General features: G+C 70.5%; 89 protein-coding genes (2 of these 89 running past the window's edge). 48 read left to right on the forward strand and 41 right to left on the reverse strand.

What is annotated here, in order from left to right; translation table 11 throughout:
- Positions 1–1,489 carry the start of a type VI secretion system Vgr family protein gene (locus RIC11_RS17150; RefSeq protein ID WP_350213488.1) on the reverse strand. Its footprint begins 2,147 nt before the window's first position, so 1,489 of the gene's 3,636 nt are visible here — the first part of the coding sequence; the start codon lies at positions 1,487–1,489; its stop codon lies beyond the left edge, outside the window.
- A gap of 278 nt (positions 1,490–1,767) precedes the next feature.
- Here RIC11_RS17150 and RIC11_RS17155 point away from each other — a divergent pair, with 278 nt between their 5' ends.
- On the forward strand, positions 1,768–6,561 hold the full coding sequence (locus RIC11_RS17155; RefSeq protein WP_350213489.1) for a vWA domain-containing protein: 4,794 nt from the start codon (positions 1,768–1,770) through the stop codon (positions 6,559–6,561).
- A 34-nt stretch (positions 6,562–6,595) separates the two neighbouring features.
- Entirely contained in the window at positions 6,596–11,098 is a 4,503-nt protein-coding gene (locus RIC11_RS17160; RefSeq protein ID WP_350213490.1) for a carboxypeptidase regulatory-like domain-containing protein, read from the forward strand.
- A gap of 29 nt (positions 11,099–11,127) precedes the next feature.
- On the opposite strand, the gene RIC11_RS17165 is transcribed toward RIC11_RS17160, so the two are convergent.
- Both RIC11_RS17165 and RIC11_RS17170 read right to left on the reverse strand, forming a co-directional pair.
- Complete coding sequence (locus RIC11_RS17165) at positions 11,128–12,621, reverse strand: type VI secretion protein IcmF/TssM N-terminal domain-containing protein (protein WP_350213491.1); 1,494 nt, start codon at positions 12,619–12,621, stop codon at positions 11,128–11,130.
- Between the two features lie 54 nt (positions 12,622–12,675).
- Entirely contained in the window at positions 12,676–13,278 is a 603-nt protein-coding gene (locus tag RIC11_RS17170; protein WP_350213492.1) for a DotU family type IV/VI secretion system protein, read from the reverse strand.
- Positions 13,279–13,461: 183 nt separating this feature from the next.
- On the opposite strand from RIC11_RS17170, the gene tssA reads away from it, so the two are divergent.
- From tssA to tssG, 8 genes are all read left to right on the forward strand, one after another.
- On the forward strand, positions 13,462–14,508 hold the full coding sequence (gene tssA / locus RIC11_RS17175; protein WP_350213493.1) for a type VI secretion system protein TssA: 1,047 nt from the start codon (positions 13,462–13,464) through the stop codon (positions 14,506–14,508).
- Between the two features lie 57 nt (positions 14,509–14,565).
- Complete coding sequence (gene tssB, locus RIC11_RS17180; RefSeq protein ID WP_350213494.1) at positions 14,566–15,081, forward strand: type VI secretion system contractile sheath small subunit; 516 nt, start codon at positions 14,566–14,568, stop codon at positions 15,079–15,081.
- A gap of 52 nt (positions 15,082–15,133) precedes the next feature.
- Positions 15,134–16,597 (forward strand): type VI secretion system contractile sheath large subunit, encoded by a 1,464-nt coding sequence (gene tssC / locus RIC11_RS17185; RefSeq protein ID WP_350213495.1) that lies wholly within the window; start codon positions 15,134–15,136, stop codon positions 16,595–16,597.
- Between the two features lie 91 nt (positions 16,598–16,688).
- Entirely contained in the window at positions 16,689–17,114 is a 426-nt protein-coding gene (locus tag RIC11_RS17190; RefSeq protein ID WP_350213496.1) for an eCIS core domain-containing protein, read from the forward strand.
- Positions 17,115–17,170: 56 nt separating this feature from the next.
- Positions 17,171–17,674: an Hcp family type VI secretion system effector gene (locus RIC11_RS17195; protein ID WP_350213497.1), complete on the forward strand. Its 504-nt coding sequence runs from the start codon at positions 17,171–17,173 to the stop codon at positions 17,672–17,674.
- 92 nt (positions 17,675–17,766) lie between these two features.
- Positions 17,767–18,213, forward strand: coding sequence for a type VI secretion system baseplate subunit TssE (gene tssE / locus RIC11_RS17200; RefSeq protein ID WP_350213498.1), 447 nt, complete (start codon positions 17,767–17,769; stop codon positions 18,211–18,213).
- The gene (tssF, locus tag RIC11_RS17205; RefSeq protein WP_350213499.1) at positions 18,210–20,057 is read left to right on the forward strand and encodes a type VI secretion system baseplate subunit TssF; all 1,848 of its coding nucleotides are present in this window, start codon (positions 18,210–18,212) and stop codon (positions 20,055–20,057) included. Before tssE ends, tssF begins: the two co-directional genes overlap by 4 nt.
- The gene (tssG, locus tag RIC11_RS17210) at positions 20,054–21,196 is read left to right on the forward strand and encodes a type VI secretion system baseplate subunit TssG (RefSeq protein WP_350213500.1); all 1,143 of its coding nucleotides are present in this window, start codon (positions 20,054–20,056) and stop codon (positions 21,194–21,196) included. Before tssF ends, tssG begins: the two co-directional genes overlap by 4 nt.
- Before the next feature lie 86 nt (positions 21,197–21,282).
- On the opposite strand, the gene tssK is transcribed toward tssG, so the two are convergent.
- The 4 genes from tssK to RIC11_RS17230 form a co-directional block, all read right to left on the reverse strand.
- Complete coding sequence (gene tssK / locus RIC11_RS17215) at positions 21,283–22,743, reverse strand: type VI secretion system baseplate subunit TssK (protein ID WP_350213501.1); 1,461 nt, start codon at positions 22,741–22,743, stop codon at positions 21,283–21,285.
- A 160-nt stretch (positions 22,744–22,903) separates the two neighbouring features.
- Positions 22,904–23,776 (reverse strand): GGDEF domain-containing protein, encoded by an 873-nt coding sequence (locus RIC11_RS17220; RefSeq protein ID WP_350213502.1) that lies wholly within the window; start codon positions 23,774–23,776, stop codon positions 22,904–22,906.
- A gap of 156 nt (positions 23,777–23,932) precedes the next feature.
- Complete coding sequence (locus RIC11_RS17225; RefSeq protein ID WP_350213503.1) at positions 23,933–25,042, reverse strand: aminopeptidase; 1,110 nt, start codon at positions 25,040–25,042, stop codon at positions 23,933–23,935.
- A gap of 247 nt (positions 25,043–25,289) precedes the next feature.
- Positions 25,290–26,858, reverse strand: a complete 1,569-nt coding sequence (locus RIC11_RS17230; protein WP_350213504.1) for a dockerin type I domain-containing protein — start codon at positions 26,856–26,858, stop codon at positions 25,290–25,292.
- A gap of 276 nt (positions 26,859–27,134) precedes the next feature.
- On the opposite strand from RIC11_RS17230, the gene RIC11_RS17235 reads away from it, so the two are divergent.
- From RIC11_RS17235 to RIC11_RS17250, 4 genes are read left to right on the forward strand one after another with little or no spacing between them, the layout of a single operon-like run.
- Entirely contained in the window at positions 27,135–29,150 is a 2,016-nt protein-coding gene (locus RIC11_RS17235; RefSeq protein ID WP_350213505.1) for an acyl-CoA dehydrogenase family protein, read from the forward strand.
- Between the two features lie 17 nt (positions 29,151–29,167).
- Positions 29,168–29,425, forward strand: a complete 258-nt coding sequence (locus RIC11_RS17240) for a DUF4160 domain-containing protein (RefSeq protein WP_350213506.1) — start codon at positions 29,168–29,170, stop codon at positions 29,423–29,425.
- Positions 29,426–29,427: 2 nt separating this feature from the next.
- The gene (locus tag RIC11_RS17245; protein WP_350213507.1) at positions 29,428–29,712 is read left to right on the forward strand and encodes a DUF2442 domain-containing protein; all 285 of its coding nucleotides are present in this window, start codon (positions 29,428–29,430) and stop codon (positions 29,710–29,712) included.
- A 43-nt stretch (positions 29,713–29,755) separates the two neighbouring features.
- Entirely contained in the window at positions 29,756–30,571 is an 816-nt protein-coding gene (locus tag RIC11_RS17250) for a carboxylesterase family protein (protein ID WP_350213508.1), read from the forward strand.
- Positions 30,572–30,596: 25 nt separating this feature from the next.
- On the opposite strand, the gene RIC11_RS17255 is transcribed toward RIC11_RS17250, so the two are convergent.
- The 5 genes from RIC11_RS17255 to RIC11_RS17275 all read right to left on the reverse strand — a co-directional run bounded on the left by RIC11_RS17255 (position 30,597) and on the right by RIC11_RS17275 (position 36,561).
- Positions 30,597–31,757 (reverse strand): GNAT family N-acetyltransferase, encoded by a 1,161-nt coding sequence (locus RIC11_RS17255; RefSeq protein WP_350213509.1) that lies wholly within the window; start codon positions 31,755–31,757, stop codon positions 30,597–30,599.
- A 241-nt stretch (positions 31,758–31,998) separates the two neighbouring features.
- The gene (locus RIC11_RS17260) at positions 31,999–32,985 is read right to left on the reverse strand and encodes a cupin-like domain-containing protein (RefSeq protein WP_350213510.1); all 987 of its coding nucleotides are present in this window, start codon (positions 32,983–32,985) and stop codon (positions 31,999–32,001) included.
- A 174-nt stretch (positions 32,986–33,159) separates the two neighbouring features.
- The gene (feoB, locus tag RIC11_RS17265; RefSeq protein ID WP_350213511.1) at positions 33,160–35,124 is read right to left on the reverse strand and encodes a ferrous iron transport protein B; all 1,965 of its coding nucleotides are present in this window, start codon (positions 35,122–35,124) and stop codon (positions 33,160–33,162) included.
- Between the two features lie 97 nt (positions 35,125–35,221).
- Entirely contained in the window at positions 35,222–35,488 is a 267-nt protein-coding gene (locus RIC11_RS17270) for a FeoA family protein (RefSeq protein ID WP_350213512.1), read from the reverse strand.
- Positions 35,489–35,667: 179 nt separating this feature from the next.
- A complete protein-coding gene (locus tag RIC11_RS17275) occupies positions 35,668–36,561 on the reverse strand; it encodes a DMT family transporter (RefSeq protein ID WP_350213513.1) in 894 nt (297 codons plus the stop codon).
- Positions 36,562–36,768: 207 nt separating this feature from the next.
- Here RIC11_RS17275 and RIC11_RS17280 point away from each other — a divergent pair, with 207 nt between their 5' ends.
- Positions 36,769–37,701 carry a hypothetical protein gene (locus tag RIC11_RS17280; protein ID WP_350213514.1) on the forward strand — a complete coding sequence of 311 codons (933 nt, stop codon included), beginning with the start codon at positions 36,769–36,771 and terminating at the stop codon, positions 37,699–37,701.
- On the opposite strand, the gene RIC11_RS17285 is transcribed toward RIC11_RS17280, so the two are convergent.
- The 3 genes from RIC11_RS17285 to ychF form a co-directional block, all read right to left on the reverse strand.
- The gene (locus RIC11_RS17285; RefSeq protein ID WP_350213515.1) at positions 37,626–39,137 is read right to left on the reverse strand and encodes an aKG-HExxH-type peptide beta-hydroxylase; all 1,512 of its coding nucleotides are present in this window, start codon (positions 39,135–39,137) and stop codon (positions 37,626–37,628) included. The genes RIC11_RS17280 and RIC11_RS17285 overlap by 76 nt on opposite strands.
- A gap of 107 nt (positions 39,138–39,244) precedes the next feature.
- On the reverse strand, positions 39,245–39,421 hold the full coding sequence (locus tag RIC11_RS17290) for a hypothetical protein (protein ID WP_350213516.1): 177 nt from the start codon (positions 39,419–39,421) through the stop codon (positions 39,245–39,247).
- A 489-nt stretch (positions 39,422–39,910) separates the two neighbouring features.
- Positions 39,911–41,002 carry a redox-regulated ATPase YchF gene (gene ychF, locus RIC11_RS17295; protein WP_350213517.1) on the reverse strand — a complete coding sequence of 364 codons (1,092 nt, stop codon included), beginning with the start codon at positions 41,000–41,002 and terminating at the stop codon, positions 39,911–39,913.
- A 248-nt stretch (positions 41,003–41,250) separates the two neighbouring features.
- On the opposite strand from ychF, the gene RIC11_RS17300 reads away from it, so the two are divergent.
- Positions 41,251–43,371 (forward strand): tetratricopeptide repeat protein, encoded by a 2,121-nt coding sequence (locus RIC11_RS17300; protein WP_350213518.1) that lies wholly within the window; start codon positions 41,251–41,253, stop codon positions 43,369–43,371.
- A gap of 87 nt (positions 43,372–43,458) precedes the next feature.
- On the opposite strand, the gene RIC11_RS17305 is transcribed toward RIC11_RS17300, so the two are convergent.
- Positions 43,459–43,830, reverse strand: a complete 372-nt coding sequence (locus tag RIC11_RS17305; RefSeq protein ID WP_350213519.1) for a J domain-containing protein — start codon at positions 43,828–43,830, stop codon at positions 43,459–43,461.
- A gap of 236 nt (positions 43,831–44,066) precedes the next feature.
- On the opposite strand from RIC11_RS17305, the gene RIC11_RS17310 reads away from it, so the two are divergent.
- Positions 44,067–46,205: a hypothetical protein gene (locus RIC11_RS17310; RefSeq protein ID WP_350213520.1), complete on the forward strand. Its 2,139-nt coding sequence runs from the start codon at positions 44,067–44,069 to the stop codon at positions 46,203–46,205.
- Positions 46,206–46,226: 21 nt separating this feature from the next.
- On the opposite strand, the gene RIC11_RS17315 is transcribed toward RIC11_RS17310, so the two are convergent.
- Genes RIC11_RS17315 through RIC11_RS17325 form a run of 3 tightly spaced genes read right to left on the reverse strand, consistent with a single transcriptional unit; the run spans position 46,227 to position 51,474 of the window.
- Positions 46,227–49,691, reverse strand: a complete 3,465-nt coding sequence (locus tag RIC11_RS17315) for an efflux RND transporter permease subunit (protein ID WP_350213521.1) — start codon at positions 49,689–49,691, stop codon at positions 46,227–46,229.
- Positions 49,688–51,022, reverse strand: a complete 1,335-nt coding sequence (locus RIC11_RS17320; protein WP_350213522.1) for an efflux RND transporter periplasmic adaptor subunit — start codon at positions 51,020–51,022, stop codon at positions 49,688–49,690. The genes RIC11_RS17315 and RIC11_RS17320 overlap by 4 nt, the downstream gene beginning before the upstream one ends.
- A complete protein-coding gene (locus RIC11_RS17325) occupies positions 51,019–51,474 on the reverse strand; it encodes a MarR family winged helix-turn-helix transcriptional regulator (protein ID WP_350213523.1) in 456 nt (151 codons plus the stop codon). Before RIC11_RS17325 ends, RIC11_RS17320 begins: the two co-directional genes overlap by 4 nt.
- 191 nt (positions 51,475–51,665) lie before the next feature.
- On the opposite strand from RIC11_RS17325, the gene coxB reads away from it, so the two are divergent.
- The 9 genes from coxB to RIC11_RS17370 all read left to right on the forward strand — a co-directional run bounded on the left by coxB (position 51,666) and on the right by RIC11_RS17370 (position 59,825).
- A complete protein-coding gene (coxB, locus tag RIC11_RS17330; RefSeq protein ID WP_350213524.1) occupies positions 51,666–52,682 on the forward strand; it encodes a cytochrome c oxidase subunit II in 1,017 nt (338 codons plus the stop codon).
- Between the two features lie 122 nt (positions 52,683–52,804).
- Positions 52,805–55,228 (forward strand): cytochrome c oxidase subunit I, encoded by a 2,424-nt coding sequence (gene ctaD / locus RIC11_RS17335; protein WP_350213593.1) that lies wholly within the window; start codon positions 52,805–52,807, stop codon positions 55,226–55,228.
- Entirely contained in the window at positions 55,228–55,629 is a 402-nt protein-coding gene (locus RIC11_RS17340) for a transmembrane prediction (RefSeq protein WP_350213525.1), read from the forward strand. The genes ctaD and RIC11_RS17340 overlap by 1 nt, the downstream gene beginning before the upstream one ends.
- Entirely contained in the window at positions 55,629–56,288 is a 660-nt protein-coding gene (locus tag RIC11_RS17345) for a cytochrome c oxidase assembly protein (protein ID WP_350213526.1), read from the forward strand. The genes RIC11_RS17340 and RIC11_RS17345 overlap by 1 nt, the downstream gene beginning before the upstream one ends.
- Positions 56,285–57,394, forward strand: coding sequence for a c-type cytochrome (locus tag RIC11_RS17350; RefSeq protein ID WP_350213527.1), 1,110 nt, complete (start codon positions 56,285–56,287; stop codon positions 57,392–57,394). Before RIC11_RS17345 ends, RIC11_RS17350 begins: the two co-directional genes overlap by 4 nt.
- A 74-nt stretch (positions 57,395–57,468) precedes the next feature.
- Positions 57,469–57,624: a hypothetical protein gene (locus RIC11_RS17355; protein ID WP_350213528.1), complete on the forward strand. Its 156-nt coding sequence runs from the start codon at positions 57,469–57,471 to the stop codon at positions 57,622–57,624.
- Complete coding sequence (locus tag RIC11_RS17360; RefSeq protein WP_350213529.1) at positions 57,624–58,247, forward strand: hypothetical protein; 624 nt, start codon at positions 57,624–57,626, stop codon at positions 58,245–58,247. The genes RIC11_RS17355 and RIC11_RS17360 overlap by 1 nt, the downstream gene beginning before the upstream one ends.
- Positions 58,231–59,136, forward strand: coding sequence for a CHAD domain-containing protein (locus RIC11_RS17365; protein WP_350213530.1), 906 nt, complete (start codon positions 58,231–58,233; stop codon positions 59,134–59,136). Before RIC11_RS17360 ends, RIC11_RS17365 begins: the two co-directional genes overlap by 17 nt.
- A 62-nt stretch (positions 59,137–59,198) precedes the next feature.
- Complete coding sequence (locus RIC11_RS17370) at positions 59,199–59,825, forward strand: DedA family protein (RefSeq protein ID WP_350213531.1); 627 nt, start codon at positions 59,199–59,201, stop codon at positions 59,823–59,825.
- Between the two features lie 32 nt (positions 59,826–59,857).
- Here the strand turns inward: RIC11_RS17370 and RIC11_RS17375 are convergent, their stop codons facing one another.
- The 4 genes from RIC11_RS17375 to dxr form a co-directional block, all read right to left on the reverse strand.
- Positions 59,858–60,952, reverse strand: a complete 1,095-nt coding sequence (locus tag RIC11_RS17375) for a DUF481 domain-containing protein (protein ID WP_350213532.1) — start codon at positions 60,950–60,952, stop codon at positions 59,858–59,860.
- A 98-nt stretch (positions 60,953–61,050) separates the two neighbouring features.
- On the reverse strand, positions 61,051–61,290 hold the full coding sequence (locus RIC11_RS17380; protein ID WP_350213533.1) for a DUF5808 domain-containing protein: 240 nt from the start codon (positions 61,288–61,290) through the stop codon (positions 61,051–61,053).
- Positions 61,291–61,494: 204 nt separating this feature from the next.
- A complete protein-coding gene (locus tag RIC11_RS17385) occupies positions 61,495–63,582 on the reverse strand; it encodes a site-2 protease family protein (protein WP_350213534.1) in 2,088 nt (695 codons plus the stop codon).
- Between the two features lie 135 nt (positions 63,583–63,717).
- The gene (gene dxr / locus RIC11_RS17390; RefSeq protein WP_350213535.1) at positions 63,718–64,920 is read right to left on the reverse strand and encodes a 1-deoxy-D-xylulose-5-phosphate reductoisomerase; all 1,203 of its coding nucleotides are present in this window, start codon (positions 64,918–64,920) and stop codon (positions 63,718–63,720) included.
- 360 nt (positions 64,921–65,280) lie between these two features.
- On the opposite strand from dxr, the gene ftsH reads away from it, so the two are divergent.
- Positions 65,281–67,497, forward strand: coding sequence for an ATP-dependent zinc metalloprotease FtsH (gene ftsH, locus RIC11_RS17395; protein ID WP_350213536.1), 2,217 nt, complete (start codon positions 65,281–65,283; stop codon positions 67,495–67,497).
- A gap of 105 nt (positions 67,498–67,602) precedes the next feature.
- Positions 67,603–68,172, forward strand: a complete 570-nt coding sequence (locus tag RIC11_RS17400) for a DUF421 domain-containing protein (RefSeq protein ID WP_350213537.1) — start codon at positions 67,603–67,605, stop codon at positions 68,170–68,172.
- A 10-nt stretch (positions 68,173–68,182) separates the two neighbouring features.
- On the opposite strand, the gene RIC11_RS17405 is transcribed toward RIC11_RS17400, so the two are convergent.
- Positions 68,183–68,845 (reverse strand): DnaJ domain-containing protein, encoded by a 663-nt coding sequence (locus RIC11_RS17405; protein ID WP_350213538.1) that lies wholly within the window; start codon positions 68,843–68,845, stop codon positions 68,183–68,185.
- A 91-nt stretch (positions 68,846–68,936) separates the two neighbouring features.
- The gene (locus RIC11_RS17410; protein ID WP_350213539.1) at positions 68,937–71,666 is read right to left on the reverse strand and encodes a family 78 glycoside hydrolase catalytic domain; all 2,730 of its coding nucleotides are present in this window, start codon (positions 71,664–71,666) and stop codon (positions 68,937–68,939) included.
- A gap of 217 nt (positions 71,667–71,883) precedes the next feature.
- On the opposite strand from RIC11_RS17410, the gene acs reads away from it, so the two are divergent.
- The 8 genes from acs to RIC11_RS17450 all read left to right on the forward strand — a co-directional run bounded on the left by acs (position 71,884) and on the right by RIC11_RS17450 (position 81,150).
- Complete coding sequence (gene acs, locus RIC11_RS17415; RefSeq protein ID WP_350213540.1) at positions 71,884–73,842, forward strand: acetate--CoA ligase; 1,959 nt, start codon at positions 71,884–71,886, stop codon at positions 73,840–73,842.
- Between the two features lie 78 nt (positions 73,843–73,920).
- Positions 73,921–74,526 (forward strand): Uma2 family endonuclease, encoded by a 606-nt coding sequence (locus RIC11_RS17420; RefSeq protein ID WP_350213541.1) that lies wholly within the window; start codon positions 73,921–73,923, stop codon positions 74,524–74,526.
- 279 nt (positions 74,527–74,805) lie between these two features.
- The gene (locus RIC11_RS17425) at positions 74,806–76,260 is read left to right on the forward strand and encodes a peptidoglycan-binding domain-containing protein (RefSeq protein WP_350213542.1); all 1,455 of its coding nucleotides are present in this window, start codon (positions 74,806–74,808) and stop codon (positions 76,258–76,260) included.
- Positions 76,261–76,745: 485 nt separating this feature from the next.
- Positions 76,746–77,423: a lamin tail domain-containing protein gene (locus RIC11_RS17430; RefSeq protein ID WP_350213543.1), complete on the forward strand. Its 678-nt coding sequence runs from the start codon at positions 76,746–76,748 to the stop codon at positions 77,421–77,423.
- A 115-nt stretch (positions 77,424–77,538) separates the two neighbouring features.
- Complete coding sequence (locus RIC11_RS17435; protein ID WP_350213544.1) at positions 77,539–78,264, forward strand: hypothetical protein; 726 nt, start codon at positions 77,539–77,541, stop codon at positions 78,262–78,264.
- Positions 78,265–78,314: 50 nt separating this feature from the next.
- Positions 78,315–79,622 (forward strand): dockerin type I domain-containing protein, encoded by a 1,308-nt coding sequence (locus RIC11_RS17440; RefSeq protein WP_350213545.1) that lies wholly within the window; start codon positions 78,315–78,317, stop codon positions 79,620–79,622.
- Positions 79,623–79,658: 36 nt separating this feature from the next.
- Positions 79,659–80,714 (forward strand): DUF1559 family PulG-like putative transporter, encoded by a 1,056-nt coding sequence (locus RIC11_RS17445; RefSeq protein WP_350213546.1) that lies wholly within the window; start codon positions 79,659–79,661, stop codon positions 80,712–80,714.
- On the forward strand, positions 80,704–81,150 hold the full coding sequence (locus tag RIC11_RS17450; RefSeq protein WP_350213547.1) for a hypothetical protein: 447 nt from the start codon (positions 80,704–80,706) through the stop codon (positions 81,148–81,150). Before RIC11_RS17445 ends, RIC11_RS17450 begins: the two co-directional genes overlap by 11 nt.
- Before the next feature lie 105 nt (positions 81,151–81,255).
- Here RIC11_RS17450 and RIC11_RS17455 read toward each other — a convergent pair whose 3' ends face one another.
- Complete coding sequence (locus RIC11_RS17455; protein ID WP_350213548.1) at positions 81,256–81,930, reverse strand: response regulator transcription factor; 675 nt, start codon at positions 81,928–81,930, stop codon at positions 81,256–81,258.
- Positions 81,931–82,179: 249 nt separating this feature from the next.
- On the opposite strand from RIC11_RS17455, the gene RIC11_RS17460 reads away from it, so the two are divergent.
- From RIC11_RS17460 to RIC11_RS17475, 4 genes are all read left to right on the forward strand, one after another.
- Positions 82,180–82,770 carry a sigma-70 family RNA polymerase sigma factor gene (locus RIC11_RS17460; protein WP_350213549.1) on the forward strand — a complete coding sequence of 197 codons (591 nt, stop codon included), beginning with the start codon at positions 82,180–82,182 and terminating at the stop codon, positions 82,768–82,770.
- The gene (locus RIC11_RS17465; RefSeq protein ID WP_350213550.1) at positions 82,767–85,262 is read left to right on the forward strand and encodes a PAS domain S-box protein; all 2,496 of its coding nucleotides are present in this window, start codon (positions 82,767–82,769) and stop codon (positions 85,260–85,262) included. Before RIC11_RS17460 ends, RIC11_RS17465 begins: the two co-directional genes overlap by 4 nt.
- A 211-nt stretch (positions 85,263–85,473) precedes the next feature.
- Positions 85,474–86,769 carry a TlpA disulfide reductase family protein gene (locus tag RIC11_RS17470; RefSeq protein ID WP_350213551.1) on the forward strand — a complete coding sequence of 432 codons (1,296 nt, stop codon included), beginning with the start codon at positions 85,474–85,476 and terminating at the stop codon, positions 86,767–86,769.
- Positions 86,770–86,829: 60 nt separating this feature from the next.
- Positions 86,830–87,192: a prepilin peptidase gene (locus RIC11_RS17475; RefSeq protein WP_350213552.1), complete on the forward strand. Its 363-nt coding sequence runs from the start codon at positions 86,830–86,832 to the stop codon at positions 87,190–87,192.
- Positions 87,193–87,223: 31 nt separating this feature from the next.
- On the opposite strand, the gene RIC11_RS17480 is transcribed toward RIC11_RS17475, so the two are convergent.
- The 4 genes from RIC11_RS17480 to purE form a co-directional block, all read right to left on the reverse strand.
- Positions 87,224–88,537 carry a DUF1501 domain-containing protein gene (locus RIC11_RS17480; protein ID WP_350213553.1) on the reverse strand — a complete coding sequence of 438 codons (1,314 nt, stop codon included), beginning with the start codon at positions 88,535–88,537 and terminating at the stop codon, positions 87,224–87,226.
- A 37-nt stretch (positions 88,538–88,574) separates the two neighbouring features.
- Positions 88,575–90,188 carry a DUF1549 domain-containing protein gene (locus RIC11_RS17485; protein ID WP_350213554.1) on the reverse strand — a complete coding sequence of 538 codons (1,614 nt, stop codon included), beginning with the start codon at positions 90,186–90,188 and terminating at the stop codon, positions 88,575–88,577.
- A 73-nt stretch (positions 90,189–90,261) separates the two neighbouring features.
- Positions 90,262–91,413 (reverse strand): 5-(carboxyamino)imidazole ribonucleotide synthase, encoded by a 1,152-nt coding sequence (locus RIC11_RS17490; protein WP_350213555.1) that lies wholly within the window; start codon positions 91,411–91,413, stop codon positions 90,262–90,264.
- A gap of 44 nt (positions 91,414–91,457) precedes the next feature.
- Positions 91,458–91,979: a 5-(carboxyamino)imidazole ribonucleotide mutase gene (purE, locus tag RIC11_RS17495; RefSeq protein WP_502879398.1), complete on the reverse strand. Its 522-nt coding sequence runs from the start codon at positions 91,977–91,979 to the stop codon at positions 91,458–91,460.
- Positions 91,980–92,091: 112 nt separating this feature from the next.
- Between purE and RIC11_RS17500 the strand changes: the two genes are divergently transcribed.
- The 4 genes from RIC11_RS17500 to RIC11_RS17515 all read left to right on the forward strand — a co-directional run bounded on the left by RIC11_RS17500 (position 92,092) and on the right by RIC11_RS17515 (position 95,947).
- Positions 92,092–93,405, forward strand: a complete 1,314-nt coding sequence (locus RIC11_RS17500) for a hypothetical protein (protein WP_350213556.1) — start codon at positions 92,092–92,094, stop codon at positions 93,403–93,405.
- Positions 93,406–93,419: 14 nt separating this feature from the next.
- Complete coding sequence (locus RIC11_RS17505) at positions 93,420–94,610, forward strand: DUF1570 domain-containing protein (protein ID WP_350213557.1); 1,191 nt, start codon at positions 93,420–93,422, stop codon at positions 94,608–94,610.
- Positions 94,611–94,616: 6 nt separating this feature from the next.
- Entirely contained in the window at positions 94,617–95,249 is a 633-nt protein-coding gene (locus RIC11_RS17510) for a DUF502 domain-containing protein (RefSeq protein WP_350213558.1), read from the forward strand.
- Between the two features lie 125 nt (positions 95,250–95,374).
- Positions 95,375–95,947 (forward strand): glutathione peroxidase, encoded by a 573-nt coding sequence (locus RIC11_RS17515; protein WP_502879399.1) that lies wholly within the window; start codon positions 95,375–95,377, stop codon positions 95,945–95,947.
- 88 nt (positions 95,948–96,035) lie between these two features.
- Here RIC11_RS17515 and RIC11_RS17520 read toward each other — a convergent pair whose 3' ends face one another.
- Both RIC11_RS17520 and RIC11_RS17525 read right to left on the reverse strand, forming a co-directional pair.
- A complete protein-coding gene (locus RIC11_RS17520) occupies positions 96,036–96,929 on the reverse strand; it encodes a glycosyltransferase family 2 protein (protein ID WP_350213559.1) in 894 nt (297 codons plus the stop codon).
- Positions 96,930–96,935: 6 nt separating this feature from the next.
- On the reverse strand, positions 96,936–98,717 hold the full coding sequence (locus tag RIC11_RS17525) for a hypothetical protein (RefSeq protein WP_350213560.1): 1,782 nt from the start codon (positions 98,715–98,717) through the stop codon (positions 96,936–96,938).
- A gap of 457 nt (positions 98,718–99,174) precedes the next feature.
- On the opposite strand from RIC11_RS17525, the gene rimI reads away from it, so the two are divergent.
- Positions 99,175–99,714: a ribosomal protein S18-alanine N-acetyltransferase gene (rimI, locus tag RIC11_RS17530; RefSeq protein ID WP_350213561.1), complete on the forward strand. Its 540-nt coding sequence runs from the start codon at positions 99,175–99,177 to the stop codon at positions 99,712–99,714.
- Between the two features lie 27 nt (positions 99,715–99,741).
- On the opposite strand, the gene RIC11_RS17535 is transcribed toward rimI, so the two are convergent.
- From RIC11_RS17535 to RIC11_RS17550, 4 genes are all read right to left on the reverse strand, one after another.
- The gene (locus RIC11_RS17535) at positions 99,742–100,224 is read right to left on the reverse strand and encodes a YfcE family phosphodiesterase (RefSeq protein WP_350213562.1); all 483 of its coding nucleotides are present in this window, start codon (positions 100,222–100,224) and stop codon (positions 99,742–99,744) included.
- Between the two features lie 43 nt (positions 100,225–100,267).
- Positions 100,268–101,437, reverse strand: coding sequence for an ATP-grasp domain-containing protein (locus RIC11_RS17540; protein WP_350213563.1), 1,170 nt, complete (start codon positions 101,435–101,437; stop codon positions 100,268–100,270).
- Positions 101,438–101,504: 67 nt separating this feature from the next.
- Positions 101,505–101,912, reverse strand: a complete 408-nt coding sequence (locus RIC11_RS17545; protein WP_350213564.1) for a nucleotide pyrophosphohydrolase — start codon at positions 101,910–101,912, stop codon at positions 101,505–101,507.
- Positions 101,909–102,781, reverse strand: a complete 873-nt coding sequence (locus RIC11_RS17550) for a response regulator transcription factor (protein WP_350213565.1) — start codon at positions 102,779–102,781, stop codon at positions 101,909–101,911. Before RIC11_RS17550 ends, RIC11_RS17545 begins: the two co-directional genes overlap by 4 nt.
- 182 nt (positions 102,782–102,963) lie before the next feature.
- On the opposite strand from RIC11_RS17550, the gene larC reads away from it, so the two are divergent.
- Both larC and RIC11_RS17560 read left to right on the forward strand, forming a co-directional pair.
- Positions 102,964–104,178: a nickel pincer cofactor biosynthesis protein LarC gene (gene larC, locus RIC11_RS17555; protein WP_350213566.1), complete on the forward strand. Its 1,215-nt coding sequence runs from the start codon at positions 102,964–102,966 to the stop codon at positions 104,176–104,178.
- 119 nt (positions 104,179–104,297) lie between these two features.
- Positions 104,298–104,669, forward strand: coding sequence for a hypothetical protein (locus tag RIC11_RS17560; protein ID WP_350213567.1), 372 nt, complete (start codon positions 104,298–104,300; stop codon positions 104,667–104,669).
- Positions 104,670–104,786: 117 nt separating this feature from the next.
- Here RIC11_RS17560 and asnS read toward each other — a convergent pair whose 3' ends face one another.
- Positions 104,787–106,193, reverse strand: coding sequence for an asparagine--tRNA ligase (gene asnS, locus RIC11_RS17565; protein ID WP_350213568.1), 1,407 nt, complete (start codon positions 106,191–106,193; stop codon positions 104,787–104,789).
- 67 nt (positions 106,194–106,260) lie between these two features.
- Positions 106,261–107,367 carry a thioredoxin-disulfide reductase gene (locus RIC11_RS17570; RefSeq protein ID WP_350213569.1) on the reverse strand — a complete coding sequence of 369 codons (1,107 nt, stop codon included), beginning with the start codon at positions 107,365–107,367 and terminating at the stop codon, positions 106,261–106,263.
- 373 nt (positions 107,368–107,740) lie between these two features.
- On the opposite strand from RIC11_RS17570, the gene RIC11_RS17575 reads away from it, so the two are divergent.
- Positions 107,741–109,558: a carbon starvation CstA family protein gene (locus RIC11_RS17575; RefSeq protein WP_350213570.1), complete on the forward strand. Its 1,818-nt coding sequence runs from the start codon at positions 107,741–107,743 to the stop codon at positions 109,556–109,558.
- Positions 109,559–109,577: 19 nt separating this feature from the next.
- Here RIC11_RS17575 and RIC11_RS17580 read toward each other — a convergent pair whose 3' ends face one another.
- From RIC11_RS17580 to RIC11_RS17590, 3 genes are all read right to left on the reverse strand, one after another.
- Positions 109,578–112,007, reverse strand: coding sequence for a coiled-coil domain-containing protein (locus tag RIC11_RS17580; RefSeq protein WP_350213571.1), 2,430 nt, complete (start codon positions 112,005–112,007; stop codon positions 109,578–109,580).
- A 207-nt stretch (positions 112,008–112,214) separates the two neighbouring features.
- Positions 112,215–113,192, reverse strand: coding sequence for a C-terminal binding protein (locus RIC11_RS17585; protein ID WP_350213572.1), 978 nt, complete (start codon positions 113,190–113,192; stop codon positions 112,215–112,217).
- Between the two features lie 112 nt (positions 113,193–113,304).
- Positions 113,305–115,343, reverse strand: partial view of a thioredoxin domain-containing protein gene (locus tag RIC11_RS17590; protein ID WP_350213573.1) — the 3' portion only. The gene runs 31 nt beyond the window's last position; 2,039 of the gene's 2,070 nt are visible here — the last part of the coding sequence; its start codon lies off the right edge, out of view; the stop codon is at positions 113,305–113,307.

The raw sequence follows: 115,343 nt of genomic DNA on the forward strand, positions 1-115,343 counted from the left end.
CGAGCACCTCGTTGCCGTGCCGGGGCCAGAAGAACGCGCCCCACCTTTTTCCCGCCCACACCTGCGCGACCCGCACCCAGCACGACCGGTCGGTCGGCCCCGCCGCGGCGTCGGGGGGCTCGCCCTCGGCGGGCTTCTCTTCGCGGCGGTCCCAAGGGAACCACACCTTCACGCGGCCGTACTTGTCGTAGAGCTGCGATCGCAGCTTCTTGGGGTCCGACTCGTTGTCGGTCGCATCGGCGACCACCATCGCCGTTTGCACCCCGGCGATGGTGGGCTTCGGCGTGACGCGTTGGGGCCGGTAGGGGACCGCGACAGGCTGGCACTCGATCGTGTTGCGGTACGAGAGCGACCCGCCGAGGGGCTCCGATTGGGCGTCGCCGATGGTCAAGTGGTGCTCGACCCGCCGCACGAGGTAGCGGTCGTCGTCGGTTGGGTGCCCGTCGAGCCGCAGCACCGCGCCGGCCGCGAGCGAGAGGGCGTCGGACTCCGCGTCGATCTGGATCGCGCGGCACACGAACCGCTCGCACTCCAGGCGAGCGGCGGCGTCCGCGTCGGTAGGGACGAACTGGATTGGGCTCTTCTCGAACCCCGCCGGGTCGGGGTCCTGCTGGTGGTTGCCCACGCTGTCGTAGCGGGCCGCGTAGCCCCCCGGGAACGCGTACCAAGGGTAGCTCACCCCGGCGGGGCTCGGCTTGTGCGTGGCCTTGCCCACGGCGAAGTCGTCGGGCGTCGACTGCAGCGACTCGAACGCCTCACGCGGCTTTTGGAAGTGCGTGTCGCGGACCGTCGCGGAGGTGGGCGTCAGCCGCTGGGTCTTTCTCCACTGCTTGATCGACGGGCCCGATTGGACGCCGCCCTCGGTGTAGCGGTACGCCAGCGGCGACGCGCCGCCCGTGTCGTCCAGCTGAGTCGAGTCGTCCGCCAGCACCATCGTGCAGCCGGACTCGTCGTGCTCGAAGAAGTAGAAGAGGCCCGCCTCTTCGATCAGTCGGTGGAGGAAGTCGAGGTCGGTCTCCCGGTACTGAACGCAATAGTTCCGGGGCTGCCGGGCGTCGGACTTCGTGCAGTCGCTGCGGGTGGCGAGGCCCGTCAGCAGCGTGTCGAGCACGTCGTCGACCTTCTGGTCTTGGAAGATGCGGCAATCGGAGCGAAGGCCGAGCTGCACGAGCGGCGGCTCGACGGTCGCCTCGTAGAACGCGTGGCGCTCGTCTTGCCCGGTCTGTGCGAACCGCGTCACGAGGCCGTGCCAGTGCCGCTCGCTCTGCCCGGGCAGCTCGACCGTGAGCCGCGCCGACTTGCCGAGCACGTCGGCGAAATCGATCGCCCCGTCGTCCGCCAGCAGCGACAGCTCTAACCGGAAGGGCCGGCACAACTCCTCCACGCCGAGCACACGCGTCACGAACAGCGTCGCCTCGCATCCCGGCGAGTCGAAGCGCACCGGCCGCGCGGCGTCGTCGAGGGTCTCGCTGCAGTCGGGGTCGCTCATGCCAAGCCGGTGGGGAGGGCGCGCACGCTCCAAGGGGATCGGACACGCGCGGCCCGAGCGCTCGGGCGTTTCGCTCTAGCGGTCGGCGAAAACCGGAGAGTTGCGGCGCCCACGCCGGATCGATCGCTCGCAATGATCGCAGCGGAATTGCGGGCGCTAGGTATTCGCCCAGTTGGTTGTCGCTTTTTCGCCACACGCGCCGGGAGGGAGCTATTTTTTCTCGGCGCGTCGCCGGGCGGCGCGGCCCGTCCGCGATCCCCGCCCGAGGTCCCAGCACGATGCCGTCTCGCGCGCCCTTGCTCCGACGCACCACCCAACCGGGCGCCGCCGACCCGGTCCGCGTTTCGCGCCGGTCGCGTCGCCGCTTGGCGGCGGCCGGTGTTGGGGGGCTGGGCGCCGCGGCGGGCGCTCTGGCGGTGGCCGCGGCCCTGCTGCAACCGCCAGCGCCGATCCGATTGGCGCCCATCGGCTCGGACTACGCAGAAAACCTGTCCGTCCCGCACAACGCTCACGCGTGGAACAGCCTCAGCGACGCGTGCCGCGTCCGCCCCACCGCGCCGGGCGGGTGGGGCCGGGAGAGCCTGGTGCGTGGCCCCGCGGCGCCGTTGCGAGTCGACGACCGATTCGCGTTCGAGTCGGTGCTCGAGCACGCGGACGAGCCGACCGTCGTGGTGCTCGTCGCATTGCACGGCGGGAGCGACGAGCGTGGGCCCTACCTGCTGCGTGAGAACTGCCGACCGGACGACCCGCCGGAGGCCCGGCTGCGTGTCGCCGATCTGTTCGCGGCGCTAGGCAAGTTGCCCGAGTCGACGAACAAGCTCGTCGTGTTCGACGCGGCGACCTCAGCCGGCGAGCCGTTCTGGGGCGACGCCGAGAACCGCTTCGCCGAGGGCCTGAAGGCCCTCGAGCCACAAGTCGCCGCCACGCCGGGCTTGGTGGTCGTCGCAACGAGCGACGCCGGCCAACTCAGTTGGCCGTGCCCCGACGGGCGCCGTTCGGCCGCGTTGAATGCGTTTGCCGAAGCCCTCGCCGGCTACGCCCCCGACGCCAACGACGACGGCCGCGTCTCGGCCGCAGAGATGTTCGACCACGTCCGAGCGGCGGCGGCCGCCAACGCGGGCAGCGTGTGGCGGCGGGCCCAAACCCCGCTGCTCTTGCCCCAATCGGCCGAGGGCCGGCGGCTGGCCGAGCGCATGGAGCTCGCGCTCTGTGCGGATGAGCCGGCCCCCTCGCCGACCGATCCTCCGCCCAACAGCGACGGGCTCGACTCCCTCTGGCGTCACGCTGAGAGGCTCGCCGAAGCAGCCGTCGCCCCCGAATCGACTGCCAGCGTCGTATGGCGCCGGTACCGGCGCACGCTCTTGCGCTACGAGGAGCTGACGCTCGCGGGCGCCACGGCGGCCGCCGAGCGGCTCGCTACGCGGCTCGACGAGCTCGAGTCCATGGTGCGCCGCCAGTCGCGCTGGGCCGGCAGCTTGCCCGACCCGGTCGAGCTGTCGGCCGGCCCGCTCGACGACCCGAGCGTCGCCGCGGAACTAGAGAAGCTCTGGGACGCGCCGGCCGAAGCGACGCCGCCGCTGATCGAAGGCTTGTCGGCTGACGCGGACGGGACGCGGCTCGGCGCGGTGCACGGGTGGCTCGTCGATCGCGTGCAAGCGGGCCCCAGCGCCAACCTCCGGCACGGCGCCGAGCTCCTCGGCCGGTTGCCCGCCGCCGACGGCCTCCGGCCGAGCGCGTCGCACTTGGTGCTCATGCTCGACAAAGGGCTCCCCCCCAACCGGTCTCACCCCGACTGGAACCACGCACTGCAAATGGCGATCGGCGCGCGTCGGGCGGCCGACCACCCGGCCCGCCCCACTTCCAGGGCCGACGCGGCGCGGCAGGCGACGGCGATGTCGTGGCTGTTCGATCGATTCGACGAGGCCGACCGCAGCCGCCGCGAAGGCGAGGACTTGCTGTTCGGCGGCGACCAGTACCTGCCGGGGGCGACCGCCGCCCTGGAGTCGGCCTCCGACGCCTACGCCGCACTCCACGCCGACGCCGCCACGGTCCGCGGCGCGCTCGCCGCGCGGGACGATGCCTTCGACCTCTTGCCGTTCTACGGCGACGCGATCGCCGCTATCCCGGTCGGTGTTGGCGACCGGCCGGAGGAGGTCGCACGGCTGCTCGGCGCGCTAGAAGACGCTTGGCAAACCGCCCACGGCTTGGCCGACGTGCTCGACCCCCCCTCTCGCGGCCAGCCGGTCGCCACGCCGCAAGAAATCCTGGCCAAGCGAACCGCTCTGGAGGGTCGCCTCGAGCAGCTCCGCGCCGACGTCGCCGAGTGGCGCGCCGCGATACTCACGCGGACCGGCGCGGCCGCCAGGGCGGGGCGATTGGCCGCGCTGCGGACGCCCGACATCGGCGCCGGCGAAAGGCAACGCTTGGTCGGAGCGGCGCCTCGACTCGACGAAACCGCGCGACGCGCGGTGGACCTCGACGACAAGCGGCAGGCCGACTGGCGCCGCGAGGCGGCCGTCCGGCGCGTCCGCGTGGCGCTCGCGGCGATCGGCCGGCGGCTCTACGACCGGGGTGTCGGCCGGGCGGGCGCCCACCTCGCCGACACGGCTTCGCTCAAAGCAAGCGACGCCAATGCGGCGGCCGCGGCCCGAGTCGCCCGCCGTGTCGGCCAAGCCTGGCGCAGCGCCGCGCTCGACGCGACCCTGGTCGCGCAGCGCATCGAGCAAGGCTCGCCGGCCACCGTAGCGCTTGGCGACTGGCCATCCGACGCGGCGCCGGTGCGGCGGCTGGACTGGGGCCAGACCGGCCTGAGCGGGCAAACGGTGCTGGACGCGATGGTCTGTCGGAGCCGGTTCGACTACTACCGGTGGCGGGCCGAACGGGCCGCGGCGGACGGCTGGGCCGGCGCCGCGGTAGACGACCCTCCCTACGCGACCGCCGCGGCGAAGGCCTACGCGTCGCTAGCCGACCGCGCCCTCCCCGGCGACGCCGAGATCGACCGCTTCCTGCAACGCGTGGCCGAGCCGTTCCAGTTGGGCGTCGACGGGCCGTCGCGTATCGACGTCGTCGACCGCGTGGCGACACGGCCGGCGATCACCGTGTCGACCTCCGCGCCGGCGCCAAGCGGCGTCGCCGCCGTGTGGGCCGAACTCCCCGGCGACACGGCGCCTGCACGCCGCAGAATCGTTCCTTTGGGCCAAGCCGCCACGATCCCGTTGGGTCCCTCGCTCACCGATAGCGCCGCCGCCACGACACGGTTCGTCGCTTGGCGGCGCGGCTACACCGCCAGCATCGACGTTCCCCTCACGCCGCACGCGGGTCCCGCCGTGTCGATCGACAACCCGCCGGCCCCTGCGGGAGCGGCGGTCGCGCTGTTGGCGGACGGGCCGATCGGCGGCGACGGCGCCGTGGCGTTCGTCCTCGACGCGTCGGGCAGCATGGGCCGCGCGCCCGGCGCCGCGTCGTCGAAGTACGAACAAGCCGTCGCGGAGCTCCGAAGACTCCTCGCCGACACGCCCCGCGGCGTGCGTGTGAGCGTGTGGGTGTTCGGCCAAGCCCAAGGCGACGCGAAGACCGTCGATCCACCCGAGGCGGCGATCCGCCGTGTCGTCGATCCCGTGTCGTGGGACCCGGCCGACCCGGGGCTTCTCGACCGCGTGGCCCGGCGGCTCGCCTACCCGCGGATCGAACCCTGGAACGAGTCGGCCCTCGGCCGCGCGGTCCTCACCGCTAGCCGCGACCTGCAAGCCGCCGCCGGCTACAAGGCGGTGATCGCGGTCACCGACGGCGTCGATAACCGCTTCGCGAACGATCCGCTGGCGAACCCAGAGGGCGAATCGATCGGCGACGTGCTCTCGCGCGAGCTCTCGGCGTCGGGCGTCGCCCTGCACGTGATCGGCTTCGCCTTGCCGCCGGACGCACAGCGGCGCGTCCAAGAGCAATTCGCTTTCGTCCAAGACATGCGCCCCCAGGGCGGGTACTGGCCGGCCGCCAACCCCGAGTCCCTCGCGCGGGTTCTGCAAACCGTGTGGGGAGCCCGATCCCGCGCGCCGGTTGTCGCGCCGATTGCTTCGGGCGGGCGGGCGCTGGGCGAAGCGCTCGTGTCGCCGGCCCAGGGAATGCCTGTCTGGCCGTCGCGGCCGCTGCCGACGGGCTGGTACTCGCTGCCGGTGGGCGCCCAGCAGGCGTCGCCGCCACGGGCGTTCCTCGGCGGGGGCGACCTGTTGCTTGTGCGGTTGTCGGGCGCGGCCGGCGCCCCGTCGGTGTCCCGCGCTGGCGCCACGCGGCTGCTCTGGCCAGACAAGCCCGCGGCCGAATCGGCCGGGTGGCGCGGGGCGGTCCTCAATCGCCGGCGGACGCCCGACGGCGGCGCGTCGACGAGCTTCGCCCTCGAGCGCCTGCCAAGCGGGGCGCCGGACGCCGTGATGCGGGTCGCGCGGCCGGCTTGGGTTTGGTTCGAGCGCGAGTGCATCGGCGAGCAGCCGACGACCATCGCCTGGCGCCGCGTCGATGGGTACCCCTGCCCGGTTTGGGAGGTGCGTGCCGAGGGCGGGGCCGATTCGAAAGCCTGCCCCGACGGGCTCCGCGTCTGGTGGAGCGCCGACCCGCCGCAAGCGGCGATCGCGGCGCGGCGCGGGGAAGACTTCGACAAGGTGGAGCAACTGCTCGACGCGTCGTGGGACATCGACGGTCAGCCGACGAGGCTGCTCCGGCTCGCCGCCGAGACCCGGCGCCTGCCCGACGCCAGCGGCCGCCGGACCGACCAGCCGTGCGTAGTCGTCCACCTGAGCGGCGCCGCGCGTTGCCACGTGCAGCTCGATGGCGTCGGCGCCAAGGGCGAACGCCACGATTACTACGACGCCGCCGGCCAGTCGGTCGCCGTGTTCTGGCCGGTCGAGCCCGCGGAGCTGAAGACCGACCTGCGTGCGCTGCGCCTGTCGTCGGTGGAAGACATGAAACGGCGGGCCGAAGCCGCGGGCGCGCTGCTGGAGTTCCGTGAGCTGCGACCGGCGACGCCCGAAGACCTCCGCCCGGCGCCGTCGGTCGGCTGGTTCGCGGCCGGCCGGCTGTAAGGCCCGAGCGGCCGACCACCACGAGCGAGACCCTATGCGACCTCCCCACCGCCCCGCCCCGTCGCGCGCGATGCGTGCGTTCCTGCTCGCGTTCGCCGGCGCCGGGCTCGCTGGCGCGCTGGTGGGCTTCGCGACGCGGATCGACGGGCCGGCGCCGACGCCGCTGGTCGCCGCTTGGGTCGACCACCTGCGTACTCCGCTCGTGCCGGACAATGTGGCCGCGGTCGCGGATCGCACGGCCATCGCCGGACTCGCTTGCCTCGACGCCGACCCGCTGCACCTGGCGGGCGGCATGACCGCCGAGCTGCTGCAGAGCCGGCTCCGTCGGCGGCCAGACGACCCGGACAAGCCGCGTGTGGTGTACGTGAGCGCGTACGCGACCTGCGACGAGCACGGCGACGTGCAGCTCGCCGCCGAAGACTATCAACCGCTCACGACCGACGGCGTCGTGCCGCTGGCGAGCGTCCTCGAGTCGCTCGACCGCCACCGGGCGCCCGTCCTGCTGGTGCTCGACCTCGACTGGGGCCTCGCCCACGCGTCGGCCGGCCTCGCCCCGTGCGGCGTAGGCCAGCGTGTGCTGGACTGCCTCGGCGAACACCCTTCCCCGTCGAGGTGGACCCTGCTCAGCTGCTCCCCCGGCCAGCGGCCATCCCTCTTGGACGGCGGCGCGCGCACCGCGATCGGGTATTTCTTCGAGACCGGCCTGAAGGGGGCAGCCGACGGCTGGGGGCCCAGCGGCGTGACCGACGCGCGGGTTTCCGCCGGCGAGCTGTGCCGTTACGTGTCGCAGAGCGTCGCCCAGTGGACACGGCGCGTCGGGTCCGCGAGTCAGACGCCCATCGTGCTGAGGGCCGACGGCGCCGACTTCCTCGTCGCCAGCGTGCTGCCGAGCAGCCAATGGGCGCCCGCGCTGACGGCGCCGACCGACTACCCGGCGTGGCTCGCCGACGCCTGGGCCGATCACGACGCCTGGCGCGACGGCCTCGTCGGCCAGGCCGCGCCGCGGCTCGTCCGGCGGTGGGCCGCGGCCCTGGCCGACGCCGAGCGCCGCTGGCGGGCAGGCGCCGAACCCGAGTCGCTCGGCCGCTGGTTCGCGACCCAGACCGATCCTCTCCGACGCGAAGCGACCCTCCTCGAGTCGCGATACGCGAGCCGGCCGATCGTGTCGCTCGCGCAGCAGGCGGAGCGGACCGGGGCCCCTCCCGCACAGCTAGTCGACGCGTGGGCCACATGGCTCGACGCGGCCGGCGCCCCGGCTGGGAACAAAGCGGCCGCGGCGCTCGACGAAGCGATCGCCGGCGCCGACGCCGATCGGGCCGCCGCCGCCGCGATCGCGGCTCTGGCCCAGACCACGCACGGTTTCCGAGAACGGCTCCAGGCGGCAAAAGAGCGTTTGGCGACGCTCGAGCCGTCGAACAACTGGGTCGAAGTCACCCTGCTCGACCAGCTCCTGGAGATCTCAGCCGGGCGCCCCGCTGCGACCGACGCGATCGTGGCGGAGTTCTTCCAAACCGCCCTGCTCGGCCACCACCTGCGGGCCGACCCGGCCGCGATCGAGCGGGTCGGCGGGTCGATCGCTGAGGGTGACAGGCACTGGCGGACCGCCTGGGCGATGGCCGCGTCGCCGGGCTACGCGTCGCTCGACGAGGCGGTCGCCTTCGCCCGCCGGGCTCGGCAGAGCTACGCGCGGGCCCGGTCGGATTGGCGGATCATCGGGGCGGCGATCGCGACACGCAACCAGGCCTTCTCGGTCCTCAGCGAAGCCGGCCGCCTGTCCCGCGACCCGGCCGCGCTCTCCAGCGACTGGTCGCACGCGGTCGACGCGTCGCGGCGGCTCGCCGATTCGCTGTCGGCGTCGACGCCCTCCGCGGCGCGACCCCCGCTGCGGTGGCTGGACCGCTTGCAAGCAGAGACCGAGACGCTCGCCGCGTCGCTCGATACGTTGCTACGCCCCACCCGCGGCGCCGCCATCGACTCCTTGGTCGCGCGCATCCGGTCGGAAGGGTCAATCTCGGCAGTCTCGGAAGGCGAGAGGCTGCTGGAAACCTCGTTGATTGCAGCGCCCCAGCGCGTTGAACTCGTCATGGCGCTCAACTCAGTGGCCAACGATCGCTTCGACCGCCTCGCGCGGTTCGTCGCCGAGGGGACGGGCCGTCGGGCGCGCGAGTCGACGTACGCCGCAACGCGGCCGGACGACGCGGCCCAATGCCGCGCCGAAGCGCAGCGGTTCGCAGCGCTGGTCGGCCTCACCGGCCTGGGCCCGTCGGTTTGCTCCGAGGTCGATGATGCGCTCAACGACGACGCGCCGCCCGTCGCGTTGCTCTCTGCTATCCGGGGCTCGACCGCGGCGGCGTTCGAACGGGTGCACGCCGTCGCGTCGCTGAAGGAGCTCGACCGCCTCGCCCGGGTGCTGCCGGCGGGCGGCCACGATCCGGTCTTCGACCAGCCCGAAGCAGGCCCGTCGTGGGAGCTGCTTACCCGGCGTGCCGACACGGCGGACCGGCTGTATGCCCAGCGGTTGCTCGCCGAGTCGACCGACCTGGGGGGCACGCCGCGGCTAGCGGAAGCCGCCCGGCGGCTCGGTCTGACCGACGCGCCGGCGCCGCTGGCTCTGGCCGCCGAGCCGCTGCGGATGCCGACCCTCGCGCCGGAGACTCCCGCAGCGCAAGTCACCGCCCCAATGCCAGCTCGCGCAGCGGGCGCCGATGTCCCGGTCGTCCGGGTCACGGCGTTCCAGCCCGCCGACAGCCTGGCGATTCACTCGATCTACGACGCGGCGGCGAGCCAACTGAGCGTCGACGCCAGCGTGAAGCCCGCGGCAAGCATCGCCCAAGTCGCCGCCACGAAGGGCTTCTTGCTGCGGCTCACCTCCGGGGCCGGCGTGGCCCACCTGCGTGTCGAGACCCCCGCCCTCGCGGACGTCCCGCCGGTAGCCTTCTACGCGGACATCGCGGGACAGCGGCTCCGGATCGGCGACCTTTTGAAGCTGCCGCCGACCGCGATCGCGACGCCGCTTCGCCTGATCGCCGTCAATCAAACCGACAGCCCGCGCGCGGCGGACCTCTCGCTGCTAGCCGGCGAGCAGTTCACCGGCAGCATCCAGCTCGCGCCGCTCGGCGAGGCGGCCGTCGTCCTCACGCCGACAACTAAGCCAGACCCAGCGGCGCCCCCCACCGCAATCGAGCGGATCGAAATCGAGTGCCGCGATCCGGAGGGGCAACGTGTCGTCGCACGCGCGGCGGCCCAGGTGCAAGTCGCCGATCCTGTTGCGTACATCGAGATCCCCGACGCACGCGTGGAGACCGACTCCCAAGGGGTCGTGTCGGTGTCGATCGACACCACGCGGCTTGCCGGCTCGCCGGCCGGCTTGATGGTCTCGGCGTCGGTCACCGACGCGAGCGGCGAATCGCTGGCCGCCGACGCGGCGCTGCAACGCGCCCTAACGCCCTCCGCCCCCGGCGCCGCCCTCCGAGCGACGCTCTCTCCCGCTGCGGTTGCCGGCGAAGCGATCGTCGTCGAGCTCGCCATTTCGGGCGTGCCGACGACGCTCCGCTGGGTCGGCAGCGCGCCGCCGCCGGGCGTGTCGGCGGCCTTGCAACGGCCCGCCGCGCCGGTCGTGCAACTCCGGGCGCCGAGGATGATCGCCGCGGGCGAGCCGCTCACGGCGGCCGTCTCCGCGGCGCCGGCGGTTGCCGGAGCAAAGATTCTCCTGCAACTACGCGGCGACGGCGCGGTCCTCGCCTCTCGCAGCCTCACGGCCACTCGAAAGGGGCTCGTGACCCTCGGCCCGCCGACCCCCGACGGCGCCCTGCTGGTCTCTGCGACGCACGGCGATTGGCGCGAGGAGATCGACACCGCCTCGCAGTCCGGCAAGCGGGTGCTGGTCGCGACGGTGGTCGACGCCGACGGCCGATCGATCGCCGAGGCCGCCCGCGAGGTTGTCATCGATAGCGACCCGGCTGACCGGCTCGCCGTGCACGCGGTCGGCGCGGCGGTGGCCGGCAAGCCGCTCGCCCTGCGGATCGACGCCAGGGACCCGCTCACCGGCGTACAGCAAGTGCGAGCGTACGCCGGCGCGCCGGACGCGTCGCTCGCTCCGCCGAAAGGGGCGCCGCTCGTCACCGCAGCCCAGGCGCCCGATTCGCCCGGCCAGTGGATCGCGGCGCTGCCGACCGCCGCCGGCGCGCCGGCGGTGCTCGTCACGGTTGAGGCCACCAACGGCGTCGGGCTCGTCCGCCGCATAACAAAACGTATCGATCTCACCAGCCCCGAGCAGGCCGCCCTCGGCGGCGTAGCCGGCGCCGTGAGCGAGGGACCGCGCCCGCAGCCGGGAGTCGAAGTCGAGCTGCTCAGCGAGGCTCGCGAGCCGGTTGCGACCGCAACGACCGACGCCCGGGGCGCGTTCCGTTTCGACGCGGTGAAGCCCGGCAAGTACTACGTGACCGCCGTCAAGGCGGCGACCCAGCGGGTCGGTGTGCAAGCGGTCGAGGTCCAAGCCGGCGCCCAAGCGACGGCCGAGCTGAAGCTGTCGCTTTGACCCGCCGCCTTGCCGAGTAGCGGGCTGGTTCAGACGGCGACCAACACCGCCACCGCCGCGGCGGTGGCCGCCAGGGCCACGTAGCCGCGGTTCGCCCAGCGGTGGGCCGACCGGTCGGCTGCCAGGGCTTCGGCGGTCCAGCGGGCGTGGGACGGAGCCTCCGCGAGGCGGTCCAGCACGCCGAACCCAAACGCTTGACTGCCGCCCAGCGGGTCGCCCGTGGCGACCAGGTGACACCCGGCGAGGGGCCACGCCGCCGGGCCGCCGGCGGCCAGCCCCGTCGACAGCAGCTCCGCGATCCGCCCGCTGCGGTCCGACAGGGCGCTCTTCAAAGCGAACAGCGCGGCGTTGTCGGCCAGGTCGGCGTCGACTTGGTAGAGCCGGCCGCAGAGCGCGGGGGTCAGCTCGCCGGTCAGCCAGTCGACCGCCTCGGCGATCGCGTACGAAGTGCACGTTGTGTCGCTCGGCAGGTCGACCCCCAAGCGGCGCACGCGGCGTTCGGCCGGAAGGGTGTGCAGCAGCGCGCCGCAACCCTCCACGTGCTGCAGCTCGCTCATCACCACGCCGACCGGGCAACGCAGCCCGGCCACCGCCGCGACCGCCGCCAGGTCCTCGCGGATCGCGGCGCCGGCCTGGTGCGCGGAAGCGTCCGAGTCGGCCGCGTCGCACGGGACAACCAACGCGACCGAATCGATCGGCAGGCCCGGCCCGCTGTCGCGCGACACGAGTCGGAGCAAGTGCTCCAGCCGCCGCCGCGCGGTGAGCGCTTCCTCCCGGGTCAGCAACGGGTCGCTCCGGGGTTCGTCGCCATGGTGCATGGTGTCCACCCCGCGCTGCGCCAAGGGCTCGGCGGCGAGAGGGACCGGTGGCCCCTCGGCGCCCACACGCAGGGCAACCGGCACACGCGCTTCGACCGGTAGGGCGGCCGGCCGCTGGCGGGCCATCGCGCGGCGTTGCGCGAGCCGCTCGGTGCACACCGACAAGACCGACGCGTCGTGGCACAGCAAGTAAGTCGCGCGGCTGTCGGCCGCCACGCGGAGCGGCGCGTGCGGCTCGCTCGGCGCGGGGCCACAGGTGGCGTTCACCCCAAGAGCGCCGAGCAGCGCGCCGTCGCGATCGCCCGGCTGCCCCAGAACAAGCACCAGCGGCTTGTCGCCGAGCACGCGGCCGCTGCGAGCCAACGCGCCCGCCGCTTGGCGCCAGGCGTTGTCCAGGTCGGGGAAGGGCGAGGCCGCGTCGGGCTCGGTGAACGCCCGCCAAGCCAGATAACCGGCCCAGACGGCCGAGTACGCGATCAGCAAGAGCAAGGGCAACCAAGCGGAACGCAGCACCCAAGACGGCGCGTGCACCATCCGGTCGAGCCCGAGGTAGCCGTTGAGCCACCAGAGCGCGCCCAGAGCCGCGAGCAGCAGCACCCCGTGCAGCGCCCAAGCGAGCGGCCCCCCGGCGGCCGCGCCGCGGCCGATTGCCGCGAAGGGCGCGACCGCTGCTTTGCCGAAGAGAGCGCCGAGTTTGCGGACCATCGAGATCATGTCGGTCGTCGTTTAGTGGGGAGCCAGCGCGATGGGGCCCGCCGGTCAGCCGGTGAAGCGTTGCACAACCACGTAGGCCGCAACCGGCGCCAGGCAGAGCAGTACAACCGCCGCGACCGCCAGCATGCGGCGCAGCCGTGCTATCCCGGACAGGCGGTGCGCCTCGGCGGCCGGCGCGAGGTCGATCGGCGCGGTGCGTTGGGGCAGCTTGGTCAGCCGCGCCTTGGCCTCGTCGAACCACGCGCCGAGGCGCTCCGGCTCGTCGCGCCAGTCGCCGCGGAAGCCCAGCGCGACGCACAGGTAATAGGCCGACAGCGACCGGTTGTCCGGCGCCGCCGCGGCGAGCTTCGCCTGCCGCCAGAACTCCCAAGCGCGGTCGTTGCTCCCGTAGAGCCGCGATTCGAGCTTGTTCTCGTTCCAAGCCTCGGCCCAGCGAGAGCGGCAGGTGAACAGCTCGTCGACCCAGCAGACCACCGCGTAGCGGGCGCCGCGCCCCGGGCCGTCGTGGTCGGGCAACGCGTCGACGAGAGCCTCGACCGCCGCCTGTTCCTGCTGCAGGTCGCGCGAGCGACAGAGCTGCACGTCGGCGTGCAGGTCGAGCACGTAGCGGGCCACGCGGTCGAGCGCGGCGGTGGTCGCGTCGGGCATCGGAACGCTGTGGGGCGGGGCGGCGCGTGTCGGGTCGGGCTCGGGAGGGGCCTCTGCAATCCTAGGCCCGGGGCGCGGGTCGGCGGCCCGGGGGCGAAAAACAACCGTCCGTTCTCGATCGGCCGCGTCGCGCGCCGTGATGGTGACCTACGTTCCGAGAGACCTTTCCCCTGCGGAATACCGATGGCGACGGCAGAACTCGAACCACTGATCCAGCCGCTCCCCGGCGACGACCCCATGGGCGACGCGTCGCACTTCGCGATGGTCCTCGCCCCCGAGCTGCGGGAGCTGCGTCGCGAGGAAGCGGCCGACGAGTTCAACGACGCGACCCGCCCCACGAAACTCAAGAAGGCCGACTGGGCCGCCGTCGCCGAGCGCTGCGACCACGCGCTCCGCGAGCACGCAAAGGACCTCCGCACCGCGTGCCACCTGGTCGAGGCGCGCACCCGCCTGGAGGGCCTCCGCGGGCTGGCGGGCGGCCTAGAGCTGGTCGCGCGGCTCGTCGACGAGGCTTGGGAGCGGCTCTCACCGCCCCTGGGCGACGACCCCCTCGAGAGCCGCGCCACGCCGCTGGCGAACCTGCTCGACGACCCGGACCGCGGGGTGTGCTTCCCGAGCCTGCTCCGCACGCTGCCGCTGCTCGGCCGCGAGCCGGCCCGCCTGAGCTACACGGCCTGGACCCGCGCCCGCGGCGGGAAGTCGCCCGACGAGGCCGACCTGCTGAGCCGGGCGAGAGCGGCGAGCGGCGTCGGGCAGCTGCAAGAAGACCACGCGGCGGCGACCGCCGCGCTCTATTGGGTCGACACGCTGCGATCGGCGCTCGAGGGCCACTTCGGCGAGGCCGCGCCGGCCTTGTTGAACCTCCGATCGGCGGTCACCGACCTGCGCGGGCTGCTGGCCGACGAGCTCGGCCGCCTGGGCTACAGCGACGACCGCCCCCTCGACGACGCGCCCGCCGCCGAAGCGGCGCCCGACGCGCCGGCGGCCGCCGCCGAGCTCGGCGCCTGCCCGCGCAGCCGCGAGGAGCTCTACGCGCTGCTGGACGACACCGCCGAGCGGCTCCGCGCGATGGAGCCGCACAGCCCGATCCCGTACCTCGTCAAGCGCGCCGTGCGGCTGGGCCGGCTGCCGTTCCCGAGTCTGATCGAACAGCTGATCCGCGAGCCTTCGGCGCTCTCGGAGCTGAGCCGCGAGTTTGGGATTGCCGATCCGGACGGAACCGCTGGCTAGTCCGATTCGGACCAGTCTCCCCCCTTTCATGACCCATTGGACCGAGGAAGCCGACCGATGAGCGAGAGCTTGCAACACACGCTGGACCGCGTCCGCCGTCCGCGCGTGCAGATCACGTACGACGTCGAGACCAACGGCGCGCTCGAGCAGAAGGAGCTCCCCTTCGTGGTGGGCGTGCTGTCCGACCTGGCCGGCGACCAAGAGGAGCCGCCCAAGCCGCTGAAGGAGCGGAAGTTCGTCCCGATCGACCGCGACAACTTCAACGAGGTGCTCGAGAAGGTGGGCCCGCGTCTGGCCCTGTCGGTCCCCAACACGCTGACCGAAGAGGACGAGCCGACCAACCTGTCGGTCGAGCTGAAGTTCAAGGACATCAGCGACTTCGAGCCGCAGAACGTGGCCAAGCAGGTCCCCGCGCTCAACTCGCTGCTCGAGGCCCGGCACAAGCTCCGCCAGGTCCTCAGCACGATGGAAGGCAACGACTCGTACACCGAGTTGCTGGAAGAGGTGCTCGGCGACGCCGACACCGCGAAGAAGGTCGCCGACGAGCTCGGCGCGGACGACAAGGCCGAGTGACCGGGCGAGAGCCTTCCAACCAACACACCACCCGCAACGGGAGACCGTTTTCATGGCGACCGCCGAAGCGACCAAAGAAGCCGACCAAGAGATCAGCGTGCTGGAGCGCCTGCTAGAGAGCTCGCGCGCCCTGGACGACACGGAGCTGGAGCAGCAACGCGACTACCTGCAAGAGTTCATCAACCAGGTGGTGGACCAGGGGCAGGTCACCAGCCGCGACGCGGCGGCCGAGATCAACGACTGGATCGCGAAGATCGACGAGAAGATCTCCGACCAGCTCAACCAGATCATGCACGCCGAGAAGTTCCAGCAGCTCGAGGGCAGCTGGCGCGGCCTGCACTACCTGGTGCACGAGTCGGAGACCGGCACGACGCTGAAGATCCGCGTGTTGTGCGTCACGAAGCGCGAGCTGCTGAAGGACCTGGAGAGCGCGGTCGAGTTCGACCAGAGCGCGCTGTTCAAGAAGGTCTACGAGGAAGAGTACGGCCAGCTCGGCGGCGCGCCGTACGGGCTGCTGGTGGGCGACTACGAGTTCAGCCGGCACCCGGAGGACATCAACCTCCTGAAGCTGATCTCGAACGTGGCCGCCGCGTCGCACGCGCCGTTCATCTCGGCCGCGTCGCCCGCGCTGCTGAACCTGACCAGCTTCACCGAGCTGCCCAACCCGCGCGACCTGGCGAAGATCTTCGAGTCGGCCGCGCACGCGTCGTGGCGGTCGTTCCGCGAATCGGAGGACTCGCGCTACGTGGGCCTCTGCCTGCCGCGCGTGCTGGGCCGGCTGCCGTACGGCAAGGACTTCAAGAGCGTCGAGGAGTTCGGCTTCGAAGAGTTCGTCGACGGCCGCGACCACTCGAAGTACCTGTGGATGAACGCCGCGTGGGCGTACGCGGTCCGCGTGACCGACGCGTTCGCCAAGTACGGGTGGTACGCGCGGACGCGCGGCGTCGAGGGGGGCGGCAAGGTCGAGGGCCTGCCGGTCCACACGTTCAACACCGACGACGGCGACGTCGCGATGAAGTGCCCGACCGAGATCGCGATCTCGGACCGCCGCGAGTTCGAGCTGTCGACCCTCGGCTTCCTGCCCGTGCTGCACGCGAAGAACACCGACTTCGCCGTGTTCATGGGCGCCCAGTCGGCCCAGAAGCAGAAGACCTACTTCGACGACGCGGCCACCGCCAACGCCGACCTGTCGACGAAGATCAACTTCCTGATGTGCGTGTCGCGCTTCGCCCACTACCTGAAGGTGATGGCCCGGGACAAGGTCGGCTCGATGCTCGAGGCCGACCAGTGCGAGAAGTGGCTCAACGACTGGATCGCCAACTACGTGTGCGACCCGTCGATGGCCGGCGACGAGACCAAGGCCAAGTGCCCGCTGTCGGACGCGACCGTCGAGGTCCGCGAGGTGGCGGGCAAGCCCGGCTGGTACGAGGCCGTCGCGTGGCTGCGGCCGCACTTCCAGCTCGAGACGCTCAGCGCCTCGATGCGGCTCGTGGCCGAGGTCCCCAAGAAGGGCTGAGCCGGAGATCCGCCGCCCGCCGCGGGCCCAGCGCCCCCGGCGGGCGGCCCCCTCCGGGGCCCGACCCACCAGAGCGTTACCAGGAGCCACCATGCCCCATCCGCAGCCCCCCCCGGGCAGCCGGCAGCCGTCCAAGACCGGCCTGCCGAACGACCTGCGGGCCGGCATCGAGTCGATGACCGGCCTCGACATGAACGACGTCCGGGTCCACTACAACAGCGACAAACCCGCCCAGCTCAACGCCCACGCCTACGCGCAGGGCTCCGACATCCACATCGCGCCGGGGCAAGAGAAGCACCTCCCGCACGAGGCCTGGCACGTCGTCCAGCAGAAGCAAGGGCGGGTGTCGCCGACCAAGATGTTCAAGTCGTGCTCCACCCCGGTCAACGACGACTCGGGCCTGGAACGCGAGGCGGACGTCATGGGCCAGCGACTCACCGCGCAACTCGCCGCGCTGGACGAAGAGGAATGCCTGCAAGGGATGGCGATCGACGAAGAAGAGCTGATGCAGGGCTGACACGCCCCGACCCCCACACACGCAGAAAACACAATCCATAACCGGAGAACCCATCCATGGGCGCGAAAGGACAAGGCGGATCGATCGACTACTTCTTGAAGATCGACGGCATCGACGGCGAGTCGAAGGACTCCAAGCACGGCAAGGAGATCCAGATCCTCGGCTTCAGCTGGGGCGAGACCCAGCCGGTGAGCATCCCGTTCACCTCCGGCGGCGGCAGCGGCAAGGTCAACATGCAGGACCTCACCTTCACGATGTACGCGTGCAAGGCCTCGCCGAAGCTGTTCCTCAGCTGCGCCAAGGGCGAGCACATCAAGGAGGCCACGCTGGTCGCCCGCAAGGCCGGCGGCGAGCAGGAGGACTTCTACTCGATCAAGCTCGAGGAGGTCCTCGTTTCGTCGTACCACACCAGCGGCGGCTCCGGCACGACGCTGCCGATGGACACCGTCACGCTGGCCTTCGCCAAGATCAGCTACGAGTACCGCCCGCAGAAGGACAAGGGCGCGCTCGACACGCCGGTCAAGGCCGGCTGGAACCTGGAAGAGAACAAGACGATCTGAGGCCGTCGCCCCCTCAGTTCGTTCGCCCTCGGGCCGCGACCGCCACGGCGCGGTCGCGGCCCGTTGTTTTACGCCGCTCGCCCGGACCCCCCATGCCCGCCACGCTCGGCCCCTCGCTGCTGGACCGCCTGCTCGACGCGTCGGCCGGCGTCGCGGAGCCGGGGCCCGCGCGCCTGGAGCGGATCATCGACGACCTGGAAGACCTGCTGAACACCTGCTGCGTGCCGTCGGCCGACGCGGCCGGGCTCCCGCCCGGAGCGGCCGACTCGATCGTCGCCTACGGCGCGCCGGCGCCGCAGTCGCTGGCGATCGCCACCCACGCCGAGCGACTGGCCACGGCCGACACCCTCCGCCGCGTCATCCAGCGGTTCGAGCCCCGGCTCGAGCGCGTGCGGGTCCGCGTCGAAGAACCCCACAGCCGGTCGGCCGCCGGGCGGTTCACGGTCCAGGCGCGCCTGGCCACGGGCGGCGAGCTGTCGCTCCCGATCCGGGTGCGGAACACGTCGGGGCGCACGCAAGTCACCGCGGAGAGGCCATGAGCGCGACGCTCTACCCCTATTACGAAGAGCAGCTCCACTTCCTGCGGCGCGACGCGGGGGAGTTCGCCAAGCAGTACCCGGCGGCCGCCGGCCAGTTGCTGCTCGACGACCAGGGCAGCCGCGACCCGCACGTGGAGCGCCTGATCGAGGCCTTCGCGCTGCTCAGCGCGCGGGTCGAAAAGAAGCTCGACGACGAGTTCCCCGAGATCACCGACGGGCTGCTCGGCACGCTCTACCCGCACTACCTCGCGCCGATCCCGTCGCTGGGGACCGCCTGCTTCCAAGCCGACCCGGCCAGCCCCCAGCCGGCCGGCGTGCGCTTGCCGCGTGGCTCGGTGGTCCGCACCGAACCGGTCGACGGCGTCGCCTGCCGCTACCGCACCTGCTACGAGACCACGCTCTGGCCGCTCGAAGTCACGCACGCCAGCGTCGGGTTCCCGCCGCTCGCCGACCACCTCGCGCCGCCGCCCGGCGCGGGCGCGGTGGTGCGGATCGGGTTGCGGACGCACGGCGAGCTGCCGCTCGGCGAGCTCTCGCTCGACACGCTCCGCCTGTGCCTGGACGGCGACAGCGCCCTGATGGCCGAGCTGTACGAGTGCCTGTTCAACCGCGCGTTGCGGGTCGAAGCCTGGACCGCGGGCGGCGGCCGGCCCCACAAGCTGAGCGAGTCGCCGGCCTCTGCGTTGAGGCAGGTCGGCTTCGCGGCGGACGAGGGGCTGCTGCCGTACCCGTCGCAATCGAGCGCCGCCTACCGCCTGCTGACCGAGCTGTTCGCGTTCCCACAGAAGTTCGCTTTCGTCGACATCACCGGCCTGCGGGCCGCGCTCCGCGACGCGGCGCACGAAGCGGAGCTCGTGGTGTACCTGTCGCACGCCGACGAGCGCCTGACGCACGAGGTCTCGCGCGACACGTTCCGCCTCGGCTGCACGCCGGTTGTCAACCTGCAAGAGAAGGTCTGCGAGCCGATCCGCGTCGACCACACCCGCACCGAGTACCCGGTCATCCCCGAAGCGCAGCGCCGCGGCGCCTTCGAGGTTTACTCGGTCGACCGGGTGACAGGCGTCGACCCGCGGTCGCAAACCGAGTACCGGCCGCTCTACGGGCTGGACCACGAGAACAGCTGGGAAGGCCCCGAGCAAGCGACCGCGTACTGGCACACCCGCCGGCGCCCCGCCGCCCGCCACGACGACGCCGCGACCGACGTGTCGCTGCGGCTGACCGACCTCGGCTTCGACCCGGCCGCCCCCGGCGACCGCTCCGTGACGGTGCGGGCGACCTGCACCAACCGCGACTTGCCCACACGGCTGCCGGCCGGCCCCGCCGGGCTGCGGCTGCGGAGCGAGTCGTCGCAGCCGGTCCGCTCGGTCGCCTTCCTGCGTCCGCCGAGCGCGCCGATCCGGCCGCCGCTCGGCAAGCGCGCGTACTGGCGCCTGGTGTCGCACCTGTCGCTGAACCACTTGTCGCTCGTCGACCAGCAATCGGGCGCCGACGCGTTGCGGGCGATGCTCCGGCTGTACGACTTCAGCGACCGCACCGCCGACCGCGCGCGGGCGATCGCCGCGAGCGAGATGATCGACGGCGTGCTGGGCGTGTCCAGCCGGGCGACCGCGTGCCGCATCGGCACGGCGCGCGACGGGGGCTTCTGCCGCGGCGTGGCGGTCGACGTCGACGTCGACGAGGACAATTACCGTGGCGTCGGCGCGCTGCTGTTCGGCTCGGTCATGGAGCGCTTCTTCGCCGAGTACGCCACGGTCAACTCGTTCACGAAGCTCACCCTCCGCTCGAAGCAGCGCGGTGAGATCAAGTCGTGGCCTCCGCGATCGGGAGACACGCCGCTCGTATGACCGCCGTCGCCGACAAGCCGACCGAGCCGAACCCCGCCCAAGACTCCCCCCAGCGGAGACTCTACGACGCGCCGGGCCGGTTCGACTTCTACCAAGCCGTGTCGCTGCTCGAGCGGTCGCGGCCCGCCGACCCCGCCGGGCGGCGGCCCACAGGGGAAGCACGCGTCCGCTTCCAGACGCCCGCGTCGACGGCGTTCCCCGCGTCGGCGATCGACGCGGTCCAGCCGAGCGACAGCGGCGACGGCCCCCCGCGGCTGACGGTGTCGTTCTTCGGCCTGACCGGCCCGAGCGGCGTCCTGCCGCGCCACTACACGGAGCAGGTCATCCGGCTGGAGCGCACGCTGCGCGGCGCTGCCAAGCGCACGCTGCGCGCGTGGTACGACCTGTTCAACAACCGGCTGCTCGCGCAGCTTTACCGCGCGTGGGCGAGCCGGCGTATCGATCGCGGCGCCGATAGGCCGTGCGGGTCGGCGGCGCCGGCCGACGCGTTCGACAACGCGGTCGCCAGCCTCGCCGGCTTGGGCGACCCCACCCTGCGGGAGCGGCTGCGTGTCCACGCCGAGCCGGCCCTTGGCGAGCGCTGCGAGCTCGTCGACCGCTTGCCCGACCGCGCCGTGCTCCGCCACGCCGGCGCGTTGGCCCGGCCGCAGCGCAGCGCGGCGCAGATCGGCGCGTTCCTGTCCGACATGTTCCGGGCGCCGGTTGAGGTTCTGCCGTTCCGCGGCCAATGGCTCGCAGTCGATCCGACCGAGCAGACGCGCCTGGGCGACCGAGCCAGCCGGCTCGGGATCGACGCCTTGATCGGCGCGCGGGTCTGGGATGTGCAGAGCCGCGTGCGGCTGCGCGTGGGTCCGCTGGACCGCGACCTGTTCGAGGCCTTGTTGCCCGACACGGCGCCGGGGGGGCGGCGTCGTCGCTTCGCGATGCTCTGCCAAGCCGCGCGGCTGGCGTTGGGGCCGGGCGTCGATTTCGACGTACAACTCGTCCTCCGCCGTGACGGCGTGCGTCCCAGCGCCGTCGACGCGACCCAGACCCGCCTCGGCTGGAACAGCTGGCTCGCGACCCGGCCGCGGACCACCGACGGCGACGAGCCGGTCTTCCAACCGATCGAGTCAACGACCCTCGACAGCGTTCGCTAGCCCCGGCAAGGGCGAGAGCGCGTAGGCCGAGGGCGCAAGGCGCCGGAGCGGCAGATCGGGCTGGCTCGACAGCCCCCTATGCCGACTCACACCGTGGCCAGCTCGTCCGCCGCCAGCGACGAAGCGGCCGGCGCCGAGTCGCCTTGCAGGGCGAAGAGTGTCAGGCGGAGCGTGGAGGGCCGGCCGTCGATGTCGATCACCACCGCGTTTTGGTCGGCGAGCTCGTCGACCAGCACGCTCTCGCTCAAGCGGACGGCCAGCGTCATCGACCGCTCGACGGCGCGCCACTCCTGGGGCGCCGAATCGGCCGCCAAGCGGTAGTACTGAAGCCCCTTGCGAACCGGCAGGCCGCTCGGGGGCTGGAGCACACGCAGAGGTTCGAGCCCCGCCTCGCCGAGCAGGAACAGCTCCTCGGCGCGGCCGGCGCAGCCGAACTTCGCGTTGCGACCGCTGACCAGCAGCCGCTGCACGTCCTGGGCGGTCGCCGAAGACTCCGCGCCCAACAGCAGCGTGCATCCCGGCTCGAGCCAACGGGGCTCCAGGTCGACCCGCAGCAGGGACTCGTGGCGCGTGAAGGAGCGTTGCTCGTACGTGGGCTGAACGACGGCCGAGAGCAGCTCCTCGATCGTGTCGCGCGCGGCGAGGAAGCAGCCGGCCAGGTCGTCGTGGTCGTAGGCCGGCAGCACCCGCGCTCGCCGGTCCGGGGCGAACACGCTCAGCGTGCCGATCAGCCGGCCGAGCTCGCGGTACGCGGCCAGCGGCGGCTGGCCTTGCGCGCCGAGGTCGACCGACAACACGGCGACCGCCGTTTGCAGGACCCGCAGTTGTTCCAGCAGCCGCCGCTCGCCCTGGCCGGTGCTGTCGAACCCGAGGCCGCGGCCCAAGGCCTGGCCGGCGAGGACCTCGGCCTTCTTCTCGATCCGCTCCAAGAGCCGCGTCAACACGCCCACCTGCAGCGGCGCCCACGCGTCGCACGCGAGCACCGGCGGGATGAACCCCGGGTCGATCGCCGGCGCGCCGGCCGCGGTTTCGCTGCGGCGCACCTGCGCGATCGGCAGCGCGGTGTAGCCGTGCAGGTCTTCCTCGGAGGTCAGCAGCCGGACGTTGGGCCGCAGCACCTGGATCGTCTGAGCGCCGAGGCCCGTGTTGCGGTCGTTCGCCTCGCGGACCTCGACCGTCCAGCGGACCGACGGGTCCGACGCCTCGCCGACCGCGGGCCGGTTGGGGTTCTCTAGCGGCAAACCCAGGTAGACCCGCACGGCCTCACGCTCGCGGAGCGGCCCTTGCAGGTCGAGCACCGGCAGGCTGCCGTCGTCGGGGAACGCGACGGTCTCGCCGTCGGGCATCCGCGCGGCGAGGCGGCGGACCACCAGGCGGTGGTTCGCCAGCGCGTCGGGGTCGATGTCGATCGACCGGATCCCCCAGTTGTACGCGCGGTCCCATTGCGAGCCGAGCCGACGCTGCCGGGCCTCGGAGCGGTCGGCCGCCTGGAAGTGCTGCGGCGTGAGGAACATGCCCTCGCGCCAGTAGACCGGGCTGTCGCTCATAGCGATCGGGTTGAGCTCGTTAAGGGCCACACGGCGCCGCGACGCGCCTACGGCACTTATCGATGAGGGCCGCTCGGCGGCGGCAAGAAAAGTCGAGATTGCCGGCCGTAGCGGCTCTAGCGGCCGGAGCGGTCGCGCCGGCTCCGACCGGCGCTGCCGGTCAAGCGACCAGCTTCAGAGCGACGGCGTCCTTGGCGCCCGCCTTGACCTCGTACATCAGCGTGTCGGCGCCGTGGATCAGCGCGTCGACCGACTCGGGCGGGGTCGCGTAGACGGCCACGCCGATGCTGAACGTGACCGGCCAAGACTGCTCTTGCATGCGCCGGGTCAGGTCGTCGCGCAGCCGCTCGACGACGAGCTGCGCGTCGTGCTGCGCGGTCTCTGGCAGCAGGATAGCGAACTCGTCGCCACCCATCCGCGCCGGCATGTCGATCTGGCGGACCGTGAGCCGCATCTGATCGGCGATCGCCGAGAGCAGCCGGTCTCCTTCTAGGTGGCCGAGCGTGTCGTTGACGGTCTTGAAGTTGTCGCAGTCGATAAAGGCGACCGACACCGGCCGGCCGGTCCGCCGAGAGCGGGCCATCTCTTCGTCCGCCCGCTCGCGGAAGGCCTTGGCGTTGAGCAAGCCGGTGAGCCCGTCGGTCCGCGCGAGGCGGCGCTCGTTCGCGTGCGCTTCGCGCAGCCGCGCGAGCATGCCGACGACGATCGCGAAGAACAGCGCGTGCGACACGGCCACCCAAGCCTCGGCCGCGGTGACGCCTTGCATCTCGAGCGTGAGCGCGTCATCCAACAGCCAGCCCACGCAGCACCCGGCGGCCAGCACCGCGCCGATCGCCGGCGAGGTGACCCAGCACACCATCGCGATCGTCGGCAGGTAGCAGACGATCAGCGGGAAGGTGTCGCCGGTCAGGAAGTCCGCGACCGCGATCAGAGTGGCCAGCCCCAGCGCCGCGAAGATCGTAGCCGCCGGGCGGCGTTCGCAGGCCGCCAGCAACGCGTCGGGGAAACGCGATCGATCGGTCCGGTCGGCCATCGCGGGAGCTCGGTTCGGAGCGGTTGTAGGGGCCGCACGGTGTGGCCCACTAGGCTCCGAAAAGGCTAGCTCACGCGCCGACGCGCGCACGGAGATTCTCCACGGTCCCGCCAACGCGCAGGCCACGCCCCCAGGCGCATCCGGACCGGCGAGCGGTCAGGCGCCGTCGTTCAGGCCGGCCAAGTCGGCCGGCACGAAGCGCCCGTCCTTGCGGATCAGCTCGTCGTCCAGCCACACCTCGCCGCCGCCGTAGTCCTCGCGCTGGATCAACACCAGGTCCCAATGGATCCGGCTGCGGTTCCCGTTGTCGGCCTCGTCGTACGCGTTGCCCGGCGTGAGGTGCAGCGAGCCGCCGATCTTCTCGTCGAACAGCGTGTCGAGCATCGGGTGGCGCACGCGGTTGTTCGTGCCGAGGGACCACTCGCCGCAGTAGCGGGCGCCGTCGTCGGAGTCGAGCAGCTTGTTCAGCCGCTCCGTGTCGCTCGAGCTGGCCTCGACGATCTGGCCGTCCTTGAAGCGGAACTCGATGTCGCTGTGCACCACCCCCTGGTAGCGGCTCGGCGTGTTGAAACGGATCACGCCGTTGATGCTCTCTCGGACCGGCGCGGTGAAGACCTCCCCGTCGGGGATGTTCCGCTGCCCGCTGCACGGGATCACCGGGATCCCCTTGATCGAGAACTCCAGCTCCGTGCCGGGCGCGAGGATCTTGACGCGGTCGGCCGCGTCCAGCCGCGCGACCAGCGGCTTCTGGGCCTCGGCCATCGCCGCGTAGTCCGCCGTGCACACGTCGAAGTAGAAGTCGGTGAACTCCTCGGTCGGCATGTCGGCCGCCTGCGCGAACGAGTCGGTCGGGTACCGCAGCACGACCCACTTGGTGTGCGGCACGCGGTAGTCGTTCACGTGCCGCAGCCAGTGCTCCTGGTACAGGTCCATCCGGTCCGACGGCACGCCCTTGAGCTGGCTGCCGTTCGCCGCGCCACGCACGCCCACGTAGGCCTGCACCTTCTCCATGCGGGCGCGTTCGAGGCCGCCGGCGAGCTTCATGCCCTGCTCGGTCGCGTTGGAGTAGAGGGCCGCTTGGACACGCTGGTTCTTCAGCTCCACCAGCGGCGTGGCGCCCCGGCGTGCGGCGCCCCCGACGAGCGCGCACACGAGGTCCGGCTCGGGCAGGTCGATCGCCTCGATGAGGATCGTCTCGCCGCGTTTCAGCTCGCAGCTGTGGTCGAGCAGGACGTCGGCGAGTTGGTCGATGCGAGGGTCGTGCATAGCGGGGCCACTCTCGGCGAGGGGAACGCCCACCGCGCGGCGGGCCCGGAGCGCCCGTTTATGCGAGTTGCGGCCCGCTTTGTGAAGGGCGGCCCGCCGAAGGTCCCGAACGTCAGACAGCCGACGCCGCTGGGCGCGCCGGCTGTGAGGCCGAAAGCGGCGCCGAGGGCATCAGCCCGAGGGGGTACCGGAGTCGATGCGGCTCGGCGCTCCCCGGGCGAACGCCCGAGGCTCCGGAGCTATGTGGCTAGCGTCGGCGTCGCGCCGTGACCGGGCCGATCGTGGCGATCGCCAGCAGCAACACCGCGGCCGGCTCGGGCACGCCGGCGGCCGGGTCGCGCTGGGCGCCGTAGTTGCCGATCCAGTAGCGGTAGTCTTCCGGATCGACGACGCCGTTGGCGTTGCCGTCGGCGCCGGCGCCGATGGCGGTCTCGCTGGCGAGCGAGTCGCGGAAGAGCGTGTAGTCGGCCGCGTTGACGACGCCGTCGCCGTTGAAGTCGCCCTCGGACTCAGCGCGGACGCCCGAGTCGACGCCGAACGTGAACAGGAACAGCTCGTACGCGCCGACCTCGGGCGTGCCGTCGGTGTTGTTGCGGATCGGGTTGCCCTCTTCGTCGGTGGTCTCGAAGAAGTCCCCTTGGCCGTTCACCTCGACGAAGTAGGTGCCGGTCTCAGAGATCAGCAGGTCGAGCACCAAGGCGTCGATCAGCTCGGGGCCCGACGTGTTGGCGGCTTCGACGCCGTAGAAGTCCAAGACCTGCCCATCGGAGTCGAGCACGCGTAGGCCGGGGCTGATGGTGTCGCTGTATCGGTTTCCAATACCGCCGGCGGCCTCGTTCAAGAGCGAGGAGATCACCTCGATGTTGACGACGTCGCCGGCTTGGGCCTCGAAAGAGAAGTAGTCGGCTCGCGCGTCGTCGGTCAGGGCGCCGAGCACGGTGATCGCTTCCACCTCGAACCCCTCGGAGAACTGACCGACGCGCAGCGTGTTCGGCACCGCGAGGCTGGTCAGTTGGAGCGGCTCGGCTTCGGTGAACGAGAGCTTGACCGTGTCGCTCTCGTTCACGACCACGCCCGACTCGTTGAACGCCAGCTTCACCGCCTCGCGTTCGCCGAAGAACGTCTCGAACGCCACGCCGTTGAACCGGTCGGTCTGCATGATGTGGTACTCGGACTCGCCGGCGACGTCGGGCCCCGGGTAGTCGAAGCCGCTCACGGCGAACGACCGCACGTTGATGCCCGCGCCGATCGGGCCGAACGCGTCGGCGTGCCGCAGCCCGAGGACGTGGCCCAGCTCGTGCGAGATGACGGTCGAGGTCACCAGCACGCGGTTGTACTCGGTCGGCCGCACCGGCACGTTGACGGTCGCCGTGTCGTTCCGGTCGAGGTTGCGGAAGTCGATCTGCTGGGCGATGCCGAAGGAGGGGCCGTCGTTCAACCAGACCGTCGAGAAGTCGCCGCTGGCCGGCTGGCTGGTGACAAAATCGAAACCGAACAGCTCGTAGTCTTGACGCACCCGCCGCATGATCTCTTCGCGCTCGAACGCGGTGTACCCCAGCCCGTTCTGCAAATCGGAGAAGCTCGTGCGGCTGTCGAAGTCGACAAACACCGTCTGCCTCGTCGCCTGCTCCTCGGCCGTCAGCATCAGCGAGGCCGGCGGGGTGGGCGCGGCCGGCCCGCCGGAGTCGGCGGACGTGTAACCCGCGGCCTCCGCCATCAGGCACAGCTCGCACAGCTGGCACCGGCATTGGGCCCAAGAGAGGGCCGGCGTCGTCAACACGGCGGCGGCCAGCAAGAGGCTTCGCAAGTTGGTCACAGCGCCGCTCTCCCTGGTCCGGAAGCAGGTAATCACGAGGCGAGCCCGCGACCGGCAGCTCTACAGCGGCCGCCCCACGGGAGACCGTACAGACTCATCCAATCCGGCAGGCGGGTCAACCTAATTGACGAGATTATGCGGGTCGCTCTGCCGCCGGCCGCCGGGGCCGCCGCCCCCCGCAGACAGAACCCCCCGTGTCGGGCGTCCGTACTTCTATACTAAGCAAGGGTCCCTCTTCTCGTTCAGCGAACACCCTCACCCCCCCCCGAGGCGGCCATGCGCGGCGCACCCACTACGACCACCCCCGAGGGGACCGGATCGTCGGAGGCAAACCACCGCGGCCAGTCGCCCGCCGCGCCCGCGGCGCCGCAGCCCGCGCCGGCCGCCCCTCCCGCCGAAGAGGCCTCGTTTGCCGAAACGGCCCTCAAGCTCGGCGGCAAGTCCGACGACGAGGCCCGCCGCACCGGCGCGATCGACCGGGCCGACGACCAGGTCGAGGACCTCTTCGCCCCGCAGTACCAGACGGTCAACAGCCCGGCGCACCGCGCCGTGTGGGAGCGGACCGTTCCGGTCGAGGAGTTTACGAGCAAGCCCGCCGTTCCGAACGAAGCCATGCAGCGGACGATGGCCGCGTCGCTCGGCGTGGTCCGCCGGCACAAGCGGGCCGGCACGCTGCACAACGAAGAGGGCCGCGTCCGCGAAGAGGTGCTCGCCGAGCTCGGCGAGGCCGGCTACTGGGGCATGCTCGTCGGCGTGGACCACGGCGGCGTCGGCGCCGAGTTCTCGACCGTCGCCGCGTTCCTCACCCAGATGGCCACCCTCGACGGCACGATCGCGGGCCTCGCGTCGATCCACGGCTGCATAGGCGCGGTCGACCCGGTGAAGACCTTTGGCACGCCCGAGCAGAAGGCCACGTGGCTGCCCAAGCTGGCCAGCGGCGAGCGGCTCAGCGCGTTCGCCCTGACCGAGCCCGGCGCGGGGAGCGACCTCACCGCGCTGAAGACCACCGCCGTGCTCGAGGGGGACCAGTACGTGGTGAACGGCGAGAAGCTGTTCATCTCGAACGTGCGGCCCGGACGCACCATCGGCCTGGTCTGTTTGGTCGAGGGCAAGCCCTCGGTGATGATCGTCGACCTGCCGGCCGCCGAGGACGACCACTTCCAGCTCAAGAAGTACGAAATCTATGCGCTGCGGCATTTGTACAACCGCGGCATCGTGTTCCGCGACTTCCGCGTGCCCAGGGGCAACCTGCTCATCCCGCCCAAGGGCGACGGCCTCACGATCGCCTACCACGGGCTGAACCTGGGCCGGGTGTCGCTGTGCGCGAACGCGGCCGGCACGATGCGGCTGATGCTCGCGTCGATGCTGCCGTGGGCCGAGTACCGCGTCACCTACAGCGAGGCGATCGCCCGCCGCGAGCTGGTCCAGCGCCGCGTGGGCGAGCTGGCGTCGCTGATCGTCGGGGCCGACGCGCTGGTGGCCTGGTGCGGCGACCTCTTGGACCGCGGCTACCGCGGCGAGATGGAGTGCATCATCGCCAAGATCTTCGGCTCCGAAGCGCAGAAACACGCCGCGATCGAGCTGATGATGAAGACCCACGGCGGCCGCTCCTTCCTCGCCGGCCACCCGCTGGGCGACAACATCGCCGACTACCTGGCCCCCTGCATCTACGAGGGCGAGGGGGAGATGCTCGGCATGGCGTTCTTCAAGTCGCTCGTTAAAGATCACGGCAAGCGTTACTTCGAGCCCGTCGGCAAGGCGATGGCCGCCGCCGGCATCAAGAAGCCCAACCCGATGAACCCGCGGCACGCCATGGTTCTGTCCCGTGTCGCCGGGCCCTACGTGAAGTGGCGGCTCGGGCGGATGCTCGGCGGAGTCGGCAAAGCCTCGCTGCCGCCGATGCCGGACGAGCTGAAGCGCCACGCCGCGTACGCGTGCGACGCGTTGCCGCGGATGGCGCTGGAGATCGACTCGGCCATGCAGAAGTTCCAGCTCAAGCTGGCCGACCGCCAGTGCCGCATGGCCGAGCTGAGCCAGCGCACCCAAGACCTGATCACGATCCTGGTCACCTCCCTCTACGCGGGCAAGCACGCCGACCCGGTCGTCCGCGACGCGGGCGACCTGCTCTGCCAACAGCTCCGCCGCAAGCTCACCGGCGAGCGCCCCAGCAACCGCTACTTCAAGCAGGTGACCGCGCTGGGCCGGCGCATCGCCGAGGGCGAGGCCAACGGCGCCGAGTCGCTCGGCCTGGGCCAGATCGAGCCTTACGCGATTCTTGAGCCCTATGGGTAGGCGATTAGAATTCCGGCATGCCGGAGATCTCTCGCTTTCTCGGTGTCGTGGTGCGGATGTACTACCGCGACCATCCGCCGCCGCATTATCACGCCACCTACGGCGAGTACGATATAACGGTCGAGATCGACTCGGGCGTTTGCGAGGGACGTTTTCCCAGGCGAGCGCTCCGCGCTGTTCTCGAATGGCACGAGCTGCATCGGGATGAACTCCGCGAAAACTGGGAACGGGTCCGGCGAGAAGAGCCGCTTGTTCCCATCGACCCCCTGGAATAGTCATGTTGCGAGTCTTAGAGGCGCGACACCACGGAGCCCACCGCCTTTGGCTGCGCTTCAGCGATGGTTGGTCAGGGGTGATTGATCTCTCGGGCCGACTGAGTGGACCCGTATTCGCTCCCTTAACGGACCCCGCCACTTTCGGCTGTTTCAGCCTGACAGACCACACGATCGAATGGGCGTGCGGCGCCGACTTAGCGCCCGAATACCTTCGTGATGTTGCGTCCGAGACGGGCGTCAGGGACGACGTGTCGTCGGCTTCGCTTTCCTCGCCCGCGAGTCTCTGATCCAGCGACCCTTCTCTTCGCCCAACAACCCGACCGCAAAACCATGCGCCTGCTCGCCGTGCTCGCCCTACTCATCGCCCCGCTCGCCATGGCCGAAGAGCCGGTCGACCCGCGGATCACGCCCGAGGTGCTCGAGGCCTTCGGCGCCGCGACATTCGACGACGGCGGCTTCACGCTCCCCTACCGCCTGCTCAAGCCCGACGGCGCCAGCGACGACAACCCGCGGCCCCTGCTGGTGTTCCTGCACGGCTTCGGCGAACGCGGCGACGACAACCAGCGGCAGCTCATCCACGGCGGCGCGACGTTCGCATCCCAGCGGTTCGCCAAGCACGGCGCGTACGTGCTCGCGCCGCAGTGCCCCGCGGGGAACCTCGAGGGTTCCGATCAGCCGGTCGTGTGGTCGCTGCGGCTCCGGCCGACCGACGAGTCGGTGCCGCTCGGCGTGGACCAGCGGATGACCGAGCCGATGCACGCGGTGCGGGCGCTGGTGGAGCACCTGATCGAAACCGAGTCGGTCGACGAAAACCGGCTCTACGTGAGCGGCCTCTCGATGGGGGGCTACGGCACGTGGGAGATGGCCGCGCGCGAGCCCGAGTTCTGGGCGGCCGCGGCGCCGATCTGCGGCGGCGGCAACCCGGCCTGGGGCGAGCCCCTGGCGAAGCTCCCCCTGTGGGCCTTCCACGGCGACGCCGACACGGCCGTGCCGGTCGAGCGCTCGCGCGAGATGATCCAGGCGATCCGAGAGGCCGGCGGCACGCCGGTCTACACCGAGTACCCCGGCGTTGGCCACGGCAGTTGGACGCCCACCTTCGAGTGCCCCCAGGTGTGGGACTGGGTGTTCGCTCAGCGGCGCCGCTGACGCGGTGGGCTTCGGGCCTCGGGCCTCAGGCTTCGGGAGTAAGCTCGCCTGCCGTGCCCTGAAGCCCGAGGCCCGAAGCCCGAAGCCTCCTATCCCGAAGCGAGCGGTACGCGGCGCCCGCCCACCGCTCCAACGCGCCCGCCGCGTCGCGCGGCCGCACGTGCAGCGTGCTGGCCGGTCGGTGCACGGCGCCCCAGCTGAGCTTGTACGGCTCGTCGCCGCGGAGCAGGTCGAGCCGCGTGCGCCCCGCGGCGAGCGCCGTCTCGGCGAGCACCATCTGCGACAGGTGGCCCGCGTCGCGCTCCAGCGCCCAGGGGGCGATGCCGCCCTGGTAGGCGTACACGGCGCGCTCGTCTTGCAGCGCGTAGTCGACAGCGGCCGGCTTACCGTCGAGCTCGAGCACGGCCAAGTACAACCGCCCCTTAGCGAGCAGCCGCTCGCTCGCCAGGCGGTGGAAGCGGTCGAACCGCGGCTCGTCGAACACGCCGGGGTGGCCCATCGCCTCGCGGCGCTCGCGGTGCAGCTTCACCAGCAGCGGCCACAGCTCTTGCCGGTCGGCCTCGGTCTGCGCGACGAGCACCGTCGCTTGGCCGGTGTCGAGCAACTCTCGGCGCCACTTGCGGAGCCGCTTGCGGCGGTTCTTGCTGAGCGTCGCCAGGTAGTTCTCCCACGTGGGCTCGCCGCCGTGGGCTGCCATCTCGGCGGGGAAGCTGCCCAGGTCGTCGATCCGCTGGGTGTCGAGGCCCCCCTCCGCCAGCAGACGCTCGAGGTGGTTCATCGCCCGGTCGTCGGCGTCGATCGCTTCGAAGCGCACTCGGCGCCAGGTGTCGCCGGCCGAGTCAACGACCCACTTGGCGACCGCGCTGACCACGCCCGGCTCGTCCTCGGCCGTGCGGCAGAGGATCGTGTGGTGGTCGGTCGACGCGCGGCCATCGCCCAGCAATCGCAGCGTCGGCCCGGCCAGTGTGCGCAGCCGGACGTAGCAGGGAGCCAGGCCCACCAGCACGCCGGCGCTGTTGCGCACGGCGAGCGTCCAGAGCGAGCAAGCCGCGTCGTCCTCGCCGTAGGCCTCCCACCAACTCAACAGCCACTCGGGCGACTGCATCGGCGAGGGGATCGCAAGCTCCCGCCACTCGGGCTCGAGCGAGCGGAGCGCGGCGAGCGTTTCGATGACTTCCAGCCGCATAGTCCGCTCGTGGTGGGTACCCGGTGACCGGGGCAGCCCGAGGCTATCGCCTGTGGCTCAGGGAGAATCCGATTGTTGCTTGAGCCGCAGGCGCTAGCCTCGGGCGGTCGAAGCGCGCCGGTCGGTCCTTCGCTCACCCGACGCTCAGCGCGCTCGGCCCAGGGGGAATCCGGTTGTTGCTCGAGCCGACGGCGCTAGCCTCGGGCGAAGCGCCAGCCGACTCGGCCACAAGAGACCGGCCTCAAACCGCGACCGGCTCTTGCTGCTCGTGCGCGGCGAGCACCGTGCGCTCGTCGACCTCCAGCAAGCGGAAGCCGTCCGGCTCGCTAGGGTCGAGCACGAACGTGATCGGGTAGGTCCACTGCTCCTTCTCTTTGCCGAACAGCTTGCCCGCGTAGCGGTCGACCCGCGCGATGAATTGCTTCACGTGCGCGGCCCAGCCGTCCGCCTCGATGCTCTGGCACGCGTAGCCCAGCCGCTTCCGCAGCACGTGGTTGCCCGTGTGCACGTTCAGCCGCCGGCGGGCGCGGGGGTTCTTGTGCTCGGTCGAGAGCGACACGTTGAGCCCCTCGAGGTTCTCAACCCGGTGCGGCGCGAGCTGCGGCCACGTGACGAGCTGGCCCGGCTCGGCGTCGAACACGAGGGCGTACTTGTCCCACGCGGGGTCGTAGGGCACGTCCTCCGACCACTCGCCGGAGCAGACCTTCTCGAGGCAAACGCTCGACGCGAAGCGCTTGTCGAAATGCGGGTACACCCACGCCCGCTTCCGGCCGCGGATGTGCCACAGCATGTTCACGGGCATGTCGACGTGGTACGGGACCCACGCGCCGGGCGAGCTGACGAGCAGGTTGGCGGTGCGGTCCTCGGCCTTGAAGTGCGAAGCGCCCGATTCGAGCTCGCCGAACAGCCGGTTGATGACCTCGGCGTGGGCCGGCTGGTGCTGCAGCATCCGCCGGCAGTTGATCCACAGGTGCCCCTCGCGGACCATCTGCACGAGCTCGTCGCCGGGCACGCCGTTCCGGTCGCCCTCGCGCCAGTCGAACTTCTCCTTCGACTTGCCCATCGTGTTGACCGACAGGTGCTCGGCCGGGTGGGAGTCGAAGACCTCGGCCAGCGCGTCGTCGGTGAACAGGCCGGTCTCGGCCAGCCGGTGGCCGGCGACCAACACGCCGCGTTCGAGCGCTTGGAAATCGTCGGGCTGCCAATCGGCGAGGAGCGAGTCGGCCATAGTTCGTTAGCGGGTGCTGGTCGGTCGGGAGTCGAGACCCACGCATCGGCGCGGAGCGTTCGATCGAAACCTAGTTCGCCGGCAGCACGCGTCGTGGCCATCCGGATGGCGGCAAGGCCGACCGCCGCCGCTACAAACGGAAAGAACCTTGCAATCCGGCTCAGCGGCCGAAGGTCACGTGAGCGTGCGGGCCACCTGATAAGTCACCAGCGCGGCGCCGTAGGCCAGCGCCGTCATGTAGCCAAGCTGCAGCGCGGCCCACTTCCAGTGGCCGGTCTCCCGCCACGTGACCGCCTGGGTCGGCAGGCACTGCATCGCCAGCACGTAGAAGACCAGCAGGCTCAGGCAGGTCGCGGTGGTGAACACCAGCGTGCCGTCCGGGCGCTGGGCGGTTTTGAGCGAGCCCAGGAGCGAGTCGGTGTCCCCCTCCTCGCCCAGGCCGTAAAGGATCGAGAGCGTCGACACGACCACCTCCCGCGCAGCGAACGAAGAGACCACGCCCACCGTTGTCCGCCAGTCGAACCCCAGCGGCGCGAAGACCGGCTGGATCGCCTTGCCGATCTGGCCGGCGAAGGAGTTCTCGAGCTGCACCTGGGCGGCGGCCATCTCGTCGGCCGGCAGGGCCGCCGGGTCGGTCTTCGGGTAGGTCGCCAACGCCCACAGCACGAGCGAGATCACGAGGATCGTCGTGCCCGCGTTCTTGACGAAGTCCCACGCCTGATCGACGGTCCGCAGCAGGCTGTCGCGCACGCTCGGCAAGCGGTAGTTGGGCAGCTCGATCACTAGCGGGCGCGGCTCGCCGGGCAGCAGGGTCCGCTTGAGCACCAGGCTCGCCCCCAGCGCCGCGACGATGCCCAGCGCGTACGCGCCGGCGAACACCAGCGCGGCGGCCAGCGGCCGGTCGGGGAACAGCAGCGCGACGACCATCACGTACACCGGCACCCGGGCCGAGCACGACAAGAGCGGCGCGACGAGGATCGTCGTCAGTCGGTCGCGGCGGTCGTCGACGACCCGCGCGGAGATGATCGCCGGGATCGCGCACGCGTGGGCCGAGAGCATCGGCACGAACGCCTTGCCGGGCAGGCCGACGCGTTGCATCAGCCGGTCCATCACCAGCGCCGCGCGGGCCAGGTAGCCCGAGTCGTCCAGCAGCGCGAGCAAAAAGAACAAGAGGCAGATCTGCGGCAAGAAGACCAGCACGCCCCCCACGCCGCCGATGACGCCGTCGACCACCAGGCTGCGAAGGTCGCCCTCGGGCAGCCAGCGGCCGATCGAGTCGCCCGCCCACGCGAACAGCGCGTCGATGAGGTCCATCGGCACGGTCGCGACCGAGAAGATCGTGACGAACAGGCCGAGCATCACCACCGCAAACGCGGCGAGGCCCCCCACGCGGTGCGTGAGCACGGTGTCGAGCGCGTCGGTCAGGCGGCTCGGCGCTTCGGGGTCGCCCGACAGGGAGTCCGCGCGGACCGACTCGGCCCAGTCGAACCGCGACGCGTAGCCGCAGCCCGAGCAGCTCGTGCACGCGCACGCGGCCGCGTCGAGTTGGGGCAACGGTTTCTGGTCCGCCAGCGCGTGGATCGCAGCGACCAGCGAGTCGAGCCCCTCGCCCGTCCGCGCCGACACGCTCACCACCGGGCAGCCCAAGCGGCCGCTGAGGCGGTCCAGGTCGAGCTTCAGGCCGAGCCGCTCGGCCAAGTCACGCATGTTGAGCGCCACCAGCGTCGGACCCCCGAGGGCGAGCGCCTCAACCGCGAGCGGCAGGTTGCGCTCGAGGTTCGTCGCGTCGACGACGATCACCACCGCGTCCGGCGCGGCGGCGCCGGGCAGCTCGCCTCGCAGGGCCGCCACGGCCGCTTTCTCTTCGGGCGAGGTCGCCTCGAGGCTGTACAGGCCGGGCAGGTCGACCAGCTCGATCGGCGCGGAGCGGAGCGGTTCCCCCGGCGCGGGCTTCAGCACGCCGCGGCGGTGGCTCACCGTCGTGCCGGCAAAGTTCGCCGTGTGTGCGCGTTGACCGGTCAGGCGGTTGAAGAGCGACGTCTTCCCCGCGTTCGGGTTGCCGATCAGGGCGACCCTCGCCGCGGCCACCCCAGCAGCGGGGGCCGAAGGCGCCTCGGCGGAAGGGGGGGCAGCGTCCACTCTGGTCGCCGTAGGGAAGAGGCTTGCAATGGCGCCAAGCCACGGTTGCGTGGGCGCCGGCTTCGTGGGCGCCGGTTGAGTGGCCACGCTGGGCTGCTCAGGCGGCCGTCAGCAGCACGCTCGAGGCCAGCTCACGAGACAAGCCGATCCGCGATCCAAGCACGCGCACGACCCAGGTGGGACCGGTCCGCAGCACCTCGACCCGGCGCCCCTGGCAGAAGCCCAGCGCCCGAAGCCTCACCGATTCGGCCGAATCGCCGACGACCCGCGTAACGCGGCCGTGGCCGCCACGGGCGAGCTGCGACAGCGGCGCTTCGTTGCCGCAAGCGAGGGGAGCCGGCGATTGGCTAGACAGAGCGACCATAGGGCGCCGCGGGAGCGTTTATGGGGGGAGCGGGGATCCGGGACGGCGGGCTTTTGAGAATGAATCTCAGGCCCGACAGATTAAACCTATCGCTCACTCCATCGGCAAGCAAGACGCAACAACTGGCGAAACGGGCGTAATTTCGAAATTTTCGCACCGCCGCTTGTGCAAATTGATCGTCAGCCTTCCGCCTCCGGCGCGAAGGGCGCCGGCTTCCCCGGCCGCCGACGCGGCGCGGCCACCAGCACGCCGGCGGCCGCGACCAAGGCCGCCGCCGGGTAGAACGCCACGGTCGGCCGCTCGCCCAGCGCGGCCCAGGCCATCAGCCCGGCGAACACGAACTGCGACATGTTGATGACCGACACCAGTTGTCCACGCATGCTCCGCATCGCTTGGTTGATCAGCGAGTGCCCCAGCACGGTCGGCAAGAGCACCAGCAACGCAACCCAAAGCCACTCCTGCCGCCAGTCCACCGGCGTGGTCGACCGGGCGAGCGGCGACAGAGCCAGCCCGATCGCGCCGGCGATCGCGTACAGCGGCGTCACGTACAGCAGCGTGGTCGGGTGGTGGCGGAACCGCTTGGCCAGCACCAGGTAGGTCGCCAGCAGCAGCATCGACGCCAGGCACACGACATCGCCCCACAGGGTGTCGGGCGTCAGGTGGAAGTCCGACGCGAAGAGGATCGCCAGCCCGCCCATCGCCAGCGCCGTGGCGGCCCACTCCCGGGGCGTGACGCGCTCGTGCGACAGGGCCGCCAGCAGGAAGGGCGTCGCGAGCGGCGTCAGGTTGACGATCAGCGTGCCGTTGGTCGCGAGCGTCAGGCGGATGCCGTAGATCCACGTGATGAAGTGCAGCAAGAGCGCGACCGCGGGGATCGCCACGTCGCGCAGGTGCGACAGGTTCAGCTCGTCGCGCCGCCGCCGCCAGTCGCGCACCGCCCACGGCGCCAGCAGCGCGGCCGCCAGCGACAGCCGCAGCGCGGTGAGCAGCACCGGCTCGATCGCCGAGAGCTTGATCCACAGCACCGACGTGGCGCAAGCGAGGCAACCGGCGAGCAACAGAGCGAGAGGCACGGGGCGGGCACGCGGAGTGGGAACGCGGAAAGGCGGAAGGCGAACGGCCATGGGGGCGGCCGAGCGGGGGCGGCCCCGCTGGAAAACCCAACAAGCGAAATCCCCCACTTCCCTAATCCTCTTTCCCCCTTCGACTTCCGGGCCAGCGAGATTGACAGCCCACGCGCCGATCCGCTACTCCCCTCGCGCAGTGTCGCCGCTCGGAAAATGATCTACTTCCTCACCACCCGCCGCGCCAGCTACACGATCCGGGTCTACCTGGACCGGGTCGCGATCGGCCTGCGTCCGCTGATCGTGCCACTCACGTACGAGGCGTGGCTCTCCCGGCGCGACCACCCGCCGGGCGTGTACGTGCTGGCGGACATCGAGCGCCTGTCCGCGCGGCAGAGGGAACGCGCCGCGGTGGTCGCCGACGATGTGTCGGCTCGGCCCGGGTTTCGGGTGGTGAACCACCCGCTCCGCTCGCTGCGGCGCCGCGACCTGCTCGACACGCTCCAGTCGCGGGGCGAGAACCGCTTCGCCGTGTGGCGGCCCGGCGAGCCCGACCGGCCACTCCGCTACCCGGTCTTCGTCCGCAGAGAGAACGACCACACCGGCCCGCGGACGCCGCTGCTGCGCGACCGCGCCCAACTCAGCCGTGCGCTCTGGCGGCTACGCACTCGCTGGAAAGGGTGGCGGCCGCTGCTCGTTACCGAGTTCCTCGACACGGCCGACTCCGACGGCTTGTACCGCAAGTACGCGGCGTTTCGAGTCGGCGAGCGCATCGTGCCGCGGAGCCTGTTTTTCAGCCGGCGATGGATGGTCAAGGCATGCGACTTGACGCACCCGAAGCTGCTCCAAGAGGAGCAGGCCTACTTCTTCAACAACCCCCACGCGCCGCGCCTGAAGGCGATTTTCCAACTGGCCGGGATCGACTACGGGCGTATCGACTACGGCCTGTACGGCGGCGCGATCCAGACTTGGGAGATCAACACCAACCCGACGCTCCCGACCGGCCTGACGGCCAGCTCGGGGCCGCGCCACGAGGTGCTGCTGCGCTGCCGCCGCCAGCTCGAGGCCGCGTTTCAGACGCTCGCCGGCTCCGCCGACACCGTGGCCCGGCCCGCGGGTGGGGCCGACGCGGCGCCGTTGGCCGCTTGAAGCGCCGGTTCGGCGTAGCGGCGGTGCTCGTCGATCGCTTCTGTGACGGTGATCGGTGCGCCGGTGTCGAGGCCCAGCTCCGGCACCAGTCGGCCGTTCTCCAAGCAGACCATCGCCGGCGCGTCGTCCGGCAAGCCGGCGGACTGCGCTTCGGCGATCAGCCTCTCGACCTCGGCCGACACCGCGTCGAACAGCCGCTGGCCGAAAGGGGTGAAGTCGGCGCTGTCGCGTAGCACGCCCACACCGGTGGAGAGCTGCTCGCGGAACCGCACCAGTCGGTCGGTCGCGTAGGCGAGCCGGTCGCCGTTGAGATCGCCGCTGCGGTACGCGCCGAGCCAGAACGCCTTGACGCGTGTGAACACGTAGACCGCGTGGAAGATCCCGTAGAGCGGCCGTGGGTCGGCGCGCCAGGGCGAGTAGAACCGCGCGTCGGTCGTGGCGTTCACGCGGCGGTTGTCGAAGAACGGCCGGCCCTCTTCCAGCGCGTACAGGCGGTTGTGGTGCACCTCGTGCAGCAGGTCGTCGGCCAGGACCAGCGGCTCGCGCCGCGCACTAAAGAGCACCGCGCCGGGCAGCCGCGAGAAGCTCGCGTTGGTCGGGCCGGTCTCGCTGCGCTGCTTGACGACGGCCAGCCGCCCGCCGTAGCGGAGCTGGTCGGCCGCGTCGGGTAGGTACCGCTGGATCGCCGCGACCGCGTCGGCCAGGTGGGGCTGCATCTCTTCTTGCAGTCCGGGAGTGGGCAGCGGGTCCTGGCGCATCGACACGAGGTCCGGCAGTTTCATCGCGTGCGGCTGCATCCGCATCGCGCTCGCGCCGAGCGACACCTCCGGGCAAACGTGCCGGCGGACCCCCGGGTGCGTCCAAGCCGCGTCGGGGTCGACCGGCACGGCGAGCCGCTGGCCGTCGTGCTCGACGAGCAGCGTTTCGGGCCCGGCGCCGCAGAGCGCGAGCTCGCCGCCGCCGGAGAAGGACAGCCGCGTCCCTACCAGCGCGAAGGGCATGGCGATTGGCAGCGGGCGATGGAACTCGACGGCCTCGCCGCTGCGGACCGCCAGGCCCGCCGCGAAGAGCTTGAAAAGGTCCAGGTGCCGAGCGAACGCGTCGCCGAGGTCGGCCGCTCCGGTCGACTCCACGTACCGATCGACGAACGCCGGCCGCTCCCCCTCCCCCCGCAGGGCCGCAGACAACTCCCAAGCCGTCCGCGCCCAGTAGTAGGCAAAGGGCTCCGACCAGAGCTCCGAGAACACGTCGGCCGGGGCGGCGGCGGCCCGGTTGAACAACGCGATGAACTCGCTCGCCGCGGCGTCGGCCGGTTCGCCGCCCGTCAGCGACGCCACGATGCGGGCCAACGCGCGGGCCGACTTGTGCACACGCTCGGCGTGCACGGCGTTGTCGGTCCACAGCAGTTCGCGATCGGTCAGCAGGGCGGCGTCCATCGGTGGCTCTCCTTGTGACGGTTTGAGTCGATCGCCGGGGCGAGACGGCATGGCCCCGCCCAATGCGCGGGGCCACGCCGGTTGTCTCGCCGTTCTAGGCTTGCCGCTCAAAAATTCGGGACCGTGGCGATCGTGGCCGTGGAGCCACCGCCCCCCTTGCCGCCGCACACGCCGGAGGTCTCGAAGTCGGGAGTCCAGTCGTCTGCCGGTTCGCTGACGGGCTGCTCGGTCTGTCGCTTCTGGGCCTCGGCGGCCAGCTCGCTGAGGTCGATCTTCTCGTCCATGTCGTGGGCTCCTTTCGGTCGAGGCGGCCCCCGGCGTCTGTGTCGTGACGGCGGGGTGCGGGTTCGGACCATCGTGCGCGCCTGGCCGCGAACGGCACAACACCAATCCGGACACGCGCGCCTTCGCCGCCGACTCGACGGGCCCGGCCCCGCCGACCGGCCCTTCGTGCCCTCCGTGCCTTGGTGGTTCCCCCCGCTCGACCGCCCGTCGGTCAAAGCGCGGCCAATTCGCGGTCCGGCCGGGCGCCGGCAGGCGACAATCGGCCGGTTTTGGATCGGTGCGCCGCCCGCGAATAACGTTACAGCGAGCGGCTCTGGCCGCGCGGTGTAACGGTTCGCCAACCCCAGACGCCGCAACGGCTTAGCCGCCGAATCGGGCCGTTTTGGCGTTACGCGCGATTTTTTTTGCGTGTCGCGTAACGTAACGCTTGGGCGGCGGCTTGCCGCTTTTGGTGGCCAAAGCGCGGGCCGTCGTGAAGGGAGTGTGCCTTACACGTTGAAGAGGAAGTGGCACACGTCGCCGTCGCGCATGGCGTACGACTTGCCTTCGACACGCATCTTGCCGGCTTCGCGGATCGCCTTCTCGCTGCCGTGCTCGACCAGGTCGTCGACGGCGTACACCTCGACGCGGATGAAGCCGCGCTCGAAGTCGGTGTGGATCACGCCGGCCGCTTGCGGCGCGGTCGCGCCGATCGGCACGGTCCACGCGCGGATCTCTTTCTCGCCGGCGGTGAAGTAGCTCTGCAGGCCGAGCAGGCGGTACGCGGCCCGTGCCAGGGCCGCCAGCGCCGGTTCGGCGAGGCCTACCGACTCGAGCATCTCGGCCCGGTCGGCCTCGTCGAGCTCGGCGAGCTCGGCCTCGAGCCGCGCACAGACCGGCACGACCTCGCCTTGCTCTTCGGCGGCCCGCTGGCGGACCGGCCGGACGAGCTCCCCCTCGCCGGCCAGGTCGTCTTCCTCGACGTTGGCCACGTACAGCACCCGCTTGGCGGTGAGCAGCTGCAGCTCGCGGAGCGTGCGGGCGGAGGCCGGGTCGTCGTACTCCAGGCCGCGGATCGGCACGCCGTCGGCGAGCCGCGCGTGGCACGCGTCGAGCACGTCGACCTTGCGCTTCGCGTCTTTGTCGCCGGTGCGGGCGTTCTTCTTGGCTTTGACCAACTGGGCTTCGACCGATTGCAGGTCGGCGAGCATCAGCTCGGTGTCGATGGTCTCGATATCGCGGATCGGGTCGACCGAGCCGTCCACGTGGGTGATGTCCGGGTCGTCGAAGCAGCGGACCACGTGGAGGATCGCGTCGACGTTGCGGATGTGGCTGAGGAACTGGTTGCCGAGCCCCTCGCCCTCGCTCGCGCCGCGGACGATGCCCGCGATGTCGACCAGCTGCAGGATCGCCGGGATGACCTTCTGCGTGGTGATGTACGAGTTGATCGTCGCCAGGCGGGCGTCGGGCACCGGCACGGCGCCCACGTTGGGCTCAATCGTACAAAACGGGTAGTTCTCGCTAGCAATGCCCGCCGCGGTCAACGCGTTGAAGAGCGTGCTCTTGCCGACATTCGGCAGGCCTACGATGCCGGCTTCCATAGCGAACGGGTGGGCGCGCGAGGGCGGGGCGGGGTGGGGCGAGCGTCGGGTGGCCCGCGCGGGGGCCTGTCTGGCGGGGGGGCGCCGAGCGGTCGCGGGCCCGGCGGGCCGAAAGGCTAAGATTCTACGGCGGCCCCGCCCCCGCCGACAGCCGGGGCGGCCGATTTGCGAGATCCTGCGTAGTCCGCCCGGACCGCCATCGCAATAATGGAGCCATGAAGTACCCAGCTAACCGAGGACCCGCTGCGATGCCCAAGATCTCCCCGACGGCGCTGCTGCTCTTGGCGACCGCCCTCGTGCTGGCCGGCCCCACGCCGACCGGCGCCGCGCAGTCGCCGGCCGGCGCCGAGCAAGCGGAGGCCGACCCCGCCGCGGCCGATCCCGAAGCCAGCGGACCCGAAGCCGCCGTCGCCGAACAAGAGCCGGACGACAAAGCCGACGGGGCCGCCCCGTCCGAGGGCGCCGAGCAGCCCGCCGATGAGCCCGAAGGCGAACCAGCCGCGGAAACCGAATCGGCCGACAAGACCGCCGACCCGGCGACCGACTCCGAACCGGCCAAACCCTCGGATGCCCAGCCGTCGGACGCCCAGCCTTCGGACGCGGACCCGCTGGCCCTGGGCGGACTCGACGCGGACAACCCCGGCCAGAAATCGCTCGACCGCGCGCTGGAGCGCAAGCTCGAAGCGAAGGACCTGAAGGACCTTAGCGAGGTCGTCGAGCTGCTCGACGAAGCGCTCGAGCAGGGCCTCGACGCGGGCAACACCGACTTCGCCGAGGAGCTGCTCGTCGCCACGCTCGTGCAGCGGGCCACGAGCCTGGCCGGCGCGGTGCTCGGCAAGCCGGTCGCCGATCCGATGCGCGACCCGCGGTGGCTGCAGATCCGCCAGTTCGCGTTGACCGACCTGCAGCGGGCAGTGGGGATCGACCCGTCGCAGATCGGCGCGTGGCTGCTGATCGGCCGCCTGCAATCGCTGCCGATGGGCAGCGAGGCCGAGGCCCGCCGCGCGCTGGGCAAGGTGATCCGCTTGGCCGAACAGAGCGACGACGCGGCCGCCTCGACCGAGACGCTCGCCGAGGCCTATTCCCTCCGGGCCTTGGCCCAGAAAACCGACGAGAAACGCATGGCCGACCTCCAAAAGGCCATCGAGCTGGCGCCCGGCGAGGTCGAGTACCTGCTGCGCCGGGCGCGGGTCCACCGCGAGGCGGGCCGGGCCGACGAGGCGCTGGCCGACCTGGAGCGTGCGATCGAGCTCGCGCCGGACAACCCAAAGGTCCACGAGCTCAAGGCCCTCGCGCTGCTGATGCAGGACCGCCCCGACGAGGCGCTGGAGAGCTTCGACCGCGCGTCGGAGCTGGCCCCCGACCTGCTGGACCCCTACCACTACCGGGGCGGCCTGTTCGGACAGCTCGGCCGGCTCGACGAGGCCGTCGCCCAGCTCGACAAGGCGCTCGAGATCTCGCCGAACAACGTCAAGTCGCTGCTCATCCGCGCGCGGCTGTACGCGGCCGACGAGCAGTTCGAGAAGGCGCTGGCCGACGTCGAGGCGGTGCTCGAGCAGCAGCCGCTCGCGTCGACCGCCCACCTGATGAAGGTCCAGATGCTGCTGGCCCTCGACCGCGACGAGGAAGCGATCGCCGCGCTAGAGCGCCTGGTCAACGGCGACCCGGAGAACGCCGACTTGCTGCTGCAGCTCGCGTCGATCTACGTGGACAAGCAGATGACCGACGAGGCGATCCAGGCGCTGGACCGCGTGCTCGAGCTCGACGAGGGCAACGCGCTGGCCCGCCGCATGCGGGCCGATATGTACCTGTACATCGGCCGGCACAAGGAGGCCCTCGCCGAGTTCGACCAGGCGCTAGAGACCTCGCCGGACGACTACGGCATCCTCAACAACTACGCTTGGACGCTCGCCACGAGCCCGTTCGACGAGGTCCGCGACGGCAAGCGCGCGGTGGAGCTCGCCCAGCGTGCGGCCGAGCTGACCGAGTACAACGCGCCGCACGTGCTCAGCACACTCGCCGCCGCCCACGCCGAGAACGGCGACTTCGACAAGGCCGTCCAGCGCGCCGAAGAGGCGGTCGCCAAGGCCGAGGAGCTCGGCATCCTCACGCAGTACGACGGGCAGCTCGAGTCCGAGGTCCAAGCCTACCGGGGCAAACAACCCTGGCGGGAGCTGCAGGCGCGCGACATCAGCGGGCCGGCCGACGAGGCCGCCAAGGCGCTGGCCGAGGAGCCGGCCGGACCCACCGACGAGGCAGGCGCCGGCAAGCCCGAGTCGGGACAGCAAGCCGAGAAAGCCGACGGCGGCAAACCGGCCAGCAACGACTCGCCCGTGATCGACCCTCCCGTCCGCTCGATCGATTTCTGATAGCGCCGGCCAACGCGGCCCGGTCGCCGGGGGTCACCCCTGGCCGAAAGGTGACGGTGGGCCGAAGGGTCACCGGCGGCTGAAAGGTCACCGGGGCTGATCGTCGCCGGCCGCCAGCCGCAATGCCTCGCCCAGGTAGCGCTGCAGGCGCTCGAACTCGTCGCGGCTGCCGCCGTGGTCGGGGTGGGCGGTCTTCACTCGCAAGCGGTAGGCGGCCATCACCTCGTCGGCCGAGCAGCCCCGCTCGAGCCCCAGCGCTAGCAGGCAATCGGGCCGCTCCCGCAACGCCCAGTAGGGCGTGGTGGCGTAGGCGCCGACCAGCACCATCGCGCGCTTCAGGCGCCGCAGGTAGGCGCGGATGTCGGCCACCATCCACAGCCAGCCGGCCACCGGCCCCGCGACAAACACCACCAAGAACCACGCCGTGCCGAGGGCGTCGAGCGGGTCGGGGGCGGCCATGTCACGACTCGGTAGACAAAGGCGTTTTCGGGCCTGGCGCCGCCAATTTAGCCGAAAAGGCGCCCCGCGCGGCGCGGTGGGGTGAGGTTTCTCGCCGGCCGACCGGCGCCGGGGGGCCGGCGGTTCGGTCTTTGAGCGTCGGGGCATTTCTGCTAGTTACCGCCGCGCAAGCCGCCCGACCCCGGGCCGCTTGCCGTTTATCCGGTATGTCCCCCCCCGAAGCGTGAGCGTCTGGGATGCCTCGCCTGAAGCCGATCGGCGGAATCGTCGTCGCCACCGTGTGCTTGCTCCGTGTGGCCGGCGCCGAGCCGTCGCTGCCGCCAATGCCAGAGGAGGGCGTCAACGAGCTGCGGGCGCCGAGCACCAAGCGGCCCACCCCCTGGTCGGCGCCGCCTGGCGCAGCCACGGGGAGGTCGGCCAACGGGAGCGTGGCCGATTGGGCGACCACCCAGCTCGCCATAAAAGCCGAAGGCCAACCGGCCGGCCCCCCGCCCGCCAGTACGACCGAACTCCCGGTCGTCAACCCGTTCCGAACGGGCGCCGCCGATACAGCCGGGCTGCCGAACAACAATCCCTTGCGAATCGCAGAGGCCGAGCCGGCCGCTCCGGCCGCGGCGCCTGCGCGCCGGCCCGGCTCGTCGGCGACGAGCCCGGCCGCCGCGGCCGCCTTCACCGAGACGGCACGCCCTGAAGAACCTCAGCCGCTCGAGGCGCCGCAACCGAATAGAGAGCCGGCGCCGCTGGCGCGGATCGCTGTGGGAGCGGCGCCGGTTGAGCCGGCGCCGATGATCCCCGAGGAGCCGGCGAGCGGCGACGCCGAAGCGGCTTCGCTCGAGGAACCAGTCGCCGCAACCGAGCCGCCGGCGGCCTTCGCCCCGCCGCCGACCGCGGCGTGGGACGGTCCGAGCGACTCGGGCTCGGGATCGACCCAATCAGCGGCACAGCCGCCGCGGGTCGATCGCCAGGCGACCGCATCGGGCATGGGCCAGCCGGGCCCGGCCGCGATGGAGGGGCCGCAGGAGGCCTCCTTGACGCTCCAGAAGCGAGGCCCCAGCGAGGCGCAGATCGGCAAGCCTTGCCGCTTCGCGATCCGCATCCGCAACACGGGGGCCGGCGTCGCGAACGACGTGGTCCTGCGCGACGAGGTCCCGGCCGGGACGCGGCTCGAGGGCACGCAGCCCGCGGCCGACGTGGCCGGCGGCCGGTTGACGTGGCGGCTGGGCGACTTGGCGCCGGGCCAAGAACAGACCGTCGAGATCCGCCTCACGCCGCTGCGCGAGGGGGCGATCGGCAGCGTGGCCCAGGTGACGATGGCCGCCGCCGCGTCGGCCTCGACCGCCGTGACCCGGCCGCAGCTGACGATCGCCGCCAGCGTCGCCCCGCAAGTGCGGGTCGGCGAGGAGCAGACCGTCACGATCGAGCTGCACAACCCGGGCACCGGAACGGCGACCGGCGTGATGCTGCTGGGCGACCTGCCCGCGCTGGTGAGCCACCCGGCGGGCAAAGAGCTAGAGTTCGAAGTCGGCACGCTCGCCGCCGGCGAGACGCGGCGGATCGAGCTGGCCCTGCACGCCGAAGCCGCCGGCCGCGTGGCCAGCAGCCTGGCCGCGGTGGCCGACGGCGACCTCCGCGCGGAGCGGGCCGTGGCCTTCGAGGTCGTCGCGCCGAAGCTCCACGTGTCGGTCGACGGCTCCAAGCGACGCTACCTCGAGCGGCCCGCCGCCTACACGATCGGCATCGACAACCCGGGCACCGCCCCGGCCCGCGACGTGCGCCTGGTCACGCACCTGCCGCGGAGCATGCGGTTCGTCAGCGCGAACAACCTCGGCGAGTACGACGCCGAGTCCCACAGCGTTTATTGGAGCCTGGCCGAGCTGCCCGACGGGCAACGCGGCGAGGTCGAGGTGGTCGCCGTGCCGACCACGCCGGGCGAGCAGACGCTGCGTGTCGAGTCGCAGGCGGCCGGCGGCCTCCGCTCCGAGGCGACGCACCCGATCGTCGTCGATGGCGTGGCCTCGCTGGCGTTCGAGGTCCGCGACTTGGCCGACCCGATCGAGGTCGGCGGCGAGACCACCTACGAGGTCCGTGTGCTGAACGAAGGGACCAAGGCCGCCACCGGCGTGCGCGTGGTCGTCGAGTCGCCGCGCGGCATGCGGATCAAGGCCGCCGAGGGCGAGACCGCCCACCGCGCGTCGGCCGAGCGGGTCGAATTCGCGCCGCTGGCTTCGCTCGATCCCGGGGCGAAGGTCGCTTTCCGCGTGCGCGTGGCGGCCGCCGAGGCGGGCGACCAGCGGGTCGTGGTGCTCGTCGAGTCGGACGACCTCAGCGGCCCGGTCCGCCGCGAAGAGAGCACCCGCGTGCTCGGCGACGAGTGAGCCCGATCGCTCCGCGGCGCGTCACACGGCGAGCTTGCGAACCGGCGGCTCGGCGTCGGCCGTGTCGCCCGGCTCGTCGCCGCGGCGCCGGCCGAGCAACGCCCACTTCGCGTCGAGCGCGAGGGTGAACAGCGTCGGCGCGAGCAGCAGCGTAAACGCGGTCGACACCACCAGACCGCCGAGCACCACGCTGCCGAGGCCGCGGTACAGCTCGCTCCCAGCGCCGGGGAAGATCACCAGCGGCGCCAGGCCCAGCAGCGTGGTGGTGGTGGTCATGAAGATCGGCCGCACGCGGGTGCGCACGCTCTCGAGCACGGCGGCGCGGGGGTCGGCCCCTTCTTCGCGGATCAGGTTCAGCGCCTGGTGCACGATCAGGATCGGGTTGTTGACGACCGTGCCGATCAGCACCACGAAGCCGAGCATCGTCAGCACGTCGAGCGGCTGGTTAACGAACAGGTTGAGCAGCGACAGCCCGAGGATGCCCCCCACCGCGCCGAGCGGCACGGTGAGGATGATCACGAACGGGTAGAGCCACGACTCGAACAGCGCGGCCATCAGCAGGTAGGTGATCAGCAGCGCGAGCAGCACGTTGAAGCGCAGCGCGTCCCAGGTCTCGCGCAGCTTGTCGGCCGTGCCGGCCAGGGCGACCGAGTAGGGACCCCCGAGCATCCCCGTCGCACGCATCGCGGGGACGACCTCGTCGCGGATGGTGTTCATCGCGTCCTCGAGGGCGACCTCCGGCGGGGGCGAGACCTCGATCGTGATCGCGCGGACGCGTTCCCGGTGGTTGATCTGCTCCGGCCCGCTCGCCAGCGAGACCTCCGCCAGCGCGCTGAGCGGCACCAACTGCCCCAGCGGCGTGGCGATCGGCGCGGCGCCGATCATCTGGGTCGCGTCGGCGAACCGCCGCTCGCCAACGACCGTCAGGTCGATCTTCTTGCCCTCGAGGAAGTAGTCGCCCACGTAGGCGCCGTCGACCAGCGCATCGACGGCGAAGCCGATGTCGCTGCTGGTCATCTGGGTCTCGGCCGCTTGCAGCAGCTTCGGCACCACGTGCAGCTCGGGGCTCGAGAGGTCCGGGCTGGGGACCGGCCGCGCCTGCGCGCCGGGCAGGCTCTTCGCGACCGCCCCTAAGCCCACGCGGCTCAGCTCGACCAGTCGCACGACGTCCGGACCGGTGATCTCCACGTCGATCGTGCGGCCGGCGGTGAGGCCGTCTTCGAACAGGCTCGACTGCTTCGCCACGACGAAGGCGCCCGGGAGCTTACCGGCGATGCTCGAGACCACCGGCACGAGTTCGGCCGAGCGTAGCGGGTCGAGCGCTCGCACGCCGAGGAACACGCTGCGGCCGCGGACGACGAAGAAGAAGTCGCCGATCGCGGGCCCGGTCTCCGCGGCGACGCCGCCGTTGGGGCCCGCGTCGGGGTCGATGTCCCAGAGGGGCCGCAGCTCGCGCTCGACGGTCTCGCCGAGGGTCATCAGCTGCTCGATGTTGTAGCCCGGCGGCGGCACGACGATGCCGAAGACCAGGTTGCGGTTGCCGGTCGGCAGGTACTCGACCCGCGGCCATAGCGCCAAGCTGAGCCCGACCGACAAGCCGACCAGCACCGCGACCGTGGCCACACGCCGGAGCACGCTCCCCTGGACCCAGCCGTTGACCGCGACGATCGCGTCGGTCCAGAAGTTCGACGACGGCTCGCTGTCGGACTCGGAGGAGGGGCCGATGGGCCGGCTCAGCAGCCGCGCCGACGCGGTCGGGATCATCACCACCGAGACCAACAGCGACAGCCCCACCGCCGCGCTGATCGCCAGCGCGATGTCGCGGAAGAGCTGGCCCGCTTGCTCCTCGACGAACACGACCGGCAAGAACACGGCGATGGTGGTGAGCGTCGACGACACGACGGCGCCCCAGACCTCCTGCGTGCCGCGGGCGGCGGCGACGAACGGCGCCTCGCCGAGGGAGCGCCGGCGGTAGATGTTCTCGAGCACGACCACCGCGTTGTCGACCAGCATGCCCACGGCGAACGCCAGCCCGGCGAGGCTGATCACGTTCAGCGACCGCCCCAACGCGCCGAGCACCAGGAACGTGCCCACGATGCTCACCGGGATCGCCAGCCCCACGACCAACGCGCCGCGTGCGTACCAGAAGCCGGCGCCGATGACGACCGCCAGGCAAGCGGCGAACCACCAGGGCGACAGGTACGCGGCCGCCAGCGCCGTGGCGAGCACGACCGGGCCGATGGCGAGCGTGCGCACGCCGAAGTGCAAGAAGCCCATCAGCACGAGCATCGTCAGCGCGCCGCCGATGAAGATGTTGTTTTGGACCAAGCTGACCGACGAGTTGATGTACTCGGTCTCGTCGTAGACCTGGGTCAGGCGCAGGCCGCGGGGGGCGAGGACGTCTGCGTTGAGCTGCTCGGTGACGGCGCTGAGGCCGTCCATCACGTCGAGCACGTTGGCGCCCGTTTCGCGGATGCAGTTCACCGCGATGCACGACTCGCCGAACCGCCGCACGAGGCCGGTCGGTTTCTTGTAGCCGAACCGCACCTCGGCCACGTCGCGCACGTAGACCGGCGCGCCGTCGCGCACGGCGAGCAACTGGTTCTCGACCTGCTCGGGAGAGCGGAACTCGCCGAGCGTGCGCACGACCCACCGCCGCTTGTCCTCGGAGAAGTCGCCCGCCGAGGTGTCCTTGTTCTGGCCGCGGAGCACGTCGCGGACCTGGGTGAGCGTGACCTGCCGCGCGGCGAGCCGCTCGGGGTCGACCACCACCTGCAGCTCGTCCTCCAAGCCGCCGAGCACGTTCGACTGCGACACGCCCGAGACCCGCTCGAAGCGGGCCTCGATCTCGTCCTCGGCGAAGCGCTGGAGCTTGGGGATGTCGAGGCCCGGCGGGGGGGCGAGCGGCGCGGCTTCGGGGTGCTCCTCCACGAGCCGGCGGATCCGCAGCAGCTGCAGCCCGAGGTTCTCGGTCGACGCGATCTGGGCGACCTCGTCGCGCAGGTCGGGGTGCTCGGCCGCGAACTTGGCGATCGTCTCCTCGGTGGGGGGGGCCGGGCTGAGGATGAACCATGCGATCGGCCGGCTCGAGGAGTTGGCCGTCACGATGACCGGCTGGTCCGCGTCCTCCGGGTACTCCGGCACCTGCTGCAGGCGGCTGTTGACCTTCAGCAGCGCCTGGTCCATGTCCTCGCCGACGTTGAACTCGATCGTGATCGTGGACTGGGAGTCGGTGCTCTCGCTGGTGAGCTTCCGAGCGCCTTCGACGCCCTTGAGCTGCTCTTCTTGCTCGATGGTGATCTCGCGCTCGACCTCCTGGGGGCTGGCGCCGGCCCAGGTGGTGGTGACGGTGATCGTGGGCGTTTGGACCTCGGGCGTGAGCTGCATCGGCATGCGTAGCAGCGCGACCGACCCGAACAGCGTCAGCAGCAGCACGCCGACGGCGACCTTGACGGGGTTGCGGATGAAGGAGTCGACCAGGTTCATCGCGCGTTGGGCTCCGAGGGGGTGGCGGCTTGGCGGCCGGGGGCGGCGGCCTGCGGGGCCGGCTTGTCGTCGACCCGCAGCACCCTGACGGCCTGGCCCGGGCGGAGTCGTTCGTTGCCTTCGGTGACGACCATCTCGCCGGCGGCCAGTTGGCCGGTCACCGCGATCCGCGAGCCGGACGCCGCGCCTAGCTCGACCGGCGCGAGGCGGGCCTCGCCCTGGTCGCCCTCGGCCCGCACGCCGCCGACGACGAACACGACCGGCGAGCTGCCGCCGAGCACGACGGCGTCCTTCGGCACGAGCACGGCCCGCTGCTGGACCCCTACCGGCAGGGTGACCCGGGCGAGCATGCCGGGGAGCAAGACCGGCCGCGAGTCGACGAACTCGTTCTTCACCCGGACCTTCACCGGGAAGGTGCGGGACCGGCTGTCCGCCTGCGGGATGGTGACGGCGACCTCGCCGGTGAGCGTGCGTTGGCCGAGCGCCGCGAGGCGCACCAGCGCCTCGGCGCCGGGCCGGAGGAAGGGCACGTTGCCCTCGGTCACTTGCGCGACGACCTCGACCTCGTCGATCGCGACCACCTCGGCGACCGGGTCGCCGCTGTTGACCCACTCGCCCTCCTCGGTGTGCTCGGCGACCACGTAGCCGGCGAAGCGCGCGATGATCGTGTGCTTGCTGATCTGGTCCCGCAGACGCTGGACGACCGCCTCTTGCCCGGCGAGCTCGGCCTCGGCTTGGGCGATGGTCTCGACCCGCGGGCCGGCCACCGCCAACGCGTAGGCGGCCTTCGTTTCGAGGTAGGCCTCTTGGGCCTCGATCGATAAGGCGACGGCCTCGTCGCGTTCGTCCTCGCTGATGATCCGCTCTTGCCGGTACACGGCGTCGGCCCGTTGGCGGCGGGCTTCGGCGAACTCCCGCCGCGCGTCGGCCGCGGCCATCCTCGCGCGCGCCTGCTCGATCTCTTCGGGCCGCGAGCCGTTGCGGAGCTCGGCCAGCCGCTGACGCCGCAGCTCGAGCTCGGCCTCGGCAGCGGCCAGCTCGAGCTCGATGGTCTCGGTGAGCAGTTGGGCGAGCGTCTGCTTGGCTTCGACCCGGTCCCCCTCCTCGATCGGGAACTCCACGACGCGGCCGTTGACCGCGCTGCCGATCGTGGCCCGGCGGACCGGCTGCACCGTGCCCACGAAGGTCTGCGTGGCGGCGACCGATTGCTCGATCGCCGGCGCCACGACCACCGACGGCGCGCCGCCCCCGGGGGGCTGCGCTGCGGCCGAGTGGACTAGCAGCGTGGCGGCGAAGACCGCCGTAGAGCGCAGTGCGATTGGGCTGGTCATGGCGATGGGACCGTCGAGGTCGGGGTGAGGTTCTCTCGCACGCGGCCGAGGAGGGCCTTGAGGGTTTCGCGCTCGTGCGCCTCGAGGCCTTCGACCGCGCGGCTGCGCACCTCGCGGCCGCACTGGGCGATCTTTTCCCACTGCCTCCGGGCGCCGGGGGCGAGGTGGATCAGCTTCTTCCGCCGGTCGTGGGGGCAGACGCGGCGCTCGACGAGCCCCGCTTGCTGCATGCGGTCAAGCACACCAACCAGGTTGGGCGGCTCGATCAGCATCCGCTCGGCCAAGTCCCGCTGAGACTGCGGCCCCTCGGCGACGAGCCAGCCGAGCACCTGGGCCTGGCGGAACGTGATGCCGTGGGGGGCGAGCGCCTGCTGGAAGGTGCGCATGTACGCCTGATGGGCCGTCGCGAGCCAGTAGCCGAGGCTCTCTTCGAAGTCGTACTGGAGCGGCATGCGGTTTGCCAGTGGGGGCGGCGATCAGGCTTCCGACGCGGTTTTCTTATCATAGTAACGAAATTCGCCGCGGGTACTGGCCTCCGGGCTCGGCGGCGCAAATGCGCCGCCCCCGGGGAGGAAATTTCGCCTCGAATGAGCCGCTCTGCGGCGGCGCCGCCCTTTCACCAAGTAGCGAACGACACGCCGCTGTGGCCAACTGCGATCGCCCTGACCGAATCACGACGCTTCGTCGCCCCACGGCGTGCGGCGCCGTGGCGGCGGCCCTGGCGGGGTGCGGCGGCCCCCAGTCGACGCTCGCGCCGGCCGGCGAAGGGGCCGAGCAGATCGCCGTTTTGTTCTGGGCGATGGCGATCGGGGCGCTGGTGATTTGGGCGATCGTCATCGGGCTGGCGTTCTACGCGGTGTGGATCGACCCGAGCGAGCACGACGAGCGCAGGGCCAGGATCTGGATCATCGGCGGCGGAGCGGTCGTGCCGACGTTGCTGCTGACCATCCTGCTGACGTTCGGCCTGGCGATCCTGCCTGCCCTAGTCCGCCCGGCGCCGGAGGGGAGCCTGAGCGTCGAGGTGACCGGGCTGCGTTGGTGGTGGCGGGTCGCGTACCGCGACGCGCAGGGCCAGCCGGTGCCGCTGGCGAACGAGATCCGCTTGCCGGTCGACGAGCCGGTCCAGTTCGAGCTGGGCAGCGCCGACGCGATCCATTCCTTCTGGATCCCGTCGCTCGGCGGCAAGGTCGACATGATCCCGGGCCGCCGGACCCGATTGGCCCTCCGCCCGACCAAAGTGGGCCGCTACCGCGGCGCGTGCGCGGAGTACTGCGGCGACTCGCACGCGTACATGGCGTTCGACGTGGTCGTCACGACGCGCGAGGAGTTCGACGCGTGGCTAGCCGGCCAAGCCGCGCCGGCCGCCGAGCCGGCGTCGGCCGCCGCGCGGCGGGGCGCCGGGGTCTTCCAGAGCTACGGCTGCGCGGCGTGCCACGCGGTCCGCGGGCACGGCGCCGACGGCGTGCTCGGCCCCGACCTGACGCACCTGGCGAGCCGCGAAAGCCTGGCGGCCGCAACCGTGCCGCTCTCGGCCGAGCACCTCATGGACTGGATCGCCCGGCCGGAGTCGCTCAAGCCCGGAGCGTTGATGCCGCCGTTCGCTTCGATCGGCGAGGAGGACCTGTCCGACCTGGCCGCCTACCTGATGAGCCTCGAGTGACCGACCACGCCGAAAACGCGCCGCCCGGCTCGGGGGACCCCACGCCCGAAGAGCAGGCCCACGCCGACGCGCAAGCGGAGCGGTTGCTCGACGCGTGGCGCACGCCGCCGGGGTGGCGTTATATGTCGGCGGTGAACAACACCGAGGTCGGCCTCTGGTACACGGCGACCGCCGGGGTCTTCTTCTTGTTCGCGGGCGTGCTCGCGCTGCTCATCCGTGTGCAGCTCGCCGTGCCGGGGAACGATTTCATCTCGGCGGACCTGTACAACCAGGTCTTCACGATGCACGGCTCGGTGATGATGTTCTTGTTCGCCGTGCCGATCTTCGAGGCCGTGTCGATCCTGCTGCTGCCGGAGATGCTCGGCGCGCGGGACCTGCCGTTCCCGCGGCTGTCGCAGTACGGCTACTACTGCTTCCTGATCGGCGGCGTGTTCGTGTGCGGGTCGATCTTCTTCGGCGCCGCGCCGCAGGGCGGCTGGTTCATGTACCCGCCGATGACGACCAAGTACCAGACCGGCATCGGGGCCGACATCTGGTTGCTGGGGCTGTCGTTCATCGAGATCGCGTCGATCGCCGCGGCGGTCGAGCTGATCGTCGGCGCGCTGAAGTGCCGCCCGCCGGGGATGCGGATCCACATGATCCCGCTCTACGCTTGGTACCTGCTGGTCGTGGCGGCGATGATCCTGTTCGCGTTCCCGCCGCTGATCGCGGGCGACATCCTCCTAGAGATGGAGCGCGCGTTCGACTGGCCGTTCTTCGACCCGGACCGTGGCGGCGACCCGCTGTTGTGGCAGCACTTGTTCTGGATCTTCGGGCACCCGGAGGTCTACATCGTGTTCCTGCCGTCGGTCGCGTTGATGGCGACGATCGTGCCGACCTTCGCCCGCACGCCGCTGGTGGGCTACACGTGGGTTGTGCTGGCCGCGGTCGGGACGGGGTTCCTCAGTTTCGGCTTGTGGGTGCACCACATGTTCACCACCGGCCTGCCGGGCGTGACGCTCGGCGTGTTCTCGGCGGCTTCCCAAGCGGTGGCGATCCCGACGGGCATCCAGTTGTTCTGCTTCCTGGCGACCCTCTTGGCGGGGCGCGTGGTGGCGAGTGTGCCGATGATGTTCGTGTTCGCCAGCCTCGCCACGTTCGTGTTCGGCGGCCTGACCGGCGTGATGGTCGCCGTGGCGCCGTTCGACTTTCAGGCGCACGACTCGTTCTTCGTGGTGGGTCACCTGCACTACGTGCTGGTCGGCGGCACGATCTTCCCGATCGTTGGGGGGCTTTATTACTATTTCCCGTTCCTGATGTCGCGCCGGCTGTCCGACCGGCTGGGCAAGATCGCGTTCTGGCTGCTGCTGGTCGGCTTCAACGTGACCTTCCTACCGATGCACTGGACGGGCCTGCTGGGGATGCCGCGGCGGGTGTTCACCTACCCGGCCGGGATCGGGTTCGATTTGCTGAACCTGGTCTCGAGCGTGGGCGCGTTCGTCCTGGCGGCCGGCTTCGCCGTAGTGGTGTGGGACGTGTTGCGGCCGAAGAAGCACGAGCCGCTGCCCAAGTGGAACCTGTGGAACTCCGGCGGCCTCGAGTGGATCGGCGACATCCCCGACGAGCCGTGGGGCGTGCGGTCGATCCCGGTCATCACGGGCCGCTACCCGCTGTGGGACCAGCCGAACCTGAAACAGGACGTGGGCCTCGGCCGCTACTACCTGCCCGACGCGGAGGAGGGCCTGCGGGAGACGCTCGTCACGTCGGTCATCGACGCCAAGCCGCTGCAGGTCCTGCGCGTGCCGGGGCCGTCGTTCTTGCCGATGATCACCGCCGCGCTCACCGGCGGGGTGTTCATCTTCGGAACCTACCACTGGTGGACACTGGCTGCGTTGAGCGGGCTCGGCTCGTTCACGGCGATCCTCACCTGGTTGTGGACGGGCACGGCTTGGGTCCCCGAGAAGCCAGAAAAGTACATCGGCCTCGGAAAGAGCGTGCCGCTGTATGCGTCTGGCCCGCAGGCGGTGGGGTGGTGGGCGATGTTCATCACCATGCTGGGAGACATCACCGCGTACATCTCGCTGGTGTTCGGCTATTTCTTCTACTGGACGATCCGCGACGACTTCCCGCCCGACCCGTACCCCGGCCCGGCGGCCGCCGGCCCGCTGGTCGGCCTCGGGCTGCTGGCGGGCGCTTACGCGGCGACGATCCTCGCGCGGCGGTGGAACCGCACGGCCAGCGCGGCGCGCTTGTACGGCGCGCTGGGGGCGGCGGTCGTGCTGACGCTCGGCGGCGTCGTGTCGCTAGTGGGGGGAACGCTCTCCGACGGGCTCGACCCGACGGCCGACGCGTACTCGGCGATCGTCTGGGTGCTGGTCGGTTGGACCGCTTTGCACGCCGTGCTGGGCGCGGTGATGCAGGCCTACTGCGCGGCGCGCCGATGGGCCGGCAAGATGACGCCCGACTGCGACGCGGACATCGTGAACGTCACGCTCTTCTGGCACTTCGTCGCTCTCACGGCGGCCATCACCGTGGCCGTGGTCGTTGGTTTCCCGATGGTGGCGTGATGCCGAGCGAAACCCCGGACAGCCCCGCGCCCCCGCCGAGCGAAGCCCGATCGCTGTGGGGGGTGACCCTCGCGCCGGTCGTGTGGTCCGTTCACTTCCTGGCGTGTTACATCACGGCCGCCGTGTACTGCGAGAAGTTCGCCACTCGGCAAGCGAGCCTCGGACCGGTTCGCGTCGCGGTGGCGGCGTACACGGCGGCGGCGGTCCTGGCGATTGCCGTCGTCGGGTGGCGCGCGGCGCGGCGGCTGCGCGGCGCGCACGGCGAACGCCCCTACGACGAGGCCACGCCGGTGGACCAGGCGCGGTTTCTTGCGTTCGCGACGCTGTTGCTGTCGCTGCTGAGCCTTGTCGCGACGTTCTATGTCGCCGCGGTCGCCGCGTTTGTCACCACGTGCCAATGATGCGCAACAAGCTGCTGTTCGCCGGGATCGCTGTGCTCGCTGTGGCGTGGCTCGGGCCGCTCCCCGCGCTGGCCGAGGAGGCCTTCTTCGGGCACATGCTGATGCACATGCTGGTGGTGGCCGGCGCGGCGCCGCTCGTTGCGCTCGGCCTAGCCGGCGGCCGGTGGGACCTGTCGCAGCGGTATCCGGCGGTGTTCGCCCCGATCCCCGCTTCGGTCGCCGAGCTGGTGCTCGTGTGGGCGTGGCACGCGCCGGCCCTGCACCACCTGGCGCGCATGCACGGGTGGGGGCTGGTCGCCGAGCAGGGGTCGTTCCTCGCCGCGGGCGTTTGGGTCTGGCTGTCGGCTTTCGGCGGGGGCGGGGATCGGTCGCGGGGGCGCAGCGCGTCGGGCGTGGTGGGGCTGCTGCTCACTTCGATGCACATGACGCTGCTCGGCGCGTTGCTGGCGCTGGCGTCGCGACCGGTTTACCCCCACCACACCGGCTACGGCGGGATGTCCGCGCTGGAGGACCAGCACCTGGGCGGGGCGGTGATGATCTTGATCGGCGCGTCGGCTTACCTGGTCGGAGGCTTGTGGTTGACGGGCGACTTGCTCCGTCGGCCCAAGGCCGACGACCCAGCGCCGTCCGGCGCCACCAGCGAAACGGGTCCGGCATGAGACGATTGCGAATCAAACAGAGGCTGGTCACGCTCGCCATCGCGGCGCTCGTGGTCGCCGCCCTCGGGGCGGTGGTGGTCGTGGGCGGCGTTGTGCCGATCCGTGCGAGCGATGGGCACTGGCCCCCGACGAAGTGGTTCTTGGCCTTCTCGAAGAACCGTTCGGTCGCCACGCACAGCACGGGGATCCAGCCGCCGGGCGACCTGGCGAGCGCCGCCCGCCGGCTGCGCGGCGCGGGGCACTTCGAAACCGCCTGCTCCAATTGCCACGGCACGCCGCTGCGGCGCCGCTCGCCCGTCACGCTCGCGATGACGCCCACCCCGCCGCGGCTCGAGGGGGTGGTCAGCGAGCGCGAGCCCGAAGAGCTGTTCTACGTGGTGCAGCACGGCATCCTGTTCGCGGGCATGCCCGCTTGGCCGACCCAGCAACGGCCCGACGAGGTTTGGGACACGGTCGCCTTCCTCGTCACGCTGCCCGAGACCGACGCGCAAGCGTACCGCGAACTCGTTTTCCCCGACGCCGCCGCCGCGCCGCCCCCGTCGGCCGATGGCGTAACGGCGGGTCTGCTTGCTACGTGCACGCGGTGCCACGGGCAAGACGGTCTGGGCCGGGGCGCCGACGCGTTCCCCCACCTGGCGGGGCAACCGCGCGAGTACCTCCTCGACGCGCTGGAGGCCTACGCCGACGCACGCCGCAACAGCGGCATGATGCAAGCGGTCGCGGCGGTGCTGACCGACGCGGAGCGGGCGGCCCTGGCCGATCACTTCGCCGCGATGCCGCCCGGCGGCGCGTCGCTCGACGCGGAGTCGGCATCGGCGCGGGAGCTGGTCGAACGGGGGCGGGAGATCGCCCAATCTGGTTTGCCCGAGCGCGGTGTGCCGTCGTGCGTCGACTGTCACGGCCCGAGCGAGGGCCCCCGGGCGGGCGATTACCCCCGGCTGGCTGGCCAACCGGCGCCTTACCTAAAGCGCCAGCTCAAGCTGTTTCTTCAGGGCGACCGCGGGGGCGGGCCGGCTGCCGATCGCATGAGGCCGGTGGCGGAAAACCTGCCGGCCGACGCGTTCGATGCGGTGGCGGCGTACTACGCGTCGTTAGACCCGGATTAGGGGCCTCGGCGCCGCGTTTGCACCCTTGATGTCTTCCCACTGCCTGATCCGGGAAGCCCATCGACCCGCGCGACATGACGCCCCTGCCCCCACGCCCCGCCGCCGAGAACGTCGCCCGCCGCCGCCGGGTGGGGGAGCGCCAACGCGAAAAGGTCGTTCAGCCTCACGCACCGAGCAACTGCGCCGAAGCGATACGGGCCGCCGGCGAGCCGACCCCCCGGGAGGCGTGATGCTCGTCACCCGCGAAGCCCGCTGGTTCTTCGACACGCGGCCGTCCTGTTGGGCGTCGCCGCATGGCGAACCAGAGATCCGCACCGACTGGTACGCTCCGCTGGCGGACGGCGCCTCGAGCGTGAAGCTCCGCAGCGGCCGGCTCGAGGCGAAGCTGCGGACGGACGAAGGCGGTCCATCGCTCGTTTCTCGCTGGGTCAAATTCTCGGTCGCGGCCGACGACGGCGAGCGGGCGAACTTCCGGCGCGTCGCGGAGCGTCGTTGGATCGGCGTGAAGAAGCAGCGGGAGCTGCGTCACTACGACGCCCCCAGCGGCGAGACCCTCGACGACCCGGCGGCCGACTCATCGGTTCAGGTCGAGTGGTCCGAGGTCCGGCTGCTCGGCGACCCGGCCACCGCCTGGAGCCTGTCGCTCGAAGCGCCCGACACCGTCGATCCCGAGGCGCTCCTAGGGCTGTTGCGCGTGCTGCAAGAGAAGGGGTTGGCGCCGCGCGAGCTGCCGGCGCCGGAAAGCTACCCCGAGTGGTTGCGGCGCCGCGCTGTCATGAACTTAGCCGGCGGCCCTGCTACCCGCGAGTCGCCCGCCGCTCCCGACCACCCGAGTCATGTCCTACCGCATTGAAACCGGCGAAGATCTGTCGTCGGCGGTGCGTCGCATCGCGGCGGAGCAGATTGATAAGGCTCTCGCCGAGATCGACGACCGCTCGCTCGACACGCCCGACACGGTCCACCAGGTCCGCAAGCGGATGAAAAAGCTGCGCGGCCTGCTGCGGATCGCACGGCCCGGTCTTGGCGGCAGCTACAAGCGGGAGAACGTCGCGCTGCGGGACGCGGCGCGGCGGCTCTCGGAGCTGCGCGACTCGAAGGTTCTGCTCGACACCTACGACGACCTGATGGGGCACTACGCCGATCAGGTCAACCGCCAAGCGTTCGCCTCGGTGCGGCGGGAGCTGACGCGCCAGCGCAAGCACCTGACGACCGACGGGGCCCCGCCCGAGGAGCGGCTGGCGGAAATCCGAGCGGCGCTGGTCGCGTGCCGCGAGCGTGCGCCCCGCTGGAAGCTCGACCGGCCAGACGCACGAACCATCCACGCCGGGCTCAAGAAGACCTACTCCCGCGCCAGGAAGCGCCTCGAAGAGGCGTCCCACGACCCCACGCCCGAGCGGTTGCACCAGCTCCGCAAGCGGGCCAAGTACCACGGGCGCCACTGCCAGTTGCTCCAGGACGCGTGGGCCGGGCCGATCAAGGCGCGCCGCCGCGAAGCGGAGCGGCTCTCCGACCTGCTCGGCGACGACCACGACCTGGCCGTGCTGTGTGACACGGTCGTCGCCGCGCCGGACGACTTCGGCGAGCCCGCCGACACCGAAGCGCTGCTGGGGCTCGCCGCGCGGCGCCGCCGCGCGTTGCAGGGCGAAGCGCTCCCGCTGGCAGGGCGCCTGTTCTTCGAAAGCCCGAGCGACGCCGCCGACCGGCTGGCCGGTTACTGGAAAGCGGCCGCGGCTGCCAACTAGCCACGAGGTCGACCGCCGGCGCTCGACCCGCGCTTAGCAGCAGGACAAAACGAGGGAAACCGATGAAGGAATGGTTCAACAGCGTCGACGGCCCGTGGGGCTACGCGGTCGTTATCGCGCTGATGGTCATCGAGAACATCTTCCCGCCGATCCCTTCGGAGGTCGTCATGCCGGCGGCGGGGCTGCGCGCGAAGCAGGGCGAGATGAGCCTCGTCGGCGTGATCATCGCCGGCTCGGCGGGGGCGATCATCGGCGCCGTGCCGTGGTACCTGCTGGGCCGGTGGTTCGGCAGGGAGTCGGTGCTCCGCTGGTGCCGCGACCACGGCCGCTGGCTCGGCGCCGACCGCGACGAGGCGGCCGGCGCGATCGACTGGTTCGACCGGTGGGGCGCCGCGGCCGTGTTGGTGGGGCGGCTCGTGCCGGGGGTCCGCACGCTGATCAGCTTGCCCGCCGGCTTCACCGAGATGCCCCTCGGCACGTTTTTCCTCTTTACCACGATCGGCGTGGTGCTGTGGAACGCCTTGCTGGCCGGCGCCGGCTACTTGCTGGGCGACGCTTCGGGCTGGTTCCAATCGCTGCTGGGCTGGATCGGAGCGGTGGTCGTCGGCGGCATGCTCCTGGTGTGGCTCTACCGCGTGCTCCGCCCGAGCGCCGGCGGGCGGCGCGTCGCGGCCGGCGCCGGCGACTAGCGACCAGCCGCCAATCCCCTGGCGGCCGGCGGTCACAGCTTCCAGATCAACAGCGCCGAGTAGTTCAGGTTGTGCGGCGCCACGCCCTGCGGGTCGCTGTCGTAGCGGTCGGTCGCGGAGAGCTTGAGGCTCAGGTTAGAGGGTTCGTGCAGCGAGAACTGCAGCCCCGTATCGGCCAACACACGGTAGTTCCCGAAGCTCTCCCATTCGGGGAAGTAGTCCGCCTTCGCGTAGAAGCGGTGGTTGTCGGCGAACTTCAGCTCGTAGTTGACGCTGAAGCTGGCCTCCTGCACCCACTCGCTGCCCGGGCCGCCGAACTCGCGCGAGGCGCCGGTGCCCATGCTGGTGGTGAGCTTGGTCCACTCCTCGTCGAACCACGTGTAGCCGAAACCGGTGTTCACGTTGAAGTTGACGTCGAACGCCTGGAACTCGTCGTAGAAGGTCTGGCTCATGACGAACAGCGTCCAGGGGGAGTCGTCGAAGAGCCAGTCGTAGCGGGTGTCGAGCAGCGCGTTGCTCTGCACCTCGACGCCGTTGGAGTGCGTCTTGTTGTAGTAGAGCGACGCGTCGAACTTGTAGTCGTCGGCCTTGCGCTTCATGAAGCCGCCGCCGCGGAAGCTGAGCGACTCGCTGGTGCCGCTCGAGCCGTTCAGGCCGAACTCGATGCCCGAATCCCAAGGCGTCGGCCCAAACCAATACGCGGGCTGGTACCAGTGCAAGATCGGCTCCTCGACCGTCGGCGCCGCGGCGATGTCGGGCGCAAGCTCGGCCTCGACGACCGGTCCCAGGGCTTCGGCCGCCGGAGGCTGGGCGACAGCGGGCTGGGCGACATCGGGCTGGGCGACAGCGGGCTGGGCGACGGCGGGCTGGACGACGGCGGGCGCCGTTTCAGCCGGAGCCGGCGGGACGCTCTCTCCCGGCGGCGGCAGCGCGTCGGCGGCCGCCGGCTCGGCCGCCGCGGAGGGGCCCGGGGGCGGTCCTGGCGGGGCCGGCGGTGGGAGTGGCAGCAGCTCGCGGTAGGGGTTGTGTCCCGTCGGGCCGATCAGGGCCGGCGCTTGCGCAGCCGCGCCCGCAGCCAGCACGCCGAGCGCTAGCAACACAAGCAGCGGAAGCGGGCCGGGACGCATCAAGCAGGCGGGGGTTCACAGAGGACCGTGGCGCCCTCAATTAGCGATCCGCCGCCGCGGTGGCAACCGGGATGCCCGCCGCGGGCGGCCACGGCGGGTCAGGTCCACTCGATGAGGGCAACGACCACCAGCGCGAAGATCGCCGGAGCGAGCAGCGCGGCCAGCCACCAGTAGCTCGCTCGGTGGGCGAAATTGAGGGTCCAGCCGGCCCACTTGGGCTTCTTGGGGACCCACACCCGCGAGTCACGCGGGCTGCGATAGATCCCCCAACGCCAATTGGCCGGGTTCGCCCACTCGGACCGGTTCACCGCGTCTTGCCGGGATAGGTCATCTTTCATCGGGATCGTCCCTCGAAGGAGGTTTCCCGAGGTAGTTCGCCGGCGCCGGCGGGAAATTGGCGGCCCCGAGCCGGTTTGTGCCCCGCCCCAAGGGCTCGTGCCCTCGGCTCCGATTAAGACACAAGCGGAACGACTCGTTCGCGCCGCGCCATTGTCCGAAGTCCGAAGCCCGAAGCCCGAAGCCCGAGGCCGGCCGCGAAGCGGCTAAAACAGCCGCATGATGTCGTTGCTCGTGACGAACAGCATCAGGCTCAGCAACAGCAAGAGGCCGACCGTTTGCAGCGCGATAGCGACCTTGTCGTTGACCGGCCGCCCGGTGATTCCTTCCCATAGCAGGAACACCATGTGGCCGCCGTCGAGGACCGGGATTGGCAAGAAGTTGAGGATCGCCAGGTTCGCGTTGAGCATCACGAGCATCATCAACAGCGATCCGAAGCCCTCGAACGCCGCGTAGCCGGCCTGCTTGGCGATCTCGATCGGCCCGCCGAGCGCCTTGACCGACACCTGCCCGCCGATCTTCCGTAGGAAGCTCAGCACGGCGGTGAGCTGGTCGAAGGTCTCGTCGACGGCCAGCTCCGCTTGCTCGGCGAGGGAGTCGGCGGTGCGGAGCTGCTTCAGGCGGGTGAGCGCGAAGCCCCGTGTCGGCGAGTACTCTCCTTCGGCCGGCTTGGGCGTGAGCTTCACGGTGTGCACCGCGGCCTCGGGCTCGGCGCCGGCTTCCGACTCCGCGCCGGCCGACGGCGCCGGGCGCTGGATCTCTAGCTCGACGACGAAGCCGCTCGACTGGTCCTGGATGAGCATCAGCACGGTGGGCCAGTGCGGCGCGGCGGACAGGTCGAGCGCTTCGCGGGCGAGGTCGGCAGAGGCCTCGTCGTCGGGGACGAAGCGGACCGACTTGATGCGGTCGCCGGGGCGGAGGTCGGCGTCGGCCGCGGGGCTGCCGCTCTGGATCGCCGCGATCTGCGATTCGAGAACGACGGCCGCGCCGATCGAATCGAGCGCCATCATCGGCGCCTCGACGCTGGGGCCGGTTCGCGCGGTGTTCACCCGCGGCGGCACCGTGATGTCGATCGCCGCACCGTCGCGGTCGACGCCGAGCGTGACCGACTCGCCGCGCCGCGCGGCGGCGAGCAAGCGGTCTTCTAGCCGCGTCGGGTCGAGGGTCTCGTCGCCGTCGGGCGCGGCGCCGATAGCGACCCCGTCGAGGGCGGTGATCGTGTCGCCTTCTTGGAGGCCCGCCTGCTCCGCCGGCCCCTCGCGCTGCAGCGCCGCCACGGGGCCGAGCACCGGGATGATCCCCAGGCGCTCGCGGGGGTTGGGTCCGACCTCGAACGACACCCGCTCGCCGCCGGTGAGGGGCCCGAACGGGTCTTTCAGGGGCGCTTTTCCGCCGCGGACGACGGTGATCGTGACGGGCTGTTCTTTCTTGGCCTCGAGCGCCGAAGTCAGCTCGGCAAAGGTGGCGACGGGCTCGCCGTCGATCTCGACGACCTGGTCGCCGCCGGCGAATCCCTTGTCGCCCACCGCGGCGGCCGGCGTGTGCGGGACGAGGAAGTCCTCCTCGGGCAAACGCAGGCGGTTGGTCGGTCCGATCCCGACCTGCGGCGCGAGCTCCGACTTCTCCGGCAGCAGCGTGATCTGCTCGGTCGCGCCGTCCGGGCGCTCGACGACGCACTCGACTCCGCGCGACAGGTCGCCGAGGATGACGGTGCGCGACAGGTCTTCGAACGAGGGGTTCTCGATATCGTTGATCCGCACCAGGCGGTCGCCGGTCCCGAGGCCCGCCTTCCAAGCCGGCCCGCCTGTGACTGTCGAGCCGACAGCGGCCGGCACGGTGGGCACGCCGACGCCGTACGCGATGAACGCCAGCAGGATCGCGAACAGCACGTTCATGATCACGCCGGCCGAGATGATCGCCATCCGCTGCGGCACGCTCTTGGCTAGGTAGCTCCGCTTGTGGACCCAAACGGTCTCGCCGCCGGGGCCACGGATCGGCTTGGCGTCGGGGTCGCCCTCGGTGACTTTTGAGCTGGCGATCTCTTCGGCGATCGCGCCGGCGTTGTCTTCTTGTCCGAACATCTTCACGTAGCCGCCCAGCGGCAGCACGCCGATGCCGTACTCGGTCTCGCCCCACTTGCGGCTGAGCTTGAGGCCGCCGATGTCGAAGCCGATGAAGAACTTGTCGCACCGCACGCCGCACGCCTTGGCGACTAGGAAGTGCCCCAGCTCGTGGACGAAGATCACGAGGCCCAAGCCGATGGCGACTTGCAGGATGGCGAGCAGGGTGTCCATTTAGGGGAGGGACGGGGGCTAGGGAGGGGGGACGAGGGAATGCGGAGTTCGGGATTCGGAATGCGGAATTTCTAGATGGCCACGGTCGCTTAGCGAGCCCTCATCCCTCTTTCCTCACCCCGCTCCTCCCTTGTTTCAGGCACATACCCAGGTCAGGACTTCTTCGCGGGCCCAGCGGTCGAGCTCCTCGAGGCGCTCCAGCGACGGGTCGGGCTCGAAGTCGTGGGCTTCCAGGATGCTGCGGCACGCGGGGACGATCTCGGTGAAGTGGAGGTCGCCGTCGAGGAACGACTGGACCGCCGCTTCGTTGGCCGCGTTGAGCACCGCGCCGGAGGTGCCGCCGTCGCGCGCGCACTGGAAGCCGAGTTCCAGGGCGGGGAAGCGGTCGAAGTCGGCCGGCTCGAAGCGGAGCTCGTGCTGCTTGGTCCAATCGAGCCGCTGCGCCGGACCGGGCCGACGGCGGGGGTGCTCCAGCGCGTGCTGGATCGGCAAACGCATGTCGGGGGGGCCGAGCTGCGCGACGACCGAGCCGTCGACGAATTCGACCATCGAGTGGATGACGCTCTGCGGGTGGATCACGACGCGGATCTTCTCGGCCGGCAAGTCGAACAGCCACCTGGCTTCGACGATCTCGAGCGCTTTGTTCATCATGGTGGCCGAGTCGATTGTGATCTTCGGCCCCATGTCCCAGGTGGGATGCGCCAGCGCTTCGTCGACCGTGACCTGAGCGAGCTGGTCCCGCGCCCAGGTGCGGAACGGCCCGCCGCTGGCGGTGAGCACGATCCGCTCGACTTCGTCCGCGCGCCCGCACGCGAGCGACTGGAAGACCGCGCTGTGCTCGCTGTCGACCGGCAGCAGGCGGGGCGGGGCTTTGGGCTCGCGTTTGGCGGCTTCGTCGAGCCACTTCCGCACCACGGGTCCTGCGGTGACCAGGGTCTCTTTGTTCGCGAGCGCGACGGTTTTGCCGCGCTCCAGCGCCGCCATCGTGCTACGGACGCCCGCCGCGCCGACGATCGCGGCGAGCACGACGTCCACCCTGTCGCAGCAGGCGGCCTCCTCCAGCCCTTCGGGGCCGACCAGCAGCTTGGTCTTGCTGGGCAAGCCCTTCCAATCTTGCTCGGCGGCCGCTTGCTCGTCGGCGGCCACGACGAAGTCGGGCTTCAGCTCGATCGCCTGCTCGATCAGTTGGTCCAGGCGCGTGTGCGACGACAGCACGGCGGCCTTCAGGCGGCCGTGGCTGCAGCGGATCACATCGATCGCGCTACGACCGACGCTGCCGGTCGATCCCAGCACCGCCACGCGGCGGGTCGACGCGGCTCGGGTGGCGCGTTTGGCCATGGGCGGGGGCGCCCTCGGGGGGCGTCCGAGGCGGTGGGGAAGGGGCGGAAGGCCGGATCGAACGGGTTGTCCGGCGCTGGGGGCCGGTGATTTGCCGCCGGGCCCCCTGGGGGCCCGGCTTGCCGATCGGGCGTAGTCACTAAAATGTTGCTAGGATTGCGTTTGCGGCCGACGCCGCAACGCAACGGAAACCGAAAGCTTACCGCCGCCGAGCCGGTGCGAACAAGCCGAGCTGGGCGGCCGGGCCTGAACCGCCAAGCCGGCGGGTGCGTTGTGATACCAGCCGTCGCCGCCGGAGCGACGCGCACCCAGCCGCGCCAGCCGCCATCCCCACCGCCTTACTCCGTCGCCCCGCTCGATATGGATAAGCCTCAACCAAGCAAGCCCGATGCCGAGAAGCGGGGCGGCGACGGGAAGAAGCCGGGCAACCAACCGGTCAGCTTCGTCTGGTACCTGCTGGCGCTGTTCGTGATCCTGATGCTCGTGGTGACGCTGTTCGGCGGCGCCGGGGCGGTCGAGCTGCCGTACAACGAGTTCGAGCGGCTCGTGCGTGCCGAGGCGGCCACCCTCCGCCAGCAGCCGGCCGAAGGGGACACGCCGTCCGAGGCCGAGCCGTCGCCGGACGACCCGATGTCGGGGCCCGGCTGGATCGTGTACGTCGACCGCACGAAGTCGCCCGAGCGGCAAGTCCGCTTGTCGAACCCCTCGGACCTGGTCGTCGGGTACGAGAGCGTGACCGGCAAGGTGACCCGCCAGGTCCTGCCCAGCGGCGCGCAGGTCCGCACGGCCGAGCCGATCGGCGAGCCTGTCGCCGAAGCCGCCCAGAGCGAAACGGCCGACGAGCCTCCCGCGATCCAAACGGCCGACGCCGACTCCGCCACCGGCGTGACCGAGCAGTCGGTCCCGTTCCGGGTCAACCTGAACCCGAACATGCCGAGCGTGGGCAAGCTGCTGCAAGAGAACGGCTTGCCCTACCGCGCGGCGCAGCCGGCGAACCCGCTGATCAACTGGCTCCCGTCGCTGATGATGATGGGCCTGCTCGTCGCGCTGGTGATCTACATGCTGCGGCGGATCGGCGGGGCCGGTTCGCCTATGGCGTTCGGCCGCAGCCGCGGCAAGCTCTACGCTCAAGAGGACCTCGAGGTCACGTTCGACGACGTGGCCGGCATCGACGAGGCCTGCGACGAGCTCCGCGAGGTGGTCGACTTCCTCAAGAACCCCGAGCGCTACCAGCGCCTGGGCGGGCGGATCCCCCGGGGCGTGCTGCTGGTCGGCCCCCCCGGCACCGGCAAGACGCTCCTGTCGAAGGCCGTGGCCGGCGAGGCGGGCGTGCCGTTCTTCTCGCTCAGCGGGTCGGACTTCGTCGAGATGTTCGTCGGCGTCGGCGCCGCGCGCGTGCGCGACATGTTCCAGCAGGCCGAGCAAAAGGCCCCCTGCATCGTGTTCATCGACGAGCTCGACGCGCTCGGCAAGACACGCGGCGCCGGCCAGATGGGCAGCCACGACGAGCGCGAGCAAACGCTCAACGCGCTGCTGGTGGAGATGGACGGCTTCGGAACCAACAGCGGCATCATCATCATGGGCGCGACCAACCGCCCGGAGACCCTCGACCCGGCCCTGCTGCGGCCCGGCCGCTTCGACCGCCACGTGCTGGTCGACCGCCCCGACGTGACCGGCCGGCGGCAGATCCTCCAGGTGCACCTGCAAAACATCAAGGTCTCGGACGACGTGGACGTCGAGGCCCTGGCGGGCATCACCAGCGGCTTCGTCGGCGCGGACCTGGCGAACATGGTCAACGAGGCCGCGCTGTTGGCCGCGCGCAACGGCAAGGAGATGGTCGGGAAGGAGGAGTTCTTCGAGGCCGTCGAGCGGGCCGCGATCGGGCTAGAGAAGAAGAGCCGGATCATGCTCGAGGAGGAGAAGCGCCGGCTGGCCGTCCACGAGGCGGGTCACGCGTTGGTCGCGTACTCGCTGCCGAACACCGACCCGGTCCACAAGGTGTCGATCATCCCCCGCGGCCTCAGCGCGCTGGGCTACATGCAGCAGCGGCCCGAGCACGACCGCTACATGATCACGAAGACCCAGCTCGAGAGCAACCTTCAGGTGATGCTCGCCGGCACGCTCGCCGAGGAGCTGATCTTCGACGACGTCGGCACCGGCGCCAGCAACGACCTGGACCGCGCGACCGAGACCGCCCGCGGCATGGTGATGGACTACGGCATGAGCCGCCTGGGGCGCGTCACGTACCGGGAGCGGACCAAGGGCTTCCTCGGCGACGACTCGGCGCCCTCGGGCCGGCACAGCGAGCAGACGGCGCGCGAGATCGACCAAGAGGTGAAGCGCATCATGGACGAGGCGCTCGAGCAGTCGCGGCGGATCCTCTCGACCCGCCGGCCGGCGCTGGAGGCCATCACCGAGGCGTTGCTCGAGAAGGAAGTCATCGACGCGGAGCAGCTCGCCGAGATCGTCGAGAAGGCGAGCCCCCAGCCCCGGATCGTGCCGGGCACCGCCACCGAGCGCAAGGCGAAGCCCGCCCCCACGGCGGAGTCGACCGGCGACAAGACCGCCGACGCTTGAGCCAACACGATCGTCGGCGAACCGCACGGTGGTCGTGCGGCGTCCAGCCCCGGCCCAGCAAGGCAGCACCGGCCGGTTCGCACGCGGATTGCAGGCCCGTGGGGCATGCCTGACTTCAAGATGATCTTCGACGGGTGGGAGCCCGTCCTCCGCACTCTGATCGTCGGGACGCTGGCCTACGCGGCGCTCGTGATGTTGCTCCGGTTGAGCGGCAAGCGGACGCTCTCGAAGATGAATGCGTTCGATTTCGTCGTGACGGTCGCGTTCGGTTCGGTCCTAGCGGCGGTTCTCACGTCGAGCCAAGTGTCTCTCGCCCAGGGGGTCACCGCCCTGGGCCTGCTGATCGTCCTCCAGTTGGTCAACACGTCGATCGCTGTCAGGTCCGATTGGTATCGCAGTGTGATCAAGGCGGAGCCAACGCTCTTGTACTTCCGCGGGGAGTACCTCGACGACGCGCTGCGCAAGCAGCGCGTCACCCGCGAAGAGGTGCTCGCTGCGATGCGGCAGAGCGGGTTGTCCGAGCCCGAGAAAGTCGACGCCGTGGTTATGGAGACCGAGGGCTCGCTGTCGGTTCTGCCGCGTGACGCGGCGACGCTCGACTCAATCACCAAATCCGGCGTCGACGTGCGGCCGACCCGCCGCCGACAGCTGGGGCAGGCGGATAAGGCGTCCTGACAGCTTGTCCTCACCCCCCGAACCAGCCGCCCCAACGGCTTAGGCCCTCGACACGCTCCACGCCGGGCTTCTTGGCTAGCCGGCGGCGCTCTCGCTGCGAGAACCTCGTCCCGCGGAGGTCGACGATCCGCAGGCTCGGCAGCCGGTGCAGGCGCTCCGCGAGCTGGTCGGTGACAGCCGTGTCGCGCAGGTTGAGCGTTTCCAGGTAGGGCAGGTCGCTCGGCTTGCCGAGGACGCGGGCCAGGTCGGCGTCCGTGGCGGCGCTGAGGGCCAGGTCGATCGACTTGAGGCGGTCGGCGAGTTGGGCGAAGTCGTCGCCGATTGTCTCGTTGAGCCAATCCAGCCGCTCGACGTACGCCCGACCGCCGAGCGACTCGACCAGCTCGACGGCGTTGGTCTGGGCCACGTACTGCTCGATCTGCGCGCCGATCCAGGGCAGGCGTTTGCCGTTGCGTTTCGCGAATTGGAGGGCCTCTTCGAAGGCCTCCTGCACCTCGCGGAACTCCTCGGCGTTGCCGCCGTGGTCGGGGTGGGCCTTCTGCGCCTTCCGGAAGTACGCCTGCTTGACGTCTGCCTCGGTGACCGGGAGGGCGAGGCCGAGCTTGTCGACCGCCTGGGGGTGGCGGCGGTTGGAGTGGCCTCGCGACGACTTCTCGGGCGACGGGACGTCCATCGGGCTGCGCTCGGCTTCGGGCTTCGGGCTTAAGGAAATCGCTGCTGCGTGTCGCCCCGAAGCCTGGGGCCCGTGGCCCGAAGCCTGCCCATCAGGGCGAATAGGGGGTCGAGAAATCGTACACACCGCCGCCGGCCGTGAAGCGAACGACGCCGTCGCCGGGCAGCACGTCGGAGAGCCCTTCGGCGGCGTCTAGCGGCTGACCCGACTCGGTCGCTCCGGCCGCGTCGTCGCAGGGGAGCTCGATGGTCGCGGTGGTGTTGGCGGGCACGATCAGGCGGGTGACCAACCGACCGCCTTCTTTGCGCCAGTCGGTCTCGATCGGTCCGCGGACCGAGTCGTACCGCGTGCGGCACCACTGGAGTTGCGGGTCGATCTTCGGGGCGATGACGAGCCGGCCGAAGCCGGGCTCGTCGCCGCGGATGCCGCCGAGCGTGCGGACCATCCAGCCGTACACGGCGCCGAACGAGTAGTGCGCGAACGAGTTCATGCCGGGGTTCTGGAACCCCTTGTCGGGCGTCCAGCCGTCCCATCGTTCCCAGATGCTCGTGGCGCCGTGCTTGATCGAGAAGCCCCAGGAGGGGAACTGTTCGTTGTGCAGCAGATCGAACGCCACGTCGTCCCGACCGATCTTCGAGAGAACTAGCATCAGGTCCTTCGTGCCGATGAAGCCGGTCGACAGGGCGCCGCGCCCGTCGATGTCGTCGACCAGGTGATCGGCCGCTTGCTCGAGCCGCTCGCCGTCGACCAGGTCGTTGGCGATCGCCAGCACGTAGGCGGTCTGGGTGTCGCCGCGGACGCGGCCTTGGTCGTCGACGAACTCTTCGTTGAACGCCTGTTTGATCCGCTCGTAGAGCTTCCGATATTTTTCGGCGTCGTCCTCGTGTCCGAGGGCCTCGGCCGCTTCGGCGAGAAGCCGCGCGGAGCAGGCGTGGTAGGTGATGTAGATGACGGGCTTGGGCGTGTCGGCGTTGATGCTGAGCCAGTCGCCGAACGTGTGGAACTCGTCCGGCGGCAGCACGCCGTCTTTGCTGCGGCTTTCCATGAAATCGACGAAGCGCTTCATCGACGGGTACTGCCGGCGGAGCAGTTCCAGGTCGCCGTACGTCTGGTAGATCGTCCACGGGCAGATGACGCCCGCGTCGGCCCAAGCCGGGCCGCCGTCGTCGGAGACGCACACCAGCGGTGCGACGCAGGGGAATTGGCCGTCGCCACGCTGCGCGTCGGTCAGGTCGACGAGCCACTTGTCGAAGAACGCTTGCACGTCCGCCAAGCGGGTGGCGGTCTCGACGTAGACCTGGGCGTCGCCGGTCCAGCCGAGGCGCTCGTCGCGTTGCGGGCAGTCGGTCGGCACGTCGATGAAGTTGGCCCGCTGCGTCCAGTACGCGTTCTTCACCAGGCGGTCGAGCATCGGGTCGGAGCAGCCGAACCTGCCGACCATCGGCGTGGCGCTAGACAGCGCGACTCCCTGCACCTCGCCCGGCTCGGGCTTGCGGTCGAGGCCGCGGACCTCGATGAATTGGAAGCCGTGGAAGGTGAAACGCGGTTGCCACACTTGCACGCCCCGTCCGTCGGCGACGTAAACGTCGGTCGCCTTGGCCGCGCGGAGGTTGGTGAAGTAGGCCGTGCCGTCCGGGTTCAGGCGCTCGGCGTGGCGGAGTTCGATCCGCTGGCCGTCGGCCAGGGGCAAACGCAGCCGCGGCACGCCGGCGAAGTTCTGCCCGAGATCCAGCACGTACACGCCCGGCTCCGGCTCGGTGATCGCTTCGGGCGTGAAGGTCTCGATCTCCCGCACCGGCTGGCCCGGGTGCCACTCGACGGCCGGGTCGGCCTCGCAACCGACGTCGGCGTCGGCCCACTGGGAGTCGTCGAAGCCCGGCTCGGTCCAGCCGTCGGGGGCGCGGCGGGCGTCGTAGGTCTCGCCCATCAGCAGGTCGGCCGCGCGCGTGCCGCCGGTCGAAACGCGCCACCCATCACCGGTGGTGAGCAGGTCGGTCGAGCCGTCGTCGTATTCGACGAAGAGCTGGCCCGCGAAGCGCGGCGACTCGCCGTAGCGGTCGCGGTGCTCGTCGTTGCGCGGCATGCCCACGTGCCCCGCGTACCAGCCGTCGGCGAGCTCGACGCCGGCCGCGTTCTCTCCCTCTCGGAGCAGGCGGGTCGCGTCGTACGCGCGGTAGTACACGCGCTTGGTGTAGTCGGACCAGCCGGGGATGAAGTAGTCGTCGGTGAGCCGCTTGCCGTTCAGCCACACGTCGGGCAACCCGAGCGCCGTCACGTAGGCGATCGCACGCTTGACCGGCTTGCGGAGCGTGAACTCGGTGCGGAGCAGCCGCGTCGGCGGCAGGGCGGGCTCGTCGTCGCGGGGGGCGTCGTACCCGATCCACTCGGCGCGCCAGTCCTCCGCTGAGAGCACGCCCACGGTCCAGCGTGCCGGCGGGCTGAACTCGGAGGGTTCGCCCGACGCGTCCCACACGCGCACGGCCCAGTAGCAGGGCTGGTGCGGCTTGAGCTCGGCGCCCTCGTAGCGCACGCCGAGCGTCTTGTCCGAGTCGACCTTGCCGCTGTCCCACAGGTCACCCTCGCCCCGCGCGGCCTGCCGCCGGGACGACGCGACAACGACTTGATACGCGGTTTGCCGCTGGCCTCTCTCGTCGGACGCAACGATCCAGCTCAGCCGCGGCTGCTCGCGATCGACGCCTTGCGGGTCTTCGCGGTGCTCGCACCGCAGCCGTGCGGCGATCAGGCCCCCGGCCGCTAGCGCCGGCGCAGACGGCAAGAGACAACCCACCACGAGCAGCGACGCGAGCAACTTTCGGATCATCGGAGAAGCTTCCGGAGGTGACTTGAAGAGGCGTCCCCAACCGTAATTGACAAGGCGCAGGCTGGCCAGCGCCGTCGCGCACCGAGTTGGCGTGCCGCCCGCCGGGGCGATAGACTCCTGGGCTCTCGGGCGGCCCCGCAGCGGCCCTCCCGAGCCCCCCTTCTCACCGAACCGAAACTCCTTCATAGCGGCCCCGCCACGCGGGGCGGAGGCAGCGATGGCCGAGGCATCTAGCGGCGCGATCGACAACGTCATGCACGAGGAGCGGCTCTTCCCGCCCCCAAAGGACTTCGCCGAGCAGGCGCGGATCAAGTCGCTCGAGGATTACGAGGCCCTCTGGAACAAAGTGGCCGAGGACCCGGTCGCTTACTGGGAGCAGGTCGGCCGCGAAGAGCTGCACTGGTTCGAGCCCTTCACCGAAACGCTCCGCTGGAACGAGCCGGTCGCCGAGTGGTTTGTCGGGGGCAAGACCAACGCGTCGTACAACTGCGTCGACAAGCACGTGGCCGAGGGCCGCGGCGACCGCACGGCGATCATCTGGGAGGCCGAGCCGGGCGACACCCGCGTGCTGAGCTACTCGGACCTGCGGTCCCTGGTCGCCAAGTTCGCCAACTCGCTGAAGAAGCTGGGCATCGGCAAGGGCGACCGCGTTTCGATCTACATGCCGATGACGCCCGAGCTGGTCGTCGCGATGCTCGGCTGCGCGCGGATCGGCGCGGTGCACTCGGTGATCTTCGCGGGCTTCTCGGCCGAGGCGATCGCCGACCGGAACAACGACGCCGGCGCCGTGGCGATCATCACGGCCGACGCGGGCTGGCGCCGCGGCAAGGCCCTGCCGCTGAAGCAGACCGTCGACGACGCGCTCAAGAAGAGCCCCACCGTCAAGCACTGCATCGTGCTGGACCGGGTCAACGAGGCGGTCCACTGGGAGCCCGGCCGCGACCACTGGTGGCACGACCTGATGCGCGAGGCCTCCGAAGACTGCCCCGCCGAGCCGATGGACAGCGAGGCCCCGCTGTTCATCCTCTACACGTCGGGCAGCACCGGCAAACCCAAGGGCATCAAGCACACGACCGCCGGGTACAACCTGTGGGCCAAGAAGACCTTCGAGTGGGTCTTCGACCACCGCGAGGACGACGTCTACTGGTGCACGGCCGACTGCGGCTGGATCACCGGCCACAGCTACATCACCTACGGCCCGCTGGCGGCCGGCGCGACCTGCGTGCTGTACGAAGGGGCGCCGAACTACCCGGCCGAGGACCGCTTCTGGGAGATCGTCGAGAAGCACAAGGTCACGCTCTTCTACACCGCGCCGACCGCCATCCGCGCGTTCATCAAGTGGGGCGACCAGCACGTCGAGAAGCACGACCTGTCGAGCCTCCGCCTGCTCGGCACCGTCGGCGAGGGCATCAACCCCCAGGCGTGGATGTGGTACCACACGAAGATCGGCGGCGAGCGTTGCCCGATCGTCGACACGTGGTGGCAGACCGAGACCGGCGGCATCATGATGTCGCCGCTGCCCGGCGCGATCGCCACCAAGCCGGGCAGCTGCACCAAGCCCCTGCCGGGCGTCATCCCCGAGATCGTCGACGAGTCGGGCCAAGCGGTCGGCCCCAACCAGGGCGGCATGCTCACGATCGCCCACCCGTGGCCCGGGATGCTCCGCGGCATCTGGGGCGACGACGAGCGTTACAAGGAAGTCTACTGGTCCAAGGTCCCCGGCAAGTACCTGGCCGGCGACAACGCGCGACGCGACGAGGACGGCTACTACTGGATCATGGGCCGCATCGACGACGTGCTGAACGTGTCCGGCCACCGGCTGAGCACGATCGAGATCGAGTCGGCCCTGGTGAGCCACCCTGCCGTGGCCGAAGCGGCGGCCGTCGGCCGCCCCCACGAGCTCAAGGGCGAGGCGGTGGCCGTGTTCGTCACGCTCAAGACCGCCGCCCCCAGCGACGAACTCCGCGCCGAGCTGAAGCAGCACGTGCGGAAGGAGATCGGCGCGCTCGCGCAGCCAGACGACATCCGCTTCACGGCCTCACTGCCGAAGACCCGCAGCGGCAAGATCATGCGCCGCCTGCTGAAAGACATCGCCGCGGGCCGCGAAGCGGTCGGCGACACCTCGACGCTGGAAGATTACAGCGTGCTGGCGAGCCTGCGGCAGGACGAGGAGTGAAAGCCGGGATTCGCTTTGACCGGGGGCGATGGCCGGCCGATAATTGAGGACCAATCCGCCTTAGGAGAAGAGTCCGCCGTGCCCGCCCTGGATGCCTCCGCCGCGCCGTCGCTCATCGGTCCCGAATCGAACGGGGTCTTGATGACGCCCGGGGAGTATGACGCGACGCAAGAGTGGGACGACCGCTATCGTTACGAGCTGGTCAACGGAGTCCTCGTTGTGCTGCCGCCACCCGGATTTGGTGAACGATCGCCCAACGACTATCTTTCGTACTTGCTAAACAAGTACCGCGAAGAGCATCCCAACGGGAATCGGGTCGACGCCACACTGCCCGAACAGGACGTTGTCTGCGGCGACAACCGTCGCCGTGTTGACCGCGCGATCTGGGTCGGCGTCGGTGAGGCGTTCGACCCCAACGCCGATGTTCCAACGATTGCGATTGAGTTCGTCTCCGGAACAGCGCGCGACCGCCGGCGGGACTACGTCGACAAGCGCCGCGAGTACCTCGCAGCCGGCGTGAAGGAGTACTGGGTCTTGGACCGTTTCGCCCGTCGGCTCACGGTCTTCCAGGGCGAGACAGTGACCGCCTACGGCGAGAACGAAGTCTATCGACCGGACCTCCTGCCGGGATTCGAATTGCCGGTGCGCGTGCTCCTCGAGCGTAGCGAGCCGCGGGGCGGTTGAGGCATCCTCTCGCTCGGGGTTCTCGCCGGGTTAATCGCCAAGTCGCGATCGACGCGGGTATCGCTGCCTCAACGGGCCCCTCGCCCGCGGTCAGCGCTTCGAGCTGTGTGCGGAACGAGGCCCCGGCGCGCCCACTTGCGGAGCGTACGCCGGCTGGGCCGCCGCTGCACTGCCCCCCTTTCGCGCGAAGATGAGAACGCGCCGCGGCGTTCCGAGACCGGTCGAACGTGTCGCCGGGTAGAATGGGCGGCGGACCCGAGACCAGGCCGAGGAAACAAGATGCCCAGAGCGACACTTGCGCCGACTTTGCTGGCGGTCCTTTGTTCGGCCGCTGCGGCGGCCGACTTCGACTTCTACGGCCGATCGGGCGACGCCATCCTGCTCGACTTCGGGTCGCTGCCCGGCGTGCCGGCAGGCGCCACGTTCTCGGGGCTTGCGCTGGACAATTTCTTCGGGCACGCCGCCTTGAGCAGTGACGACCTGGACCAGGGGGACTTCGCTTCGGGCGGGCGGCTGTGGGTGCTCGCCAACCCGGATTTCGACCGGCCGGACCTCGGCGACTCCGACCCGACGGCCCGCGGGTTTCAGGGCAAACTGACCGGCAGCGTGCGGGTGAGCGGAGAGACCAAGACCTTCTCGGTCACGGTGCAGCCCGGCTTCACCGGCGCGGGTCCCGGGGCCGTCGAGCAGAGCTTAGAACGGCTGGGCCGCGCGGCGAACAATCCACTTTATGTCGCCCAGCAGCAGCAGCGGCTGCGCTACCTTGGTTTCGCACGCAGGGGGGGCGGCCCGGTCACGGTGAACGGCGACTTGGGGGCCACGACCGACGAGGCGCTGCGGACCTTCCAAGCGGCGGTCGTGGGCGGCGTCAACACGCGGCAGTCCGACGTCGACGGGATCGTCGGCCCGAACACGGCTGCGTGGCTCAACGCGGCGAACGCGCCGACGTGGGATGAATTGATCGACCCCGATCCGCAGCCTTACCCGCCTGCGTTCAGCGTCGAGCGGATGATCGGCGACTTCGACCTGCTGCCGAGTTTCGACTCCGACGGCAGCGGACGCACCGGCCGCACTCCGCAGATCGAGCGGTTCGGCACGAGTTGGGCGATCGAATTGATGGAAGCCGGCTCGGCAGCCGCCAAAGCGGCCACGGGCGTCACGCAGCTGATGAACGGCATGTCGACCAGGGATGGATACGGGTCGGCGGCCTACCACGGCACGCACCGCGCGGGCATGGACATCGACCTGCACGTCGACTACCCCACGCACAACTTCGGCGACGGCGCGATCAGCGCGGCCGAGCAGGGCGTGATCGACACGGCGGTCGCCTTTGTCGACGCGGGCGCCGCCGGCGGGCCGGAGCGTGGGGGCGTGGCCCGTTTCATCACCTCGAACCGAGACATCCTCGACGGGGTCCGCGCCGCGCGACCGGGGACCTCCCTCTACTACGACGACTCGGGCGGGCACCGCAACCACCTCCATGTCGACGTCGCGCCGCCCGAGCGGCTCGCCGGATTGGCGAACCTGCCCGGCGACTTCAACCTCGATGGCTCGGTCGACGCGGCGGACTACACCGTCTGGCGCGACGGGCTCGGCGCCACCCTCACCGGCGACGCGCACGCCCTGTGGGCCGGCGCCTACGGCGCGGCGGCCGGCGCCGCGGCCGTTCCCGAGCCGACGGGCCTTGCGGTCGCGGCGACTCTAGCGGCGCTGCTCGTGTCGGCGCGTCGATAACAGGCGGCGGAAAAGACCGCTGCAGGGCGCGCCTTTCTCGGCTGGCTCTGGCTTTAGTTTGGTCCCCCCGGGTTTTGCTTGGTGGAATTCCCTCGGCTCGGGCTCGACAAGAGCGGGCTCACCACGCTGTATTCTGAGGGGTGATTCTGGATCGATAGGTCTCGCTCGCGCCCCCCGTTGTGGTTGTCCGAGTTGAGGTCCGACTCCGCGCTTGTCCGAGGTGACCCACGGAGTCCCCGAAAGGACCTTTCCAATGGCCGGCTGCGTACCGCGGCGAACGGGAGGGGCGGGCGGGCGTCACCGCCAGCTGACCCGGTCGTTTCGCGGAATCTACGCGCACTCTTAATGGTCCGTTAACCCGCTCGACGGGGCGGGGAACGATACTCCCGGGCCTTCGATCACGGCGGCGGCGGTCTCGGTGTCGCCCACGTGGCCGCCTCGGCCGGTTGGTGCGGGGCGTCGTTTCCCACCCTGGAGCGTGTCTAATGCGTCTGAGCACCCTGTTGAGCTGCGCCGTGCTGGCGGCGACCGCCTCGGCGGCTAGCGCCGACCCTATTTTTAAGATCACCGAGTTGTGGACGGGGCTTTCGGGTCCCGACGGCGCCGCCGACTGGCTGGAAGTCACCAACTTCGGCGACATGCCCGGCGATACCGGCACGCTGTACTACGACGACGAGAACCCGACCATCGAGAGCGGCGGACAGCTAGACTCGTTCATCCTCGCGCCGGGCGAGTCGGCCGTGTTCCTGACCGACAGCGAGCCGGCGGACGAAACGTTCGCGGATTCGCTCAGCGAGTTCGCCGCGATCTGGGGCGGCGGCATCCGCGTCGGCCTCACCAACGGCGGCGGCAACCTCGGCCAAGGCGGCGACCAAGCGAACCTTCTGCTGGGCGACGGCTCGATCATCGCCTCGTTCGATTACTCGGCCAGCGGCGACGTGGCCACGTTCGAAGACCCCACGGGCGACGGCCCGATCGCCCTGTCGAGCATCGGGGTGAACGGCGCCTACGAGTCGGCGGCCTTCGTCAACGAGAACCTCGCCCTCCCCCCCGGCACGACCATCACGATGATCGGTTCGCCGGGGCGTGTTCCGGAGCCGACGGCGGTCGCGTTGGCCGGCCTCGCGATGGCCGCCCTGTCGCTTGGTCGGTCGCGCCGTTGAGCGGCTGGTCCTCTTGAGGCTCGCGAAGCTAGCGGCGCCCTCGCCGGGGAATGATCCGGTGGGGCGCCGCGTCGCTCCGTGACACATGTTCCTTGACGCTTAATTTTCTCCGTCCATGCATCGATTGATCCATTCCGCCGCGATGCTGTTGGCCGCGGCGCCCTCGCTCGCTGCGACCTTCCAGTTCGGCTCCGGCGCCAACGGCCTGGTCGGCGTCGCCACCGGCGAGGCGTTGGCCGATGGGGTCACGCTGCAGATCGCCGCCGGTCCCGACGGCGCGCTGCTCGACGAGGCGGGGCGGGCAGGCCTGGGCGTCGACAGCCGGCCGATCGCCGGCGTATCGGGGAACGAGATCGACAAGTTCGACGTGCTCGCCGGCGCCACACCGCTGGCCGGCGTGGGCGAATCGATCACCTTTTCGTTCGACAAGCCCGGCCGGATCACCCGGCTGAACTTCGATGGCGTGAAGGACGAGTCGCTCGAGCACTTCGTCCTCACTGGCGAGAACGGCCAGCGTGTCACGTTCTTCGACTCGGCGGCGAACGTCTCGGCGCCGGGGGCGGTCGACTCGGCGATCGCCGCGGGCGCGGTGTCTGGCCAGGTCGTTTATTTACTGGAGGACGCCCTCTACGACGACGACGCCATTGGCCTCTCGATCCCGTTTGAAGCCGGCGAGCAGTTCCTGCTCACCTACGCCGAGCTCGGCGCCCAGTTCGGCCCGACCGAGGCGGGCAACGGGGCGCGACTGACCTCGATTACGGTGCAGGCGATCCCCGAGCCGTGCTCGGTGCTGCTCGTGCTGCTGGCGGCGCCCCTGTCGCCGCGGCGGCGGCCGTCTTGAATCACGTGGTTGGCTTTTCATCTTTTAGTTTTCGACCTTTGCCGCTCCGAATGAGAACACCCGCCGCGGGCCTGCACGCCCTTCTCTTCATCCTCGCAGCCGCCCCGGCCGCGCTGGGCCAGGTCTACATCAACGAGATCTTCTTCGACCCGGGCGGGGCGGGCACCGACCTGCGTGACGAGTTCATCGAACTCCGCGGCGCGGCCGACCAATCGCTGGCGAACCACTACCTGATCTTCCTCGAGAACGAGCTCGACAGCGCCGGGGCCGGCGAGGCGGGCGTGATCGAGAACATCTTCGACCTCGGCGCCTACAGCCTCGGCGCCAACGGCTTCTTGACCCTGCAGCAAAAGTTCAACCGCTACTCGGGCGCGCAGCTCGTTGAAGGCGCCACGCACCTGGTCAACGAAGGACCCAACAAGCCCGGGAGCGGCCCCTCGGCGTTCCCCGGTTTCGGCAACAACGATCCCGGCGCCGAGGGGAGCACGATCGGGGCGTCGGACCTCGTGTCGGGCCTCGACGCACCGACGACCGGCGCCATCGAGAACAGCGGCTTCACGGCGATGCTCATCCGCAACGACGCCGGTGAGGCGCCGCTGCTCGGTTTCGATTTGGACGAGGGAAACGACGGACTCGACGAGCCGACGGGCCGGCCCGGCTGGTCGATCCTCGACTCGATCGGCGTGTTCGGCGAGGTCGACGAGACCGAGTTCGGCCGGCTGTACGCGCAAGTCAATTTCGGGGTTGGCGATATCTTCTTGCCGCCGGGCTTCACGCCGAACATCCCCGAGGGGGCGGAATTCGAGCTGATCGAGTACGAGATCGAGTACATCGCTCGATGGGGCAACTCGACCGGCCAGACCACCGCGGACTGGCACGTTTCCAACCTGACCGACAACCCCGGGTCCGGCGCGGCGGGCGTCGTTGACAGCCTCGACGGCCCCGTGGATTTCCGTCAGTCGGGTGACCCGCACCCGTCGGACGACGGCAACCCGGCGACCCCGCCGCCGCAACCCCCGCGGATCGAGAGCAACCGTGGGGCGCCCTACGGCACGCCGTTGCTGACGAACATCGGCGGCCCGAATTACCTGACCGGCGACTACAACGGCGACGGCCACGCCGACGCGGCCGACTACACGCTGTGGCGCGACACGCTGGGCCAGACTGGCGGCGAGCTCGATCCGGTCGCCGCCGACGCGAACCGCGACTTCCGCGTCGACCAACAGGACTACGCCCTCTGGGTGGCCAACTACACCGGCGCGGCGCCGGCCTCGCCATCGGGCGCGGCGGCGCCCGAACCGACCGCTGCCGTGCTGCTGCTGGCGGCGATCGGTCTGTGTGTCGCGGGGCGTCGCTGAACGGAACCGATCAGTCAGTCAAGGAGACGAACCAAGGTGCGAAACGATTCACGTGCCGAGCGCGGTCGCGGCTTCACGCTGGTTGAGTTGCTCGTCGTGATCGCGATCATCGGGATCCTGGTCGCGATGCTCCTGCCCGCCGTGCAAGCGGCGCGGGAATCGGCTCGCCGGATGGCGTGCAGCGTCAACCTCAAGCAGATCGCCCTCGGCCTGCTGAACTACCACGATGTTGCTGGCCAGTTCCCGAAGGGTGTCTACAGCTCGCCCGAGAACGGCCCTCGCGACGAGGACGGCCTCGGCTGGGCGACGAAGATCCTGCCCCAGATCGAGCAGCAGCCGGTTCAAGACCAACTGGTCGCCAACGGGATCTCGTTCGCCGGGACCGATTACGACGGCGACCCGTGGCGGCCGTTCATCTTCGTTTCGGCCGAGCGGACGGGGAGGTTGCCGCTGCCGGGCGGCGACACGGTGATCAGCGCCTTCCTGTGCCCGAGCGTCGACCTGCCGCAACGCGTTCCCGACCCGGGATTCTACGGTTCGTCCGCCACCCCGGCCCGCAATTTCGGGCACGGCACGAGCCACTACAAAGGGTCGCGCGGGTACTGCGACCGCGGGATGTTCCTCCGCAGCGCCGAGGCCTTAAGGATCGATTCTTGCTCGGACGACATCAACGGCGATGGCGAGCTCGACCTGGTCGAGAAGGACCGCTATCCGAAAATCAAGATCGGCGACGTAGCCGACGGCACGAGCAAGACGATCTGCGTCGGCGAGGCGGCTTACACCGTCACGATCGACGACTTCCCGAATTGGGTCGGCGCCTACACCGAGGACGGCGCCGTGCTGTTCAAGACACGCGACCCGATCAACTGCGGCATCGGCGGCGTGCGTGCGTTCCCGCTCTCGGAGTTCGATCGCTCCAGGATGCTCGCCCCGGACAACCAGGTGGACGACTGTGCCTTCAGCTGGCACCCCGGCGGGGCGTTGTTCGCGTTCGTCGATGGCTCGGTCCACTTCTTGAACCAGGACCTCGACGTGAGGCTCTTCTGGCTGCTCGGCGACCGGCTAGACGGCGAGGTCATCAATGAGCTGTAGCCGATGGGCGGCCTTTTCGATCGGCCTCGCGGCCAGCCTCGGTGGGCTCAGCGGCTGCGGCTCCTCCCCCGAGCTGGGGCGTGTGACCGGCGTGCTGACGATCGACGGGCAGCCTTACCCGGGCGGTAAGCTCTTGTTCACGCCGGTCGCCCGGAGCGAGTCGGTCGACGCTGGCAGAGCCGCGTTTGGCATCCCGGACACCGAGGGCCGCTTCGAGCTGAGCACCTTCGCCCAGGGTGATGGCGCCCTCGTCGGCGAACACACCGTCCAGTTCCTCCGCGGCGCAGACGACCGCGCCACCCGCCCCGATTTGGCCGACTTGCCGTTTCGGAGAGTCACCCTGCCATCCGGGAGGGTGAGGGTTGAGCCGGGAGAGAATCAGCTCGACATCGGATTTTCGATCGACGACCTAAAGCGTTACGGCAATAGGCTTTAGGAGAGCGGCCGATCCAGCCTAGGGATCACGCCGCGCCTGGCTTCGTGCCGGGCGCGCCGTGAAGCTGACATCGTTCAGGCAACGCCGTCGCGTGGCCGAAAGCCATCACTGCATGCCCGTCCAAGGGGAGCGGCTGCGGTATCCCATTTCCGCTAGCAGGCGGTACTCGGCGTATTTGCCGACAACCTCGCCGGTGGTTTCGGCGCCGAACTTATCCACGATCCGGGCCCTATCGCCTTCGATTGTCCGCACCGAAACGTTTAGGTTGCGGGCGATCGACTTGTTAAGCTGCCCGGCGACGATCGACTGGAGGACCTGGGTCTCCCGCGACGACAGCTGGTCGACTGCTTCGCTGATCCTGTCGAACCGGCGACGCACGCCGCACCGGACCGCGTCCTTTTCGATCGCCTGACGGATCGCGTCGGTGAGCTGCTCGGCTCGGAAAGGCTTCTCCAAGAGCGTCACCGCGGTCTGGCAGAGCAGGCGGACCGCCATCGGCAGGTCGGTCTGGTCGGCCGTGATGATGACTGGCAGCGGATCGATCATCTCGGCGTGTTGCTGAGCAATCTGAGGATTGCTCACGCCGGGAAGGTTATAGTCCAACACAAGGCACGCCGGGCGGCCGGTCGGCGCGTTGGAGAAGAACTCGGCCGCTGAGTTGTAATGACGAAAACGGTACCCCAGCGGCTGGACGAGCGCTTCGAGCGCCTCTCGGGCTGCCGGGTCGTTTTCGACCGCGTAGACCGTCCCCTGCGAGAGGTCTTTGTCTGTTCCGTGCATCTGGTACCCCTTCTGGTTTGCGGCTCGGGGGGCCGCTAGTTCGTGGCCAGCGTCGCCGGCGGAGGCCCGCGGGTCAGACGCTTGTGCTCATTATCTTCCACGGTGAAAGCACGGTAACGGTTCCCCGCATTACGGCCATCGGAAAAAAATCCTTGGTGGTCGCCGTCTGAATCTTCCTAAACTCTGGTACGACAAGACGTTATGCGGGTAGCCGAACGGGATCCGAGTGTCGGAGAAGGGGCTACACCGATGGGCGATTTAACGCGCATCACGCTGCTCGACCGCGTCCAGCAGGCTCAATCCGGCGAGCCCTGGGAGGAGTTTGTCCGCGTTTACGACGGTCTGATCGCTTCGTGGCTCCGGTCCCAGAGGATCAACGACGCCGACGCCGACGACATCCGCCAGGAGGTCATGCAGGCGGTCGTCCGAGACATCCCCCGGTTCCAGCACAGCGGCCGGCCGGGAGCGTTCCGCGCCTGGCTGCGTCGGATCACCGCCAATCGGATGCGTCGGCTGTGGCAGCAGCGTAGCCGCAGCAGGGCGGAGTGGGGCGGGCTGGACGTCAGCGAGATCGCCGACCTGCTGGAGGACGATTCCAGCCGGCTGACCCTCGCGTGGGACCGCGACCACGACAAGTTCGTGCTGAACCGCATGCTCGGCATGCTGCACGGCCGCTTCTCGCAACAGAGCCTGACCGCCTTCCGCCGGTTGGCGATCGCCCAGGAGCCGGTCGACGTGGTCAGCCGCGACCTCGGCATGACGATCGGCGCGGCGCGCGTCGCTCAGCACCGCGTGCTGCGCGCGCTGAAAACGCTCGGCGAAGGCTTGGTCGACATATGAACCCCGTTTCGCAGACGCCCGAAGCCCACCCCACCGACCACGACCTCACGGCTTGGTTGCGGAACGAGCTTACCGTCGAGCAGCGGGGCGCGGTGGAGACGCACCTCGAGCGGTGCGACCACTGCGCGAAACGGCTGGAGCACTTGCCCGCCGGCGACGACCGCTTCGTCGAGCGGCTACGCGAGGCCGCCGGCCTTGGCCCCACCGCCGCCGACCCGCCGGCCGACACGAACCTGGCGTTCGCGGCGATCGCCCTCCAAGCCGGCTTGATCGACCCGCAACAACTCGCCGACGCGTGCGTGCTCTTTTCCACTCGGGCGGGCGTGTCGCTGGCGGACCTCATGCAGCAGCAGGGCATCCTCAGCGAAGAAGCCCGCCGCTCGGTCGACGCGCTGCTGGCCGCGCGGCGTGAGCGGCGACGATCGACGGCGACAACCGAGACCCTCTCGGGCCGCGACCACGGCGGACCGGGCATCGCCGATAACCTCGTGCTCGCCCCGCTGCCCGGCGAGCGCCTGCGGCTGCGGCAGCTCCATTCGCAGGGGGGGATCGGGCAGGTTTGGCGCGCGCACGACACGCTGCTGGGACGCGAGGTCGCCGTCAAAGAGCTGCTGCCCGAGCTGCGTGGGTCGCGCACCCACCGCGATCGCTTCTTCCGCGAGGCGCGCGTCGCCGCCCAACTGTCTCACCCCGGCGCCGTGCCGGTCCACGAGTACCGCGAGGAGGGGGGCCGCTGCTACTACACGATGAAGTTCCTCGACGGCCGCTCGCTCAGCTCCGTCATCCGCGAGTCGCTCGCCGAACCGCCCTCCCCGGACGACCCGGCCAAGACCTTCGAGCGCCTCTTCCCGCTGCTGGAGTGCTTTTTGTCGGTCTGCGACACGATCAGCTACGCCCACGCCAAGGGGATCGTGCACCGCGACCTGAAGGGCGACAACGTCGTGGTGGGTGAGTTCGGCGAGGTGAACGTGATCGACTGGGGCTTGGCGAAGCGCTACGCGTCGGGAGAGCGAGTCGCCGAGCCCGCCAAGAGGGTGGTGGCCGAGTCCGCCACCCTCGAGGGGGAACGCCTCGGCACGCCGGGCTTCATGGCGCCCGAGCAAGCTCGGGGCGAGCAGGGGGCGATCGACCACCGGACGGACGTCTACGGCCTGGCCGCGCTGCTGTACGAGGTGCTCACCGGCCGCGCGCCGTTCTCCGGCGAGACCGCCAACGAGGTCATGCACCGCGTGGAGGTTCAGGCGCCGCTGCCGCCGTCGAGCTACCGCCCGGACACGCCGCGGGACCTCGAGGCGATCTGCCTCCGCGGCCTCTCCAAGGACAAAGCCGACCGCCAGCAATCGGCCGCCGAGTTGGCCGACCAGGTCCGCCACTGGGTCACGGCCCAGGCCGAGCGCCGCCGCGAGGCGCTACGCCGCGAGGGCTTCTTCGCGTTGTCGCGCGACCTCTGTGTCACGATCGATCCCGATTGGCGGATCGAACAGGTGAACCCAGCTTGGACCAAGATGTTCGGCTTCGCCGCGGACCGGGCGGCCGGCAAGCCCGTGCTGAAGCGGGTCCATCCCGACGACAAAGAAGTCATCACGCAGTGCCTGCGCCGCGTGCAACAGGGCGACTCCGCGCAGGACGTGGTGGCTCGGATACAGAACGCCGACGGCGCCTACATCCCCATCAACTGGACGCTCACACGGATCGCCGGCCAGTGCGACATGTACGCGATCGGCCGTCCGCTCGACGAGCGCAGCGAGCGTCGGCGATCGCTCGAGGCCCGCGGGCAGTTCTTCTTGCTGTCGCCCGACTTGTTCGTCATTTCCGACGACACCGGCCGCGCGGGCCAAGTGAACCCCGCCTGGAAAGCGGTGCTCGGTTACGAGCCGGAGGAGGTCGTCGGACACCAGTTCTCCGATTTCGTCCACCCGGACGACGTCGCCCGCGCGACCCGCGCCGGCCGCCGCGCTCTGCTACGCGAATCGGCCGTCAACCTCGAGACCCGCGTCCGTCACCGACACGACGGGTACCGCGTCATCGCGTGGACGCTGTGCCGCGTCCCCGGCGAGTCGATCAATTACGCGATCGGGCGCGACATAACCGAGTCCAAACGCACCGAAGAGCGCCTGCGGGCGTTGCTCGACCGCGGGCCCGAGGCGCTGGCGGTCGTCGACTCCCGAGGGCGGATCGAGTACGCCAACCAGACCCTGTGCGGGATGCTCGCCTACGAGTGCGGCGAGCTGATCCACGAGCCGTTCGACAAGCTGCTGCCCGAGTCGGGCCGAGCCGACGGTTGGAAGCGGTTCGAAGCCTTCCTGTCCGCTCCCCGCGTCCGTTCGGTCGGTCGCGGCCAAAGCGTGCTCGCCCTGCGTAGCGACGGCCGGTCGTTGCGGGTCCGCGTCCGCCTCAGCCCGCTGAGGCTCAGCTACGGGGACCTGTCGATCCTGGTCGAGGTGTCGCGTCTCGATGAGCCGGCGCCCAAATTGCACACGCGTCCGACGTGACCGCAGGTCCGCCGGCCCACCTCGCCTCGCCGGCACGCGGCGCCCGCCCACCGGCTTATGCCGCCTGCCATCCGGCCGGGGGCGCCCGGCCGGGGCGCCTAGCCGGAACCGTCCCCGGCCGGCGTATACTCATTTACGCGAGGCCGCAAGGTCGTCACGAGATGTTCCCCAACGCGATCCCGTCGCCCCACAGACCCGTAAGGCCGATTCTATGTCCCGTCCCTCGCTCGTAGTTCGGCTGCTGATGCTGGCCGCCGCGCCCGCGGCGCTGCTGCTCGGTTGCGACGAGATCCAGCTTGCGCCGGCCGAGGGCGATGGCCCGTCGGCGACGGCCGAAGGCGATGGCGATTCAGACGGCGCCAACTCGAGCGAGAGCATCGACGGCCTGACGATCGGTTCCAAAGCTCCCCCGCTTTCGATCGAGCACTGGTTCGACTCCGAACTCGGCGACAAGCCGATCGAGAAGTTCAAGGCGGGCGATGTTTATATGGTCGAGTTCTGGGCCACGTGGTGCCCGCCGTGCGTGGCCAGCATGCCCCACCTGGCCGAGCTGCAAAAAGAGTACGCCGACCAAGGCGTGACGATCGTGTCGGTCAGCGACGAGCCGGTCGAAACGGTCGAAGAGTTCCTCGGCGGCGAGGTTCGCAACTACGAGGGCGACGCCGAGCAGACGCCCACCTACGACGAGCTGACCTCCGCCTACCGGCTGACGACCGACCCCGATGGGTCGATGTCGGAGAACTGGATGCAGGCCGCCGCGCAGCGCGGCATCCCGACGTCGTTCCTCGTTGGCAAGACCGGCCGGATCGAATGGATCGGCCACCCGATGGCGGTCGATTCGGTGCTCGCCGAGGTCGTCGAGGGAACGTGGGACCGGGAGGCGTTCGGCCGGCAGTTCCGCGAGCAGCAGCGGCTCGACCTGTTCCGCCAAGACATGATGGCCGCGATGCGCAGCGGGGGACCCGAGAAGGCCCTGCAGGTCATCGAAGAGTTCCGCGCCTCGGCCGAGAGCGAGCAGGCGCTCGCGATGGCCGACCAGCTCCAGGCCATGGTCGAGAAGCAGGTGTTCCTCTCGCAGCTCGGCGAAGACCCGCAGCAAGACCTGAAGCGCTTCGAAGAGATGCTCGCCCCCATCAAGGACGACATCAACGAGGTCAACGAGATGACCTGGACCATCTACCGCTACGCCGACGCCGGTCGCGGTGTGGACAAAGAGCTGTTGCAGGCCGCGTCCGACGCGGCCGAGGCGGCCCTCGAGCTCGAGGGCCCCAAGGGCTCGCTGCTCGACACCATCGCCCACCTGCAGCACGAGCTGGGGAACCTCGACCGGGCGATCGAAGTCCAGTCGCGGGCGGTCGAGCAAGAAGAGATCGCCAACAACCCGGCCGCCAAGGAGCAGCTGCAGCAGTACCTCGAAGAGCTCAAGGCCGAGCGCGACGGCGGCGAGCAAGCCGAAGGCGGATCCGACGAACAGCCGGCCGGTGACGACTCGGAGCAAGGCAACTGACGCTCCCGCCCTTCGGCTGATCGCGGCGGGGGCGCCCCCAGCGAACACGCCGCCCCGCCGATGCACGACTGGCTCGCCAACCTGCTGGACTTCGAACGGACCCCCTGGTGGCTGGAGCACGCCCCCTACTGGGCGGCCGTGCTCTGGTTCGTGGCGGTCGGCGGGTGCGTGGGCAGTTTCCTGAACGTGGTTGCGCTCCGCACGCCGAAGGGAGAAGACTTCGTCGCCCGGCCGAGCGAGTGCCCGGTGTGCGGCCACCGCCTTCGCTGGCGACACAACCTGCCGCTGATCGGGTACCCGATGCTCCGCGGCAGGTGTTACGACTGCCACACGCGGATCCCGATCCGCTACTGGCTCTGGGAAGTCGCGTTCGCCGCTCTGTTCGGCGTGATTGGGGCGATCGTCGCGCGGCCGTACTTCTGAGGCGCGGCGGGGCGTGGGCTCTTGGGTCGCACTAGGCGAACAGCTCCTCGATCACGCTGCCGCCGTCGACGAGCTTCACGGGGCGTCCGGCCGAGGTCGTGTTCTCGTGCGACGCGTCGATCCCCAGCGTGTGGTAGATCGAGCAGAACAGATCCTGAGGAGAAACGGGCCGCTCGACGACCTCGGCGCCGAGCCCGTCGGTCGCGCCGATGGCCCGTCCCCCTTGCACGCCGCAACCGGCGAGCCACGCGCTGAACGCCCGTGGGTAGTGGTCCCTGCCGCCGCGGCCGTTGATCCGCGGGGTGCGACCGAACTCCCCCATCCACACGACGAGCGTCGAATCGAGCATGCCCCTGGCCTTCAAATCGGCGAGGAGCCGTGCGGCGGGGCGGTCGAACTGCGCGGCGAGAGCTTTGCTCCGCTCGTGGTTGTCGTCGTGCGTGTCCCAGCCGCCGAGCGTCACCTCGACGAAGGTCACGCCGGCCTCCAGCAGCCGCCGCGCGAGCAAGCAGCCGCTCGCGAACCGACCCTCGCCGTAGGCCTGGCGCGCGGAGAGCGGCTCGCGCTCCAGGTCGAAGGCCTGCATGTCGGGCGACAGGATCATGCCGCTGGCCGCCGCGACGAGCTTGCGCTGCGCGTCAACGAGGTCCGTCCCCTCGGCGGCGCCGAAGTCGGTCTCTAGCCGCTCGAGCAAGCCCAGGCGACGGCGGTAGCGCAGCACCGACGAGGCCGGCCGCGCGTTCCGCGGCGGCCGCGACGGGTCGTCGATCACGAGCGGATCGTAGTCCACGCCGAGCATGCCGCCCCCGCCGCCCCCCGAGGTCCGGCCCACTCGCACGAAGCTGGGCAACGCGGCGGCCGCGTCGGCGGCCCGCTCGGCGTCGAGCCGTTCGGCGACCGCCGAGCCGAGCGTAGGCAGGTTCGCCCCGCCCATCGGCAAGTAGCCGTGGTGCATCAGGTACCGCGCTCGGGGGTGGCTCCCCTCCTTGCTCGTCAGCGACCGCACGACGGCCAGGTCGCCCATCGCCTTGGCGAGTTCCGGCAGGTTCTCCGAGAGCTGTATCCCCGGAACCGCCGTCGCGATGGCGCCCGCATCGCCGGCGGACCGCGAGCCGGGCTTGGGGTCGAGCGTTTCGAACTGACTCGGCCCCCCTTCCATCCAAAGCAGCACGCAGCGTTTGCCGCCGCGGCGGAGCGTTTCCGCGGCAAGGGCCACGCGCTGGGTCCAGCTCATTGTCACCCCGGCCGCCGCCACGGCGCTCGCGGTCCGCAAGAAGTCCCGCCGCGAGGCGACGGCGCCGCGTCTTGTCAGCCTCACTTCGGCGCCACGGAGCCAATGGGTCATCGCTCGGTCACTCGCGGAAGGTGAGAAAGAAAAGCGGTTAACGCCGGTGGGAAAACTCGGCCGTGTTCAGCAGCGCCCAAAACAAGTCTTCCATGGCGGACGCGACGACTCCCTCGCCGTCGACGTGGTCGAGCACGACCGCTAGCTCCTCGCCGGTCGGCTCGCGGGACAGCGTACGCAGGTACAGCTCGCGGGCGATCGCCGACGCGTCGTCGGCGTGGCGGAGCGACAGCCCTCCGACCACGGCGCCCGGCAGCGCCCTAACCGCCAGGTTCAGCTGCGGCGTGTTCATCCGCGCCAGAGCCTGGGGGATCGTGGCTTGGACCGTGTCGCGTGGCTCGCTGGGGTCGTAGCCGAACGCGCTGTTGAACAGCAGCCGCGGCGTGGCGAGGCCGTAGCCGCGGCCCTGACGCGCGCCGCCGAGCCCGCGGAGCCGCCGCTCGTCGACGCCCAGCGCGGCGAGCGTCGCGTCGAAGAGCTGGTCGCCGCGGAGCGGCTGCGCCACGTTGGCGGCGAACGGCTTCGCGCCGGGCGCCCGGCGCGGCCGCGACTCTCGCTGGTACGCGTCGGTCGCTAGGATCGTCCGGTGTAGCCAGCGGAGGTCGTGCCCCGAGTCGGTGAACGCCGTGGCCAACCGCTCCGCAGCTCGGGGGGCGCTCGGCTTGCGGCCGGGGCCGAGGTCGTCCACGGGCTCGTAGAACCCCTCGCCGATTAGCTCCGCCCAGTAGCGGTTCACCAGCGCCGTCGAGAACCACTCCGACGCGGTCAGTTCCTCCGCGAGCCGACCCCGCCGCTCTGCGTCGCGCGTGCCGAGGGGCGCCTCCATGCCGGTCAAGAAGAACCTCGGCTCGATCCGCGCGCCGACCTCCTCGGGACGCTCCGGGTCCTGCATGTAGTGCTCCGGCCGGCCGCGCCGGTTCAGGTTGGCGCCGGTCCGCAGGAGCGGGAAGTCGCGGCGGTCGGCGACGTTCACCACCAGGTCGATCGGGCGGCCGCGCTGCGGCCGCACGCCGACGCGCGGGAAGAACGCGGCGAGCTCGTGAAACTGCTCGCGCTTCCAGGAGTCCCAGGGATGATCGTGGCACTGCGCGCACTGGATCTGCACGCCGAGGAAAACCCGCGACACCTCGGCCGCGATCTCCTCGGTACGCCCGTCCTGCGCGACCAGGATCGCTGTGGCGCCGTCCTCCCGCGCCGAGCCGGTGGCGGTGATGAACCGCTCGGCGATCACCGACCACGACTCGCCCGCGTTGATCCACTCGGCCAGGTCCGACTCGAGCGCGGCCGAAACCAGCAGGGCTCGGTCTTCCAAGCGGCGGCTCAGGATCACGTCGCGCCAGTACCTCGCTTGGGCGACCCCAAATTCGGTGCGGTGCACCAGGTCGTCGACGATCCGCGTGCGTTTGTCGGCGGCGTCGTCGTTGACGAAGTCGCGGACCTCGCCCGGCGAGGGAATCGCGCCGATCAGGTCGAGGGACGCCCTCCGTAGGAAGGCGGCGTCGCCGACGCGGGGGGCGGATTCGCCGGGCGACAGGCCCACGTCCTCGGCGATCAAGCGATCGATCTGGCGAGCCACCCGAGAGGGGCTCGGCGCCGCGAGCGTCGCCGTAGCGGCCGCAGCAAACAGCGGGAAGATCGCAAGAAACCGCATGACGGTCGACTCGCGGCGGGGGGCGGCTGGAGGGTCTACGCCCTTCAACCCCGCGGCGCCGCTCCGGTTCCGCTCAGATCCTCGACCGGGCAGCGCGGACCGCCGCTCGGGCGTGCTCCGGCGTGTCGGACAGGAGCGTCAGGTGGCCCATCTTCCGCCCCGCGCGGGCCGACTCTTTGCCGTACAAGTGCACGTGCGCCCCGGTATGCAGGGCGGCGATCCAGTCGGGCTCGCGGGCCGATCCATCCGAAGCGAACCATTGGTCGCCCAGCAGGTTGGCCATCGCGGCCGGTCGGAGCGACTCGGGCGACCCCAGGGGGAGTCCACAAACAGCGCGGACCTGCTGCTCGAATTGGCTCGTGCGGCACCCCTCGATCGTCAGGTGCCCCGAGTTGTGAGGCCGGGGGGCGATCTCGTTCACCAGCAGCGAGCCATCGGGCCGCTGGAACATCTCGACGCAGATCAGACCGATCGCGTCGAGCCGCTCGGCCACCGCCGTGGCGATCTTCGCGGCCCGCTCGGCCGTCTCGGGCGAGGTGTCCGGCGCCGGCAGCACCGACACGTCCAGGATGTGATGCGCGTGGTCGTTCTCGATCGGGCCATAGAGGACCAGCTCGCCGCTAGGCGCGCGGGCGACGAGCATCGACACCTCGCGCGAGAAGTCGACGAAAGCCTCGAGGATGCAGTCGCCCGGGCCGATCGCCTCCCACGCCGCGTCGAGGTCGGCGCCCGGCTGGAGCACGCGCTGGCCCTTGCCGTCGTACCCCATCTGGGCGGTCTTCAGCACCGCCGGCAGGCCGATCTTCTCGACAGCCGCGTGGAGCATCTCCGCTGAGTCCACCGGCTCGAACGGCCCGACCGGCACGCCCGCAGCCGCGAGGAAACGCTTTTCGCGCACGCGGTGTTGTGTCGTGTGGAGCACGTGCGAGCCGGGCCGGACGGGCGTGTGGCGTTCAGCGACTTTGATCGACTCGGTCGGCACGTTCTCGAACTCTAGGGTCGCCACGTCGACCGACAGGGCGAAGCTCGCCACGCTACGCAGGTCGCCCAACCGGCCCACGTGTTCCTGGTCCGCGACGCGGCCGGCGGGCGAGCCGTGGTGCGCGCTGTACACGTGCACCCGGTAGCCCATCCGCTGCGCGGCATGAACGAACATCCGCCCGAGTTGCCCACCGCCGAACACGCCGAGCGTCGCGCCGGGCAAGATCGGAGGCGAGTCGGTCACGGCTGCGAGCGAGTGGCGGGCTGTTGTGGGTGAACCGCGGCGCTTCAGTCCAGGCGCTGCGAGCGGACGCGATCCGCCTCGCGCCGGTGATACTCGTGCAGCTTCTGGCGCAACTCCGCTCGGCTGCCCGCCAGCACGCGGACCGCCAAGAGGGCGGCGTTCTTCGCGCCGGACGCCCCGATCGCCAGCGTCCCGACGGGCACACCGCCGGGCATCTGGGCGATCGACAGCAGCGAGTCGAGCCCGCTCAGGGCCTTGGATTGGACCGGCACGCCGAGCACCGGCAGAACCGTCAGCGAAGCGATCATCCCGGGCAGGTGAGCGGCGCCGCCCGCTCCGGCGATGACCACCTGCAAGCCGCGGCCTTCGGCCTGCTTCGCGTAGGCGACCATGTCCTCCGGAGTGCGGTGCGCGGAGACCACACGGGCCTCGAACGGCACCCCGAACTCGGCCAGCGCCTGAGCCGCGGCGCGCATCGTTGGCCAGTCGCTGGTCGAACCCATCACGACGCCGACCAAGGGCTCGCCATCGGGCGACTCGATCGGCAGGGGGGCGGGGTCGGCCACGGGCTGTTCGGCGGGTGGTTGGGGGGCGAAACCGCCAAGTCTCGCCGGCCGACGCCCTCCTAGCAAGCCGTGAAGCTTCTCACGCCCGCGGCGCCCGATTAGGTTGCCACTCGTGCCCGCCGCCGCAGCCGACCATCGAACCCCAGCCCGGCGGCGCCGCGACGTGCGGCTGACGCTGCTCAACGCGGTGTTTTGGGCGCTCGGGAACGGCCTCGTGTCGACGACGCTCGTCACGTACCTGGCGCTGGAACTCGGCGCGCGGGGGGTGGCGATCGCGTGGATCGCGGCCGCGCCGCGTTTCGCCGGCGTCTTGCGGCTGGCGGCGCCGTCGATCCTGCGTGCGGCGGCCGACCGCGGCGTGGGGCGGAAGGCCGTTTGCTTGGCGGCCTTCGCGGCGAGCGTCGCGGTGCTGCCGCTCGCGCCGGCCGCCGTGTGGGACGCGCCGGCGGTGAGCGACGGCCGGGCCCTCACGGGGCGGATCGTTCTGCTGGTCTCCGCTTGGTGCCTGTACCACTTGTTGGAATACGTGGCCGTGGTCGCGTTGTGGAGCTGGATCGGCGACCTCTACCCGCCGCGCCTGCGGAGCCAGCTGTTGGGTCGCCGCGAGAGCTGCTTGTCGGTCGGCCGGCTGGTTGGGGTGGGCGTGAGCATCTTGCTGGCGGCCGCTTGGGCCGGGCTCTTGCCCGGCGCGCCGCGCTGGGCGCCGCTGGCGGCGTCGGCCTCGGTCGGGGCGGCCCTGATGGCGTTGTCGCTCGTGCCGCTGGCGCTGACGACGGCCATGGCGTCACGCCCTAGCGCGGCGCCGCAGTCGCCGTGGCGGTCGCTCCGCCGGGCGCTTGCCGAGTCGGGCTACCGCCGGCTGATCGTGTTCAATTGTTGGCTCAGCGCCGCCAACGGCCTGACGGGCGCCGCGCAGGGCATGTACCCGTTCCGTGTGCTGGGCATGCAGTACGAGCAACTGCAGAGCCTCCGTGCGGCGATGTGGGGCGGCCAAGCGGCTCTCGCGCCGGTCGCCGGCAACTGGATCGCACGTTTCGGGCCCCGGCGGGTGATAACGACGGCGCAATTGCTCGTGGCGTGCGGCCCGCTGTGCTTCTTACTCGCGGCGCCCGGTTCGTCGTGGTGGATCGCCGTGGCTTTCGCGCTGTGGGTGGCTTACGCACCGATCAACATCGGGCTGGACACGCTGAAGCTGGGCCTGGGCGACCCGAAGAACAACGCCCCGTACCTGGCCGTGTACCACGCGTTGGGCGACCTGTCGAACGGGCTGACGATGCTGGCCGGCGGATTGCTCTACGACCTGCTCGCGGCGGGGGACCAGCGGGCGTTGCGTGTTTACGCGAGCCTCTTCCTGGCCGGTTGGTTGCTGCGGCTGCTTGCGGTCCCTCTAGCGGCCCGATTGGCCGAGCCTTCCCGGCGAGGTTGAGTTAGGATAAGCGGATGCGATTTGCCCAACTGCGTTTACTCCGCGTCGCCGTAGTGCTCGCCGCGGCCGTTCCCTGCGCGGCGGTCGACACGATCACCTTCCGCGACCGGCCGAGCCCCGACGCGGACCCGCGTGAGATCACGGCCCAAGGGCGGGTGTTGATCGAGGACTCGGTCGGCAACCGCTTCTTCGAAACGGTCGACGGCGGCCGCTACCTGATCGCCACCGACGACGTGCTGTCGATCGAGTCGAACGACACGCCCTTCCGCCCGGCGACCGCCGAGGAGCTCGGCGAGCGGCTGCTCGATGAGCTGCCCGGGGGCTGGCGATTGCACACCACCCCGCACTACGCGGTGGTGTACGACACCAGCCGCGAGTACGCGGAGTGGACCAGCTCGCTGATGGAGGGCCTCTACGCCGCGTTGCAGCGGTACTGGAAGCAGCAGGGCGCCGAGATCGAGGAGGCCGAGTTCCCGCTGCCGATCGTCGTCCACCGGTCGGCGGCCGACTACAAGCAAGCCAGCGAGGCCGACGGCGTCGGCGGCGCGGCGGTCGGTTACTACAACCTGAAGAACAACCGCGTGCGGATGTTCGACCTGACCGGCTCGGACGAGCTCCGCGCGGCGGGCGTGGCGGTGCGGCGGGGCTCGCGGCGGGAGATCACGCGCATGCTCGCCACCCCAGCGGCCGAGCCGCTGGTGAGCACCATCATCCACGAGGCGACCCACCAGGTCTGCTTCAACACCGGCCTCATGCCCCGGCTGGCCGACCTGCCGCTGTGGTACGTCGAGGGGATGGCCGTCTACTTCGAGGCGCCCGGCTCCGGCGGCGCCCGGGGGTGGAGCGGCATCGGCCGCGTGAACCGCCGCCGGCTCGTCACGTTCCTGCGGCACCTGGGCGAGTGGAACGAGGGCTCGCTCGCGAGCCTCATCGCGTCGGACGACCGATTGCGCGACCCGCGCACCGCCGGCGTGGCCTACGCCGACGCGTGGGCGCTGAACTACTACTTGATCCACAGGCGGCGCAGCGACTACATCGGCTACGTGCAAGCGATGCAACAGCGCGAGCCCCTCAAGGGCCCCCCCGCCGGTGAGTCGGACGCCGCCGCCGCGCGACGGCGTATCGCCGTGTTCACCGAGCACTTCGGCGACCCGGCCGAGCTGCAGCAAGAAATGCTCCAAGCCATGTCACGGCTGCGTCCGTAGGGGCAGATGAAACGCCACTTCGAGCGGTACTTTGGCCTGCTGAAGACCACGCTCTTGGGCGGGGTCGTGTTCCTGCTGCCGCTGATGGTTGTCGGGGCGTTGCTCGGGCAAGCGGCGATGATCGTGGCGGGCGTGGTATCGGCGTTGCAAGACTACTTGCGCGAGAACAGCGACACGATCGGCCATTACGTGGAACTCGGCCCGCTGTTGTACGCGTCGGTCGCGGTGGCCTCGTCCGTCCTGCTGGTGCTCGCGTGCTTCGCGGCGGGGGTGTTCGCACGGCGGCGGCTGGGCCGGTGGTTCACCGAGCGAGCCGAGCGGTACTTGCTGATGCTGTTCCCGCGCTACGCGGTGTTCAAAGACCAGCTAACGGGAAACCTCGGCACGGGCACCCTGCGGCCGGTCGTGGTGCGGCTGCAAGGCGCCACACGCGTCGGCATGGAGGTGGAACGCGACGCGTCGGGCGTCGTGACGGTCTACCTGCCCAGCTCGCCCGACCCGTGGACCGGCGATGTGGTGATCCTCCCTGCCGCCGAGGTAACCCCGATCGACGCGCCGTCGGCCGACGTGATGGCGACGTTCGAGAAGCTAGGCCGCGGGACCAGCGACTACGTGCTCACGGGCCCCCCCGCCAGGTAAGCGCCCTCGGCGGGGCCTCCTCTGGCGGGACCCGGCAGTGGTCGGCGGGGCGGGTCTGGCTTATTGTCGTTCGGGCGGTTCGCTCCGCTCCGGACAGGGTTCCCCCCGCTCAAGAGGTAAACCGAATGCGTTCTCCGCTCGCCTGCTTGCCGATTCTGCTGCTCATGGCCGCCACGCCGCCGATCCACGCCGAAGACGCCCCCTCGCCGCACGCGCTCGACTTCACGATGGAGACCCTCGGCGGCGACACCGTCGATCTCGCCGAGAAGTATCGGGGCAAGGTCGTGCTGCTGGTGAACGTGGCGAGCAAGTGCGGCTACACGCCGCAGTACGCGGGCTTGCAGGAGCTGCACGAGCGTTACGCCGACAAGGGGCTGGCGATCGTCGGCGTGCCGTGCAATCAGTTTGGCGGGCAAGAGCCGGGCACGGCGGACCAGATCGCGGCCTTCTGCTCGGCCAACTACGGCGCGGAGTTCGACATGCTCGCGAAGGTCGACGTGAACGGCGAAGACCAATGCCCGCTGTACGCGTACCTGACGAACGAGTCGCCCTACCCAGGCAAGATCAACTGGAACTTCGAGAAGTTCCTCGTGAGCCGCGACGGCGAGGTCATCGGCCGCTACAAGTCGGCGGTCGAGCCGACGAGCGTCGAGCTGGTGTCGGCGATCGAAGGGGCCTTGGGCGGCGGTGGTCAGTAGCCACGATCCAGTAGCCAGTCGCCAGATGTCCCTCCTGGCCACCGACCACTGGCCACCGACCACTGGCAACTGGCCACTGGCAACCATGTCAGTCCAGCCACGCATACCGCGCGATACACCACAGCGCGCGGACCGCGTCGCGGAGGCCGATCTTCTTGCCCTCGTCCCAGCCGCGGCTGTTGTAGGCGATCGGGACCTCGAGGAAGCGGCAGCCGCGGCGGGCCAGCTTGGCGGTGATCTCCGGCTCGAACCCAAAACGGTTCTCCTTCAGCGGCACACCGCGCAGCGCGTCGCGGCGGAGGGCTTTGTAGCAGGTCTCCATGTCGGTCAGGCGGAGGCCCGTCGTCATGTTCGACGCGGCGGTGAGCATCCGGTTGCCGAGCCGGTGCAGCCGCGACGGGTCCTGGTGGGCGTTCTCGAGGAACCGCGACCCGTAGACGACGTCCGCCTCGCCCCGCTGGATGGGGTCGATCAACCGCGCGTAGTCGGACGGGTCGTACTCGAGGTCGGCGTCCTGTACGAGCACGACATCGCCGCGGGCGTGCCGCAGCGCGGTCCGTAGCGCGGCGCCCTTGCCGCGGTTGTAGCCGTGCAGGATCACGCGGACGTCGTCCGACGCTTGCTCGAGTTCGATCAGCGCGTCACGCGTGCCGTCGGTGCTGCAGTCGTCGACGATCAACAGCTCGTCGTGGCGAGCCTCGGCCCGCACGCGAGCGACGATCTCCCGGATGGTGGCCGCCTCATTGAACACGGGCATCATCACGGTGACCTTCAGCTTGGCCGGCGCAGGATCGGCCGCTTGGCGGACGCGGTCCGCCTGGGCCAGGTCGCCGTGCCGGCGCGCCTCGGCCAGCGCGGCCTCGGCTTGGGCGAGCGTCTGCTCCATCCGGCCGCGAAGCGCGTCGCCGGCGCCGGAGGCCGGCGTGTCGCGCGGCTTGGCGGCTGGCGTCTTGGTGGCGTCGCGTTGGTCGAGAGTGCTCATCGTCCTCTATCCGTTGGTGTTGGGCGTATCGGCCGAGGCGCCGCTGACGGCGTTCTTTGCGACCCGCCCGGTAGGTTCCCCTGCGAACGCGGCGCCGCGCCGGGGCGCCCCCGGCCAGTTCACCGCCGTCATCGAGTAGTGATCGGAAACGAAGCGTCGCTCCGGCGGCACGTACCGGTCCGACGCCGGGTCGTCGACGACCGGCCGCCGACCCCAGAGCTGGGCGAGGGCGTCTTGGTACAGCAGCGCCCAGGCGCTGCGAGGCTCGCTGGCCAGCCTCTGCATCTGGTGAACCGGCGCCGGATAGCGGCGGTCGAGCAGCACGTAGTCGGGCCGGTCTTCGCGGAGCGTGCGGCGCCGGTCGATCGGGCCGGAGCCCTCGGCCCGGTAGCGCGGCTGGCCATCGGCGAGCAGGAAGTCGAAGTGCCGGTCGATGACCGCCTGCGGGTAGCAGGTGCGAAAACGGCCGTCGACCGCCACGCGGATATCGGGCGCCAAGGCGGCCATCGCGTACTGCGCCCAGTTGAAGCAAACCAGCACGTCGCCGCCGACGCGGTGATCGGCCATCCACTGGACCGCGTCGACTGGCCAGTGCGAGCGGTAGACCGGCAACTCCCTCAGCCGCTCGCCGACGATCGTCGCCTGCAACGCGACGAGGCCGGCCAGCCCCGCCACCGCGACTCGCCGCAAAAGCGGCGTCGCCTCGGCGCCGGGCCAGGGATAGCGCAGAGTGCGTCGGCCGGCGAACCACCGCACCACGCGGCGCCCGGCCGACTGCGTGTGCGGCGGCAGCCAGAAACCGCACAGGATCGCGAACAACGCGATGTGCCGCAGGTGCTCGGCCGCCTGCCACGCGACCACGGCCAGCACGGCGACCTGGGTCCAATCGCGGCGCCGTTCGCTCGCCAAGAGCGAAACGAGCGTCAGCACCAGCAACACCACGAACGGAGCGAAGACCGGGTTGCCGACGGTCGGCGCGTCCCACTCGGTGATCTCGGGCCGCGGCGCCGCGAGCGACTCGCCGAGCCACGCGTGCAACCGCCAGCCGTACGGGTTGATCAGCGTGGCGGACACGCTCGCCATCAAGACCGCCGCCGACCCGGCGGCGGCCCACCAAACGCCCTCGCGGCGCTGGATCAAAGATTCGATCAGCCGACCGCCTAGCACTGCCGCTAGCAACAGCAGCCCAAACGCGAACCCGCCGTGCGAATTCGCCCACACCGCCATCAGCGGCGGCACGCCCAGCAGCGGCCGCCAGTCGATCGCTTCGTGGCTCGCCGACGAGTCGCGCGACGCGACGCTCCGGTCGAGCAGCCAAAGCAGCAGCGAGCAGTACAGGAAGCTCAGCAACTGCGGCCGAATTGGAAAGAACCCCTCCAGCGCGTTGGCGACCGTGAGCAGGACCGACCACGTGACGATCGGCGCCGTTGCGTGGCGGCGAGCGGCCGAGGCCATCAACAGGAGCATCGCCATGCCGAGCGCGACCTTCGCGGCTTGCATCCCGACTACCCCGCCCACGCGGAACCCGCCGGCGAGCAGCCGCTCGGCTAGCAGTTCGTGGTTCACCCATGGCTGGCCCACGGCGGTGAACGTGTGGGTTGCGGTGCGGGGCAGCCGGCCTGATCCGATCCACTCCTGGCCGTAGAGCACATGCCCCCACAGATCGGGGCAGGCCACGTTCATCGCCAGCGGCGCCGCGCACGCGACCGCCAGCAGCAAGACCGCCAACCGACGGATCAACCCGGCCTGCCGGCGATCCGAGGCGCGTGGGCTTGCGGGAGGGGACATGGGGGATCCAGCGGAGCGTCGAGCCGGCGGGCAACGGAGGGCCGCGGCCGACGCGGACCACCACGGCGCGCAACGCGGCCCGAAAGCGTACGACACGCACGCCCCGCGCAACGCTTGCAGACGCCCCGTTTTGCCCGATCCGCAGCCCGCACCGCCGGACGGACCGGAGCGTTCGTCACGACCCCGCGCCGCGCGCCACCGCCCAGGGGCGTCAAGGGCAATGCGTGGCTTTTGGGGCCGGCGGTTTTCCCGCAGCCGGTCCGCCTTTTCCCGCTGGCCTTTCGGCTTGGCACGCGCCGGGGGGTCTGATAATTTCCCCCTGCTCGACAAGCACGAGCCGCGGCGACTCCCCTCGCTCCGCGTCAGGCGTGCTCTTGGGCGGAGGCCAAAGGACTGGTAACTCCGGCAGATCGCTCCTCGGGCGACGCGCCGCTGATCGCTGAAGGAGACGCTTCTCATGGCGACGACCGAGAGCCGCACCCGGCTAGACGTCCATATCCGCTGGATGATTCGTCGCGACATGCCGCAGGTGCTCGAGATCGAGCAGTCGGCGTTCGAGTTCCCGTGGTCCGAAGAAGACTTCATCGCCTGCCTGCGGCAACGCAATTGCATCGGCATGGTCGCCGAGGGCTGCCCCACGCCGGGGCAAGGCGAGCGGGTCGTCGGGTTCATGATCTACGAGCTGCACAAGACCCGCCTGCACCTGCTGAACTTCGCCGTATCGAAGGCGGCGCGCCGGTCGGGCGTGGGCACGCAGATGGTCGAGAAGCTGATCGGCAAGCTCAGCAGCCAACGCCGCACACGGCTGTCGCTCGAGGTGCGTGAGACCAACCTGCCCGCGCAGATCTTCTTCCGCGCCGCCGGCTTCAAAGCCACCAGCGTGCTCCGCGACTTCTACGACGACTCGCCGGAAGACGCGTACCTGATGCAGTACTACCACCGCTCGGCCGAGGACGCGTTCGCCGCCGACGCGCCGCTGCGGCGCCTCGCCGGCTGAAAAACGCTCGGCGGGCGACGGCCGCCGTCACAGCTTGATGTGCGTCGCCTCAACAGCGGGCAGCTCCACCACCGCGATCGAGTGCGGGTTCGCGCGGTAGAGCGCGCCCGGGTTGAGCACGAGCGTGTCGCCGAGCTTTTCGGCCGCCGCGACGTGCGTGTGGCCATAGCAGATCAGGCGGTACTCGCCCGACACCTGCGCCGAGTCGAAACGCCGCCGCTCGTGGCTGTGCAACAGCGCGATCGGCACGCCCTCCAATTCGATCGCGCCGAACAAGCCGTGGCACGTCTGCCCGGCGGCCTCGATCGCGTGGCGGAGCCCGGCGTGGTCATCGTCGCAATTGCCGAAGACGAAGTGCGTCGGCCACGGCGCGAACATCTCGACCAATTCGGCCGAGCCGATGTCGCCGCAGTGCAGCACCGCGGCGACGTCGAGCGACTCGAGCATCCGCACGGCTGGCCGCGTGTGCTCGACCGAGCCGTGCGTGTCGCTGACAACGCCGATACGCATAGAGGTGACAGGGGGCAGGTGGCAGGTAGCAGGACGCACGTCCTCAGTCTACGCGACACTCGCTGAGCACGCCGAGCGCTTCGGCGGCGAGTAGCTCGGCGTTCGCCTCGGCCGTGTCGACGGAGTCCCCCTCGGCGAACAGGGTGCAGACGGGCCGTCCCGCCTCGATGCGCTCGCCGACGCGGGGTCGGTCCGCGCAGTCGTGGGTGGTCATCCAGGCGGCAAACGCCTCGTCGATCCTTACCGATTCCGTTGCGAACAAGAACCGTTTCGCAACGCGTTGTTTGATTCGGCCGACCCAATGATCGATAGCTAGTCCGTGGAACGCGGCCGTTAACTCGGCCGCCGCCGATCGCCTCCGGACGCGCTCGTGGACCTCCACAGAGGCTGTGAAGCGAGGATTGATCTCGACAACGGTAGCCTCCGAGTCGCGCTCCGTATCGACCACAAAATCGACGCCGACAATACCGCGAAGCGAAAGCCCCTGTAGAAGCGCAGCGCCAAGACGGGCCAACATCACCGCGACCCCGGCGCCATGAACCACCGGGCCCGACGCGCCGGCGAAGGCCCATGAGTTGTCGTGGGTTCCAATCCGCTGGCGACAAACCCCCAGGGCAGCAGCCGATGTGTCACTGAGAGCGAACACCACCGAGCACGGTGCGCCTACTACGAACCGCTGCGCGAAGCCCTGCCCGTTGAGAACAGCCCGGTCCTCGCTCGCGTGCAACTCACGTATGCCGGCGCCGCCGCTGTGACGGTAGGTCTTGAACAGCCAGTCTTCCGACTCTAGAGCCCTAAGGAAGGGTAGACGCGTCTCGGCAAAGCGGACTCCGTACCCGGCCAAAACCCCCTGCACCACGAGCGGGTCGCGGCACCGGCGGAGCGCCTCGCCGCTCACGCCCCACAGCGGCGCGATGGCCGCCATGCGATCGACCAGGTCCGGATGATTCTCGAGCGCGCCCGTGTACATCCACGCGTCGACGGACTGCTCGGCGAGCCAATCGGCCAGCGCGTCGGGATACTCGGCGCCGGGGATCTTCGTGACGGGGCACAGGCCGTCGAGGTCGGAGTCGGCGAACAGGTCGGCGCCGACCACGTCGAAGCCCGCCCGGAGCGCCGACTGGGCCGCCGCACGCACGCTCGCGCCGACGATCGCTAGGCGGGTCCTGGCCATGGCGCTCCCTATGCCTTGGCTTGGGATGCGAAGGACCAATGACCAAGCCCCATTGACCAATCCTCGCAAGCTAGGGGCCCATTGGTCATTGCGATTTGGTCCTCGGTCATTCGCCCCCAGGCCGGTCGTAGCTCGCCCGCCCGCGGAACACGTCCGCCGGGTACTTGTCGTGGTTGCGCCGCATCTTTGAGCGGACGGTCTCCGATAGGTCGAGGCCCAACGCGCCGGCCATCGCGAAGCAATAGCCCACGACGTCGGCAAGCTCCTCGCCAGCGGCGGCCCGCTTCTCCGGATCGTCGGCGACCGCTTGCGCCTGCTCCGGTGTGAGCCACTGGAAGTGCTCCATCAGCTCGGCCGCCTCGATAGCGATCGACATCGCCAAGTTCTTCGGCGAGTGGTACTTCGACCACTCACGCTCGGCCACGAACCGCTCGACGAGTTCTCGCAGCTCGGCGACCGTGGTCGCGTCGTCGCCGCGGCGGGAGCGGGGGGCGAATTCTTCGGCGGGGGTCATGCGGCACGGGCGGCGGGCGTCGTTCGGGCGAGACTCTCTGTCGCCCGAACGTAACGCTCACGGTAGGCCTCCGCCAAGAGAAGCGTGGCCTCTAGCAGGAGCCGATCCGCTTGCGAGCGGAGCCGCCGAGCCCCGGCCGCCGGTGCGCCGTGCGTCACTCGGTCGATCGCCGCCAGGTGGGCCTCGAGCAGCTCGGGTCCGCTTGCGCCCTCGTCGGCGAGCGACTCGGCAAGGCGGCGGACCGCGGCCGGGTCGAGCCGGTCCTCGACCAGCGACGCCTCGGCGAACTGGGTGTATCGATCGGACGCCGCTCCGGCCAACCGCAGCGTGGGCCGTGCTCGGTCGCTCGCCGCCGCCCGACCGCCGGCCAGGGCAGCGACGAGCCGCTGCTGCGCGAGCAGCAGCTGGGTCGCCTCTTCGGCCTCCCGTTCCAGGCGGCGCTGCTCGGCGACTAGCAAACGCCGCGCCTCGCGGGTGCGTCGACGGGCGTCGATCGCCCGGCGGAGCCGGCCGGCGAGTTGCTCCGCGCTGGTCTGCGCGAGGCACGCGTACTCGTCGGCGCCGGCGTCCCAGACGGCGGCCTCCAGGTCGATCGGCGACGCGTGCCCGACGACCGCCAAGGGGGTTTCGTCCCCGGCGCCGCGTAGCGCCTTGGCGAGGGTGAGCGCGTCGAGCCGCGGGGGCTCGTGCAGCGCGAGGATCGCGTCGAAGGGCTCGCTCCGCAGCCGTGCGAGCGCGTCGGCGACGGTCGTGGCGATCGCCGGCGCGGCCGTTTCGCCGCTTTGTCGGGCGACGAGCTCGGCGACCGACAGGCCCGGCTGTGCGTCGGCGGCGACCGCGAGCAGCTTCAGTGTCGGGGCGTCGTCCATTGCACGCTAGCGTCCAGAAGGTTCGTCGAGCCGGCGGACGCTAGGGGTTTTGGCTGGTGCGGTCAACACGATCCACGGCCGTGCTGAGCGGCTCCGAAGCCCGCGGGTCGCTCCCTGACGGTCGCGGCTCGGGTTCTGTTACGCTGGGAAAGCAAGTCCGCCTCCCCACCGTGTAAGGCCCTATGCGTATTGCCTACCTCGACTGTGCTAGCGGCATCAGCGGCGACATGACGCTTGGCGCGCTCGTCGACGCCGGCGTCGATTTGGCGGCGATCCAAGCCGGCCTCGACTCGCTCGCGTGGCCCGACAACACGCCCAACTGCCGCCTGACCGCCACCGAGGTCAAGAAGAAGGGCTTCCGCGCGACCCAGGTCACGGTCGAGCACGAGCCGGAGCACGCCCACCGCCACCTGCACCACATCCAGGCGATGATCGACGGCGGCTCGCTCACGCCCCGCGCGCGGGAGCTGGCCACCGCCATCTTCCGCCGGATCGCCGAGGCCGAAGCGAAGGTCCACGGCTCGACGCTCGAGAAGGTCCACTTCCACGAGGTCGGCGCGATCGACTCGATCGCGGACATCGTCGGCGCGGCGATCGGCTGGGACTTGCTGGGGGTCGACGCGGTGTACGCCTCGCCCGTGCCGACCGGGTCGGGCTTCGTGCAAATCGCCCACGGCCGCTGCGCGATCCCCGCGCCGGCCACCGCCGAGCTGCTCGCCGGCGTGCCGCTCGCGGAGTTCCCGCCCGATAAGCCGGTAGTTGGCGAGCTGACCACGCCGACCGGCGCGGCGATCGTCAAGGAGCTCGCCCGCGGCTTCGGCCCGCTGCCCGCGATGACGATCGAGCGGATCGGCTACGGCGCGGGGCAGAAAGACTTCGACCACCCGAACCTGCTGCGGCTGGTCCTCGGCGAGAAGGCCGACGCGTCGCTCGGCCAGCCTTCCGACGCGCCGACGACGATCGTCCTGCTCGAAACCAACCTCGACGACACGCCCGGCGAAGCGATCGGCGACTGTGTCGGGCGGCTCCGCACGGCGGGGGCGCTCGACGCGTCGCTCACCCCGCTGCAGATGAAGAAGGATCGCCCCGGCGTGCTGCTGAGCGTGCAGGCGTCGCCGGCCGACGCGGATGCTCTGGCGGCGATCGTGTTCCGCCACACCACGGCCCTCGGCCTCCGGCGGCAGACGGTCCAGCGGATCGTGCTGCCGCGGCGGCGCGTGACGATCGACACCCCGTGGGGCGAAGCGGCCGGAACGGTGGCCACACTGCCGGACGGCGGCGAGCGGTTCACGCCGGAATACGACGATTGCAAGGCCGTGGCCGACGCGGCCGGCGTGCCGCTGACCGAAGTGACCGTGGCCGCCGCGGCCGCATGGCGCCGATCTCAAGGGGAGTGAACCACGACGGACACAAAGAGCACGACGGCCGCCATTGCCCTTAAGCAAGCGGCGGCTCGCCCCGCGGAATGAGCCATCGTGTCCGTTGTGCCCGTCGTGGTTAATTACCAACGAGCCGGATGCCATTCAGCCCGCCGATCGCCGACAGCTCCTGGCTCGCGCCGATCGCGTTCGCGCTCGGCTGCGGGTTGCTCACGGCGATCTTGCTGCGGCGGAGCTACCGCTACTTCGGCAAGCGCAAGCGGGGCGTCGGCCGGCCGATCGACACGCAGCCTCGACCGGCCACCGCGTGGGACGGCGCCCGGCACGACGCCGAGGCGCGATTCAACCGACAGCAGGTCGAGCTGCACGACCTGGCCCGCGACCTCACCGGCCAGATCGACAGCAAGCTAATCCTGCTCCGGGAGCTCGTCGCCCAAAGCGATCGTCAAATCGCGCGGCTCGAGGAGCTGCTCGACGAGGCCGAGCGCCGCGAGCCGCACAAGAACTGACCACGACGGACACGACGAGCACGGCGGCTCTTAAGGCAGGGCTCGCCGAGACAGTTCGTCCCACGAGTTGGCCGTCGTGCCCTTCGTGCCCTTCGTGGTTCGTTCCTCTCCGAGCGATCAAAACTCGCAAGACCCCGGCGTGCGCGGGAAGGGGATCACGTCGCGGATGTTGTGCATGCCGGTCACGTACTGCACCATCCGCTCCAGGCCGAGGCCGAAGCCCGCGTGCGGCACGCTGCCGTAGCGCCGCAGGTCGAGGTACCACCAGTAGTCGGCCTGGTCGAGGCCTTGCTCTTCCATCCGTTGCTGGAGCACGTCGAGGCGGTGTTCGCGTTGGCTGCCGCCAATGATCTCCCCCACGCCGGGCACGAGCACGTCCATCGCGCGGACCGTGGTGCGGCCCTCGGCGTCCGGTCCGTTCACGTACATGTAGAACGGCTTGATCGAGGCCGGGTAGTCGGTCAGCACGACCGGGCCGCCGAAGTGCTTCTCCGTGAGCCAGCGCTCGTGCTCGGCCTGCAGGTCGTGGCCCCACGCGACCGGGTACTCAAAGTCCTCCCCGGCTTGTTCCAATAGGCCGATTGCCTCGGTGTAGGGAAGCCGCTTGAACTCGCCGCCGGCCAGCTTCTCGAGCCGCTCGAGCACCGTCTTGTCGACGTGCTGGTTGAACATCTCGAGGTCCTCCTGGCAGTCGCGTAGCACGTCGGCCACGATCCGCTTGAGGAAGCGTTCTGCCAGGTCGATGTTGTCGCTCAGCTCGAAGAACGCGGCCTCCGGCTCGACCATCCAGAACTCGGCCAGGTGCCGCGACGTGTTAGAGTTCTCCGCGCGGAACGTGGGGCCGAACGTGTAGACCTTGCCGAGCGCCGACGCGTAGATCTCTCCCTCGAGCTGACCGGACACCGTCAGGTAACTGGCGCGGCCGAAGAAGTCCTTCGCGTAGTCGACCGCGCCGCGGTCGTCACGCGGCGGATCGGCCGGGTCGAGCGTCGTGACGCGGAACATCTCCCCCGCGCCCTCGCAGTCGCTCGCGGTGACGATCGGCGTGTGCACGTAGAGGAAGCCGTCCTCTTGGAAGAAGTCGTGGATCGAACGCGACACACGGTTGCGGACCCGCATGACCGCGCCGATCGCGTTGGTGCGCGGCCGCAGGTGGGCCCACTCGCGGAGCTTCTCGAGCGAGTGCCGCTTCTTCTGCAGCGGGTAGTTCTCCGGCTCGGCCCAGCCGATCACCTCAAGCGAATCGGCCCGCAGCTCGGTCGCCTGCTTGCCGCCTTGCGACGCGACCACCTCGCCCCCCACCGCGACGCTGCAGCCGGCCGTCAGGTGTTTGACCTCCGACTCATAGTTGGCGAGCTCCGCCGGCGCGATCACCTGCAGGTTGCCGAGGCACGAGCCGTCGTTCACTTCGACGAACGAGAAGCCGGCCTTCGAGTCGCGCCGCGTGCGGACCCACCCCTTAACGACGGCTTGGGCGCCGATCGCCGGTTCGAGCCGGGCGTCCTTGACCGACAGGTGAGGCATGCGATTTCAGAGCGAAGGGATACCGGAGAGTCGCGTGGGCCTGCAGAGAGCAAGTGGGCGGGCGGCCTCACCCCTCCGAACCGATGTTCGAGTACGAGCCGGCGACGGCTTCTTCGATGATGTCCTGGCCGGCGAGCCAGCGCTCTGCGTCGAGCGCGGCCATGCAGCCGGTGCCCGCGGCCGTGCAGGCCTGGCGGTAGTAGTCGTCCGACACGTCGCCCGCGGCGAACACGCCCTCGACGCTCGTGTTGGTGCGGAACGGCACGGTCCACTTGAGGTAGCCCTTGTCGTTCATCTCGAGCGAGCCCTTCAGGAAGCCGGTGTTGGGCGTGTGGCCAATCGCCAGGAACATGCCCGTGGCTTCGACCTCGCGATCGGGCTCGCCCGTGGTCGACTCCAGCAGCACGCCGGTCAATCCCTTGTCGTCGTCGCCGAGAACCTCTTTGACCTCGGTGTTCCAGAGGATGTCGATCTTCTTGTTCTTCTTCGCACGGTCGGCCATGATCCGCGACGCGCGCAGCTTGTCGCGGCGGTGGACCAGGTACACCGTGCTCGCGTACTTCGAAAGGTAATCGGCTTCCTCGACCGCCGAGTCGCCGCCGCCGACCACCACCAGCGGCTTGTTGCGGAATCGCGGCAGGGCGCCGTCGCAAACGGCACAGGCGCTGACGCCTTTGTTCTTGAAGCGTTCCTCGGACTCTAGGCCCAGGTAGTTCGCGCTCGCGCCGGTGGCGATGATCACGGATTGGGCCTCGACCTGGCGGGCCTCCCCGTCGGTCCCCGCGCTCTTGAGCTTGAAGGGGCGCTGGCCGAAGTCGACCTCGACGATGTCGTCGGTCACGACGCGCGTGCCGAAATTGGTCGCCTGCTTCCGCATCAGGTGCATCAGCTCGGGCCCGCTGACGCCGTTCTTCTCGTGCATGTCGGCGAGGTAGTGGTGCCCCTCGTCGAGCGAGCTCTTGAGGAAGCCCGACAGGTCGCCAGCCGGGAAGCCGGGGAAGTTCTCGACCTCGGTCGTCAGCGCGAGCTGCCCCAATGGGAGCGTGCCGGACTGGCGATTTTCTTCGCTCACAGCGCCCTCGAACACCAGCGGGTCGAGGTTCGCACGGGCCGCGTAGATGGCGGCGGTCCAGCCGGCGGGGCCGCTGCCGATGATGACGACTTTCTCTGGCACGGTAGCTTCCTCGGGATCGCAGCACAGTCGGTGGGCTTCCGCACGGCGCCGGTGCGCCGCGGGCTCAGATTATAGGGGGGACGCCCCCCGTCGGGCAGGAGATGCTCTCCCCCTTATTCCCCATCCGGCCTCTACGCCGCAGGGAAACCCGCGCCCCCCCCGCATCAGCCCGCGGGAACGCCCCGCTGTCGATTTGGCCCGCAACTCCCCAGGCCGACGCCCGAGCCCCTGGTGCTCGACTGCCTCGACACAAGTCCCCTGGGGGGTCGACTCCGGGAATGACGCCCGCGGCGTGGCCGGTTATTGTCGATTGGGCCGTCCTCGGGCGGCTCTTGTCGGCTTGCTCGCCTCGCTAGGTGTCTGGACTCCGTACATGTTGACGATCGCTGTCGCCGCCCTGTCGTTCGCCGCGCTGTGGCTGGGCTACCGGTTTTACGGCGGGTGGCTCAGCCGGCGGGTGTTCTGCCTGGACTCGTCGGCGGCCACGCCGGCCCACACCGAGCGGGACGGCGTCGACTTCGTCCCCACTTCCCGGCAGGTGGTCTTCGGACACCACTTCACCAGCATCGCGGGGACGGGGCCGATCGTGGGGCCCGCGATCGCGGTCTTCTGGGGCTGGCTGCCGGCGCTGCTGTGGGTGGTGCTCGGCTCGATCTTCGTCGGCGCGGTGCACGACTTCGGCTCGCTGGTGGTGAGCCTCCGCAACCGGGGCCAGACCATCGGCGAAGCGGCCGGCCGGATCATCTCGCCGCGGGCGAAACTGCTGTTCCTGCTCGTGCTGGCGTTTGCGCTCACCATCGTGATCGGCATCTTCGGGCTGGTGATCGCGGTGATCTTCCAGGTCTACCCCGAAAGCGTGCTGAGCGTGTGGACCGCCATGCCCCTGGCCATGCTGATCGGCGCGTTCGTGATCCGCCCTGGGCGGCCGCTGCTGGCGCCGTCGCTCGTCGCGTTGGGCCTGCTGTACTTGACCGTCTGGCTCGGGGCGTACTACTGGCCCATCGAGATGCCAACCGTCGGAGCGCTCGGTCCGTTCGGCTCGCCGGTTGTGCTCTGGACCGCGGTGCTGCTGGTCTACTGCTACTTCGCGTCGGTCTTGCCGGTGTGGTTGCTCTTGCAGCCTCGCGACTACATCAACAGCCAGCAACTGCTCGTGGCGATGGGCATGCTGGTGGGCGGGATGGCGATCGCCGGCGCGACCGGCGCGGCGGACCTGGGGGCCGCCCCGATGATCGCCCGCGACATCCCGGCCGACGCGCCGCCGATCTGGCCGTTCCTGTTCATCACGATCGCGTGCGGCGCGTGCAGCGGCTTCCACTGCCTGGTCGCGAGCGGCACGACCAGCAAGCAAGTCAACAACGAGTGCGACGCCCGCGTCGTCGGCTACGGAGGGATGCTCACCGAGGGGGCGCTCGCCGTGGTGGTGATCCTGGCCTGCTGCGCGGGTCTGGGGATGGGCGTCGACGGGCCGGACGGCACGCGGCTCACCGGCGCCGACGCGTGGCGCGCCAAGTACCAATCGCAGGTGGTCACGACCACCACGCCCGAGGGCCAATCGGTCACGACCGGCGGCTGGAAGAACCAGCGGCTCAAGCAGAACGTCGCCGCGTTCGTCGAGGGGGGCGCGAATTTCGTCACCGCGCTGGGCGTGCCCCAGCGCTTCGCCGTGGCGACGATCGCCGTGCTGGTCGCCTGCTTCGCCGCCACCACGCTCGACACGGCCACCCGGCTGCAGCGCTACGTGCTGCAAGAGCTCGGCGCGACCCTCGGCGCCGCGCCGCTGACGAACAAGCACGTGGCGACTCTGATCGCCGTGGGCGCGGGCGGGGCGGTGGCGATGGCGCCGGGCCCCGCCGGGCCGGGGAGTGGCGGGTTGATTCTCTGGCCGCTGTTCGGAGCGACCAACCAGCTGCTGGCAGGCCTTGCGCTGCTCGTGCTGGTGTTCTACCTGTCGCGCCGCGGCCTGCCCGTGGCGTTCGCCGCGGCGCCGATGGTGCTGATGTTCGTGATGCCCGCGTGGGCGATGGTGCACGACATCGCGACCGACTACTGGCCCAACCGGGCCGACAAGTGGCCGCTGCTCGCGTTCGGCCTGACCATCCTCGGCCTGCAAGCCTGGATGGTGGTCGAGGCGCTGCTCATCTGGCCCAAGGCGCGCGGCGTCGTCGAAGCCGCTCCGGCGCCGGCGTGAGCCGACCGGTTGCGGGCGCTCAGCTATCCGAGTTGAGCCCGAGCTTCTCTAGCCACTTCCGCTTCCCGCCGCCGCCGTCCTCGGCCGGTGTCGTCGCGGCGCGGAGCGTCTCGAGCTCGAGCTGCCGCTCCTCCAGCTCCGATTGCGCGCGCGAGATCTTTGCTCGCTCGACAGAGAGTTCGAGCTCGGCGGAGCGGAGCTTCTCCCGCCACTCTTGTTCGAGCTGGGCGATCCGCTCCCGCTCGGCCCGGATGACCTCGTCCCCGTCGATCAGCGCCTGCGCCGCTTCTTGGGCCGCGTCCTCAGGCGCGGGCGCGGGCGCCGCGGGGACGCCGGCCAGTTGGGCGCGGAGGGCCTCGATCTCCTGCTCTTTCTCGGCGATCACCTGGTCGGTGATCTGGATCGCGCCGTTGATCGATACGCGTTCCTGCTGCCGCTGCGGATCGGCCGGTTCGCCCTCGGACTCGAGCGACGCGAGCAGCCGCCGCTTCTGTGCCTCCCAGTCTCCCCCGCCCGCTTCCGCTTTCGGCGCGGCCGACTTGGCCCGCTCCAGGTCGCCGCGGAGTTCGTTGTTCTCGCTCTTGAGTTGGCGGATGTCGTCGACGGCCATCTCGAATCGGCGCTGCAACTCTTCGAGCTCCTCCGAGCCGCCTCGCCCGGCGGAGGTGGCGGCCGCCTCTTGCAGCTGCCGCGCGAGGTCGTCGCGTTCTTCACGCAACGCTTGGAGCTCGGCCTCGGTCGGCCCGTCGGTCGCGGGTTGGTTGGCGAGCTGCTCCTGGAGCGAGGCGACGTGCTCGCGGTGCGTTTGCAGATCGGACAACGCCATCTCGAACTTGCCGCGCAGCTCCTCGAGCTCAACGCCGGCTTCCGAGGCGCCGTGCGCATCCGCCGCCTGCGTGGCGAGCTGCGACTCCAGCTCCGCGACGCGCGACTCGCTCGCTTCGAGCCGCCCCTTCAGCTCTTCGGACTCGGTCGCGTCGGCCTCGGTTTCGGACAGGCGTTGGATCGTGTCGGCTTGGTTGGCGAGCTGCGACTCGAGGTCCGAGACCCTCTGCTGAGCCGTCTGCAACTCGTCGAGCGCGGCGCGGAGCTCCTGGCGGGTTGTCTCGTGCTCGGCGTGCTCGGCTTCCGCGGCGGCGAGTCGCTCGCCGGCGCCCTCGGCCTCCGCCAGCCGGCCTTCGAGCTCCGCAAGTCGTTTGCGGCAGTCCTCTAGTTCGTTGGCGCTGGAGTCGCGCTCCGCCCGCAGCGTTTCGTGCTCGGCGGCCAGACGCTCGTGCTCCGCCCGAAGGGCTTCTTGCTCGGCGCGACCGGCCTCGGCCTCCGCTAGGCGGGCGTTGATTTCGTCCAGCGCGGCGAGCTGTTCGCGGAGGCTCTCGGCCTGCTCGCGCGTCGACGCTAGCTCGTTCTCGGTGGCTTCGAGCCGCTGGGTCAGTTCCTGCTGCCGCGCCTGGACCTCGGCGGCCGCGACGAGCCGGCGGTTGGCCTCGTCGAGCGCCTCGGTCAGCTGGTCGACGCGGGCCTCGGCCTCGTCGGCCGCCGCGAGCGCCTCGTTCCTGGCGTTGAGCAGCGCTTCGTCCGAGCCGGTCGCGTGCTCGAACTGCTCCTGCAGGCGCTGCGCCTCGGCGATGAGCCGCTCCTCGGTCTTCGAGAGCTCGGCCTCGACCTCGCTCCGCACCCGCTCCCACTCGGCGCGTTCGGAATCGAGGTGGCGGTGCTGCTCTTCGAGCGACGCGGCCAGCCTGTCGGCCTCTTCTCGGGCGCCGCTTGCGGCTTCGCGGTCGGCGTCGACCTGCTCGCGGAGCGTCTCGAGGTCGCCGCGTTGCGCGTCGAGCTCGTGCCGCTGCGCGTCGAGTTCGGCCCGCTCGGCCTCGAAGCCCTCTCGCTGCGCTTGCAGCGTCTCGCGCTCGGCGGCGACCGCTTGCCGCTCGCTGCGGAGGCTGTCGAGCTCGGGTCCGGCGTTCTGACGGTCCGACTCGAGCGAACGCCGTTCGGCGGCCAGGGCCTCGTGCTCCGCGCGGAGCTTGCGGCGCTCCTCTTCCATCGCGTCGCGCTCGGACTGCGTCGCGGCGCGTTGGTCGGCCAGGGCGTTGCGTTGTTCGTCGAGGGCGGCGCTCTCTTGCCCGAGCCGCTCGGCCTCGGCCCGCAGCTGCTCACGCTCGGCCTCCAGCCGCGCGCGTTGCTCGTTGACCTCGCCGTGGGCGGCCTCGAGCCGCTGCTGGTCTTCGGCCGCGCGGCTCTTGTATTTCTCGGCCAGGTCCTCGGCCAGCTCTCGCGCGATCTTCGACGCCAGGTCGCTGACCAGGTCGCCCGCCTGATCGCCCAGCCCTTCGAGCCGGTTGCGCCGCTCGGCGGCGGCGGCCGCGGCGCTCTCGCGCAGCTCGTCCAACGCGCCACGTGAGCGGTCCGCCAAGTCGCGGAACTCGTCGGCGTCGGGGCGGACTGAACCCATCGCGTCTGGCGGGGAGAAGCTAGGAGGCGGGCGAGGCGGGGGCCACACAGCGGGCCCACCCGTATATAGGTCGCGCCACGCGCGGTAGCAAAAACACCTCGCGATTGGTCCGCTTTTTGACGGTCAACCCGGTAGCGCGGCCCCGTTATCGCGGCTAACCGTGGGAATCGGCGCCCGCCCGCGAGGGCGCCGCCAGCCGGTGCGGGGTCACCCGTGGTTCTCTCGCATGCCCCCGGGCAGGGCCTCGGGGTTGACCACCTGCTCCGGCGCGTGGCCGCCGAGGAAGGCGACCGCCTGCCGCGCGACGCGCGTGCGGAGCTCGGTGATCGCCTCGGTCGACACGAACGCCGTGTGCGGCGTGACGATCACCCGCGGGTCGTTGTACGGCGGCCGCGCGAGGTCGGGCGGCTCGGTGTCTTGCACGTCGAGCGCAGCGCCGGCGAGCCGGCCCCCTTCCAGCGCGCGGGCCAGCGCGTCGTGGTCGACCAAGCCGCCCCGCGACGTGTTGACCAAGAAAGCCGACGGCTTCATCCGGGCCAGCGTGTCGGGGTTGATCAGGTCGCGGGTCTCTTCGGTCAGCGGGCAGTTGAGCGACACGTAGTCGCTCTCGCCGAGCAGCTCTTCGAGCGGCCGCCAAGCGACCCCCTCCGGCGCAGCGCCCGAGCGGTTCGTGCCGATCACCCGCATGCCAACCGCCTGCGCCTTCTTCGCCAGGCGCTGGCCGATCCGGCCCGTGCCGACGAGGCCGAGCGTCTTGCCGCCGATCCGCTCGATCGGAAGACAGCCGACGAGGCTGTAGTGGCCGCGTTTCGTGGCCAGGTGCCCATCCGCGATCTTGCGGCCCAGAGCGAAGATCATCGCCAGCGCGTGCTCGGCCACCTCCTCGATGCAGTAATCGGGCACGTTCGTCACGACGATCCCCTTGGAAGTCGCGTGGCGAACATCGATGTTGTCGAGCCCGATCCCGGTGCGGCAGATGTGGCGGCAATTCGGCGCCGCGTCGATGACCCGCGCGGTGACCGGCGCCCAGCACGTGAGGATCACGTCGGCGTCGCCCACGCGGTCGGCCAGGGTCTCCTCGCGGTTGTCCGGCGAGACGTCGAGCGTGCAGTCGGCCTCGGCGAGGATCTCGCGCTCGATCTCGACATCGGGCCACGGGTAATCGGTGTAGAACGCTCGCGGCATAGTTGTCCCTACCTACTGGTCACCGGCCACTGACCACCGGCCACCGCAAACTGGCCACCGCAAACTGGCCACTCTCCCATCCGTGCTACCCGTGTCGTCCGTGGTTAGCTTCTCAAGACAGCACGGCACTCCGGATCGCCGCTTCGCCGACGAGCGGCTCCGCGCACGCGTGGTCGCGGCACACGTAGAGCGTCGCCTCGCCGTTGATGGAGGTCTTCCCCTGGAACAGCCCGCTGAGCAGTTCCAACGGCTGGCAAGGCCCGATCCTGCCTGCGAGCACTCGGCGCGGGGCGTACTGGGCCCGGAGGGCGGCCGCGACACGCTCGGCGTCGGGGCCCACGCCCAGCAGCACCAGCTCGTCGGTCGGGCCGAGCCACAGGTCGAGCGCGGCGAGCATCTGACCCGTCGCGGTCGGCGCCCGCTCCATCAGCGGCGCGGCGGCCCGCAGCGTGTGCTCGGCCGCGCGGAGGTAGTCGGCCCTGCCGGTGAGCTTCCCCAGCCGCACGAGCGCCGTCGCCGCGAGCGACGCGCCGCCCGGCGTGGCGCCGTCGGTCAGGTCCTTGTTGCGAACGATCAACTTCTCGTGGTCGTCTGCCGTGTAGTAGAAGCCGCCGCTCTCGGCGTCGGCGAACCGCTCGAGCACCGCGTCGAGCAGCTCGGCCGCCTGCCCCAGCCGCCGCTCGTCGAACGTCGCCTCGTAGAGCGTGATCAGGCCACCCGCCATCGCCGCGTAGTCGTCCAGGTAGCCGGCCAGCTTGGCTTGGCCGCTGCGATACGTGTGCAACAGGCGGCCATCGGCGTCGCGCATCGAGCCGAGCACGAAGTCGGCGGCCCGACCGGCCGCCTGCACGTACTTGTTCTCGCCGAACGCCGCGCCGGCGCGGGCCATCGCTTCTATCGCCAGGCCGTTCCAGCCGGAGAGGACCTTGTCGTCGAGGCCGGGTCGTGGGCGCTTCTCGCGGGCGGCGAGCAGCTTCTGGCGGTGCTCGGCTAGTTGGCGGGCGAGCTCTTGCTCGCCGAGGCCGAAGTGCTTAGCCTGGGCGGCGATCGGCTTGGGGAGCGACAGCACGTTGCGGCCTTCGAAGTTGCCGATCGGCGTGACGTCGTACACGCGGCAGAAGATGTCTGCCTCGTCTTCGCCGAGGACCTTGCGGATCTCTTCGGGCTTCCACGTGTAGTACAGCCCCTCCTCGGAGCGGCCCCCCGGGTCGTCCGGCGGCGGGCTGTCCGCGTCCTCGGTGCTGTAGAACCCGCCCTCGGGCGAGGTCATGTCGCGCAGCAGGTAGTCGAGCGTCTCGCAAGCGATCCGCTTGAATTGGGCCTGGCCGGTCGCCGCGTACGCGTCGGCGTACGCGCCGGCCAGCAGCGCGTTGTCGTACAGCATCTTCTCGAAGTGTGGCACGAGCCACCGCTCGTCGACGCTGTAGCGGGCGAAGCCGCCGCCGAGGTGGTCGTAGATCCCGCCCGTGGCCATGTGGCGGAGCGTGGCAGAGACTATGTCGAGCCACGCGGAGCGGCCGCTCGACTTCCACAGCCGCAGCAGCACGCCGAGGTCCATCGTGTGCGGGAACTTGGGCGCTTGGCCGAAGCCGCCGTGGTTCGGGTCGAACGAGCGCTCAAGCTGCCGCCCTGCGCCGGTGATCAGATCGGGGGCGAGCTCGGCGTCGGCGCCCTCGACGGCTGTCAACTCGGCGAGCTTCTCGGCGAGGCCCTCGCCCATCTCGATGGCTTGCTCGCGGCGGTTGCGCCACGCGTCGGTCACGGCCTCGATCACCTGGTCGAAGCCGGGCATGCCGCGCTGCGCGGTGGGCGGCCAGTAGGTGCCGCCGTAGAACGGCTTGCCCTCGGGCGTGCAGAAGACGCTCATCGGCCAGCCCCCGCGGCCGGTCATCGCTTGCACCGCGTTCATGTAGATCTGGTCGAGGTCGGGGCGCTCCTCGCGGTCGACCTTGATGCACACGAACGCGTCGTTCAGAGCGGCGGCGATCCCCGGATCCTCGAAGCTTTCGTGCTCCATCACGTGGCACCAGTGGCAAGCCGCGTAGCCGATCGAGAGGAAGATCGGCTTGTCCTCGTCGCGCGCCAGGGCGAGCGCCTCTTCGCCCCAGGGCCGCCAATCGACCGGGTTGTCCTTGTGCTGGAGCAGGTAGG

The organism is Botrimarina sp. (assembly GCF_040219535.1).
In the GTDB taxonomy this organism is placed as follows: domain Bacteria; phylum Planctomycetota; class Planctomycetia; order Pirellulales; family Lacipirellulaceae; genus Botrimarina.

Bases quoted from the DNA above. Each gene is read 5' to 3' on its own strand.
- asnS (WP_350213568.1), bottom strand. From the start codon at position 106,193: ATGCCTCACCTGTCGGTCAAGGACGCCCGGCTCGAACCGGCGATCGGC.
- RIC11_RS17365 (WP_350213530.1), top strand. From the start codon at position 58,231: ATGTCCTACCGCATTGAAACCGGCGAAGATCTGTCGTCGGCGGTGCGT.
- RIC11_RS17270 (WP_350213512.1), bottom strand. From the start codon at position 35,488: ATGGTCGCTCTGTCTAGCCAATCGCCGGCTCCCCTCGCTTGCGGCAAC.
- RIC11_RS17585 (WP_350213572.1), bottom strand. From the start codon at position 113,192: ATGCCGCGAGCGTTCTACACCGATTACCCGTGGCCCGATGTCGAGATC.
- RIC11_RS17325 (WP_350213523.1), bottom strand. From the start codon at position 51,474: ATGCCGCTCCAGTACGACTTCGAAGAGAGCCTCGGCTACTGGCTCGCG.
- ftsH (WP_350213536.1), top strand. From the start codon at position 65,281: ATGGATAAGCCTCAACCAAGCAAGCCCGATGCCGAGAAGCGGGGCGGC.
- RIC11_RS17190 (WP_350213496.1), top strand. From the start codon at position 16,689: ATGCCCCATCCGCAGCCCCCCCCGGGCAGCCGGCAGCCGTCCAAGACC.
- RIC11_RS17260 (WP_350213510.1), bottom strand. From the start codon at position 32,985: ATGGCCGACTCGCTCCTCGCCGATTGGCAGCCCGACGATTTCCAAGCG.
- RIC11_RS17520 (WP_350213559.1), bottom strand. From the start codon at position 96,929: ATGAGCACTCTCGACCAACGCGACGCCACCAAGACGCCAGCCGCCAAG.
- tssA (WP_350213493.1), top strand. From the start codon at position 13,462: ATGGCGACGGCAGAACTCGAACCACTGATCCAGCCGCTCCCCGGCGAC.
- RIC11_RS17430 (WP_350213543.1), top strand. From the start codon at position 76,746: ATGCGTCTGAGCACCCTGTTGAGCTGCGCCGTGCTGGCGGCGACCGCC.
- tssC (WP_350213495.1), top strand. From the start codon at position 15,134: ATGGCGACCGCCGAAGCGACCAAAGAAGCCGACCAAGAGATCAGCGTG.
- RIC11_RS17195 (WP_350213497.1), top strand. From the start codon at position 17,171: ATGGGCGCGAAAGGACAAGGCGGATCGATCGACTACTTCTTGAAGATC.
- RIC11_RS17350 (WP_350213527.1), top strand. From the start codon at position 56,285: ATGAGACGATTGCGAATCAAACAGAGGCTGGTCACGCTCGCCATCGCG.
- RIC11_RS17580 (WP_350213571.1), bottom strand. From the start codon at position 112,007: ATGGGTTCAGTCCGCCCCGACGCCGACGAGTTCCGCGACTTGGCGGAC.
- RIC11_RS17360 (WP_350213529.1), top strand. From the start codon at position 57,624: ATGCTCGTCACCCGCGAAGCCCGCTGGTTCTTCGACACGCGGCCGTCC.
- RIC11_RS17440 (WP_350213545.1), top strand. From the start codon at position 78,315: ATGAGAACACCCGCCGCGGGCCTGCACGCCCTTCTCTTCATCCTCGCA.
- RIC11_RS17250 (WP_350213508.1), top strand. From the start codon at position 29,756: ATGCGCCTGCTCGCCGTGCTCGCCCTACTCATCGCCCCGCTCGCCATG.
- RIC11_RS17245 (WP_350213507.1), top strand. From the start codon at position 29,428: ATGTTGCGAGTCTTAGAGGCGCGACACCACGGAGCCCACCGCCTTTGG.
- dxr (WP_350213535.1), bottom strand. From the start codon at position 64,920: ATGGCCAAACGCGCCACCCGAGCCGCGTCGACCCGCCGCGTGGCGGTG.
- RIC11_RS17345 (WP_350213526.1), top strand. From the start codon at position 55,629: ATGCGCAACAAGCTGCTGTTCGCCGGGATCGCTGTGCTCGCTGTGGCG.
- RIC11_RS17315 (WP_350213521.1), bottom strand. From the start codon at position 49,691: ATGAACCTGGTCGACTCCTTCATCCGCAACCCCGTCAAGGTCGCCGTC.
- RIC11_RS17160 (WP_350213490.1), top strand. From the start codon at position 6,596: ATGCGACCTCCCCACCGCCCCGCCCCGTCGCGCGCGATGCGTGCGTTC.
- RIC11_RS17155 (WP_350213489.1), top strand. From the start codon at position 1,768: ATGCCGTCTCGCGCGCCCTTGCTCCGACGCACCACCCAACCGGGCGCC.
- RIC11_RS17525 (WP_350213560.1), bottom strand. From the start codon at position 98,717: ATGTCCCCTCCCGCAAGCCCACGCGCCTCGGATCGCCGGCAGGCCGGG.
- RIC11_RS17455 (WP_350213548.1), bottom strand. From the start codon at position 81,930: ATGCACGGAACAGACAAAGACCTCTCGCAGGGGACGGTCTACGCGGTC.
- RIC11_RS17300 (WP_350213518.1), top strand. From the start codon at position 41,251: ATGCCCAAGATCTCCCCGACGGCGCTGCTGCTCTTGGCGACCGCCCTC.
- RIC11_RS17305 (WP_350213519.1), bottom strand. From the start codon at position 43,830: ATGGCCGCCCCCGACCCGCTCGACGCCCTCGGCACGGCGTGGTTCTTG.
- RIC11_RS17170 (WP_350213492.1), bottom strand. From the start codon at position 13,278: ATGCCCGACGCGACCACCGCCGCGCTCGACCGCGTGGCCCGCTACGTG.
- RIC11_RS17385 (WP_350213534.1), bottom strand. From the start codon at position 63,582: ATGGACACCCTGCTCGCCATCCTGCAAGTCGCCATCGGCTTGGGCCTC.
- RIC11_RS17435 (WP_350213544.1), top strand. From the start codon at position 77,539: ATGCATCGATTGATCCATTCCGCCGCGATGCTGTTGGCCGCGGCGCCC.
- RIC11_RS17165 (WP_350213491.1), bottom strand. From the start codon at position 12,621: ATGGTCCGCAAACTCGGCGCTCTCTTCGGCAAAGCAGCGGTCGCGCCC.
- RIC11_RS17560 (WP_350213567.1), top strand. From the start codon at position 104,298: ATGCCATTCAGCCCGCCGATCGCCGACAGCTCCTGGCTCGCGCCGATC.
- RIC11_RS17405 (WP_350213538.1), bottom strand. From the start codon at position 68,845: ATGGACGTCCCGTCGCCCGAGAAGTCGTCGCGAGGCCACTCCAACCGC.
- RIC11_RS17505 (WP_350213557.1), top strand. From the start codon at position 93,420: ATGCGATTTGCCCAACTGCGTTTACTCCGCGTCGCCGTAGTGCTCGCC.
- acs (WP_350213540.1), top strand. From the start codon at position 71,884: ATGGCCGAGGCATCTAGCGGCGCGATCGACAACGTCATGCACGAGGAG.
- RIC11_RS17370 (WP_350213531.1), top strand. From the start codon at position 59,199: ATGAAGGAATGGTTCAACAGCGTCGACGGCCCGTGGGGCTACGCGGTC.
- RIC11_RS17460 (WP_350213549.1), top strand. From the start codon at position 82,180: ATGGGCGATTTAACGCGCATCACGCTGCTCGACCGCGTCCAGCAGGCT.
- RIC11_RS17470 (WP_350213551.1), top strand. From the start codon at position 85,474: ATGTCCCGTCCCTCGCTCGTAGTTCGGCTGCTGATGCTGGCCGCCGCG.
- RIC11_RS17355 (WP_350213528.1), top strand. From the start codon at position 57,469: ATGACGCCCCTGCCCCCACGCCCCGCCGCCGAGAACGTCGCCCGCCGC.
- RIC11_RS17380 (WP_350213533.1), bottom strand. From the start codon at position 61,290: ATGAAAGATGACCTATCCCGGCAAGACGCGGTGAACCGGTCCGAGTGG.
- RIC11_RS17400 (WP_350213537.1), top strand. From the start codon at position 67,603: ATGCCTGACTTCAAGATGATCTTCGACGGGTGGGAGCCCGTCCTCCGC.
- RIC11_RS17450 (WP_350213547.1), top strand. From the start codon at position 80,704: ATGAGCTGTAGCCGATGGGCGGCCTTTTCGATCGGCCTCGCGGCCAGC.
- larC (WP_350213566.1), top strand. From the start codon at position 102,964: ATGCGTATTGCCTACCTCGACTGTGCTAGCGGCATCAGCGGCGACATG.
- RIC11_RS17240 (WP_350213506.1), top strand. From the start codon at position 29,168: ATGCCGGAGATCTCTCGCTTTCTCGGTGTCGTGGTGCGGATGTACTAC.
- RIC11_RS17535 (WP_350213562.1), bottom strand. From the start codon at position 100,224: ATGCGTATCGGCGTTGTCAGCGACACGCACGGCTCGGTCGAGCACACG.
- RIC11_RS17255 (WP_350213509.1), bottom strand. From the start codon at position 31,757: ATGCGGCTGGAAGTCATCGAAACGCTCGCCGCGCTCCGCTCGCTCGAG.
- RIC11_RS17480 (WP_350213553.1), bottom strand. From the start codon at position 88,537: ATGACCCATTGGCTCCGTGGCGCCGAAGTGAGGCTGACAAGACGCGGC.
- RIC11_RS17235 (WP_350213505.1), top strand. From the start codon at position 27,135: ATGCGCGGCGCACCCACTACGACCACCCCCGAGGGGACCGGATCGTCG.
- RIC11_RS17575 (WP_350213570.1), top strand. From the start codon at position 107,741: ATGTTGACGATCGCTGTCGCCGCCCTGTCGTTCGCCGCGCTGTGGCTG.
- RIC11_RS17280 (WP_350213514.1), top strand. From the start codon at position 36,769: ATGATCTACTTCCTCACCACCCGCCGCGCCAGCTACACGATCCGGGTC.
- RIC11_RS17550 (WP_350213565.1), bottom strand. From the start codon at position 102,781: ATGGACGACGCCCCGACACTGAAGCTGCTCGCGGTCGCCGCCGACGCA.
- RIC11_RS17290 (WP_350213516.1), bottom strand. From the start codon at position 39,421: ATGGACGAGAAGATCGACCTCAGCGAGCTGGCCGCCGAGGCCCAGAAG.
- RIC11_RS17220 (WP_350213502.1), bottom strand. From the start codon at position 23,776: ATGGCCGACCGGACCGATCGATCGCGTTTCCCCGACGCGTTGCTGGCG.
- ctaD (WP_350213593.1), top strand. From the start codon at position 52,805: ATGTCGGCGGTGAACAACACCGAGGTCGGCCTCTGGTACACGGCGACC.
- rimI (WP_350213561.1), top strand. From the start codon at position 99,175: ATGGCGACGACCGAGAGCCGCACCCGGCTAGACGTCCATATCCGCTGG.
- RIC11_RS17310 (WP_350213520.1), top strand. From the start codon at position 44,067: ATGCCTCGCCTGAAGCCGATCGGCGGAATCGTCGTCGCCACCGTGTGC.
- RIC11_RS17340 (WP_350213525.1), top strand. From the start codon at position 55,228: ATGCCGAGCGAAACCCCGGACAGCCCCGCGCCCCCGCCGAGCGAAGCC.
- RIC11_RS17545 (WP_350213564.1), bottom strand. From the start codon at position 101,912: ATGACCCCCGCCGAAGAATTCGCCCCCCGCTCCCGCCGCGGCGACGAC.
- RIC11_RS17510 (WP_350213558.1), top strand. From the start codon at position 94,617: ATGAAACGCCACTTCGAGCGGTACTTTGGCCTGCTGAAGACCACGCTC.
- tssK (WP_350213501.1), bottom strand. From the start codon at position 22,743: ATGAGCGACAGCCCGGTCTACTGGCGCGAGGGCATGTTCCTCACGCCG.
- tssF (WP_350213499.1), top strand. From the start codon at position 18,210: ATGAGCGCGACGCTCTACCCCTATTACGAAGAGCAGCTCCACTTCCTG.
- tssB (WP_350213494.1), top strand. From the start codon at position 14,566: ATGAGCGAGAGCTTGCAACACACGCTGGACCGCGTCCGCCGTCCGCGC.
- RIC11_RS17285 (WP_350213515.1), bottom strand. From the start codon at position 39,137: ATGGACGCCGCCCTGCTGACCGATCGCGAACTGCTGTGGACCGACAAC.
- RIC11_RS17485 (WP_350213554.1), bottom strand. From the start codon at position 90,188: ATGCGGTTTCTTGCGATCTTCCCGCTGTTTGCTGCGGCCGCTACGGCG.
- RIC11_RS17225 (WP_350213503.1), bottom strand. From the start codon at position 25,042: ATGCACGACCCTCGCATCGACCAACTCGCCGACGTCCTGCTCGACCAC.
- RIC11_RS17425 (WP_350213542.1), top strand. From the start codon at position 74,806: ATGCCCAGAGCGACACTTGCGCCGACTTTGCTGGCGGTCCTTTGTTCG.
- RIC11_RS17375 (WP_350213532.1), bottom strand. From the start codon at position 60,952: ATGCGTCCCGGCCCGCTTCCGCTGCTTGTGTTGCTAGCGCTCGGCGTG.
- RIC11_RS17475 (WP_350213552.1), top strand. From the start codon at position 86,830: ATGCACGACTGGCTCGCCAACCTGCTGGACTTCGAACGGACCCCCTGG.
- RIC11_RS17410 (WP_350213539.1), bottom strand. From the start codon at position 71,666: ATGATCCGAAAGTTGCTCGCGTCGCTGCTCGTGGTGGGTTGTCTCTTG.
- RIC11_RS17515 (WP_502879399.1), top strand. From the start codon at position 95,375: ATGCGTTCTCCGCTCGCCTGCTTGCCGATTCTGCTGCTCATGGCCGCC.
- RIC11_RS17465 (WP_350213550.1), top strand. From the start codon at position 82,767: ATGAACCCCGTTTCGCAGACGCCCGAAGCCCACCCCACCGACCACGAC.
- ychF (WP_350213517.1), bottom strand. From the start codon at position 41,002: ATGGAAGCCGGCATCGTAGGCCTGCCGAATGTCGGCAAGAGCACGCTC.
- tssE (WP_350213498.1), top strand. From the start codon at position 17,767: ATGCCCGCCACGCTCGGCCCCTCGCTGCTGGACCGCCTGCTCGACGCG.
- tssG (WP_350213500.1), top strand. From the start codon at position 20,054: ATGACCGCCGTCGCCGACAAGCCGACCGAGCCGAACCCCGCCCAAGAC.
- RIC11_RS17320 (WP_350213522.1), bottom strand. From the start codon at position 51,022: ATGACCAGCCCAATCGCACTGCGCTCTACGGCGGTCTTCGCCGCCACG.